The organism is Bacillus sp. 22-7 (assembly GCF_010628845.1).
Lineage (GTDB): Bacteria > Bacillota > Bacilli > Bacillales > Cytobacillaceae > Cytobacillus > Cytobacillus firmus_B.
The window spans coordinates 1-99,115 of record NZ_NJQY01000011.1 but is presented as its reverse complement, the minus strand read 5'-3'; the positions used below and the strand labels follow the sequence as shown (position 1 = coordinate 99,115).

The 99,115-nt window shown below is 42.0% G+C and carries 85 protein-coding genes and 1 other annotated feature; of the genes, 67 read left to right on the top strand and 18 right to left on the bottom strand.

Features of this window, described 5'->3' with window-relative positions:
- The first annotated feature begins 168 nt into the window (after positions 1-168).
- Entirely contained in the window at positions 169-1,464 is a 1,296-nt protein-coding gene (gene murC, locus CE058_RS09920) for a UDP-N-acetylmuramate--L-alanine ligase (RefSeq protein WP_048010834.1), read from the top strand.
- Positions 1,465-1,520: 56 nt separating this feature from the next.
- On the opposite strand, the gene CE058_RS09915 is transcribed toward murC, so the two are convergent.
- Positions 1,521-2,636, bottom strand: a complete 1,116-nt coding sequence (locus CE058_RS09915) for an aminopeptidase (protein WP_048010835.1) — start codon at positions 2,634-2,636, stop codon at positions 1,521-1,523.
- 228 nt (positions 2,637-2,864) lie between these two features.
- Between CE058_RS09915 and CE058_RS09910 the strand changes: the two genes are divergently transcribed.
- The 3 genes from CE058_RS09910 to ytxJ all read left to right on the top strand — a co-directional run bounded on the left by CE058_RS09910 (position 2,865) and on the right by ytxJ (position 4,276).
- Complete coding sequence (locus CE058_RS09910; protein WP_035330351.1) at positions 2,865-3,350, top strand: DUF948 domain-containing protein; 486 nt, start codon at positions 2,865-2,867, stop codon at positions 3,348-3,350.
- 22 nt (positions 3,351-3,372) lie between these two features.
- Positions 3,373-3,876 carry a YtxH domain-containing protein gene (locus CE058_RS09905; protein WP_048010836.1) on the top strand — a complete coding sequence of 168 codons (504 nt, stop codon included), beginning with the start codon at positions 3,373-3,375 and terminating at the stop codon, positions 3,874-3,876.
- A gap of 70 nt (positions 3,877-3,946) precedes the next feature.
- Positions 3,947-4,276 (top strand): bacillithiol system redox-active protein YtxJ, encoded by a 330-nt coding sequence (ytxJ, locus tag CE058_RS09900; RefSeq protein ID WP_048010837.1) that lies wholly within the window; start codon positions 3,947-3,949, stop codon positions 4,274-4,276.
- A gap of 30 nt (positions 4,277-4,306) precedes the next feature.
- Here ytxJ and pilM read toward each other — a convergent pair whose 3' ends face one another.
- Positions 4,307-6,487: a pilus assembly protein PilM gene (pilM, locus tag CE058_RS09895; protein WP_163142280.1), complete on the bottom strand. Its 2,181-nt coding sequence runs from the start codon at positions 6,485-6,487 to the stop codon at positions 4,307-4,309.
- A 277-nt stretch (positions 6,488-6,764) separates the two neighbouring features.
- Between pilM and CE058_RS09890 the strand changes: the two genes are divergently transcribed.
- From CE058_RS09890 to motS, 4 genes are all read left to right on the top strand, one after another.
- On the top strand, positions 6,765-7,841 hold the full coding sequence (locus CE058_RS09890) for a bifunctional 3-deoxy-7-phosphoheptulonate synthase/chorismate mutase (protein WP_048010839.1): 1,077 nt from the start codon (positions 6,765-6,767) through the stop codon (positions 7,839-7,841).
- Positions 7,842-8,141: 300 nt separating this feature from the next.
- Complete coding sequence (gene ccpA, locus CE058_RS09885) at positions 8,142-9,140, top strand: catabolite control protein A (protein WP_048010840.1); 999 nt, start codon at positions 8,142-8,144, stop codon at positions 9,138-9,140.
- A gap of 533 nt (positions 9,141-9,673) precedes the next feature.
- Complete coding sequence (motP, locus tag CE058_RS09880) at positions 9,674-10,492, top strand: flagellar motor protein MotP (protein ID WP_048010841.1); 819 nt, start codon at positions 9,674-9,676, stop codon at positions 10,490-10,492.
- Positions 10,482-11,213: a flagellar motor protein MotS gene (gene motS, locus CE058_RS09875; RefSeq protein WP_048010842.1), complete on the top strand. Its 732-nt coding sequence runs from the start codon at positions 10,482-10,484 to the stop codon at positions 11,211-11,213. The genes motP and motS overlap by 11 nt, the downstream gene beginning before the upstream one ends.
- A 77-nt stretch (positions 11,214-11,290) precedes the next feature.
- On the opposite strand, the gene CE058_RS09870 is transcribed toward motS, so the two are convergent.
- From CE058_RS09870 to CE058_RS09860, 3 genes are all read right to left on the bottom strand, one after another.
- Positions 11,291-12,463: an acetoin utilization protein AcuC gene (locus CE058_RS09870; RefSeq protein WP_048010843.1), complete on the bottom strand. Its 1,173-nt coding sequence runs from the start codon at positions 12,461-12,463 to the stop codon at positions 11,291-11,293.
- Positions 12,460-13,107, bottom strand: a complete 648-nt coding sequence (locus CE058_RS09865) for an acetoin utilization AcuB family protein (RefSeq protein ID WP_163142277.1) — start codon at positions 13,105-13,107, stop codon at positions 12,460-12,462. The genes CE058_RS09870 and CE058_RS09865 overlap by 4 nt, the downstream gene beginning before the upstream one ends.
- 81 nt (positions 13,108-13,188) lie before the next feature.
- A complete protein-coding gene (locus CE058_RS09860; RefSeq protein ID WP_048010845.1) occupies positions 13,189-13,821 on the bottom strand; it encodes a GNAT family N-acetyltransferase in 633 nt (210 codons plus the stop codon).
- Positions 13,822-14,043: 222 nt separating this feature from the next.
- Here CE058_RS09860 and acsA point away from each other — a divergent pair, with 222 nt between their 5' ends.
- Positions 14,044-15,762, top strand: coding sequence for an acetate--CoA ligase (gene acsA, locus CE058_RS09855; protein ID WP_048010846.1), 1,719 nt, complete (start codon positions 14,044-14,046; stop codon positions 15,760-15,762).
- A gap of 102 nt (positions 15,763-15,864) precedes the next feature.
- On the opposite strand, the gene CE058_RS09850 is transcribed toward acsA, so the two are convergent.
- On the bottom strand, positions 15,865-18,756 hold the full coding sequence (locus CE058_RS09850) for a transglycosylase domain-containing protein (RefSeq protein ID WP_163142274.1): 2,892 nt from the start codon (positions 18,754-18,756) through the stop codon (positions 15,865-15,867).
- 156 nt (positions 18,757-18,912) lie between these two features.
- Positions 18,913-19,137: a binding site (T-box leader), on the top strand.
- Between the two features lie 75 nt (positions 19,138-19,212).
- Here CE058_RS09850 and tyrS point away from each other — a divergent pair.
- Positions 19,213-20,472: a tyrosine--tRNA ligase gene (gene tyrS, locus CE058_RS09845; protein ID WP_163142271.1), complete on the top strand. Its 1,260-nt coding sequence runs from the start codon at positions 19,213-19,215 to the stop codon at positions 20,470-20,472.
- Positions 20,473-20,652: 180 nt separating this feature from the next.
- Here the strand turns inward: tyrS and rpsD are convergent, their stop codons facing one another.
- On the bottom strand, positions 20,653-21,255 hold the full coding sequence (gene rpsD, locus CE058_RS09840; protein WP_048010849.1) for a 30S ribosomal protein S4: 603 nt from the start codon (positions 21,253-21,255) through the stop codon (positions 20,653-20,655).
- A 539-nt stretch (positions 21,256-21,794) separates the two neighbouring features.
- Between rpsD and CE058_RS09835 the strand changes: the two genes are divergently transcribed.
- Together CE058_RS09835 and megL are read left to right on the top strand one after the other, a co-directional pair.
- Positions 21,795-23,663, top strand: a complete 1,869-nt coding sequence (locus tag CE058_RS09835) for a sensor domain-containing diguanylate cyclase (RefSeq protein WP_163142268.1) — start codon at positions 21,795-21,797, stop codon at positions 23,661-23,663.
- A 142-nt stretch (positions 23,664-23,805) separates the two neighbouring features.
- On the top strand, positions 23,806-24,993 hold the full coding sequence (gene megL / locus CE058_RS09830; RefSeq protein ID WP_163142265.1) for a methionine gamma-lyase: 1,188 nt from the start codon (positions 23,806-23,808) through the stop codon (positions 24,991-24,993).
- 49 nt (positions 24,994-25,042) lie between these two features.
- On the opposite strand, the gene CE058_RS09825 is transcribed toward megL, so the two are convergent.
- Complete coding sequence (locus tag CE058_RS09825) at positions 25,043-25,522, bottom strand: GAF domain-containing protein (RefSeq protein WP_048010852.1); 480 nt, start codon at positions 25,520-25,522, stop codon at positions 25,043-25,045.
- Between the two features lie 212 nt (positions 25,523-25,734).
- Here CE058_RS09825 and refZ point away from each other — a divergent pair, with 212 nt between their 5' ends.
- Positions 25,735-26,364, top strand: a complete 630-nt coding sequence (refZ, locus tag CE058_RS09820) for a forespore capture DNA-binding protein RefZ (RefSeq protein ID WP_053071378.1) — start codon at positions 25,735-25,737, stop codon at positions 26,362-26,364.
- On the opposite strand, the gene hisJ is transcribed toward refZ, so the two are convergent.
- The gene (hisJ, locus tag CE058_RS09815; RefSeq protein ID WP_048010854.1) at positions 26,361-27,155 is read right to left on the bottom strand and encodes a histidinol-phosphatase HisJ; all 795 of its coding nucleotides are present in this window, start codon (positions 27,153-27,155) and stop codon (positions 26,361-26,363) included. The genes refZ and hisJ overlap by 4 nt on opposite strands.
- Before the next feature lie 637 nt (positions 27,156-27,792).
- On the opposite strand from hisJ, the gene ezrA reads away from it, so the two are divergent.
- Positions 27,793-29,481: a septation ring formation regulator EzrA gene (ezrA, locus tag CE058_RS09810; RefSeq protein ID WP_163142262.1), complete on the top strand. Its 1,689-nt coding sequence runs from the start codon at positions 27,793-27,795 to the stop codon at positions 29,479-29,481.
- Between the two features lie 305 nt (positions 29,482-29,786).
- On the opposite strand, the gene brnQ is transcribed toward ezrA, so the two are convergent.
- Positions 29,787-31,130, bottom strand: coding sequence for a branched-chain amino acid transport system II carrier protein (gene brnQ / locus CE058_RS09805; RefSeq protein ID WP_163142259.1), 1,344 nt, complete (start codon positions 31,128-31,130; stop codon positions 29,787-29,789).
- 329 nt (positions 31,131-31,459) lie between these two features.
- On the opposite strand from brnQ, the gene CE058_RS09800 reads away from it, so the two are divergent.
- From CE058_RS09800 to rarD, 6 genes are all read left to right on the top strand, one after another.
- On the top strand, positions 31,460-32,605 hold the full coding sequence (locus CE058_RS09800; RefSeq protein ID WP_048009307.1) for a cysteine desulfurase family protein: 1,146 nt from the start codon (positions 31,460-31,462) through the stop codon (positions 32,603-32,605).
- Positions 32,602-33,810, top strand: coding sequence for a tRNA uracil 4-sulfurtransferase ThiI (gene thiI, locus CE058_RS09795; protein WP_163142257.1), 1,209 nt, complete (start codon positions 32,602-32,604; stop codon positions 33,808-33,810). Before CE058_RS09800 ends, thiI begins: the two co-directional genes overlap by 4 nt.
- 332 nt (positions 33,811-34,142) lie before the next feature.
- Positions 34,143-34,346 carry an alpha/beta-type small acid-soluble spore protein gene (locus tag CE058_RS09790; protein ID WP_035330326.1) on the top strand — a complete coding sequence of 68 codons (204 nt, stop codon included), beginning with the start codon at positions 34,143-34,145 and terminating at the stop codon, positions 34,344-34,346.
- A 173-nt stretch (positions 34,347-34,519) separates the two neighbouring features.
- Entirely contained in the window at positions 34,520-36,109 is a 1,590-nt protein-coding gene (gene mbcS / locus CE058_RS09785; RefSeq protein WP_048009305.1) for an acyl-CoA synthetase MbcS, read from the top strand.
- 91 nt (positions 36,110-36,200) lie between these two features.
- Positions 36,201-37,796, top strand: coding sequence for an amidohydrolase (locus CE058_RS09780; protein WP_048009304.1), 1,596 nt, complete (start codon positions 36,201-36,203; stop codon positions 37,794-37,796).
- 129 nt (positions 37,797-37,925) lie between these two features.
- Positions 37,926-38,858, top strand: a complete 933-nt coding sequence (rarD, locus tag CE058_RS09775; RefSeq protein WP_048009303.1) for an EamA family transporter RarD — start codon at positions 37,926-37,928, stop codon at positions 38,856-38,858.
- A gap of 324 nt (positions 38,859-39,182) precedes the next feature.
- Here rarD and CE058_RS09770 read toward each other — a convergent pair whose 3' ends face one another.
- A complete protein-coding gene (locus CE058_RS09770) occupies positions 39,183-39,983 on the bottom strand; it encodes an NAD kinase (protein WP_048009302.1) in 801 nt (266 codons plus the stop codon).
- A gap of 214 nt (positions 39,984-40,197) precedes the next feature.
- Between CE058_RS09770 and sppA the strand changes: the two genes are divergently transcribed.
- The 9 genes from sppA (at position 40,198) to CE058_RS09725 (ending at position 48,071) form a co-directional block, all read left to right on the top strand.
- Positions 40,198-41,208 (top strand): signal peptide peptidase SppA, encoded by a 1,011-nt coding sequence (gene sppA / locus CE058_RS09765; RefSeq protein ID WP_048009301.1) that lies wholly within the window; start codon positions 40,198-40,200, stop codon positions 41,206-41,208.
- A 15-nt stretch (positions 41,209-41,223) separates the two neighbouring features.
- Positions 41,224-41,808 (top strand): RDD family protein, encoded by a 585-nt coding sequence (locus CE058_RS09760; RefSeq protein WP_048009300.1) that lies wholly within the window; start codon positions 41,224-41,226, stop codon positions 41,806-41,808.
- An 88-nt stretch (positions 41,809-41,896) separates the two neighbouring features.
- Positions 41,897-42,592, top strand: a complete 696-nt coding sequence (locus CE058_RS09755) for a DUF2953 domain-containing protein (protein WP_163142254.1) — start codon at positions 41,897-41,899, stop codon at positions 42,590-42,592.
- Between the two features lie 18 nt (positions 42,593-42,610).
- A complete protein-coding gene (gene ytfJ, locus CE058_RS09750; RefSeq protein WP_048009298.1) occupies positions 42,611-43,075 on the top strand; it encodes a GerW family sporulation protein in 465 nt (154 codons plus the stop codon).
- A gap of 130 nt (positions 43,076-43,205) precedes the next feature.
- A complete protein-coding gene (tpx, locus tag CE058_RS09745) occupies positions 43,206-43,706 on the top strand; it encodes a thiol peroxidase (RefSeq protein ID WP_048009297.1) in 501 nt (166 codons plus the stop codon).
- A gap of 128 nt (positions 43,707-43,834) precedes the next feature.
- Entirely contained in the window at positions 43,835-44,818 is a 984-nt protein-coding gene (locus CE058_RS09740) for a class I SAM-dependent methyltransferase (RefSeq protein ID WP_048009296.1), read from the top strand.
- Between the two features lie 287 nt (positions 44,819-45,105).
- Positions 45,106-46,293, top strand: a complete 1,188-nt coding sequence (locus CE058_RS09735) for an acetate kinase (RefSeq protein WP_048009295.1) — start codon at positions 45,106-45,108, stop codon at positions 46,291-46,293.
- Between the two features lie 384 nt (positions 46,294-46,677).
- Positions 46,678-47,517, top strand: coding sequence for an EcsC family protein (locus CE058_RS09730; RefSeq protein WP_048008345.1), 840 nt, complete (start codon positions 46,678-46,680; stop codon positions 47,515-47,517).
- A 41-nt stretch (positions 47,518-47,558) separates the two neighbouring features.
- Positions 47,559-48,071 (top strand): MogA/MoaB family molybdenum cofactor biosynthesis protein, encoded by a 513-nt coding sequence (locus CE058_RS09725; RefSeq protein WP_048008346.1) that lies wholly within the window; start codon positions 47,559-47,561, stop codon positions 48,069-48,071.
- Positions 48,072-48,106: 35 nt separating this feature from the next.
- Here the strand turns inward: CE058_RS09725 and CE058_RS09720 are convergent, their stop codons facing one another.
- On the bottom strand, positions 48,107-48,421 hold the full coding sequence (locus CE058_RS09720; RefSeq protein ID WP_048008347.1) for a hypothetical protein: 315 nt from the start codon (positions 48,419-48,421) through the stop codon (positions 48,107-48,109).
- A gap of 240 nt (positions 48,422-48,661) precedes the next feature.
- Between CE058_RS09720 and pbp4b the strand changes: the two genes are divergently transcribed.
- From pbp4b to argH, 3 genes are all read left to right on the top strand, one after another.
- Positions 48,662-50,050: a penicillin binding protein PBP4B gene (gene pbp4b / locus CE058_RS09715; protein ID WP_048008348.1), complete on the top strand. Its 1,389-nt coding sequence runs from the start codon at positions 48,662-48,664 to the stop codon at positions 50,048-50,050.
- 192 nt (positions 50,051-50,242) lie between these two features.
- A complete protein-coding gene (locus CE058_RS09710) occupies positions 50,243-51,451 on the top strand; it encodes an argininosuccinate synthase (protein ID WP_048008349.1) in 1,209 nt (402 codons plus the stop codon).
- On the top strand, positions 51,448-52,845 hold the full coding sequence (gene argH / locus CE058_RS09705) for an argininosuccinate lyase (protein ID WP_048008350.1): 1,398 nt from the start codon (positions 51,448-51,450) through the stop codon (positions 52,843-52,845). Before CE058_RS09710 ends, argH begins: the two co-directional genes overlap by 4 nt.
- Before the next feature lie 37 nt (positions 52,846-52,882).
- Here the strand turns inward: argH and CE058_RS09700 are convergent, their stop codons facing one another.
- Complete coding sequence (locus CE058_RS09700; protein ID WP_048008351.1) at positions 52,883-53,335, bottom strand: universal stress protein; 453 nt, start codon at positions 53,333-53,335, stop codon at positions 52,883-52,885.
- Positions 53,336-53,446: 111 nt separating this feature from the next.
- Between CE058_RS09700 and CE058_RS24750 the strand changes: the two genes are divergently transcribed.
- Complete coding sequence (locus CE058_RS24750) at positions 53,447-53,614, top strand: hypothetical protein (RefSeq protein WP_197087582.1); 168 nt, start codon at positions 53,447-53,449, stop codon at positions 53,612-53,614.
- A gap of 142 nt (positions 53,615-53,756) precedes the next feature.
- Positions 53,757-54,878 carry an alanine dehydrogenase gene (gene ald, locus CE058_RS09695; RefSeq protein ID WP_048008352.1) on the top strand — a complete coding sequence of 374 codons (1,122 nt, stop codon included), beginning with the start codon at positions 53,757-53,759 and terminating at the stop codon, positions 54,876-54,878.
- A gap of 102 nt (positions 54,879-54,980) precedes the next feature.
- Here ald and CE058_RS09690 read toward each other — a convergent pair whose 3' ends face one another.
- Complete coding sequence (locus CE058_RS09690; protein WP_048008353.1) at positions 54,981-56,078, bottom strand: M24 family metallopeptidase; 1,098 nt, start codon at positions 56,076-56,078, stop codon at positions 54,981-54,983.
- 516 nt (positions 56,079-56,594) lie between these two features.
- On the opposite strand from CE058_RS09690, the gene CE058_RS09685 reads away from it, so the two are divergent.
- The 3 genes from CE058_RS09685 to CE058_RS09675 all read left to right on the top strand — a co-directional run bounded on the left by CE058_RS09685 (position 56,595) and on the right by CE058_RS09675 (position 59,031).
- The gene (locus CE058_RS09685) at positions 56,595-57,275 is read left to right on the top strand and encodes a metal-dependent hydrolase (RefSeq protein ID WP_048008354.1); all 681 of its coding nucleotides are present in this window, start codon (positions 56,595-56,597) and stop codon (positions 57,273-57,275) included.
- A 105-nt stretch (positions 57,276-57,380) separates the two neighbouring features.
- Positions 57,381-57,629 (top strand): hypothetical protein, encoded by a 249-nt coding sequence (locus tag CE058_RS09680; RefSeq protein WP_048008355.1) that lies wholly within the window; start codon positions 57,381-57,383, stop codon positions 57,627-57,629.
- Between the two features lie 82 nt (positions 57,630-57,711).
- Entirely contained in the window at positions 57,712-59,031 is a 1,320-nt protein-coding gene (locus tag CE058_RS09675) for a CBS domain-containing protein (protein ID WP_048008356.1), read from the top strand.
- 435 nt (positions 59,032-59,466) lie between these two features.
- Here CE058_RS09675 and CE058_RS09670 read toward each other — a convergent pair whose 3' ends face one another.
- Positions 59,467-59,772: a YtpI family protein gene (locus tag CE058_RS09670; RefSeq protein ID WP_048008358.1), complete on the bottom strand. Its 306-nt coding sequence runs from the start codon at positions 59,770-59,772 to the stop codon at positions 59,467-59,469.
- A gap of 138 nt (positions 59,773-59,910) precedes the next feature.
- Here CE058_RS09670 and CE058_RS09665 point away from each other — a divergent pair, with 138 nt between their 5' ends.
- Positions 59,911-60,849 (top strand): DHH family phosphoesterase, encoded by a 939-nt coding sequence (locus CE058_RS09665; protein ID WP_048008359.1) that lies wholly within the window; start codon positions 59,911-59,913, stop codon positions 60,847-60,849.
- A gap of 30 nt (positions 60,850-60,879) precedes the next feature.
- On the opposite strand, the gene ytrI is transcribed toward CE058_RS09665, so the two are convergent.
- Both ytrI and ytrH read right to left on the bottom strand, forming a co-directional pair.
- Positions 60,880-61,380 carry a sporulation membrane protein YtrI gene (gene ytrI, locus CE058_RS09660; RefSeq protein WP_163142251.1) on the bottom strand — a complete coding sequence of 167 codons (501 nt, stop codon included), beginning with the start codon at positions 61,378-61,380 and terminating at the stop codon, positions 60,880-60,882.
- Positions 61,377-61,772: a sporulation membrane protein YtrH gene (gene ytrH, locus CE058_RS09655; protein WP_309229251.1), complete on the bottom strand. Its 396-nt coding sequence runs from the start codon at positions 61,770-61,772 to the stop codon at positions 61,377-61,379. Before ytrH ends, ytrI begins: the two co-directional genes overlap by 4 nt.
- 115 nt (positions 61,773-61,887) lie before the next feature.
- On the opposite strand from ytrH, the gene dnaE reads away from it, so the two are divergent.
- The 8 genes from dnaE (at position 61,888) to CE058_RS09615 (ending at position 73,023) form a co-directional block, all read left to right on the top strand.
- Positions 61,888-65,247 (top strand): DNA polymerase III subunit alpha, encoded by a 3,360-nt coding sequence (dnaE, locus tag CE058_RS09650; RefSeq protein WP_048008361.1) that lies wholly within the window; start codon positions 61,888-61,890, stop codon positions 65,245-65,247.
- 189 nt (positions 65,248-65,436) lie between these two features.
- Positions 65,437-66,675 (top strand): NADP-dependent malic enzyme, encoded by a 1,239-nt coding sequence (ystJ, locus tag CE058_RS09645; RefSeq protein ID WP_048008362.1) that lies wholly within the window; start codon positions 65,437-65,439, stop codon positions 66,673-66,675.
- 8 nt (positions 66,676-66,683) lie between these two features.
- Positions 66,684-67,307 (top strand): FadR/GntR family transcriptional regulator, encoded by a 624-nt coding sequence (locus tag CE058_RS09640; protein ID WP_082138924.1) that lies wholly within the window; start codon positions 66,684-66,686, stop codon positions 67,305-67,307.
- 162 nt (positions 67,308-67,469) lie between these two features.
- Positions 67,470-68,348 (top strand): acetyl-CoA carboxylase, carboxyltransferase subunit beta, encoded by an 879-nt coding sequence (gene accD, locus CE058_RS09635; protein WP_048008363.1) that lies wholly within the window; start codon positions 67,470-67,472, stop codon positions 68,346-68,348.
- Positions 68,333-69,310: an acetyl-CoA carboxylase carboxyl transferase subunit alpha gene (accA, locus tag CE058_RS09630; RefSeq protein WP_048008364.1), complete on the top strand. Its 978-nt coding sequence runs from the start codon at positions 68,333-68,335 to the stop codon at positions 69,308-69,310. The genes accD and accA overlap by 16 nt, the downstream gene beginning before the upstream one ends.
- Before the next feature lie 397 nt (positions 69,311-69,707).
- Complete coding sequence (pfkA, locus tag CE058_RS09625) at positions 69,708-70,667, top strand: 6-phosphofructokinase (protein ID WP_048008365.1); 960 nt, start codon at positions 69,708-69,710, stop codon at positions 70,665-70,667.
- A gap of 86 nt (positions 70,668-70,753) precedes the next feature.
- Positions 70,754-72,514, top strand: a complete 1,761-nt coding sequence (pyk, locus tag CE058_RS09620) for a pyruvate kinase (RefSeq protein WP_048008366.1) — start codon at positions 70,754-70,756, stop codon at positions 72,512-72,514.
- Between the two features lie 122 nt (positions 72,515-72,636).
- A complete protein-coding gene (locus CE058_RS09615; RefSeq protein WP_163142248.1) occupies positions 72,637-73,023 on the top strand; it encodes an FxsA family protein in 387 nt (128 codons plus the stop codon).
- Between the two features lie 199 nt (positions 73,024-73,222).
- On the opposite strand, the gene ytvI is transcribed toward CE058_RS09615, so the two are convergent.
- Entirely contained in the window at positions 73,223-74,344 is a 1,122-nt protein-coding gene (gene ytvI, locus CE058_RS09610; protein WP_048008368.1) for a sporulation integral membrane protein YtvI, read from the bottom strand.
- A 223-nt stretch (positions 74,345-74,567) separates the two neighbouring features.
- On the opposite strand from ytvI, the gene CE058_RS09605 reads away from it, so the two are divergent.
- From CE058_RS09605 to thrS, 21 genes are all read left to right on the top strand, one after another.
- Positions 74,568-75,029, top strand: a complete 462-nt coding sequence (locus tag CE058_RS09605; protein ID WP_048008369.1) for a DUF441 domain-containing protein — start codon at positions 74,568-74,570, stop codon at positions 75,027-75,029.
- 544 nt (positions 75,030-75,573) lie between these two features.
- The gene (gene citZ / locus CE058_RS09600) at positions 75,574-76,695 is read left to right on the top strand and encodes a citrate synthase (protein ID WP_048008370.1); all 1,122 of its coding nucleotides are present in this window, start codon (positions 75,574-75,576) and stop codon (positions 76,693-76,695) included.
- Positions 76,696-76,907: 212 nt separating this feature from the next.
- Positions 76,908-78,176, top strand: coding sequence for an NADP-dependent isocitrate dehydrogenase (gene icd / locus CE058_RS09595; RefSeq protein ID WP_048008371.1), 1,269 nt, complete (start codon positions 76,908-76,910; stop codon positions 78,174-78,176).
- Positions 78,177-78,385: 209 nt separating this feature from the next.
- Complete coding sequence (gene mdh / locus CE058_RS09590; RefSeq protein ID WP_048008372.1) at positions 78,386-79,327, top strand: malate dehydrogenase; 942 nt, start codon at positions 78,386-78,388, stop codon at positions 79,325-79,327.
- Between the two features lie 184 nt (positions 79,328-79,511).
- Entirely contained in the window at positions 79,512-79,988 is a 477-nt protein-coding gene (locus CE058_RS09585; protein WP_048008373.1) for a MaoC/PaaZ C-terminal domain-containing protein, read from the top strand.
- Between the two features lie 213 nt (positions 79,989-80,201).
- Positions 80,202-80,918 carry a response regulator transcription factor gene (locus CE058_RS09580; protein WP_048008374.1) on the top strand — a complete coding sequence of 239 codons (717 nt, stop codon included), beginning with the start codon at positions 80,202-80,204 and terminating at the stop codon, positions 80,916-80,918.
- Positions 80,915-82,675, top strand: a complete 1,761-nt coding sequence (gene pnpS, locus CE058_RS09575) for a two-component system histidine kinase PnpS (protein ID WP_048008375.1) — start codon at positions 80,915-80,917, stop codon at positions 82,673-82,675. The genes CE058_RS09580 and pnpS overlap by 4 nt, the downstream gene beginning before the upstream one ends.
- A 263-nt stretch (positions 82,676-82,938) precedes the next feature.
- The gene (hflK, locus tag CE058_RS09570) at positions 82,939-83,904 is read left to right on the top strand and encodes an FtsH protease activity modulator HflK (protein ID WP_048008376.1); all 966 of its coding nucleotides are present in this window, start codon (positions 82,939-82,941) and stop codon (positions 83,902-83,904) included.
- Positions 83,897-84,829 carry a protease modulator HflC gene (hflC, locus tag CE058_RS09565; protein ID WP_163142245.1) on the top strand — a complete coding sequence of 311 codons (933 nt, stop codon included), beginning with the start codon at positions 83,897-83,899 and terminating at the stop codon, positions 84,827-84,829. The genes hflK and hflC overlap by 8 nt, the downstream gene beginning before the upstream one ends.
- Positions 84,830-85,029: 200 nt before the next feature.
- Positions 85,030-87,663, top strand: coding sequence for a DNA polymerase I (gene polA, locus CE058_RS09560; RefSeq protein WP_163142242.1), 2,634 nt, complete (start codon positions 85,030-85,032; stop codon positions 87,661-87,663).
- Positions 87,664-87,714: 51 nt separating this feature from the next.
- Positions 87,715-88,542: a DNA-formamidopyrimidine glycosylase gene (gene mutM, locus CE058_RS09555; RefSeq protein ID WP_048008379.1), complete on the top strand. Its 828-nt coding sequence runs from the start codon at positions 87,715-87,717 to the stop codon at positions 88,540-88,542.
- Positions 88,543-88,636: 94 nt separating this feature from the next.
- Positions 88,637-89,272: a sporulation membrane protein YtaF gene (gene ytaF, locus CE058_RS09550; RefSeq protein ID WP_048008380.1), complete on the top strand. Its 636-nt coding sequence runs from the start codon at positions 88,637-88,639 to the stop codon at positions 89,270-89,272.
- A gap of 24 nt (positions 89,273-89,296) precedes the next feature.
- A complete protein-coding gene (gene coaE / locus CE058_RS09545; protein ID WP_048008381.1) occupies positions 89,297-89,896 on the top strand; it encodes a dephospho-CoA kinase in 600 nt (199 codons plus the stop codon).
- A gap of 246 nt (positions 89,897-90,142) precedes the next feature.
- A complete protein-coding gene (locus tag CE058_RS09540) occupies positions 90,143-91,174 on the top strand; it encodes a glyceraldehyde-3-phosphate dehydrogenase (RefSeq protein WP_048008382.1) in 1,032 nt (343 codons plus the stop codon).
- Between the two features lie 323 nt (positions 91,175-91,497).
- Positions 91,498-91,872, top strand: a complete 375-nt coding sequence (gene speD / locus CE058_RS09535) for an adenosylmethionine decarboxylase (RefSeq protein WP_048008383.1) — start codon at positions 91,498-91,500, stop codon at positions 91,870-91,872.
- 133 nt (positions 91,873-92,005) lie between these two features.
- Positions 92,006-92,410: a hypothetical protein gene (locus CE058_RS09530; protein WP_163142239.1), complete on the top strand. Its 405-nt coding sequence runs from the start codon at positions 92,006-92,008 to the stop codon at positions 92,408-92,410.
- 102 nt (positions 92,411-92,512) lie between these two features.
- Positions 92,513-92,974: a transcriptional regulator NrdR gene (gene nrdR, locus CE058_RS09525; protein WP_048008385.1), complete on the top strand. Its 462-nt coding sequence runs from the start codon at positions 92,513-92,515 to the stop codon at positions 92,972-92,974.
- Positions 92,975-93,114: 140 nt separating this feature from the next.
- A complete protein-coding gene (locus CE058_RS09520; RefSeq protein ID WP_048008386.1) occupies positions 93,115-94,545 on the top strand; it encodes a replication initiation and membrane attachment family protein in 1,431 nt (476 codons plus the stop codon).
- Positions 94,545-95,474 (top strand): primosomal protein DnaI, encoded by a 930-nt coding sequence (dnaI, locus tag CE058_RS09515; protein WP_048008387.1) that lies wholly within the window; start codon positions 94,545-94,547, stop codon positions 95,472-95,474. The genes CE058_RS09520 and dnaI overlap by 1 nt, the downstream gene beginning before the upstream one ends.
- 202 nt (positions 95,475-95,676) lie before the next feature.
- Entirely contained in the window at positions 95,677-96,561 is an 885-nt protein-coding gene (gene ytxC, locus CE058_RS09510; RefSeq protein ID WP_048008388.1) for a putative sporulation protein YtxC, read from the top strand.
- A gap of 469 nt (positions 96,562-97,030) precedes the next feature.
- On the top strand, positions 97,031-98,962 hold the full coding sequence (gene thrS, locus CE058_RS09505; RefSeq protein WP_163142236.1) for a threonine--tRNA ligase: 1,932 nt from the start codon (positions 97,031-97,033) through the stop codon (positions 98,960-98,962).
- The last annotated feature ends 153 nt before the right edge of the window (positions 98,963-99,115 follow it).

Here is a 99,115-nt window from a genome sequence, read left to right as displayed (position 1 = left end):
GTGGGGGATAAGGAAAACCCCCACTGATTGAAGTTTCACTTTATATAAATAACATCGAAACAGCATAGCAGCACAGTCACGGAAGCATGTCTTCTCAAGGGATATGCGCAAAACTAGATATATGTCATATACTGTTTTACAGATATACGATGGTTGGAGGTTCTTTATATGACTATTTACCATTTCGTAGGTATTAAGGGGTCCGGAATGAGTGCATTGGCACAAGTTCTGCATGATATGAACTATCAGGTTCAAGGCTCCGATTTTGAGAAACACTTTTTTACACAGGTGGCACTTGAAAAATCTGGAATAAAGATCCTTCCCTTTCAAAAGGAAAATATACAGCCGGGCATGACGGTAATCGCCGGGAATGCATATCCGGACACGCATGAAGAGATTGAGGAAGCAATGAAGCTTGGCTTGCCTGTTGTGCGATATCACCGCTTCTTAGGTGATTTTATGAAGAATTTCACAAGCATTGCTGTTACAGGAGCACATGGAAAAACATCCACTACAGGCTTGCTTGCACATGTTATGAGAGGTGCAAAACCAACTTCATTCCTTATTGGAGACGGTACGGGAAAAGGGGACGAAGAAGCTGAGTATTTTGTTTTTGAAGCTTGTGAATACAGAAGACACTTCCTTTCTTACTACCCGGATTATGCGATAATGACGAACATCGATTTCGACCACCCTGACTACTTTGCCAATGTTGAAGATGTTTTCTCTGCTTTTCAGGAGATGTCTTGGCAAGTCAATAAGGGCATTTTTGCATGTGGTGATGACGAACAGCTGCAAAAAATACAGGCTAAGGTGCCTGTCGTATTTTACGGTTTCGGAGAAGAAAATGATTTCCAGGCACGCAATGTTGTTAAGACGACTGAAGGAACAACATTTGACGTTTTTGTCCGCAATACCTTCTATGAGACGTTTTCAATTGCCGCCTATGGAGATCATAACGTCCTGAACTCTTTAGCTGTCATCGCTTTATGTCATTATGAAGAGATTGATGCGAAGATTGTTCAGGAACAGCTTCTTTCCTTTGAAGGGGTGAAAAGAAGATTTTCCGAGAAGAAAGTGGGCTCTCAAGTAATTATTGATGATTATGCCCATCATCCGACAGAAATTAAGGCAACTGTAGAAGCTGCCAGACAAAAGTATCCTGAAAAGGAAGTTGTCGCCGTTTTCCAGCCTCATACTTTTACTAGGACTCAGGCATTTCTTGAGGATTTCGCATCAAGCCTCAATTTGGCTGACAAGGTTTATCTATGTGAAATCTTTGGCTCTGCCCGGGAAAACCATGGAAAGCTCACGATCAATGATCTAAAGGATAAAATTCCTAATGCACAAATTTTAAATGAGGAAGAAACAGCTATCCTAAGAAATCATGAGGAAAGTGTAATTATGTTTATGGGTGCCGGAGATATCCAAAAATTCCAGCAGGCATACGAAAACCAAATATAATTTATAAAAAGGATGCTCCTCTCAGGAAGCATCCTTTTTTACATAGACTCGTGACCCTACTTTAAGTTCTCTGGATTTAACGCTTCCAGTTCAGCAATGACGAATCGCCCGTCTTTACGGATTAATACATCATCAAAGTAGATCTCACCGCCGCCATAGTCAGGGCGCTGGATGTTGACCATATCCCAGTGGATATTTGATTTATTGCCATTATACGCTTCGTCATAGCACTGTCCGGGTGTAAAGTGGAAGCTTCCGTCGATTTTTTCATCGAACAGAATATCCTGCATCGGATGAAGAATGTATGGATTAACTCCGATGGCGAATTCACCAATATAGCGTGCACCTTCATCCGTATCAAAGATTTTATTGATGCGTTCACTGTCATTGGCTTCCGCTTCAACAATTTTACCGTCTTTAAATGTCAGTTTGACATTTTCGAATGTAAAACCATGGTATGGAGATGGTGTGTTGTAAGTGATAACGCCGTTCACAGACTCACGTACAGGGGCAGTATAAACCTCTCCATCAGGAATATTCATCTGACCGGAACATTTGATTGCAGGAATATCCTTAATCGAGAAGGACAGATCTGTACCAGGGCCGGTGATCCGGACTTTATCGGTCTTATTCATTAATTCTACAAGGCTGTCCATCGCTTTATCCATCTTGCCGTAATCCAAATTGCAGACATCAAAGTAGAAATCTTCAAATGCCTCTGTGCTCATTTTAGCAAGCTGAGCCATGGAAGCATTTGGATAGCGCAGGACTACCCACTTCGTTTTTGGCACGCGAATTTCTCTATGTACTTTTTGTCCAATTGTTGAACCATGGATTTTCATTTTATCATCCGGCACATCAGCCTGCTCGTTGATGTTATCTCCGGAGCGAAGTCCTATGTATGCATCCATTTTGCTCATAACATTTGCTTCAAATTCAGCCATCATATTGAATTGCTCTTCTTGTGCTCCTAAAAGCAGGGAACGATCCACCTGATGATCTTTTAAGGAAACAAATGGGTATCCTCCAGCATCGTATGTTTCCTTAACCAGAGCCGTCACCAATTCCTTCTGCAGTCCAAAATTTTCAATAAGGATTTTCTCGCCTTTCTGGAGACGGACTGAATAGTTAATCAAATTTTTGGCGAGCTTTTCAATACGGGGATCTTTCATGCATATATACCTCCATCAAAATTTATTTCTCCGACAACTCTTATTGTAACCGAAATGAATGGTTTTGTTTAACGTTTTCCAATTATGCTAATATTTACTTTAACTGATGAAAATACCCGAATGAGAAGGAATTTGGACTTTATAAGTTGAATCTATTAATGTACTCCTGGTTTAGAGGCAGTGCATCTGGGTAAAAAGTTAGTATACAGACAACCGGAGGTGTAGGAATTGGAAATAATTTTATACTTAAGTGTAGCAGTCATTGCTATTGCATTCCTTGTTTTGGTCATTTATTTGGCAAAAACATTAAAATCCTTGCAAGGTACATTAGATAACGTTTCACACACATTAGCAGGCCTTGAAAGGCAATTAGACGGTGTTACGAAGGAAACTACAGTCCTTCTGCACAAAACAAATTCACTGGCAACAGATATTCAGCAGAAGTCTGAGAATCTGAACAGTGTCGTAACTGCGGTAAAAGAAGTTGGTGACTCTGTCCGCAAATTTAATGGATCCATTCAGAAAATCACATCTTCTGTTAACACACAGCTTGAACAGAATAAAGATAAAATCTCACAGGTGGTTCAGTGGAGCAATGTTCTCCTTGAAATCAAGGATAAGTGGAAAATGAGAAAAGAAGACCCTTATCAGTACAATGTCGGCGAGAAACAAATGCTTCCGCCCGAACGCCAGAGAGAAAGAGCACGATACTAGAATAAGAGGAGGAAAAAGGAGAATGAATAGCCAAGACCGTACTCAATTTGATTCAAACCAGGTAAAAACTGAGGAAAATATCAATACGAAGGATTTTATGATTGGTGCTCTTATAGGAGGAATGGTTGGCGCAGCTACAGCTTTGTTCCTGGCTCCAAAATCAGGAAAAGAGCTTCAAAGTGATTTAAGCGAAAAAGCGGCCATCTTAAAAGAAAAATCAGGACAGTACCGCGAAACAGCTATGACAAAAGGAACTGAACTGGCTAATGCTGCTAAAGAGAAAACAAATGTGTTAACTCAAACAGTGACCAAGCAATCCAATGAGCTTGTAAATAAAGTGAAAAACTTAAAAGACTATCAAAATGGACAAGCTCCTTCAAACGGAACAGCTGAAGAAGAGGGAGCAGCTATCATTGACGAAACATTCCAGGCTGAAGGAAACGCGCCAGTCAATGATGCGGAAATCCAAATGAAGCTGGAAGAAACGAAAAAAGCTTTTGACGAAACCGAGCAAAAGTATAACTAAACTATTTGTTTAAACAACGGTGAAGTGGTACGATAACTTCACCGTTGTTTAATTTTAGGAGGAGAGAAAAATGAAAAAATTTGATAGTCATGAAGCATTCGATCAAGCGGTAGAGTCAGGAGAGCAGCTGCTGGTTTTAAAACATAGTTCCACATGCCCTGTGAGCGGTGCAGCTTATGAAGAATATGAAAGCTTTGTAAAAGAGCATAAAGATGTAAATGCTTATTACCTGGTTGTTCAGGATGATCGCCCTTTGTCCAATCACATTGCAGAAGCTTTTCATATTAAACATGAGTCGCCACAGGCAATTCTGTTTAATAATGGAGATGTTGTATGGCATGCATCACATTGGAAGATTACATATGACTCCCTTTTGAATGCTGTAAAGGAAAACAGATAAAACCCATCCAATCGGATGGGTTTTTAATTTCTAGCTATATTTAATAGTTGAATGCTGTTTATTATTTATGGAAGGCCACACAATTTTAAGGTGATCACCAGGCTCTACAGATTCATGAAAGGATGTTTTTTTCCCATTTTTCAAAAGGATGAAGCCTCCGGAAGAGGAAGCAGGCATATCGACATTAACATGGCTGAATATATCCTGAAAAATAAAGGGGGATCTTGGTTTTTTCATAATTGTTATGGCATCTCCAGCAGAAATTATGTCATCTTCGGTGAGTACAGCTCCTTCTCTCTGAAATTCGAGTATTCCCCTGGACAGCTCTATTTTCTTGCTGTTAAAAATGACAGGGATACTCTCCTGAAGTGCCAGCTGCTTAATATCTGCTAATTCCTTTACGGTCAGAGTGTTTCCTTTTTCAATGCGAAGATTGTCACCATCCTCTACTATGCTGTGACAATTAACCTCCAGGCCGTTTTTATAAAGCTTTCCGGAATGGCGCGGCAGAAAAGTCTCTTTTTCGTTAATGCTGATTCGAAAAGGCTTAAGCTCGTTTAATAAATTATTTAGACTTAAAATGGTTAAGATTTCTTCAGCTGTTTCCGATACCCTGCACTCCACTTTATCCCGATCAGCAAGAGTCTGCTCTAGCGGGACAACTTTTTCATTACAGGTAATGGCAGGGTGAATTGTATACTGTTTTCCGTTAATAGTGATAGACTTTTCCGGGACTTCATCTATTAAATCCTTTATGCAGACTTCAGCAGGCAATCCGTCACGCCCTTTAGAAACGGTTATGATATCCCCTGATTTGATTTCTTCATCTAAAGCACTTGGAAGGCTGTTGCGTGTAATGACAGGAGCTTCTCCATGGCTTCCCGGGATCGTAATGTTTTGCCCATTTAAATTGATAATCATAGCAAGTCCGGGCTTCCCGTAAAGCTTATTCATTTTAATGCCTGCTGCCAGCAGACAATCCCCGACTGTCAGGTTTTTAACCTCAAATAGCCGGACAGGCTGATCGTTGACGTAAACAGTACAATATTGGACCGGGGCTTTTTTAGCGGCAATTGCGATTCCTATTGGGGTGACTAACTCGGGGCCTCGGTCTGTGTTATCCGGTAAATTCAGGTCGCCGATAGCATCAATCCCCCTAATGGCAACTCTGTTTGCCGGAAGGCCTAATCTGTTCGCTATCCTTTTAGGAAGTCCGGGTGTTAAGCTCCCGCCGCCTGCCAGCATGACGGCTTTTGGCGGCCTGTTGTTCAGCCGCAATATTTCCTCGCAGATGGAATTTGTCAAACGTTCAAGTGCTGGAGAGATTTTTTCAATTGTCTCCTCCCTGCTGATTTCTGATTGGAAGCCGAGAATATCCGTGACAGTAATCGTATCGGATACGTGCAAGTCTCTTTTTGCCTTTTCGGCTAGAGGGAAGTCCAGCAGAAGCTGGTCACTGATGGCTTCGGTGATCTCGTCGCCTGCTACAGGCACCATTCCAAAAGCAGTAACTGTGCCCAGATCTGTTATGGCAATATCGGATGTTCCGGCACCAATATCAACAAGTGCCACATTCAGCCTTCTCATTGAAGGCGGGATAAGGACATTAATAGCTGCGATTGGCTCCAGTGTTAAAGCTTCCATTTCCAGGCCAGCTCTTTGAAGAGCTGAGATAAGTGACTCTACTACAACTTTGGGCAGGAAGGTAGCAATGATTTCGACAGATGCCTCATCCCCCTGCTGATCAATCAGGCTTCCGATTTCTTCACCATCAAGACGGTAGCATAAAACCGAATATCCAACACAATAGTAATAATAGCTTTTTTCAGCTGCCTGCTTTTCTGCAGCGATTGCCTGCGCCTGCTGAACCGCACTTAATTCAAGGTGAAGTATATCCTGCTTTTTCATCATGGGTTTTCCTTTAATGGTGATGGAGGTTTTAGATCTTTCCGTTTTTAAAGCCCTGCCTGCCGCTGCTACACAAACTTTATTTAATGGGCCGTGTTTCACTTCAAGATCATCCCTGATTTCTGCTATAATTTTTGAAACAGCCGGAACATCATGGATCTGGCCGTCGAGCATGGCCCTCTCTGCATGCTCCCTAATCATGATGTCTTTCACATGGTATTGGCCGCCTTCTTCTTCCAGAATAATTCCGACAACCGTGCGAGTGCCGATATCCAGTGCAAAAAGCTTTTTTTGTTCGTCCAAAGCAATACACCTTCTTTTTAATTGTCTTAGAATGCTTATTTATGCCTTTAGATCGCTTTACTACTTAAAAGCGTTTAATTAATAAAGAAATTTTTCGTGACATGTCTGAATAATTCATATATAATAACCCTAATTATAAAAAATGTATCACATATCCATGGGCCGTAAAAGAAAAAGATGGAAATGCTTAACTCGTTGCGCATTTAGTTGCGGGCTATGTACATGCATCCTGAAACCAGCACGGCTTAAATTGAGATTCGAAAGGAAGGGACAGGAAATGAGCAATAATGAACTAGATAAACTTCGTAATCGAGTGGATGAGCTGAATCTTCAGCTTTTATCTTTGATCAATGAAAGAGCTGAACTTGTTCAAGAAATCGGAAGAGTAAAGGAAACACAAGGGGTTTATCGTTATGATCCTGTCCGGGAACGCAAAATGCTGGATTTGATAAAAGAGCATAATGACGGTCCTTTTGAAAATTCAACAATTGAGCATATGTTCAAGGAAATATTTAAAGCAGGTCTTGAACTTCAAAAAGATGATCATAGAAAAGCGCTTCTTGTTTCACGCAAAAAGAAGCCTGAAAACACTATTGTGGACTTGAAAGGTGAAAAAGTAGGAGATGGCAATCCTCATCTTGTTTTTGGCCCATGTGCAGTTGAATCATATGAGCAGGTAGCAACTGTTGCTGAAGCTGTAAAAGCGAAAGGGCTTAAACTTCTTCGCGGAGGAGCATATAAACCAAGAACTTCGCCATATGATTTTCAGGGTCTTGGCCTTGAAGGCCTGAAAATTTTAAAAAGAGTGGCAGATGAATACGATCTGGCAGTTATTTCTGAAATTGTAAGCCCTAATGATATTGAAACAGCTGTAAATTATATTGATGTCATTCAAATCGGTGCAAGAAACATGCAAAACTTCGAGCTATTAAAAGCAGCGGGTGCTGTAAATAAGCCAGTTCTTTTAAAGCGCGGAATTGCAGCTACAATTGAAGAATTCATTAATGCTGCGGAATACATCATGTCCCAGGGAAATGGACAGATCATCCTGTGTGAGCGGGGAATCCGCACCTACGAACGGGCAACACGCAATACACTGGATATTTCAGCAGTGCCAATCCTTAAGCAGGAAACACATTTGCCTGTACTAGTTGACGTTACACATTCAACAGGCCGCAGAGATTTGCTTCTTCCGGCAGCAAAAGCAGCGCTGGCAATCGGCGCAGATGGCGTAATGGCAGAAGTTCATCCTGACCCGGCTGTTGCCCTTTCAGATTCAGCACAGCAAATGGACTTAAATCAATTTGACCATTTTATGTCTGAACTGCAATCTTCAGCATTGCTGAAAGTGTGATCATCGAATAAGAGCCGTTCGCGCATTCTGATTCGGCATCAACGGAACTATTCAATATACGGAGAGCCTTCTGCTCATTGCAGAGGGCTCTTTTTTTCGCTTGTAAAGTGAAGTTTTAAGTTTTTTTCAGAAATATAAGCCTTGACATTGCGGCAATTCCTGGACTGTCGTATGATTAAATACATAATTGTTCATGTGTAACTGCTCACAAATTAGGATAAAAAATGAGTAGGTTATGTCGTGTTGCTGTAAAATATAAAGTAATAGAAGTGACCGCTATTCAAAAAAGGAGTGTCAGTAATGAATGTAACAATATATGATGTGGCGAGAGAAGCGAATGTGTCAATGGCAACGGTTTCTCGTGTTGTAAATGGCAACCCGAACGTTAAACCCGCAACAAGAAAAAAAGTAATGGAAGTAATTGACCGGCTTGGATACCGTCCGAACGCGGTTGCAAGAGGATTGGCAAGCAAAAAAACCACTACAGTCGGTGTGATCATTCCCGATATTTCCAGCACCTTTTTTGCAGAACTGGCAAGGGGCATAGAAGATATTGCGACAATGTATAAATACAACATCATTCTCAGCAACTCCGACCAGAATATCGAAAAAGAGCTGCATTTGCTTAATACTATGCTCGGGAAACAAGTGGATGGAATAGTCTTCATGGGCGGCAACATTACGTCCGAGCTTGTTGAAGAGTTTGAGAAGTCACCGGTTCCGATCGTGCTGGCCGGCTCTATTGAAGAAACGGGCAAAATTCCATCTGTGAATATTAACTATGAACAGGCAGCATTTGATGTCACAAAGTCATTTATTGAAAAAGGACATAAAGATGTTGCTCTTGTGGTAGGACCCCTCCGCGAGCCGATTAATCAGGAAAAGAAGCTTGCAGGCTATAAGCGTGCACTGGAAGAATCTGAAGTTTCCTTCCGCGAGGAATTGGTGGTTGAAGGAGATTACACGTATGATTCAGGTATAGAAGCCTTTGAGAGACTGCTTGATGCCGACCCTCGCCCAACTGCTATTTTTGCGGGATCTGATGAGATGGCTTTGGGTATCGTCCATGGGGCCGAGGATAAAGGCTATGATGTCCCGAAAGACTTTGAGGTCATCAGCTCAGACAATACCAGATTGACCTTAATGGTTCGTCCCCAGCTGACGTCAGTTGTACAGCCATTGTATGATATCGGTGCAGTTGCCATGAGATTGCTTACGAAACTTATGAATAAAGAATCTGTCGATGAGCAAATTGTTGTACTCCCACATCGAATTGAAGAACGAAGCTCAACAAAATAAGAAACATGCCGATATAAAAGAAAAGCGGAAGCGCCTCGACCAGCCCCGACAAGCGCTGGAGGGCCAGAAGTTGAAGTCGTTCTTTGCCTTCAGCAGCTGGACAAGGGAAGAGAGAGAAACGCCTTAATATGAAAGGCGTTTCTTTCTGTCAAAATTTATCGCAGTCTAACGGGCAGTAAGATCCCCCTTTCAAGACTCAGTGGATTTAAAGGAGATAAGTGGCGATCAAACTGCCCAATCTAGCTGCGGCTCCTAGGGGCTCGCTTGTCACCCCTGGGCAAGTCGCCTCGCTTTATAATGTAAAGGCCCGAAAAAAGGACAAAGACTAAGAACGCCACATCCTCCCAAAAGCTGCCGCTTTCGGTCGTGCGATGTATCGCTGCCGTTGCTTTCCTTGTCCTGTGGCAACGTCTTTGTGACCCGCTTCCTGTGGGCCTCAACTAACAACCAGCGGGGAGAAAAGCACCCCGACTGATTGAGTTTCACTTTATACTAAAACTTTTAGATAATGCAGTGGATCAGGGAGAGAGAGTATGAGAAAGTTCGATATGTTAACACCTGCTGGGTTACTGGCGGGCCTGGCTATGCTCATTTTTGGGATTATGTGGAATGGTGGAGCAGATGGGTTTTTATCATTTATTGATCCTTCATCAATTCTTATTGTTTTAGGCGGATTAATAGCCGGGCTGCTTGTTAGTTTTCCATTAAAAGATATCAGGCATATGCCCACAGTTTTTAAGCAGGTTTTTTCCAGTGAAGAACAAAGCGTTGGCGACCTGATTGGGATTTTTGTCAAACTCTCTGAGCGTGCCCGGCGTGAAGGGCTATTGTCGCTTGAGGCTGAAGTCGGGGAAGTTGAAGATTCTTTTATTAGGAAAGGCATTTATCTGGCTGTGGATGGCATAGAGCCGGATGTCATTACTGACATTATGAATGCCGAAATAATGGCGATGGAAGAGAGGCACAGAAAAGGCAGAAGTATTCTTGAAAGAGCGGGTGAGTACGCTCCGGCTTGGGGGATGATAGGAACTCTGATCGGCCTGGTTCTGATGCTGAAAAATTTAAATGATCCCTCCACTCTTGGGCCAAATATGGCCATTGCCTTATTGACTACATTATATGGCTCACTTCTGGCCAATCTTATTTTTCTGCCGATGGCAGCAAAGCTGGCTTTGAAGACAGAGAAGGAAGTATTTTTAAAGGAGATCATTATTGAAGGGGTCATCGGTGTTCAATCCGGTCAAAACCCAAAAATTCTGGAGGAGAAGCTGAGCGCCTTTTTATCCTCTGAGGAACGGAGAGAGCTTGAGAGGGCAGTAAACGCGGGGGAGGCTTTGAATCATGAGGCGTAGGCGAAGATCTCCTGAGCCTCCTAAAGGTGCCCCAATCTGGATGGTAACTTTCTCAGATCTCGTTACATTAATATTGGTTTTCTTTATCCTGCTATTTTCAATGTCACAGATTGATTTAATGAAATTTCAGGCGATTTCTGACTCTTTCCGGGACAAACAGGTGCTTGATTTCCAGCCGTCCATCATTCCAGCGGAGAATCAGGGAGAAATGGAAGAAAATACGGAAAAAGAAGGCAGCGGTCAATTTGATTCGCTTGATGAGCTCCAGATGGAAATACAGTCCTTTCTGGATGTGAATGGTTTAGAAGAGGTTATAGTGGCAAACAGAACGGAGCGTGGTGTCGTTCTCGTCCTGCAGGAACAGGTTTTATTCGAATCCGGGGATGCCAGTCTTATAGAGAGCTCCTACCCTTTCCTGGATAAAGTAGGAACCCTGTTAGCAAACATGCCCAACCTGGTGAAGGTGGAAGGACATACTGATGACCGGCCCATAACTACATATAGATATCCGTCCAATTGGGAGTTATCTGCTGCCAGGGCCAGTACAGTAATCAGATATTTAACAGAAGGGCATAACCTTGACAGCCACAGATTTATGGCTATCGGCTACGGGGAAACCCGTCCCATCGTTCCCAATTCCGGACCGGAAAATTGGGAGAAAAACAGGCGTGTTGAAATCATTATTTCTGATCCGAAATTTAATGAAGAAAACAATCAATAAACAGGTCTGGCTAAAGCCAGGCCTGTTTATTTGACTGTGAAGAAATGGCAGCCGGATGTTTCCGGCCAGTCACTTTCTTATTTAGACTCTGTCATTGATTTGTTCCGGATGGGATATAGAACCTTGTCCAATGTCCGGGCATTTTTTTCAGTTATTTCACTTTTACGGGGGATAGGGTTATATAAATCAGCCGGATCTTCCCATTCAGAGGGAAGAGGCACAGGTGCGTGTTCTTTCCACTTATTTATCCATTCCTCCGGGATATTGCCGTAACAATTAGAGTTTTCAGTCATTTCGAGCCAAATCATGGCCCATGCCCGGGGAACAACTCTCCAAATATCATAGCCGCCGCCGCCGACTGCAATCCATTTCCCTCCGCAATATTCATGGGCAATTTCATGAGCCAGTTTCGGAATTTCCCTATAGATTTTTATAGTAGATGATAAATGGGTAAGAGGGTCAAGGTAATGTGCATCAGCCCCATTTTGCGTCAAAATTACATCAGGCTTGAAAAATTCCGCAACCTCCCGAAAAGCTGTACGGTATGCATGCAGCCAGGAGTCGTCTTCAGTAAAAGCGTCCACGGGAATATTAAAACAGAAACCATATCCTTTCCCTTGTCCCCGTTCATTGATATTTCCGGTACCGGGAAAAAGGTATCGGCCTGTTTCATGAATTGATAGGGTGCATACATCCGGGTCATCATAAAATGACCATTGGACACCGTCACCATGATGAGCATCAGTATCTACATACAAAACACGGGCTTTATACTTTTCCTGCATGTACTTTATGGCTACTGAGCTATCGTTGTAAATGCAAAATCCGGAGGCTTTTCCCCTAAAACCGTGGTGAAGGCCTCCGCCAAGGTGCAGTGCATGCTTAGCACGTCCGCTCATAACGGCATCAACGGCTGCCAGGGTGCCTCCTACTAAAAGAGAGCTCGCTTCGTGCATATTGGAAAATATAGGTGTGTCCTCTGTTCCAAGACCATAGTTTTCACATGATTCCTCAGGAAGCTGTCCACGGCCGGCAAGCTTGACAGCATTCACATAATTTGGATCATGAATCAGGTGAAGCTCTTCATCCGAAGCCTGGCGCGGCGGGATAATATGAAAGTCATCGATGGCATTTATATTTTTGAGCAAATCGAGTGTCAGCTTCAGCCTTATCTGATTAAAAGGATGATTTTTGCCGAATTTGTAATTCAGCAGGTCTTCCGAATAAACAAATACTGAATCATGTGTCATAGTGAAATCCCCGGCATATTTGGCCATAAAACGTGATGGCCTGCTTTTTTCAAATCTTCTACTACAAGTATAGGATTCATTGTTTGTACCCTTATCACCAATATTTTAAATTTATCATCTGTTTTGTCAGGGTATACAAGGACACTCTGGATATTTGCCTTCCTTCTGCAAATGACTTCAGCGATTTCAAACAGCATGCCCGCCTTGTTCGGCACCTTCACTTCAATCTGCGAGCCTGGCTGATGAGCTCCCGTCAATTGAACTAATGTATGAAGCAAATCGGTTTCTGTGACAATCCCAACCAGCTTATTATCGTTTAATATGGGAAGGCAGCCAATCCGCTGCTCATAAAAAACCGCAGCAATTTCTTCAGCAAAATCAAGCGGATGACCAGTGATGATATCTGTCTTCATAATCATTTTTAACGGTCTCTGCAGATCTTCCTTAAACAGTTCTGTATGAAAAATAGAAGGTGTGGCGTCCCGAATATCCCTATCTGTTACAAGTCCCTGGAGTCTGCCATCTTCATCTGTTATTGGCAAATGCCGGATTCTTTTTTCACTCATAATTCTTATGGCATCGGCAATAGTGTCTTCTTTTGACAAAGCCGTGACATCCGTTTTCATAATTTCTTCTACAATCACTTTAAATGCCTCCTTATAAAATATATGGAGATACACTCATGCAGGAAAAGTCATAGCATGAACTATGTATTTACACTTCTATTAATACATAAAGCGATTCATAAAGCGCAAGCGGTCAAATTGCTGGACAGAATCCTGGTCTACTCTTTTTCCGATTCGGGCCATCAGGCAGTTTGCAGGGTGAGAACTGATTTCCGGGTCATCTGTGGCGTACCATTCAAGACCGCCTGCATTCATCATCTTTTCCATGATTTTTCGATATTCCCATACATTCAGGCCAGTTCCTTTTAAATCCCAATGCCAATAATACTCTGTCGTTATAACAATATAATCCTCCATAGCATCATCCATCATAGATACTTTCAGCAGGTTCTTGCCTGTTCCTGAACCCCGGAAAGCAGGAATCACTTCTATGGCACCCAATTCAATTAAATTATCCATCTTACCTTCAGACCAGCGTTCAAGGGGATCCGGATACAAGTAAGTAACATAGCCGACAATGGTATGTCTGTCACGGGCTACTATAATTCGGCCCTCAGGCAATCCCGCAATCTCAACCAGGGCTTTATGCTGCTGAGCCGGCGGCCTGAAAGCGACAAGATCTTTATGAAACTCATAATCTGCCAATTTTTCGGGTGTAATTGGCCCCTCAATGATTAATTTTCCATTGGCTGTTTTTAATTCCTTTGCATTATACGTTTTGTTATGTTCCATGTATTCACCACCCAGGTAGCATGATCAATGTATCTTCTATTATACATAAAAACGCGGATGATAAAGCGCTTTCACATAATTTTCTGTGTAATTTAAAAAAGTTTGTGACAATTTACGAGTCTGGTCATAACTACTTTTTTCTCCTTTAAAATTTTAAAAATTGAGAAAATATAATGTTTATACTATAATAATATCAAATCTAAATAAGGGGGAGAACGATTTATGAAAGTGGAAGCGCTGCCAGTAACACAAGGGGACTTCAATTTAAAAAATTATAATGAACTTTATGCAAATTTCAACTGGGCTGATGCGGAAAAAGAATTTTCCTGGAAAGAAACCGGCCGCATGAATATGGCCTATGAGGCTATTGACCGTCATGCGGAATCTTTCAGAAAAAATAAGGTTGCCCTTTATTATCGCGATGGGGAGAGAAATGAGAAGTATACTTTTAAAGAAATGAAGGAACTATCAAATAAAGCGGGAAATGCATTAAAAGCATATGGCGATGTTGAAAAAGGCGACCGGGTGTTCATCTTTATGCCGCGTTCTCCTGAGCTCTATTTTGCCGTATTGGGGGCTGTTAAACTGGGGGCTATAGTGGGTCCTCTATTTGAAGCTTTCATGGAAGGTGCGGTCCGTGACAGACTTGCTGACAGTGAAGCAAAAGTCCTGATTACAACACCTGAGCTTTTGGAACGGGTGCCTGTTGACCAGCTGCCTGCTTTAAAGCATGTATTCCTTGTTGGGGAAAATATAGAGGAAACCGGGCCATATGTTAATTTTAATAAAAGAGTGGCTGAATCCAGCAGGAAGCTCCCAATTGAATGGGTTGACGGAAACGATGGGCTTATTTTGCATTATACATCCGGTTCAACAGGAAAGCCAAAAGGGGTTCTGCATGTACATAATGCAATGATTCAGCATTACCAGACAGCTAAATGGGTGCTGGACTTAAAAGAAGAAGATGTATATTGGTGCACTGCTGATCCTGGATGGGTAACCGGTACTTCATATGGTATTTTCGGCCCGTGGCTGACAGGGACTTCAAACCTTGTGGTCGGGGGCAGGTTCAATCCGGAGACTTGGTATAAAATGATTGAGGAGTATGCCGTTACAGTTTGGTATAGTGCTCCGACGGCATTCCGCATGCTGATGGGAGCGGGCGATGAAGTGGTGAAAAAATTTGATTTAAGCTCCCTTCGCCATGTCCTCAGTGTGGGTGAACCGCTAAATCCTGAAGTTGTCAGATGGGGTACAAAAGTCTTTAACATGCGCATCCATGATACATGGTGGATGACTGAAACAGGTGCACAGCTTATCTGCAATTATCCTTGCATGGAAATAAAGCCGGGATCCATGGGTAAGCCGATTCCGGGTGTAAAAGCAGCCATTGTCGATGATCAGGGAAATGAACTGCCGCCTAACCGTATGGGCAACCTTGCGATTAAAAAGGGCTGGCCTTCCATGATGCATGCCATCTGGAATAACGAGCAAAAATATGAATCTTATTTTATGCCTGGTGATTGGTATGTTTCCGGAGATTCCGCTTATATGGATGAAGATGGATACTTCTGGTTCCAGGGCCGTGTAGATGATGTTATCATGACATCTGGCGAACGTGTAGGACCGTTTGAAGTAGAGAGTAAACTGATCGAACATCCTGCGGTTGCAGAAGCTGGGGTTATCGGCAAGCCAGATCCTGTCCGCGGAGAAATTATTAAAGCGTTTGTTGCTTTACGGGATGGGCATGAACCAACTGAGGAATTAGTGGAAGAAATTCGCCAATTCGTTAAGAAGGGCCTTGCTGCCCACGCTGCTCCGCGTGAAATCGAATTCCGCGACAAGCTTCCAAAAACCCGCAGCGGCAAAATCATGCGCCGTGTGCTTAAGGCATGGGAACTGGATCTCCCAACCGGTGATCTGTCTACAATGGAAGATTAAGAAAGTTCAAGGCCGCTGTTCAAAAACAGCGGCCTTCACGTGCTTTTGAAAGTATAAAACGAGAAAAGCAGAAATCCAATCAATGGATTTCTGCTTTTCATTTTAACCATTTTCAGCTGATGTCTCTCCATCTTCACCGGATTCTGATGGTTTTTCTTCCTTGGGCTTTTCTTCGGCTGGCGGATCTTTCGGTTTTTCTTTCTTAGGCTTTTCTTCCTTAGGCTTTTCTTCTTTTGGTTTATCTTCCTTAGGTTTCTCTTCTTCCGGCTTTTTGCCGATTTCCACTGCATTGGATGGAGCAGACTCTCTGCCGGCAATGTCAACGGCTGTTACATGGATTGAGCCGCTTCCAGCTTTAAAGCTAAGGGAGGAGCCGGCTTTTATGGTACCGACTTTTTTGCCTCCGTTATAGACACGGTAACCTATCACATCTTTTTCAGGGTGTGCGCCCCATGTAATGCTTTCACCCGAAGCTTTTATGCCTGGAGCTGCCGGGGATTTACCGTTGTCTTTAAGCTGGTCAGCGCTAGTCAGGATGCTCTTCCAGCGTTCTTTATTCGGAATAAGAGTACTTAAATTTGCTTTAATGCCGAATAGCTTTTGAATATATTCCGGATTCACTACCATTCCAGGTTCAGTAAACTCTTCTGGTGTTGAATCAAGTGCCATATATTTTTTATCGCCAATTCGTACAAGTTTTCCATTGCCGAGGCTGTCATCCACTTTTGTAGGAACAAATTTGGCATTGAATAAATCAGTCTCGACCAGGCCAGCCTTTGAACATGCCTCTGAAGGGAGCAGGCCGGAAATAGCACAGAATGAACGTCTTACGATTCCGCCCGGCATTTTAAAGCTTTCGCTCGGGTCCACAAGGTCAGGGGCAACATCATATGCTGCATTCATCAGGTCAGCCCACAGATAATTATTTCGCAGGCTATAGCTTAATGGGCCAGGAGCCTTCAATGATTTAGGCGTATCATAACCAGACCAGATGCCGAAGGTGACATTCGGGTTGGTTGCCACAAACCAGGCATCTATGAATTCAGTACCAGTACCTGTTTTCCCCGCCCAATCAGAACCGAACTTCAATCTGCTCTTAATCGATGTGGCAGTTCCGCTGTTAATAACGTCTCTCATCATATCGATTGTAAGGTACGCTGTCTGCGGGCTAAATACATCAACAGGCTCGGACTTATGCTGGAATATGACGTTCCCGTCTTTATCTGTAATTTTTTCAATCATATAGGCGTCAATAAATTTCCCGCCATTAGCAAATGTAGTAAATGCGTTTGTATTTTCTTCTACAGTTACACCGTATTCCAGTGATCCGATGGATGTAGACAAGTTTGTATAGTCAGGGCCGATAAGAGAAGTAAAGCCCATTTTTTCCAGGTAAGAAGCAGGCCGCTGTCCGACTATATCCTTATAGAGCTTTACAGCAGGGACATTGTATGAATGCTTAAGTGCATGTCTGGCCGAAACGAGCCCGCTATAGGTATTTGTATAGTTCTTTGGCCAAGGTCTGTTTAGTCCCGGAGCAAGGTGCAGCGGCACATCAGGAAGGATAGTGCCCGGCGCTGCCTTTCCCAGTTCTATTGCCGGAGCATAGACTAAAAGCGGCTTCATGGTTGAACCATTTTGCCTTAGAGCGCTTGTAGCATGGTTCAGCTGCTCGCGTTTGTGATCGCGTCCGCCGACAAAGCTGATAATTTTCCCTGTTTTATTTTCAATTAAGATCGCACCAACTTCTACGGGCTCCATGATTTGCTTGTTTTCTCCAGTTTCCGGATCCTTCACTGTCTCAGGTTTATCAGGGCCGTAATAAGGGTAGTTATCTTTGACCTGCTGCATCTTATCATAAATATCCTTGTTAATGGTCGTATGAATTTGGAAGCCATTCTGACGGATTGTCCGGTCTGCAAGGGTTCTGTATTCCTCGCGGAGCTCGTCATCTTCTTTTAAGTCCTGTTCTTCATATCCGTCATTTTTTGCGAGAATTTTAGTCATGATTTTTACTGCACGTTCTTCTATTTCATACGTTAGATATGGATACTTTTCCAAAGGGCTCTCAGAAGCTGTAGTGAAATCCTTTGTCAAGTCATATGCCAAAGCTTCCTCGTATTGCTTCTGGTCAATCTTTCCGTCATCATACATTCTTTTCAGAACGGTTTTCATCCTTGAGAAACCCGGTTCCAGATTCTCTTTGACCGTTCCCTCCCTTGTAAAGGGAGTGTAGCCGAATGGACTCTGAGGAAGCCCTGCTATGAAAGCGGCCTGAGGCAATGTTAATTCTTTTGCACTCACCCCAAATATACCTTTGGCAGCTGCTTCAACTCCGGCAATATTACGTCCGGTTGCATTTCTTCCAAAAGTGGAAACATTGAGGTAGGCTTCCAATATTTCTTTTTTATCAAAGAATTTTTCCAGCCGCAAAGCAAGCAGAATTTCTTTCGCTTTCCGCTCGAAAGAAACTTCATTCGTTAAGATTTGGTTCTTTATCAGCTGCTGTGTCAGTGTACTTCCGCCGGATTGAACAGATGAATTTGTTACTTCCTGGAACAGTGCGCGCATTATCGCTTTTGGCACCACACCGTCATGTTCGTAGAAATACTCATCTTCAGTAGCTACTACTGCGTTAATTAAGTGTTCCGAAACATCATCAAGCTTAACTTCCTCACGTTCAAGGTCTGTTCTGAGCTTTCCGAGATATACATTATTTGCAAAGTATAGTTCTGATGTTTCTTCATAGTCATAAATTTCCTTTTTCATGCTGGCATAGGATCTGATGGGCTCATCCTTTACAAGCGAAGCGAAATAACCAGCTCCGAGTCCCCCAGCGAATGCACCGCCAATCACAGCCAGGATGATAAAAAGCAAAGTAAGATTCCAGATGACCTGGTATGTTATACTTGCGCCTTTAGCGGCTTTCTTATTACCAAAAAGGCCCGGAGTCTGCCTCAATTTATCCATTAACATTTGAAACTTTTCTTTCATCGTATCAATCCCCCTAAAATCACATATATTATAGCACAATGTGACAGCCCAATATGACATGGTTCGCCATTTATCTGAAATTTCCTTTTTTGCACAGGAATTTGACATTTGGTTCAATTTTATGATAAAAATATTCTATCTTAGACTTTTAATATTTTACAGGCATTGATGGGAATCCAGTAATGCTTCTATCCCTGTTTCAGAAAGCCGGCGTTTGCTGCGAGCCGGTACAAATAGAAGGATGAATTACCTCCCTGAGCTTTCACTGTCAACCTGCACAGCAGTTATAGCAGTGGACGGATTATCCGTTATTCTGAAAGAGTGGAGGACATTTGTCCTCAATCTGGGTGGTACCGCGCAAAATGATCATGCGTCCCTGCATAATTGCAGGGGCGCTTTTTGTATGGTTAAAACCGTAAATGCCTTGAAAATAACCGTTGATAAGGAGGATATAAGATGAGCTTAATTGAAGATCTGCAATGGAGAGGAATTGTTTATCAGCAGACAGATGAAGAGGGTATTCAAAATACTCTCGGGAAAGAGAAAATTTCTTTGTACTGCGGTGTTGACCCTACTGCTGACAGCATGCATATCGGACACCTGCTTCCATTTTTAACGTTAAGACGTTTTCAAAAAGAAGGCCACCGTCCAATTGTTCTTGTTGGCGGAGCTACTGGACTTATTGGTGATCCAAGCGGCAAAAGCGAGGAAAGGAAGCTGCAGACTCTTGAAACAGTACAGCATAATGTGGACTGCATAAAGGGCCAGCTGAAAAGAATTTTTGATTTTGAAAGTGAAAACGGTGCAATTATGGTTAACAATTACGATTGGGCAGGCTCCATGGATATCGTTACGTTCCTGCGTGATTTTGGAAAACATGTCGGAGTCAATTACATGCTCGCTAAAGACACCATTTCTTCCAGGCTGGAAACAGGGATATCCTTTACGGAATTCACTTATACCATCCTGCAGGCAATGGATTTCCTTCATTTATTTGAAAACCATAATTGTAAGATGCAAATTGGCGGAAGCGATCAGTGGGGAAATATTACAACCGGGCTTGAGCTTATCCGCAAAATGGCGCCTGAAGGTTCCAAGGCTTACGGCCTGACAATTCCTCTTGTAACGAAAGCGGATGGAACAAAGTTCGGCAAAACGGAAAGTGGCGCAATCTGGCTTGATCCTGAGAAAACATCTCCTTATGAGTTTTACCAATTCTGGATTAACACAGCAGATGCGGATGTAATCAAATACCTTAAATTCTTTACCTTCTTATCCCGTGAAGAAATTGAAAATCTTGAAAAAGCTGTTCAGGAAGAACCGCATCTCCGCAAAGCCCAAAAAGCACTTGCTGAAGAAATGACGCGTCTGATTCATGGAAATGAAGCATTAGAACAGGCTATCAAAATTACAGCTGCTCTATTTAGCGGAGATATAAAAAATCTTTCGGCTTCAGAGATTAAACAAGGCTTTAAAGATGTTCCATCTTATGAGCATTCTGAAGGAGAGGAATTGGGCATAGTTGACTTGCTTGTGGCTGCCAAAATCTCTCCATCCAAACGCCAGGCGCGTGAAGATGTGACGAATGGCGCTGTTTCTGTAAATGGAGAACGCGTAACAGTGCTTGATTACACTCTAACTGATAAAGACAAGATCGAAGGTCAATTTACTGTCATTCGCCGCGGAAAGAAGAAATATTTCCTGATTAAATACTAATAAGCGAAAGCCCTCCTGTGACGGAGGGCTTTATTTATATATAATTGAATCAAAAATGGGTGGACAGATAGCTGATCCTGTTGATTAACGACGAAAGTAGGAGTCGAGGTTGTAAAGTGGGAGTTAATCCAGTAGATATAACAAAAAAACTGCCGAAATGCTTCGGCAGTTCTAATATTATTAACGAGAGTAGAATTCAACGATTAGAGATTCGTTGATTTCAGCTGGAAGTTCAGAACGCTCAGGCATACGAGTGAAAGTTCCTTCTAGCTTGTCTGCATCGAAAGATACGAAGTCAGGTACGAAGTTGTTAACTTCGATTGCTTCTTTAACGATGTCAAGGTTGCGAGATTTTTCGCGAAGTGTAATTGTTTGACCAGGTGCTACGCGGTATGATGGGATATCAACACGAGATCCATCAACCATGATGTGACCGTGGTTAACAAGCTGGCGAGCTTGACGGCGAGTGCGTGCAAGACCTAAACGGTAAACAACGTTGTCAAGGCGTGATTCAAGAAGAATCATGAAGTTTTCACCGTGCTTACCAGGCATTTTGCCGGCTTTATCGAATAAATTGCGGAATTGACGCTCATTTACTCCGTACATGTGACGAAGCTTTTGCTTCTCCTGCAATTGTAATCCGTATTCAGAGATTTTCTTGCGCTGGTTTGGACCATGTTGTCCAGGAGCGTAAGGACGCTTTTCTAATTCTTTTCCAGTACCGCTTAGAGAGATTCCAAGACGACGGGATAATTTCCAGCTTGGACCAGTATAACGAGCCATTTAAGACTCCTCCTTTTGTGTTTTTATTTGGGTAAAATAAAAACAGAAACAGATGCGCACAACAATCATGTTCATTTTGTTTTCATGTACCTTCGCCCTAGCAGCAGAGGGTTACACAGTACCCCATCCCCAGAAACATATAAGTCGCCAAAGGCGGCTGAAGCTGGTTGAGGAACAAAATGAGTACATCAAGGTGCTCACATAGGCTGCAATATTTTACACAAGGAATATTATATAATTTTCAGAGGGCAAAAGTCAAGGTGATCTTTATTTTTTACTTCTTTTGATTTAAAGCATGTATTCATTATAAGGCAAAGTTTTTTTCTAAACCATATTTCACAGTAAATTAGAAAACTAGCAGGAGTCTCTTTGAAACTGTGATATAATAAAGAAAAATTTGGCAGAGGACTATCCTGCTGAAAACCGGAATTGAAACGAAATAGCCACATCTTTACCGGGATTATTAATTTTGGTCCGTTATAATATACCTTATTGGTTAAAAGATTCATGATCTGAGACATTTGATGGGTGATAAGAAGATGGATACACTTGAACGCCAAATCATACTTAATTTAAAAAGCCGATTTTTTGATATTATCGATACGGAGAACGGTTTCTTTCATTATGAAAAATTACTGAATGAAATGCTTTCTGCCATTCAAGCCCTTACCGAAGCGGATGAAATAATTCTCTGCGTTTTTAATGAATGGAAGCAGGAGTTTTTTGCAGAAGCTTCCACAAATCCGGAGGCTTTAGATTCACGTGTTTTTTCAGGTGACTTAAATAGATGGGCTAAAACAAACAGAGAGTTCCAGAGGCTAGGCACGGAGATTACGGAAAAACAAATCATGATTCCTCTTGTAAAAGGAAACAAGCTGCTGGGCTGCATGATTCTAACAGGGGCATCAGGCTGTTTTCACACTTATCCAGAAAAAGTTTTTCAGGAACTTAGCGAAGAATGCGGGCAATTTCTTGATAAAGCTCAGGGTATGGCCAAAATTGCTTCTGAAGAGAAACGCTACAAACAGCTGTACCGCGTTACTGAGAAATTCCATTCTTCAATGGATATGGACATGGTACTGGGGGAAATTATCTTTACTCTCCAGGAAATGTACCCCACTTTTACCTATTATCTTCTGCTGTCGCAGGATAATAATAATCATGGTGATCTGCCTATTAGAGATCTTGAATATGACAGCGAAAACATCGCGGCCATGCAGGCTTATGTCACGGGGGCTGTTCAATTTGAAGATTCCCTGCAGGAAGTTCGCTCTATTCTGTATGCTCCCTTAAAAGGGAAACAGGGGGTTTATGGTGTGCTTCAGGTTATTGCACCTAATACCATCATATTCCCTAAAAATGAAATTGAATTTATAACGCTTCTGGCCAATACTGCAGGCAGTGCCCTGGAGAATGCACAGCTTTACCAGCAATCCAAGCGGCTTATAGCGGATCTTCAATTAATTAATGAAACATCCCATCGCCTGAACTCGAATTTGCGCCTTACAGAAACGATGAACTTTATGTCAGATCAGATTCTGCAGTCCTTTGATGCTGAAGAAGCCGGTTTCATCCTGATATCTGCTGATGCTTCTGATGTGAATATAATTCAGGGCAGTACTGAATTTTTTCATACCAAAGAGGCAGAAAGCTATATCCAGTATATGAAGGAAAAGATCATCAGGGAGAAAGAGTCTCTTTTTATTGGGGATTTTTCTTTACAGTCCGAGGGAGCGGCGGGCTGCTATAAATCCATTATGGCGGTTCCGATGACCCAGTCTGGAGTATTAAAGGGATTTGCGCTTGTCTTGCACAGTTCTCCTTATCATTTTTCATTTGAAACATTCAAGCTGCTGCAATCATTGATTCATCATTCCACCCTTGCCTTTACCAATTCAATGCTGAGAGAAGAGCTCGAAAAGATGGTTGTAACGGATCACTTAACAAAGCTTTATTCACGAAGCTATCTGGATGATCGCATACATCAGTCCATGAATGAAGATCATGAAGGAACCTTTATGCTGGTTGATATAGATGATTTTAAATTGATCAATGATACATACGGACATCAGGTAGGCGATGAAATCATTATTCAAGTCGCCAATTTAATTAACAGCAATATTCGCGGCACTGATATAGGAGCAAGATGGGGCGGTGAGGAGCTGGCTCTTTACCTGCCCGGTGTATCATTGTCAGTGGGTGCTCTTATTGCTGAGCGGCTTGTCAGAAAGGTATGCCAGATTACAGATCCCAAAGTAACCATTTCTTGCGGAGTTTCGCATTGGAGCAGGGGAAATATAGATTCATATGCTGCGCTTTTTAAGCGGGCTGACAGGGCTTTATATACTGCCAAGAATACAGGTAAAAATAAAGTGGTACTTGAGTCGGCAGCAGATACATTTATATAGGGGACTGCCTTATAAAGAGGCAGTCTTTATTAATATTTTTCCAAAACAAATTACTTTCAAAAAATATGCTATTATCATATGCTGAAAGAGGAGCTTATTATAGTAAATAATGTAAGCGTTTTCAACGAAGGGGAGAGTTATAATGGATAGAAATCATCGGTTTAACTTCGAGACGCAGGTCATCCATGAAGGATACGATGCAGAAAGCTTCACGGGAAGCCTGGCGCCGCCTATTTTTCAGACGTCAACTTTTACTTTTGAGACTGCACAGCAGGGGGAAAAGCGTTTTGCCGGTGAAGAAGAAGGCTATATTTATTCCCGTCTGGGCAATCCAACAGTAAAGATGCTGGAAGAAAGAATGGCCGCCCTTGAAAAGGGAGAAGCTGCCCTTGCTTTTGGTTCGGGCATGGCCGCGGTTTCAGCTGTTCTGTTTGCTTTAACCAAAACAGGTGATCATATCTTATGTTCACAGGGAGTGTATGGTTGTACATTTGGACTCCTGGAGATGATGGAGGAAAAATATAAAATTAGCCATGATTATTCAGATATGGAATCAAAGCAGCAGCTGCTTGATCAAATAAAGCCTGAGACTGTCTGTATATATGTTGAAACTCCAATAAATCCAACAATGAAATTGGTGGATTTGAAGATGGTTGCAGAAGTAGGGAGGGAGAAAGGAATTCCAGTTGTGGTTGATAATACTTTCTGTTCTCCATATTTACAGAACCCGATTGAGCTGGGATGCGATATTGTCATTCATAGTGCGACAAAATACATCGGGGGTCATGGTGACGTAATTGCCGGCCTTGTTGTAGGCAGCAAAGAATTTTTGGATGAAGTAAGGATGACTACTCAAAAAGACATTGGGGGCATTATTTCACCTTTTGATGCCTGGCTGCTGCTGCGCGGCTTGAAAACACTTGCAGTCAGACTTGACAGGCACTGTGATAATGCTGAACAGCTTGCATCATACTTATTGGCGCATCCAAAAGTGGAAAAAGTTTATTTTCCCGGAGACAGCAGTAATACAGATTTTGATATTGCGCAAAAACAAATGAGAAAGCCGGGCGGGATGATTTCCTTTACTCTAAAAGGAGATAAAGAGACTGCTCAGGAATTTATGAACAGGCTGAATCTAATAAAAATTGCCGTGAGTCTTGGAGATGCGGAGACATTAATTCAGCACCCTGCAACTATGACTCATGCAGTGGTTCCAAAGGAATACCGTGAAAAAATGGGCATTGAAGATACATTGCTGAGGCTTTCAGTCGGCCTTGAATCATGGGAAGATATCAGGGAGGATCTTTCCCGGGCTCTTGAAGAAGTCTGATAAAAAAGAGATGGCCGTTTTTAAATGGCCATCTCTTTTTTGAAATCATTTACAGGAAGGATACAAGCACCTCTGAGAAGTCTTCCAGGTATTTCTGGTCAAGTGCATCAAACCGGTTTTTTTCTGGAGAATCAATATCCAGCACACCAAGAAGCTTGCCCTCTTTGACAAGCGGAATGACGATTTCGGACTGTGAAGCAGCGTCACAGGCGATATGTCCTGGGAATTGATGGACATCCTCAACACGGACAGTTTCCATTTGCTCTGCAGCTGTTCCGCACACGCCCTTGCCAAGGGGAATTCTTACACATGCAGGCAGGCCCTGAAATGGCCCGAGAACAAGCTCGCCTTCTTCCATCAGGTAAAACCCTACCCAGTTGGTACGTTCCAGGAATTGATTAAGAAGTGCCGATGCATTGCTTAAATTGGCAATGCTGTTCGTTTCTCCTTCAAGAAGAGCAGAGAGCTGTTTAATCAATAATTGATAATTTTCTTCACGGGTTCCCTTGTATGATTCGACACTAAACATCACAAATCACCTTGCTTTCTCAAAGATATATGAATTTCCTGGCAGATGAACAGGAAATTAGAAGGACATTGTCGAGAACTTTAAAAAGGATAAGACGATTTTAGCAAGAATGTTTAATTATCACAACAAATCCGTTTTTAACATGCCATGAATTTAATCCACTCATTATGTGTTTGGACCGAGATTTTACAAAAGAAAGCGAGGCGGGAACTTTGAAAAAAAATTCAAAAGAGGCAATTGTGTCTGCCGCTATCTCCTTATTTAATACGAAGGGTTTCTCTGGGACCTCCATCCGGGATATTGCAGGCAAAGCTCAGACGAATCCAGCGAATATCGCATACTATTTCGATAACAAACACGGGCTGCTTGAATTTTGCTTTACTGCGTTTTTTGAAGGATATATTCAGGAGATAGAGAAGGGGTTTTCATTTCTTGAACAGGGTGCGGCTCTGAGCCTGAAAAAAATGGCGCAAAATATCATGATTTATCAGTTTGAACATACACATTTAACAAGATTGATACTCCGGGAAATTTCAATAGATTCACAGGTAGTAAGGGAAATCATGTCCACTTATTTAGCAAAAGAAAAGTTTTATTTTGGCAAGGTGCTCGAAAGGGGCATGAAAACAAAAGAGTTTCGTATCCATTCAGCTAATTATATGATTATCCAGCTGAAAGGACTCCTGTCCATGCCATTTTTGAACACACATTATATGGCTGAAGTCTTGCATGTATTTCCTCATGAAAAATATTTCGCGGATAAATACACGAAAGAGATCTTCAATTGGGTTGATGGAGTCCTGTGCAATCATGCCGGAAAACCTTATGCTGCTGTACTCTAAAGGTATTTCATTCTATCAAGGCCCTGACCCATTTCCTTTGCCTGATGAGAATCGGATCCATAAACAAGTGTAATTCCTTTTTGGGCCGCTGCTTCTGCAGCCCAATCCGGTGGATAGGACTCTTTGCATAACGGCTTGGCGAAACCGGCTCCATTATAGTCGAGTTCATAGCCTTGATTATGGACCTCATCAAGTATTTGGATTATTTCCTCACTATATTCCCGATCAGCGGGATATTTTTTTTGGAATTTTTTTACCAGGGTGATATGCCCAATCCTTTTTGGTTTAAACGGTCCTAAATCTGCTTTTATAGATAAAAGCAGGGTGCGGAAATAATTCATATAAACTGCTTCAATAGAACCGTAGTCTTCGATCATCTTTGCAAAAACATCCGGGCTGTAATCCAGGCATTCGTAGCGGCTGCCATGCATTAGAAAATGTACAGATAAAATAGAATCATCCATGTATTTTCCATTTTTATCGAGGAATTCTGTAATCTCCCGTTCAAAGCCTTCAATGTAATCCACTTCAAGCCCCGCATTAATCCTGATTTTTCCGTGATAATCTGCTTTTATTCTTGAAATATCAGTAAAATAATTTTCAAGTTTCTCCTTGCGCATCGCACTGTCCCGGGCAGGTGCCGGGTCCTCAAAGCCATCAGGGAGCGGAGCATGTTCGGTAAAAGAAATCTCCTTAAAACCCAGACTTATTGCTTTCTCAACATAATCTTCCAATGAATCTTTTGTCCCGTGCGGGCAATAGGGTGTGTGGATATGGCCGTCTTTTAACATATAAAGACCTTCCTTTCTGCAATGGTTTAATTGATGCAGTACTCAAGTCTCTTTTTTATATATCTCCTAAATAAAGAAGGAAATCTTTTATAAAAAGCGAATTGTTTGTATTTGAACAGTTCATATAGTTCAATTAAAAAGGCGGTTTTCTGTTGCATATTATATATTAATTACTGAGTTGATTGCAGCGGAAGGTGCGAGATCCTCGAAAATGCATTCGCATTTTCTTCGTCGGTGTTTACTCAAGGAAGCTTATTCAATGTCCTGCGGGACAGGTGAGACCCCGCAGACGCGGAGCGTTGAGGAGGCTCACCGCCCGCCCCGCTGTTCGCTGAGCAGCCTGGAGCGGAAATCAACGGATAACATTGAAAGGCAAAAATAACAATTTATACGAAAAGAGCCTTGAAAGAAACATTAAAAAATTATAGATGCTATAGTTATTTTTCGAAAATAACATTTTAGACGAGATATAAAAGAAGAAATTCATAAAAAAATGAAATAAATAGTCAAAAAATGTCGTTTACATGGTATCATAAAAGCATTGAAAATAACATGTGAAATAAAGAAACGCCTCACACTATTAAATAAAAACTTTATATATACATGCTGGCTCGGGAACAGAACAGGGGGCTTTAAAATGGAATACATAATTGGAGCTATAGCCATTCTTTTATGCCTATATCTCACCGGATATTTTTTTAAGAAAAAACATTACAAAGAAATTGACAGGCTGGAAACATGGAAGATGGACATAACGGACCGCCCAGTTCTAGATGAAATGTCTAGAGTGAAAAAGCTGAATATGACGGGGCAAACAGAGGAATTATTCGAACGCTGGAGAAATGAATGGGATGAAATAGTTACATCTCAGCTTCCAGATGTGGAAGAATTGTTATTTGATGCTGAAGAGAGCATAGATAAATACCGTTTTAAAAATTCCAAGGAAATTCAGCAGAGAATAGAAAAAAGGTTAACTGAGATAGAAGAAAACATCAAAAACCTGCTTGCTGAATTGAATGAACTGGTAGGCAGTGAAGAGAAAAATAGAGCGGAAATTGAAGAATTGAAAGAAATGTACCGCCAATGCAAAAAGTCTCTCCTTGCACACCGCCATACATTCGGCAAATCTGAAAAAATTCTTGAAGAACAGCTGGATGAAGCATTGGCCAAATTTGAAGAATTCGATGACAAAACCGAAAAGGGCAATTACCTTGAAGCACGTGAAATACTTCTTATAATCAAAGCGCTGATTGAGGATTCTCAAGCCAAAATGGAAGCTATACCAAGTTTGATGGTTGACTGTCAATCCAAGATCCCTTCCGAGCTGGAAGAGCTGAGAGACGGATACAAGGAAATGCTGGAGCAGGGATATCTGCTTGATCACCTGCAAATAGATAAAGAAATTGAAAGGCTTGAAGAACAAGTAAATGTATATGCAGGCTCCATTGATCAGGCACAAATTGAAGAAGTTCAAACAGGAGTCGAAGAGATTAAAGATAATATTGAACATCTGTACGATCTGCTCGAAAAGGAAGTACATGCCAGACATTACTTAAGCCAGCAGGATGAGGCAACAAGAACCATGCTTTATAATAACCGTGATATGAACAATAAGCTAAAGACAGAGATAGCGGCTGTCCGGAATAGCTATCATGTTCCAGAAAAGGATCTTGAAATTCAAATCCACCTGGAGAAAAAAATAAGCCAGCTGTTCAAAAAATTCGAAGTGCTGGAGCATAAGATTAACAGCCAAAATACTCCCCATACACTTCTGAGAGAAGAGCTGGCGGAAGTCAAGGAACACATTGAGGAGATTTCAGATGAGCAGACAGCCTTTGCCGAAAAGCTTCAGGCCTTACGAAAAGACGAAATGTCTGCAAGGGAAAAAGTAAAAGAATTAAGCAAGAAAGTGGCAGAAACAATAAGGCTTATCTCTAAAAACAACGTGCCTGGAGTTTCACAGGAATATAAATATTTGATCCAGGATGCGAAAGAAAGCATAGATAATGTGCTGGCTAAGCTCGATGAAAAACCATTGAATATTCCTTCGGTCCAGCAATATCTTGAAGTTGCGGTGCTGACTGTTGATAAGGCTGCTGATTCTGTGGGTGATATGATTGAGACGATTCTTCTAGCTGAGAAAGTCATCCAATATGGCAACCGATACAGAAGCAGATATCCATCTATTGATAATGGATTAAGGGAAGCAGAGGCTTCATTCAGAAGTTATGAATATAAAAAAGCATTGGAGCAGGCTGCCTCTTCAATTGAAGAAGTCGAGCCGGGTGCGATCAAGAGAATTGAAGAATTAATAACTGAACAATAAAAAAACAGATCCGATTATCGGATCTGTTTTTTTAAAAAGGAATCTATCCGGCTCCATGCGCCGATAAGCGTGCGCATGGAGCTTCTTGATCGCAGTCTAACGGGCAGTAAGGCCCCCACTTCAAGAGTCAGCGGAATCAATCGAGAATAAGTGGGGATCAAACTGCCCGTAAAGGCCCGAAATAAGGTCAAAGACTAAGAACGCCACGTCCTGTGGCAACGTCTTTGTGACCCACCTCCTGTGTGTGCCTCAACTAACAATCAGCAGGGAGAATAGTGCTCCCTGCTGATTGAAGTTTCACTTTATTATTCGTTGCCAGCAATTGTTTTTTTCGACTCCCCAACAGCAATTGCCAGGAAGTAGCCTATAACAGCTCCAGCAATGGCAGGCACAATCCAGCCGATACCCTCAGCGAAGAATGGGAGGAATTGAAGTGAGTCTGTGATAAAGGATACGTCCATTCCAGCTGTTTTCAAGCCATCCACAAAACTGATTAATCCTGTTGGAATTAATGCCCCGATATATACCACTGAGTAGCCATTAAAGGCATTGTGCATAAACGATAGAAGTATCAGCACGATGGCCAGAGGATAAATGATGATCAAAATTGGCAATGAAAGCTGAATCAACTGAGTTAAACCAATATTTGCAACCACCATACTGAACAGTGAAAGGATGATTACAATGGTTTTATATGATATTTTGGGGAGCAGTTTATGAAAGTATTGCGCACAAGCGGAAACTAGTCCGATTGAGGTTGTCAGGCATGCTACCGTTATGGCGAGCCCAAGGATCACTGCTCCCGCTGATCCAAATAGAAAATGAGAAGCGGCAGATAGGATAGCGCCGCCATTATCGAATTCACCTATAGCTTCCGCACTTGTTGCCCCGATATATGCAAGAGATAAATATACTGCCGCAAGACCGGCAGCCGCTATCAGTCCGGCAGTAATGCAAATTTTCATAAGTGAATGTTTATTTGTCACACCCATACCCTGTATTGAACTGATAACGATAATACCGAATACCAGAGCTGCAATTGTATCCATCGTCAAGTAGCCTTCAATGAAGCCTTTAAAGAACGGCCCCTCTGCATATGCTCCCACTGGAGCCTGCAATTCGCCCATAGGAGTAATGATGCTTTTTATAACCAGAACAGCAAGGATAATGAGCAAGGCAGGTGTGAAAATATTGCCAATTCTATCCACTAATTTCGATGGATTGAGAGAAAGCCATGCTGTGATGCCAAAAAAGGCTATGGTATAAACCAATAACGGGAAAGTACTATTGGAAGCGGTTTCAGACAAGAACGGAGTAACACCAATTTCATAAGCAACTGTCCCTGTACGCGGGATTCCGAAAAATGGTCCAATGGCTAAGTACATAATAATAGTAAAAATCATTCCGTATAAAGGGTGTACACGGCTTGCAATTGTCTGTAAATCACCATTTTTGGCAATGGCGATAATACCTAGCAACGGCAATCCAACCCCTGTGATTAGAAATCCAATAATAGCAGTCCATACACTTGTGCCGGCAGCTTGTCCCAGGAAGGGAGGAAAAATCATATTTCCTGCCCCAAAGAATAGGGCAAATAACATGAGTCCGACGGCGAGAATTTGTTTTGGTGCTAATGTTTTATTCTCCATATATATCCTCCTGAAATAGTTCCATATCATAATGTTTAGAACATTTTCATATTAGCACAGGAACTAAAAAAAATGTCGAAAAAATACGAAGTCTTAATATTTAGTATTTTATAATAATGAAGTTGAAATGTACGGTGCTCAAATTACAATAATATCAGCTTTCCACGTGAAAATTAATCCATTCATTTGGTTAAACTGTTCAAACTTGCTTAATTTAAATAGTAAAGAATTTATTTGGTTCAAAGGCTTCAATTACATTTCCAATCTTCACTAGTTATGATATGATTTAAAGTTGGCTAAAGGGTTATCGGAACGGAAAGGAGAAGACCGTGATTTATTTAGATAACAGTGCAACAACTAAACCATATAAAGAAGTGCTTGATTCTTTTATAAAGGTTTCTTCAGAATATTTTGGGAATCCTTCTTCCCTTCACGAATTTGGAGGTAAGGCAGAGAGGCTGCTGATGCAAGCGCGTGAGCAAATTGCCCAATTGCTGAATGTTAAGAACAACGAAGTGTATTTTACATCCGGAGGAACAGAAAGCAATAACCTTGCTATAAAAGGAACTGCATTAATGCATAGAAAAAGAGGCAGCCATATTATCACCACCGGACTGGAACATGCTTCTGTAAGGGAGACTGCAGATCAGCTGAAGGAATTGGGCTATCGAATTAGCGTAATTGAACCGGACAGTAAAGGTATTGTCCATGCTGAAGACATTGAAAACGAAATTACACAGGAAACTGTCTTAGTCTCTGTTATGCACGTAAATAATGAAATTGGTTCCATTCAGCCTATAAATGAAATAGGTGAGATGCTGAAGAAACATGCGAGGGTCATATTCCATGTAGACCATGTCCAGGGAATCGGCAAGGTGCCCCTTGACCTTTATCAGGCCCACGTAGATCTGTGTACGATTTCGGCTCATAAATTCCACGGTTTGAAGGGGAATGGGGTTTTGTACATTCGTGATGGACTTCGTCTTTCGCCGCTGCTCTCCGGGGGCAATCAGGAATGGAAAATGAGAAGCGGCACAGAAAATGTAGCTGGCATTGTAGCAATGGCAAAGGCCCTAAGGCTTACGATGAATAATATGGAAAGTCACTTAAGCCGGCTTACATCCATTAAAACCTATATTATGGAGGAGGTGGGAAGTATTGAGGGTATTACTGTTCATACCCCTGAAAATAATTCTGCTCCCCACATCGTCAATTTCTCCATAAAAGGATTCAAAGCGGAGGTATTTGTCCACGCTTTAGAAGAGCGAGGAATTTTTATTTCAACTACAAGTGCCTGCTCTTCGAAGAAATCTGCTGCCAGCAGTACCCTGATGGCTATGGGAATTCCTGAAAAGGATGCGAAAAGTGCAGTCAGGGTCAGTTTGTCTTATGATAATACGAAGGAAGAGGCAGAGACTTTTATACAGGCGGTAAAAGAGACCGTTATTAGGCTAAGAGAGGTTATGAAATCATGATAAATTATGACCGTATACTTATACGATATGGAGAAATCTCCACAAAAGGCAGAAACCGCAATAAATTTGTCGATAAACTAAGAAAAAGTATATACGATGTGCTGAATGAATTTCCCGGCATCAAGATAGAATCTACAAGAGACCGAATGTACGTTGTGTTGAATGGTGCTGATGGCAGGGAGGTTGCTGATCGCCTTAAAGGCATCTTTGGCATTCAGTCATTTAGTCCTGCTGTGAAAGTCAATAAAGATATCGAAGAAATGAAAGCAGCAGCATTGGCATTGTTTTTAAAACACTTTGATGAAGGAAAGACCTTCAAGATTACAGCTAAAAGAGCCGATAAAAGCTTCCCTTTAAATACTGACGAACTTAATCATGAATTTGGCGGACACCTCCTGAAGAATGTGCCGGGTCTAAAAGTGAACGTAAAAAAACCGGATATTAATCTGCAGATTGAAGTTCGCGAAGAAGCGGCTTACTTATCATGCGAAACCATTGAGGGGGCTGGCGGACTTCCTGCAGGTTCGAGCGGTAAAGCCATGCTTATGCTCTCGGGAGGAATTGACAGCCCGGTAGCAGGTTACTTATCCATGAAGAGAGGATTGGAAATTGAAGCTGTCCATTTTCACAGCCCGCCTTTCACCAGTGAGCGTGCAAAGCAAAAAGTAATTGATTTGACAGAAAAACTTGCGAATATTGCTGGAACCGTTGTTCTCCATATTGTCCCATTTACAGAAATCCAGCAGCTGATCCATCAGCAGGTTCCGGCGAATTATACTATGACAGCAACAAGACGATTAATGCTCCGGATCACTGATGAAATCCGCGATAAAAACGATGGCCTGGCCATTATAACCGGGGAAAGCCTTGGACAGGTAGCAAGCCAAACACTAGAGAGCATGTTTGCCATTAACGATGTTACGACAACACCTATCCTGCGGCCGCTGATCACAACGGATAAATCAGAAATCATCGACATTGCCCAAACCATCGATACACACGATATATCGATCAGGCCTTTTGAAGATTGCTGTACCGTTTTTGTTCCTTCATCACCCAAAACAAAACCAAAACGCGACAAAGTCCGCCGCTTTGAAAGCTTTGTTGATTTTGAACCTCTAATCGTAAAAGCAGTCGAAGGGACCGAAAAGCTGGTTATTAAACCTCAATCGCGCAATGAAGAATCTTTTGGGGAATTATTTTAATTTACATTCGGGATAATGTTTAAAGTGCTATATGGAACAGGTTTTATTTTGATGAGTTGATTGTAGCGGAGAGCGCTTGATCCTCGAAAATGCTGAAGCATTTTCTTCGTGCGGTGTTCATTCGGGGAAGCATATTCAATGTCCTGCGGGAGGCTCCCGTTCCTCCCCGCGAAAAGCAAGTGACCCATGCTGAAATCAACGGGCCTTATCTAAATGCTAAAACAGCAATTGTTAATTTAACTTCAAAAAAATAATACAACAATTACCAATTAATTAGTGTATATGGCCATGTGATTCTACACATTCTATACTCACAAGGAGGTGAAAATCACATGGCAAACAACAACAGCTCAAACCAACTTCTAGTTCCTGGAGTACAACAAGCTCTTGACCAAATGAAGTACGAAATTGCTACTGAATTCGGTGTAAACCTTGGTGCTGAAACTACTTCTCGCGCTAACGGTTCTGTAGGTGGAGAAATCACTAAGCGTTTAGTTCAAATGGCTGAACAGCAATTAGGCGGTTTCCAAAGATAATTAAATAATATGGCTACAAGGAGCAGGAATCATTCCTGCTCCTTATTTTTGTGCAAAAATTATTTTTCAAAAAATAAATAATTTTAAATTTTATAATAATTTAGTATAATAATTTCTATAGATTACGCATCAGGATCAGACACCAGCAAATGAAATTGTCAGGGGGAGATTTGATGAAACGGGAAGACTTAATTGCACCGGAGAAATACAATCTCGTATCAGAAATGGAGCGGTTTGCCGGAAATAAGGACAAACTTGCAATAAAGTGGGAAAATGAGCAGGGAGAAAAGAAAGAGATTACATACAGTGAACTGATCCTTAATGCAAATAAAATTGGAAACGTTTTCTTGGAAAATGGTCTTAATAAAGGAGATGTTATTCTGATCATTGTTCCAAGACTGATTGAAGCATATCAGGTTTACATTGCATCATTGAAAGCAGGAATTGTCGTCATACCAAGTTCAGAAATGCTTCGATCGAAAGATCTGCAATACCGCATTAATCATGGCGATGTTAAAGCGATCGTAAGTTATTATCCATATGTTGACCAATTTAAAGATATTAAGGAAGCAGAAGTCCTGCCGAAATTTGTGATAGGCGGAAATTCAGATGGCTGGATCAGTCTGGACGAGGAAATGAAACAGTCTTCACCGGAACTTTCATTGGCTGACACATCCCGGGATGACATGGCATTTCTTTCATATACATCTGGAACAACCGGAAACCCTAAAGGTGTCGTACATACACATGGCTGGGCATTTGCACACCTAAAAACAGCAGCACCGAACTGGTTATGTATTAATGAAGGTGATACAGTATGGGCAACTGCTGGCCCTGGCTGGCAAAAGTGGATCTGGAGCCCGTTCCTTTCCGTTCTTGGTTCTGGTGCCACCGGAGTTGTCTACAATGGAAAGTTTGAGCCGAAAAAATACTTGCAGCTATTAGAAGATTATCAGGTAAATGTCCTTTGCTGCACACCGACTGAATACAGGCTGATGGCAAAGGCTGACAATATACATGAATACAAGCTGCCAACCCTTCATAGTGCTGTTTCGGCGGGTGAACCGCTCAACAGGGAAGTGATTGATACATTTAAGAAGCATTTTAACGTGAATGTCCGTGATGGGTATGGACAGACTGAAAATACCCTGCTTGTCGGCATTACAAAGGATATGGAGCTAAAAGCTGGATCAATGGGCAAACCGACTCCTGGCAACAGAGTCGACATTATAAATGAAGACGGTGAAATATGTGCTGTGGGTGAGACAGGAGATATCGCTGTCCATATAGAAACTCCTGCACTCTTTAAAAATTATTATAAAGACCCGGAAAGAACTGCTATGCAATTCCGCGGTGATTACTATATTACCGGAGATAAAGCTAAGAAAGATGAAGATGGCTATTTCTGGTTTGAAGGACGCGGTGATGATATTATTATCAGCTCAGGCTATACGATCGGACCATTCGAGGTGGAAGACGCACTTGTAAAGCATCCGTATGTAGCAGAATGTGCAGTTGTAGGAAGTCCTGATGAAGTGCGCGGATCGATCGTTAAAGCATTTGTTGTATTAAGGGAGGGTGTCGACCAAAAAGATCCTAACCTTGTTTCCCAGCTCCAGGAGCATGTAAAAGAGCTGACAGCTCCTTATAAATATCCTCGGAAAATTGAGTTTTTATCTGAGCTGCCAAAAACGACTTCTGGAAAAATCATGCGTGTGGAATTGCGTAAAAAAGAAGCGGAAACTGCTTCAGCGCAAAACTGAATGCTTTGAAAAATACAGGCGGAATTCCGCCTGTATTTTTGTTATACTATGGTAAATGTGAACTTTTACTTATTAAAGGAGAAAAGATTATATGGGAACGCTATGGCACGGGGGGCCGATATATACCCTTCAGCAGGAAGGCCATCAAATAGAGGCCGTTTTTACAGAAGGCAGCCAAATTATTGAAGTTGGCGCTTTAGGAGATTTAAGGGGTAAGTATAAAGAAGAAATTCAAAAGGAGATCGATCTGCAGGGAAGCACCATGCTGCCGGGATTTGTGGATAGCCATATGCATCTCATCGGGCATGGCGAAAGGCTGATAAGGCTCGACTTATCTGAGCACACATCAAAGCAGGAAGTCCTTCAGGCTGTTAAGCAATTTTCTGAGACAATAGAAGAAGGAGAGTGGGTCATTGGGGAAGGCTGGAATGAAAATTTATGGGATCAGCCGGAGCCTATATATGCTTCAGAGCTGGACCAATATGTTCCCAATCACCCTGTTATGCTGAAACGTGTGTGCAGACATGCTCTTGCAGTCAATTCTCTTGGATTATCCAAAGCAAATATTACTGAAAATACTGAATGTCCTCCAGGAGGAGTAATTGAAAAAGATGAACTTGGAAAACTCAATGGACTTTTGAAGGATCAGGCCCAAGATCTTTTATACAATGTGATGCCTTCTGTCTCAGAAGGCTATTTAAGGAAGGCGCTTCACGCTGCCATTCATGATGCCTATAAGCTTGGATTGACAGGAGGACATACTGAGGATCTCAATTATTACGGAGGGTTCTCCCAGACCTATCAGGCCTTCAGGCAGGTAATTGAGGAGGAAGGTCTTTCTTTCCGGGCACATCTGCTGGTTCATCATGAAGTTGCTGATGAAATGAAGGAATCAGGCGGAGGATTTTTAGCGGGAAGTAAACATATAGAGTTTGGTGCTATGAAGATATTTGCCGATGGGGCTTTAGGGGGAAGGACGGCTTTACTAAGTCATCCCTATGCAGATGATCCATCCACTTCGGGAGTTGCTATTTTTTCACAGGAGCAGCTTGATGCCTTAGTGGAGAAAGCCCGCAACCATGAAATGCCGGTTGCCATCCATACGATTGGAGATTTGGCATTTGAAATGGCATTAAATGCAATAGAAAAGCATCCATTGGAAGGTCTGGGGCGAGACAGACTGATTCATGCACAAATATTGCGCAAGGAGCTTATTGAAAGGGCTAAAAAACTGCCTTTAATCCTTGATATCCAGCCGAGATTTACAGCCTCCGACTTTCCTTGGGTGATCGACCGAATTGGTGAAGAAAATATGGAGTATTGCTACGCATGGAAGACACTGCTGAAAGAAGGAGTACATTGTGCAGGAGGCTCTGACGCACCAATTGAGCCAGCCAATCCATTTCTTGGTATTCATGCAGCTGTAACGAGAACAAACATAGATGATCCGCATAACACAGTCTATTATCCAAGTGAGGCATTATCTGTGTATGAAGCAGTATGCTTATTCACAAAAGGCAGTGCATATGCAGCCTCCCATGAAAATGATAGAGGCGTCATACAAGAAGGGTATCTGGCAGATTTCACTATTTTAAATGAAGATATTTTTAAAATGCCAATAGGGCAAATTGCAGCCGTTACCGTTAACAAAACCGTTATTGATGGAAAAATAGTATACGAAAGATAAATGAAAATGTCAGGTGCCTATCCAATAGGTGCCTGACATTCTTTTTGGCAGGAAAAAATGATTGCAAACATTTTCAAGGCGGGCTTATAATATAAATATTTCGATACTAGAAAGAATTGAGGAAATGCAATGAAAAATAATGAAGTGCAAATGGGAGCTCTATACGCAGGGTTTGCGTACTTTTTATGGGGCATTTTACCTATTTATTGGAAGTTAGTGGACCACGTGCAGGCAGATGAAATTTTGGCTAACCGGATTTTTTGGTCATTCTTCTTTATGCTGATTATTCTGCTGGCCTCAAAAAAGTGGAATGCTTTTGCTGCAACACTTAAAGGATTTAAAACAAACAAAAAGCAGCTTTTCGCCCTTGTGATTGCCTCCATTCTAATCAGCACTAACTGGTTTTTATATATTTGGGCGGTCAATACCGATCAGATGATTGAGGCCAGTCTCGGCTATTATATTAATCCTCTCGTAAGTGTGATTCTGGGCATGCTGGTTTTTAAAGAGAAACTATCACCTGCGCAATATGTATCTTTTGGGTTTGCGTTTGCCGGAGTTATGATTTTGACTGTCAGCTATGGGCGGTTCCCCTGGATAGCCATTGTTCTCGCATTATCCTTTGGCCTTTACGGGCTGGCCAAAAAGCTTATAAAAGTGGATTCGGCTATTGGCTTAACGCTGGAAACGTTAGTAGTGACTCCGCTCGCATTTATTTATATGGTGATGCTTTTTATGAATGATAAGCAGGCTTTTCTGCATGTTTCGATAAGCACAGACTTGCTTCTTATTGGGGCAGGCGCAGCCACAGCAGTGCCGCTCTTGTACTTTGCCAAAGGTGCTCAAAAGATACCGATGTCCATGCTTGGCTTTCTGCAGTATATTGCGCCGACAATTACGCTGATTCTGGGAATTTTCGTTTATCATGAGCACTTTACAAAACTTCACATGCTTTCCTTTATGTTTATCTGGCTGGCTTTAACGATTTACTCTGTTTCGAGGACAAAGCTTTTTGCCCATCGGGAAACAAAACTAAAGCGCGGAAAAGGTATTGGCATATAGAAAAAAGAGTTTCGCACGGACATGCGAAACTCTTTTTTTATAAGGCTCTTTTTGTATAAATTGTTGTTTTTCACCTATTAATGTTGCCCGTTGATTTCCGCTACAGGATGCTCGCTTTCCGCGGGGCAGGCGGTGAGCCTCCTCGACGCTGCGCGTCTGCGGGGTCTCACCTGTCCCGCTACTCCCGCAGGACGTTGAATAAGCTTCCTTGAGTAAACACCGCACGAAGAAAATGCATAGCATTTTCGAGGATCTCGCACCTTCCGCTCCAATCAACTCAGTAAATAATATACAAATAGCAACAAACCTTGCTAAAGCAGCCTTTTATAAAAATGTCCTCTTCACTTTTTGCCAGAAGGAGTTGTCCTTCAGTTTAACAGTCTTAATGATATTGCTGCTTAGTTTTATATCAATCTTTTCAACATGCTGAATGCTTAGGGCTTCATTGTCCATTCCCATTGTCGGATGGTCATTGCCATCTTGAACCACTTTGAGGGTCAGCTGCCGGTCTCCGCTCAGAATAAAGGACGATCCAAGTGTACGATAGCGGTTGTTATTCAGTGAAGCTAGTTCGCTCACCTGCATGCATGGCAGCAGCGGGTCAACAACTGCTCCATTTACTGATTTATTATAAGCTGTGCTTCCGGTTGGAGTGGCAACAATCATTCCGTCCCCGCGGAAAGTTTCAAAATGAAAGTCATCGATAAAGACATCGATTACAAATGTTTTAATTATGGCAGAACGGATGCTGAATTCATTCAAGCACTGAAAGGATGTCTGGTCATCAACTGTAACATCGATAGTGGGATAGCGCCTTACCTCTACTTGTTCATTTGTCATTGCCTCCACCATCTTGTCTGTATCATCAAGATGGAAATCACAATACAGGCTAAGGCTTCCGGTCGTCGAAATTCCGGCATACAAACAGTCATCTCTATAGCCGGTTTTCCGGACAGCCTGCAAAAACGTACCGTCTCCCCCTATGCTTACAATGATATTGGCTTTTCTGAAGTCATTGACGATCGTAAAGGCATGCTCCTCAGCCAGGCTGTAAAGAGGAGCTACTTTTTCCATCGTTGCTTCATCTTTTTTGTGATAGAAGTATATATTGCGTCTTTCAGGCATATTCATTCCTCCAAGCAGTAAGAAAGTCTTTCCCAAATAATTCAAATTTTGCTATGATTATGGTTGTTGAATTCAGTTTACCTTTTTTTGAAACATTTTTAAAGTTTTATACGTATGAAGAATATGTGGCGAATAGGTTTTCTGGGAATCATAATCTGTCTAACAAGGCGGCTGATTTTGTTAGGAGAGGGCATTTTAAAAGGAGGATTTCTTAATGAATGGAAAACGTTGGGCTGCACTGGGAATAGCAGCAGGTTTGTTTGTATTTTCCGTTGTGCTGAATTTCGTGACTGCATTTGCATTTACAGATTTTGAAAGCTCGGTAAATGAACTCTTTGCAGGAGGCAATGAAGCATTTTTGGAAGAAGTCATTGAAGAGGGAAATGCACAGAAAAAGATTGCTGTGCTGGACGTGAATGGAGTGATCCAGGATACGGGTGATGCAGCTTCTTTATTTGCAAGTCCGGGATATAATCACAAAGGGTTTATGGATAATCTTGACTATGTAAAAGAAGACAGTGCAGTAAAGGCGATAGTCATTAAGGTTAATTCCCCAGGCGGAGGGGTAGTGGAAAGCGCCGAAATACATGATAAGATTATTGAAATCCAAAAAGAAACAAAGAAGCCGGTATACATATCGATGGGATCAATGGCTGCATCAGGAGGCTATTATATTTCTGCTCCAGCTGACAAGATTTTTGCCAGCCCCGAGACATTGACCGGTTCTCTTGGTGTTATCATGCAGGGCTATAATTATGCGGGGCTTGCTGAAAAATATGGTGTCGAGTTCGTTACGATTAAGAGCGGTCCATATAAAGATATTATGAGCCCTACCAGGGAGATGACGGATGAGGAAAGAAAAATTCTTCAATCCATGATTAATAATTCCTATGAGGGATTTGTTAAAGTTATTTCGGAAGGCCGCGGATTAACTGAGGCACAGGTGAAGGAAGTTGCGGACGGCCGAATTTATGACGGGCGGCAGGCGAAAGAACTGAATCTGATTGATGGTTTTGGCTATGACGATGATGTTATTGAACAATTAAAGAAAGATCATAAATTAAATGGTGCGCAGGTAGTAAAGTATTCTGAGAATTTCGGGTTCGGCTCCATGTTCAGCATGGGTGCGCGAAAAATTATGGGTGATGACCTGGAAATGGCAGGAGTGATGAAGTTATTATCACAGCCAAACTCACCGCGTTTAATGTATCTTTATGCTGAATAGGAAGGGGGAGAAAAGATGACTTCAAATGATCCGAATGAAAGAGAGCTTGCCCATCCTGAGTTAAACCAGGATGAAGGCGGGATCGAGTCAGCCTTTGATGAAGCAGATCCGGCTCGTAAGGAAACGGCCATACAGGCAGAAACCCTCCCCATTCAAAAAGCTTCGGCACCCATCAGGTTTGCTGGTTTCTGGATGAGATTTTGGGCTTATCTTCTAGATTTGGCTGTGGTTGGCAGTGTGGACCGGATATTGATCAATCCAATTTTTAGAGCATTGGATATTCCTTTGCATGAAAGCAATTTGTTTGCACCGATTTCCATAGCAACTGCCATTACGTTCTACGCTTATTTTGTGCTGATGACAAAGTTTTTTGGCCAGACGCTCGGGAAAATGGTATTTGGTTTAAAAGTAGTAGATCTTAAAGGGGAAAAGCTGACATGGGGCACAATTTTGTTCCGTGAATGGATCGGCCGTTTTATATCAGTGAGCATTTTTATCGGCTATGTCATTGTAGCCTTCCTGCCTAAGAAACAGGGACTGCATGATCTTTTTGCAGATACCTCTGTTGTTCATGAAAGGCAAAATGAACAAGTTATTTAAATGAGAAATGGAAGCCTGTCACCGCCTGGTGGCAGGTTTATTTTTGTTCAGTTGGGCATAATACAAAGCTGAAAGGGTGTGAAAAAAAGTGAAGTGGCTCCTGATTGCCGTAATTGCCCTCATACTTCTTTTAATTCTAGTTATGATAACAAAACTAAAAATATATTTTCATTTTTACCATGGAAACGATAATGATCATTTGAAAATCCAAATGAAAGCCTGGTTCGGGCTGATCAGGTACAAAATTGAAGTCCCGCTGATAAAGGTTGATGATAACTCGCCAACGATTGTCGTAAAGGAACAGACGGCTGCAGGGCCACAGGAAAATACTTCTGATAAAGATACTAAGCAATTCTCCGCGACGGATCTTATTAATAGTTTGCATGACACGAAAGCAATGCTTAATCATATCGTGTCTCTCCACAAAATTATACGGAAATTTCTAAAGCATGTAACCATCCGGAATCTTGAATGGCATACTTTTGCAGGCCTTGGGGATGCAGCCCATACGGGGATGATCACCGGGGCTCTCTGGGCAATAAAAGGGAGCATTTTAGGAATAATAAGTCATTATATGAAACTGAAAACGCCTCCCAGAATCACAGTTACTCCCCATTTTCAATTTTCCGTTTCACAAACTGCCATTTCATGTATGATTCATTTTCGGGTCGGGCATGCTATGTTTGCAGGAATTAAACTGATCAAATATTGGAAAGGCGGCCGGGCGGACTTCAGGACAAAGCCGCTTTCTGCCTTATCTGATGATGGGACTAAAACTGTCTAGAAAGAGGAGGAGCAATGAATGTCTGACCATCCTATTCAAGGGCTTATGACAACTGCCATGGAAAATCTGAAAGAGATGATTGATGTTAACACGATAATTGGGGATCCAGTGGAAACCCCCGATGGCAGTGTAATTTTAACCGTTTCAAAAGTTGGCTTTGGGTTTGCAGCAGGAGGAAGCGAATTTATGCTTGATGGACAATCAGGCGAGGAAAAGGGCCACCCGTTTGGCGGGGGGAGCGGAGGCGGTGTCTCCATCACACCAATCGCCTTTTTGATTGTAAATTCTCACGGGGTAAAAATGGTTCATCTTGATGAAAGCACTCATTTGTATGAGAAAATTCTTGACCTTGCCCCGCAGGCAGTCGATAAAATTCAGCAGATGTTTAATAAGAAAGAAACCGGCTCCGGCAGCCAGCAAGGCCAGAACCAGCAGGAAAACAGTGATGAGTACAACGGACCTAAACAGGATCTTGATATCTAAGAGGCGAAGGAAGTTAACTTTCCTATGGAGAGTTAACTTTTTTCTTGGAATTTATCCTTAATAATTGCAAAAAAGATTCTGAAAAGATATGATTTACACTGTACATAAGTGATTAAGGAGGACGATTTAAATGGCATCTATTACGTTCAAAGGAAATCCTGTAACATTGCTGGGCAATGAAGTAAAAGTAGGAGATAAAGCTCCTGAATTCAAGGTTCTGGCAAATGACCTTTCTGAAGTTACACTTGCTGATTCAAAAGGACAGGTACGTCTTATCAGTGTAGTTCCTTCTATTGACACGGGCGTTTGTGATGCACAGACACGCCGTTTTAACGAAGAAGCTTCCAAGCTTGATAATGTTAAAATTCTTACTGTAAGCGTAGATCTTCCGTTTGCTCAAAAGCGCTGGTGTGCAGCAGCAGGAATTGAAAATGTTCAAACTGTTTCCGATCACCGCGACCTGTCTTTCGGAGAAGCTTTTGGGGTAGCCATCCAGGAACTTCGTCTATTGGCCCGTGCGGTTTTTGTTGTTGATTCGAACGACACTGTGACATATGCGGAATATGTCAGTGAGGCAACAGATCATCCAAACTATGAAGCAGCAGTGGAAGCAGCTAAACAAGCGAAATAATATAGATAATTGGAAGCTCCGGATTCGTTCCGGGGCTTTAATTTTTTTTTGTTCCTCAGCACGAAACTTGTGAATGAACCAAAAGCCCGTTAAAATAGGAAAAAGAATAAGGACGGGAGGAATATGCTGTGAAAATAACTCCGGTTGAGGATTTATTTACGATTTTAAACGAAACGGCTGTAATTATGCAGGAAGAACTGCATTGTACATACTTAGAAGCTCTTGCTGAAACAGGAGAGAATTTATTTCATGAAAGTATTCTTCAGGATGAGCTCAGTGAATTAACAGTTAAAAGGCTCAGGAAGAGTTATGAAGCCATTGACTTAAGCAGCTGCACAAAAGAAGAAATCAGAAAGTCCTTTCAGCTTGCTATATTAAAAGGCATGAAAGAAAATGTGCAGCCCAATCATCAAATGACTCCTGATGCAGTGGGAATGCTGATGGGGTATCTTGTGGAAAAGTTCATTCAGGATAAAAGCTTCCGCCTGCTTGATCCTGCGGTAGGAACAGGAAATTTATTGACCACTGTTATGAATCACCAAAGCGGTAAAGTAATTGAGGCAAACGGGATTGAAATTGATGACTTATTGATTAAGCTTGCTTATATCAATGCCAATTTACAGGAGCACCCCATTCAATTCTTCAATCAGGATAGTCTTGAACCGCTGTTTATCGAATCTGCTGATGCCGTAGTAAGTGATCTGCCTGTCGGGTATTATCCGAATGATGTCCGTTCGGCCGAGTATAAGCTAAAAGCGGATGAGGGGCATTCCTATTCTCATCACTTATTTATTGAGCAGAGTATGAATCATGTTAGATCTGGCGGCTATTTATTTTTTATCATTCCTAATGGGATGTTCGAAAGTGATCAGGCTCCCAAGCTTCATGAATTCATCAAGGAAAATGCCTACATTCAAGGATTGATACAGCTGCCGCTCACTATGTTCAAAAATGAAAAAGCGGCCAAAAGCATATTCATCCTTCAGAAGAAAGGGGAAGGAGTCACTCCCCCAAAGCAGGCGCTCCTAGTCAACTTGCCAAGCTTATCTAAAACAGCAGAAGCAGAAAAAATTCTCAAGAAAATTGATGTCTGGTTTAAAGAAAGTAAATAAAGTAAACGAAAAGAAGCTGTGCATTTGCCGGCTTCTTTTTAAATGAAAAAATATAAGGAAGTATCAGAAAATATTTAATTTAACATGAAAACGATATCATTGCAAGGTGATTCTTGAAATGTTTTGCATACAGTGTTTAAATGGAAAATTGAGAGATATTAATTGTGGCCGATGCACAAAATAAAGTTGTATTACTTTATATCGCCGTATCACACATTGTTATATAAAAGTATGGGTTTAAAGTGACAGATCAGTCTCTTTGAACATTCTAAAGGAGCGGTAGCTTTATGGCAAAAATCATTGCAATTAACGCCGGCAGTTCTTCATTAAAATTTCAATTATTTGACATGCCGAGTGAAGATGTTATTACGAAAGGCTTAATCGAGCGTATTGGGCTGGATAACGCAGTCTTCAATATTTCTGTAAATGGCGAAAAAATCAAGGAAGTAACAGATATTCCAGATCATGCAGTAGCAGTTAAAATCCTTCTGGACAAATTAACTAATCTGGGGATCATTAAATCGCTTGATGAAATCGAAGGCATTGGCCATCGTGTTGTTCACGGCGGTGAAGCTTTCAATGATTCTGTAGTTATTACGGATGATGTGCTTGCAAAAATAGATGAACTATCTGAGCTTGCACCTCTTCACAACCCGGCTAATATTACAGGAATCAAGGCGTTCCAGCAGGTACTTCCAAATGTCCCTGCAGTGGCAGTATTCGATACTGCGTTCCATCAGACGATGCCTGAAAGCTCTTTCCTATATAGCTTGCCATATGAGTATTATGAGAAATATGGCATTCGCAAGTATGGCTTCCATGGAACCTCACATAAATATGTTTCAGAGCGTGCAGCAGAAATGCTGGGCCGTCCGCTTGACCAGCTTCGCCTCATCTCCTGTCACTTAGGAAATGGAGCAAGCATTACAGCTATTGAAGGCGGAAAGTCAATCGATACATCAATGGGATTCACTCCATTAGCGGGTGTTACAATGGGTACGCGATCAGGCAACCTTGATCCTGCTCTTATTCCATTCATTATGGAAAAGACAGGCTTGAACGCTGATGAAGTACTTGATGTTCTTAATAAAAAGAGCGGTATGCTTGGTGTTTCCGGCTTCTCCAGTGATCTTCGCGACATTGAAATTCAAGCTGTTGAAGGAAATGAAAGAGCAGAATTGGCTCTTGAAGTATTCGCAAACAGAATCCATAAATACATCGGATCCTATGCTTCCCGCATGTATGGCGTAGATGCTATCATTTTCACAGCCGGAATCGGTGAAAACAGTGATGTCATTCGTGAACGCGTTCTTCAGGGACTGGAATTCATGGGCGTTTACTGGGATCCTGCATTAAACAAAGTGCGCGGTGAAGAAGCATTTATCAACTACCCTCATTCACCAGTTAAAGTCATGATTATCCCGACAAATGAGGAAGTTATGATAGCGCGTGATGTTGTGAGATTGGCAAAATAGAATTCATAACAAGGCAAGGGCTTAACGCTCTTGTCTTTTTTTATCGCAGTCTAACGGGCAGTAAGACCCCACTTCTAGACTCAGAGGAATCAAAGGAGGCTAAGCGGGGGTCTAACTGCCCGTAAAGGCCCGATNNGTGAAACTTGCCGACGCGCACGCAGAGGCTTAGTTGAACCAATCGGGTTCGTAGTGTCGATTGATCGAAGCGCTCGCGGAGATCTTAGCGACACTAGAACGCGACTAACAATCAGTAGGGGATAAGGAAAATCCCCACTGATTGAAGTTTCACTTTATCGGATTTATTGCCCATCAGCCGGGAGGAGAATTCCCCATCTTACTTATGCTATACTGAGTCCAAGAAAAAATGTTTTGGGAGGAATTGCGATGCCATTGAACGAACGGGAAGAAAGCGTTTTGGCAGGTATTCAGGAGTGGGAAAACAAGCTGTTGAGTTATGAGCCCAATGATTTGGAAATGGTTTATGATAAATCATTGGAGGGGTCTTTTTCACTGTTGCCAGAAGAAGTTCAGCAGCAATTTTTTTCGGCAATGGATAGCTGGCTGTTTCATCTTCATGCGCTTATTCAGGGTTCACAGCTTCAAATGGATGCGAAAGAGCGAATTTTGACGGCAGGACGTGTATTTCATTCTGATATCGAGACGATCGAAGATCTAAAGCAATTAAATATCGACCAGCTTCAATACATAGCTCAGCAGCAAATTGCCCGGCATCGTCTTTATTCTTTTGCACAGGGCGGCATTGCGGGGTCAGGCAGCTCTCTCATGCTGGGGGCAGATATTCCCGCAATGGCGGTTATTAATCTTCGTGCCGTACAGCTGATTGCCATGACCTATGGTTTTGAGGTTAATACTCCATTCGAAATGATGAGCTCTCTTAAGGTTTTTCACGCAGCCACACTGCCGCCGCGCATGCAGGGCAGTGCTTGGGAAGAATTAATGAATGAGCTGAAGAATCAGGAAGAATTCTATTTTTATGAAGGAAAAGAAGAGTTGACTGATATCACCTGGATTGAGCAGCCAATGAAGCAGCTTTTTAAAGGAATGGCTATTTTCTTTTTCCGCAGAAAATCGATTCAGGGTATTCCTTTTATCAGCATGGCTATTGGAGCAGGGACCAATTACCAGCTGACAAGAAAAGTAACAGAATTTGCCCATAAATATTACCAGATGAGATATCTGCATAGAAAGAATGATCAGCAGTGAACTCAAGGATAAATAGGATCTTTAAGTAAAGGTGGTGCCAAGTGAGTACAGTAGAGCATAAAAAAGAAGCGCCAATAGAAGTTAGATGCAAAGTGATCACCGTGAGTGATACGAGAGATGAAGAAACGGATAAAAGCGGAAAGCTGATGATTCAGCTGCTTGAAGAGGCAGGGCATATCATAGCTGACTATGAAATCGTCAAGGATGAAAAAACTCTCATTCGACAGGCCGTATTAAAAGGCTGTGAAAACCCCGGGGTTGACGCTGTGCTAACGAATGGAGGCACAGGTATAGCCCTCAGGGACGTAACGATCGAGACGGTTAGAGAATTATTTGATAAAGAAATTGACGGATTCGGCGAATTGTTCAGGATGCTGAGCTACACTGAAGATATCGGGTCTGCGGCCATTCTTTCACGGGCTGCTGCAGGCACAATGCAAAATAAAGCAGTTTTCTCAACACCAGGATCATCAGGGGCAGTCCGCCTTGCGATGAATAAGCTGATTCTGCCTGAACTCGGGCATATCGTCAGGGAACTAAGAAAAGATTTATAAGAGGCCAAAAACCTTTCCGCTGCGGAAAGGTTTTTTTATGAATGCATCTTCCCTGAAATATCCTGATTCGTTCGATACCATAGCCACAAATCATTTATAACGGATGCCAGTTCTGAAATTTCACTGTTTAGTCTGCATGATCTTTCAAAATTGCCCTCATCTGACAGCTCAGCCTGTTTCCTGTTAATATCCGCTTCAAGCTCGGCAATGCGGTCAGGAATCCTGCCTCTTATTTTTTCCCATTGAAACAAAATCATCTGCTGTGTTTTTGGTGAATATTCATCCCATTCCCGGTCAAAAGCGGGTATAGGAATGCCAAGACGGCCATTATGTGAAAAATGCTCCTCCATTATGAATCCCCCAAACAATAATCTTGTTTTTATTTTACTATAAAGATGTTTTCGGTGCATGGTTGTTTTAGTATTCAATCGTCTTCTGCAGATACTACTATGGAACTAATGTGAAGATAGATGAACTTGGTTCACAAGTACTGATTTAATAGAAAGGCTATGGTATTGGTTTACAGCTTTAAAAGATATCGATAGTATATTGACTATTAAGAATATTAAAACAAATAATTGGGGGAGAATATGAAAAGATTTATAGCGCACTTAACAGTATTAGGCCTGGTGGTGGGTTTGCTTTTGCCTTACCCCGCTGCAGCCCTGGGAGAAGAATTGGGCAGAACAGGAAACAGCCCAATAGAGCAAGTATTTAAGCATAAAAAAGCTTTAGAATATCCAACTTTATCAAAATCAAAGAGCCCGGAGGATGCAGGCTTTTCTTCCAAAAAGCTTAAAGAGGTTGATAAGCTGATCGAGGAGGAAATCGAAAATGGTTTTCCAGGAGCGGCTTTAGTCGTTATTAAAGATGGCAAGATTGTTAAAAATTCTGCATATGGTTCAGCCAAAGTCTTTGATGAATCTGATCCTTTAAATCACCCGCAGAAAATGAAAACAAAAACTATGTTTGATTTAGCATCAAATACGAAAATGTATGCCGTTAATTTTTCACTGCAGCATCTTCTCAGTGAAGGAAAGATCAATCTTGAAGAAAAAATTCAGCATTATTTTCCTGAATTTAAAGATTCAGCTGACGAAGAGATAAAAGGGAAAGGTGAACTCCGGATCATCGATTTGCTTCATCATACAGCCGGATTTCCTTCGAGCGTCCATTATCATAATCCTGAAAGAGCGGGAGAATTGTATTCCCAGGAACGCAGTAAAACGCTTTCCATGATTCTAAAAACTCCCCTTCAGTATGAACCAGGCACCAAACAGGTTTACAGTGATATTGACTATATGCTGCTGGGATTTATTATTGAAAAAATAACTGGAGAGCAGCTTGACCGTTATACTGAGAATCATATTTATAAGCCTTTAGGGTTAAAGCATACTTTATTTAATCCTCTCCGCAAGGGATTCAAAGAAAAGGATTTCGCTGCAACTGAACTTCACGGCAACACAAGGGATGGCGTCATTTCCTTTCCTAATATCCGGACCTATACCCTCCAGGGAGAGGTTCATGATGAAAAGTCCTTTTATTCAATGGATGGAATATCCGGGCATGCAGGTCTCTTTTCCACGACTTCAGATCTTGCTGTTCTGATGCAGGTGATGCTTAATGATGGGGGCTATGGAAATATAAAATTATTTGATAAACAAACAATTGATAAATTTGTAGAACCTTATGATATGAATCCTACATATGGGTTAGGATGGCGTTTGAACGGAGATTCAAGTATGGAGTGGATGTTCAGCGAGTATGCCGGGAAAGAAGTATTCGGTCATACCGGCTGGACAGGAACAGTAACGGTGATAGACCGAGAAAATAATTTAGCAATCGCTCTCCTGACAAATAAAAAACATTCTCCTGTCATCGATCCATTAAAAGATCCGCATAAGTTTCAAGGTGACACATACAGTATCAGTCAATATGGAAGTGTAATTTCAGCGGTTTATGAAGCATTAAAACATTAACCTATACTGCAGGCAAAAGCTAAATACAGGGCTTTTGCCTTTTTTTATTGGAAAAATTGCATTTATTTTTATACATTTTTAAGAATAAGTATTGATTTTTAAATAAAAGGTTGTTAAAGTAAGAGAATAATAAATGAATAAAAACATAATTCGATTGTATATTTATACGTATATTCTAAGGAGGAAATATAAATGTCACAAAATAAAGTTGTTCTTGCATACTCAGGCGGTCTGGATACATCAGTTGCGGTTAAATGGCTGCAGGATCAAGGTTATGCTGTTGTTGCCTGCTGCCTTGACGTTGGGGAAGGAAAAGATCTGAACTTTATCCAGAAAAAAGCTTTAACTGTTGGAGCAGTACAATCTTATGTGATTGATGCAAAAGAGGAATTTGCTAATGAATATGCATTAATTGCACTTCAGGCACATGCTTTATATGAAAACAAGTATCCATTGATTTCTGCACTTTCACGCCCGCTGATCGCCAAAAAGCTTGTTGAAGTAGCAGAAAAAGAAGGTGCAGTAGCAGTCGCGCATGGATGTACCGGCAAAGGAAATGACCAGGTTCGTTTTGAAGTGGCAATTCAGGCTCTTAACCCTGATCTTCAGGTCTTAGCTCCGGTTCGTGAATGGAGCTGGTCACGTGAGGAAGAAATTGAATATGCAAAACAAAACAATATACCTATCCCAATTAACCTGGATTCTCCATACAGCATTGATCAAAACTTATGGGGCAGAAGCAATGAGTGCGGAGTTCTGGAAGATCCATGGGCTGCTCCTCCGGAAGATGCATACGATCTTACCGTTTCTCTTGAAAAAGCTCCTGATACACCTGATACGGTTGAAATCGGTTTTGAAAAGGGTGTGCCAGTCAGCTTGAATGGCAATAGCATGAAGCTTTCCGAACTTATTGCCGAACTGAATGAGCTCGCAGGCAAGCATGGGGTTGGGCGTATCGACCATGTGGAAAATCGCCTTGTCGGCATCAAATCCCGTGAAGTATACGAGTGCCCGGGTGCGATGACACTTCTGAAAGCCCATAAAGAGCTTGAGGACTTAACAATGGTTAAAGAAATGGCCCACTTTAAACCGGTTATTGAGAAAAAAGTGGCTGAACTTATATATGAAGGATTGTGGTTCTCTCAGCTTAACAATGCGTTAACGGCTTTCCTGAAAGAAACACAAACATTTGTAACAGGAACAGTCAGAGTAAAGCTCTTTAAAGGCCATGCAATTGTTGAAGGAAGAAAATCTCCGTATTCCCTATACGACGAAAATTTAGCAACATATACTTCAGATGATGAATTTGATCATAATGCGGCAGTTGGCTTTATTAAACTATGGGGGCTGCCGACAAAAGTGCAGAGCATTGTTCAAAACAGCAAGAAGGTGACAGTGTGAAAAAGCTATGGGGAGGCAGATTCACAAAATCTGCTGAAGAATGGGTAGATGAATTCGGAGCATCAATTTCTTTTGACCAGGAATTGGTTATGGAAGATATCGAAGGAAGCATGGCCCATGTTTCCATGCTTTCTAAAACAGGAATTATTACTGAGAAAGAAGCAGAAAAAATCAAAACAGGCCTTCAGCAGCTAAAAGAGAAGGCTGCCAAGGATGAACTGGATTACTCAGTAAAGCTTGAAGATATTCATTTAAATCTCGAGAGCCATTTGACTGAACTGACGGGACCTGTCGGCGGCAAACTTCATACAGCAAGAAGCCGAAATGACCAGGTGGCAACAGACATGCATTTATATCTCCGCAAGCAGGTGGAGCAAATTGTTGAATTGATTCAGGAAATGCAGGAGGAGTTAATCATCCAGGCTGAAAAGAATGTGGAAACCATCATGCCGGGCTATACTCATTTGCAGCGGGCGCAGCCGATCTCTTTCGGCCACCATCTGATGGCTTATTTCTGGATGCTTGAGAGGGACAAAAAGCGCTTTACTGAAAGTCTAAAGAGAATTAACGTATCACCTCTTGGCGCTGGGGCGCTGGCTGGCACAACTTTCCCGATTGACCGTGAGTATACGGCTGAGCTTCTCGGTTTTGAAGGCATTTATGAGAACAGCCTGGATGCTGTCAGCGACAGAGACTTTATTTTGGAGTTCTTATCTTCAAGCTCCATCCTGATGATGCATCTGTCACGTTTAAGTGAAGAATTCATCCTCTGGTCAAGCCAGGAATTTCAATTCATTGAACTCGATGACAGCTTTGCAACAGGCTCAAGCATCATGCCGCAGAAGAAAAACCCCGACATGGCGGAGCTCATCCGCGGTAAAACAGGACGTGTCTACGGAAACCTCATGGGTCTCTTGACAGTATTGAAAGGTCTGCCCCTTGCCTATAACAAAGATATGCAGGAAGATAAGGAAGGGATGTTTGATACTGTAAAGACAGTCACAGGATCACTTAAAATCTTTGCCGGGATGATCCGCACCATGAAGGTTAAAACCGGGCAGATGGAAAAAGCGACTAAAAATGATTTTTCCAATGCTACTGAACTGGCGGATTATCTGTCTGATAAAGGCATTCCATTCAGAGAAGCACATGAGATTGTCGGGAAACTGGTCCTTGTCTGTGTACAAAAGGGATGCTTCCTTGGAGATTTGCCGCTTGATGATTTCAAGAGTGCCCATCCATTGTTCGAAGAAGATATTTATGAAGTGCTGGATCCATATACAGCTGTCAAAAGAAGAAATAGTGCAGGCGGAACAGGATTCAAACAAGTAAGCATAGCGATTGAAAAAGCGAAGGAATACGTCGTCGGCACTAAAGAGGTTGCCAATAAGTAATGTAAAAATGGCGCTGCAGCAGGCAGCGCCATTTTTTCTATTCTTCTTCTTTATCCGTTCTGACTACGAGGACATCACAGCGGGCATAGCGGGTGATATGTTCAGATACACTGCCGATGATGAAACGTTCAACCGCGTTCATGCCTGTTGCCCCGCAAATGATCAGGTCAACATTGTGCTTTCTGGCAATATCCTTTGGAACCTTCACTTTAGGAGAACCATAGTCAACTTCATATGTTACATTCTCGATGCCTGCATCCATAGCCGTTCTTTTGTATTTTTCCATTAATTCTGTTGCGAAACGGTCAGCCCTTTCAGCTATGGTACGGTCATAGGCTTCAACAGTGGCAAACGTGCGGGTATCAATGATATGTGCCAATACCAGAGAAGCGTTATTGCGCTTGGCAATTTCGATTGCCTTTTTAAAAGCCCATTCTGCTTCAGTTGAACCATCTACAGCGACTAATATGTTTTTATACTTCATGCCCATTTGAATCTCCTCCTTTACCTATATTATACATCTATAAAAATTGAATATCTGTAACAGAAAATCGAACAATAATAAGGCTGATAAAAATTTTATGAAAAGGAGCAGATGAAGATGGAAAAGAGGGAACCACAAGCAGGATCCGCATATTTCTTTGATGAGCAGGGTACTAATGAAGTTAGCGCACAAATCATGAATGCTTATAACAGCGGGGTTATTGATCAGCCAAATGCCGAGTTTGACATGGAAGCTCACGAACGGAATGAAGGCGATCTGCAATAAGAAAAGCAAGCTCTCATAAATAAATGAGGGCTTTTTATATGCGGGTTGGGAGGGAAAAATAGGCGAAGGAAATGTTTACTTTTCCCTAAAATAGCCATATAAAGTTAATAGCGGTATCACTAAAAATACGGAGGTATGCAGAATGCGTATCGGAGTTCCAAAGGAAATAAAAAACAATGAAAACAGGGTTGCCATGACTCCTGCCGGTATTATGAATCTTATCCAATTTGGCCATGAAGTCTATATAGAAACGGGTGCAGGGATCGGATCGGGCTTTTCAGACAGCGACTATATGAGTGCAGGCGCACGTATTGTTCAGACTGCGGAAGAGGCATGGGCCATGGAAATGGTCATGAAGGTGAAGGAGCCGATACAGAGCGAATATGTGTATTTTCGGGAAGGGTTAATTCTCTTTACATATTTGCATTTGGCTGCTGAACCCGAATTGACTAATGCTTTAATAAATAAAAAGGTTGCAGGCATTGCCTATGAAACTGTCCAGCTTTCCAACCGGACTTTGCCTCTATTAACTCCAATGAGTGAAGTAGCGGGAAGAATGGCAGCTCAGGTAGGCGCACAGTTCCTTGAAAAAATACATGGCGGGAAAGGAATTCTCCTATCGGGGGTCCCCGGTGTACAGCGTGGGAAAGTTACTATAATCGGCGGCGGTGTAGCTGGAACCAATGCGGCAAAGATGGCGATTGGTCTTGGTGCCAAGGTGACTATGATCGATTTGAATCCAGATCGCCTTCGGCAGCTTGATGATATCTTTGGAAGAGAAGTAACTACTTTAATCTCAAATCCTTATAATATCGCTGAAGCTGTTAAGGATTCAGACCTCGTCATTGGAGCTGTACTGATTCCGGGTGCTAAAGCTCCTAAGCTTGTGACGGAGGAAATGATCAAAACGATGAGCCCGGGTTCTGTTATCGTGGATATCGCCATTGATCAGGGAGGGATTTTTGAAACAACTGATCGAATTACTACCCATGACCATCCCACATATGAAAAACATGGCGTCGTTCATTATGCGGTAGCTAATATGCCTGGGGCAGTTCCGAGAACATCAACTATTGCACTGACAAACGTGACGGTTCCTTATGCAGTTCAAATAGCAAATAAAGGCTACAAACAGGCTTGTCTGGATAATGAGGCTTTATTAAAGGGAGTCAATACATTAAATGGCTACGTGACATACAAGGCGGTAGCTGAGGCCCATAGCCTTGACTATTCAGATGCGAGAACACAATTGGAGCAGCAATAAGCTGAAGGCGCACGCATATCTGCGATACTGTTCTAATTCAGAATTTATGTAAAAATCCGGGGCTGATTAGCCCCGGATATTCTGTGAAATTTGTTCTGCTCTCTATTTAATAATTTGAAGTTCTTTCGGGAATTTGGTCAAAATTTCTACTCCGTCTGCTGTTACAGCAAGGTCATCTTCAATCCTCACTCCGGCAACACCTGGGACATAGATACCCGGTTCGATGGTGAAGACCATACCTTCTTCAAGCATAAGCGGGTTTGTTTCTGTTAATGAAGGGTACTCATGAACGCTCACACCCAGCCCATGACCTAATCGATGAGGGAAATAGTCACCGTATCCGGCTTCTGCTATCAGGTTTCTTGCTGTCAGGTCAATATCTGCGCAAGTGACTCCCGGCTTGCTCGCTTCCACCGCTGCAAGCTGAGCTTTTAAGACAGTATCATAAATTTCTTTCTGTTTATCATTGATATCACCGTAGGCTACAGTTCTCGTAATATCTGAACAGTAGCCATTCCAGACAACTCCGAGGTCAAACAGGACTAAGTCCCCTTTTTGAATCTTCGTCATTCCTGGTGTGCCATGAGGGGAAGCTCCGTTAGCCCCCGTCAGGACCATGGTAGAAAAAGACATTTCATTAACGCCTTTTTTCTTTAATGCGTACTCTACGGCAGCCAGAACATCCAGTTCCGTTTTTCCTTCCTGGATCTCGGCACAGCCTGTTTCAATCGCAAAATCAGCCAGTGCACATGCTTCGCGGATGATTTCCAATTCTTTTTCATCCTTAACCATACGAAGCTGGCGCAGCTTTGCTTCTGCCGAAACGAATGAAGCATCGCTGAACAGGCCGGAGATGGCTTCATAACGCTCCACATTCATATGCTCTTTTTCAATTGCTGTTTTATTTACTTTTCCGATTTTTTTATGTATGGATGTATGGATAAATTCCCAAGGGTTTTGAATATCGCTGTAGCCAATAATTTCATGGCTCCAGCCGGCATTCTTGGCATCTTCTTTTTCCATAGCCGGACATACGAGAAATGGCTCTTCCTCCTGGAAAACAGCCAGTCCAAGCAAGCGTTCATGAGGGTCGCTTAAAAAGCCGCTTAAATAAAATACATTATCCGGTGATGTGACAAAAGTGACTTGTATATCATTTTCCTTCATCCACTGTGACAGTTTCTGCAATCTGTTATTCATAGTGAACCTCCTTATATATTCATACTTTGAGAGTAGCAACTAAAAACGAAAAGCGCAAGCGCCTTGGTCACGATAGAACGCAGACTAAAAGCGCCGTCTTGTGGCGACGTCTGCATGACCCTGAGTCCCTAGGAGCCGCAACTAGACAAACCGAAATGTGGAGGAGACTGCTTAGGGACGACAAGCATAAGACGAGCCCTGCAAGAAGGTGTTCTTTCCTTCTGGAAGGGATTGGCTAGTCTTTCGTCCCTAGGAGCCGAAACAAGCCAAGCTTGTGACCTCGAGGGGGCAGGCGCTCCTCCTAAAAGCTAACGCTTTTAGCCGTGCGATGATGATGCTGTCTAAGCGTTCCTTGTGGAGCTAGACAGTTATCTAACTTCAGAAATATATCTTTAACCATAGATATTGTAAACTTTTTAAAGATTGCCAATTCGGGTATATATAAAAAGGAAGCAGGAATAACTTGTTTTTCGTTGAAGTAACTTACATAACTTAAAATAGGAGAGGAGCATCAAATTGAAAGTATCATTTCATGGTCATTCAGTAGTAAAAATTGAATCACAGGGAAAAACCATTTTAATAGACCCCTTTATTACCGGAAATGGTTTGACAGACTTAAAAGCTGAGGATCAGAAGCCGGACGTCATCATTGTCACCCATGGACATGGTGACCATCTCGGGGACACGATTGAACTGGCAAAACGCAATGATTCTCTTGTCATTGCCAACTTTGAGCTTGCCACCTATCTTGAGTGGCAGGGAGTAAAAGCGCATGGAATGTCGATCGGCGGCGGATATAATTTTGACTTTGGAAGAGTCAAGCTAACACCGGCATTTCATGGAACAGGTCTCGAGACGGAAAACCAGGAAATCATCTACCTGGGGATGCCTGCCGGTGTGCTCGTCACATTAGAAGGAAAAACCATTTATCATGCAGGGGATACTGGACTTTTCTCTGATATGAAGCTAATTGGCGACCGCCATCCGATCGATTTGGCATTTCTGCCGATTGGAGACAACTTTACAATGGGGCCGGATGATGCAGCATACGCAGCAGAACTCCTGGGTGCCAAAAAGGTTGTTCCCATTCACTTCAACACATTTCCGCCAATCAGGCAGGATCCTCATAAATTCATCAGCATGCTCGAAGGTGGAAACGGGCAGGTTCTCGAAGCAGGGGAATCAATCGAATTGTAATATGAAAACGCAGCTTCTAATGGAGGCTGCGTTTGTTTTTTTATAACTAAATCCCTGCCTGTCCGCATACATTTTAAGGAGGACAGGATAAAGGAGGAAGCGAAATTGAACAAAAACCGATATTTGCTATGCTTGCTGCTTTGCGGCTTGATGCTTTATTATGCAGCTCCAAGAATGGGCGTATTTAATGGAGGGACGGAAGGGATCTTTGCCATCAGCTGGCTGGCCCTTGCCCTTTTTGTCATTGCCGGAAACCTGACTGCATTGCTGTATGCGCCGAAAAAAGCTGCTGTTTCGGGGAAGCAGGTGCGCAAATTGGCAGACAGGAAGCGGGCGCACTCCTTAGGCAGGTAATGAAGATGGCCGGACTCAATTGTATCAAGGCCTCTTTACCCTTATAATGAAAATAAGGAATAATTTGTAGAGGGTGAAAGTCTTGGCTACTAAGCATGAGCAAATATTACAATATATTGATGAACTGCCAATTGGAGAAAAGATTTCGGTCAGACAGATCGCCAAGGCGCTCGCTGTGAGTGAAGGGACGGCATACAGAGCGATTAAGGATGCTGAAAATAAGGGATATGTCAGTACAATAGAACGTGTTGGGACAATAAGAATCGAGCGGAAAAAGAAAGAGAATATTGAGAAGCTTACTTTTGCAGAAGTTGTTAATATCGTTGACGGCCAGGTGCTCGGTGGAAGAGCAGGGCTTCATAAAACATTGAACAAATTTGTTATTGGGGCGATGAAACTTGAAGCGATGATGAGATACACGGATGCCGGAAACCTGCTGATCGTCGGAAACCGGACACAGGCACACGAATTAGCTTTGAAGGCTGGCGCTGCTGTATTAATTACGGGGGGATTTGATACCGAAGACCATGTCAAAAAGCTGGCCGACGATTTGCAGATGCCTGTGATCTCAAGCAGTTATGATACCTTCACAGTGGCGACTATGATCAATCGGGCTATTTATGACCAGCTGATTAAAAAAGAGATTGTACTTGTTGAGGATATCCTGACTCCTCTGCAGGAGGCGATTTTTCTGAAAACAACCGATACAATTGCAGATTGGATGACATATAACCGCGAAACCGGCCACAGCCGATTCCCGGTTGTCGATAATAATCTCAAGGTGCAGGGAGTAGTTACTTCCAAGGATATCATGGGACATGACAAGGAAACGCTTATCGAAAAAATCATGACTAAAAACCCAATGACAGTTGGCGGAAAAACGAGCGTTGCTTCTTCCTCGCATATGATGGTGTGGGAAGGAATTGAATTGCTTCCAGTGGTGGATGAAGCGAATAAACTCGAAGGCATTGTAAGCCGCCAGGATGTGCTGAAGGCACTGCAGATGATACAAAGGCAGCCGCAGGTGGGTGAAACAATTGACGATATTGTCACCAGCCAGCTGGTTATGACACGGGGGAAAACAAAAGGGGATGACGTCTATCGCTGCGAGGTTACTCCGCAGATGACCAACCACCTTGGAACAATTTCCTATGGAGTCTTTACAACCATTGTATCGGAAGCAGCAAACAGAGTGTTAAGAAGCTATAAAAAGGGAGATCTCGTAGTTGAAAATATGACAGTCTATTTTATAAAACCTGTTCAGATTGACAGTATGCTTGAAATCTACCCCAAAGTCCTGGAAGTAGGGCGGAAGTTCGGTAAAGTGGATGTTGAAGTTTTTAACGAAGGTGTCCTTGTGGGTAAGGCGATGATGATGTGCCAGCTGATTGACAGACATTAAAAGAAATGCGTAAGCGCTTTGCCCACGAAGGAACGCAGACTAAGATCGCCACGTCCTCCCAAAAGCTGCTGCTTTCGGTCGTGATGTTTATGCTGACGAAGCCTTCCTTGTCCGCGGGCCCTCCAGCACAAGACGAGCCTTTCGGAAAGGCGTCCTTTGCCTTTTTGGGAGGATTGCCCGAAATGTGGAGGCGACTGCTCAGGGACGACAAGCATAAGACGAGCCCTGCAAGAAGGTGTTCTTTCGTTCTGGAAGGGATTGGCTAGTCTTTCGTCCCTAGGAGCCGAAACAAGCCAAGCTTGTGACCTCGAGGGGGTAGGCGCTGGAGCTAGACAGTAATCCACGTTCAAAGTTAAACTTTCATACTAATAAACAAAAAGCCGCTCAAAATTGAACGGCTTTTTTGCATGGCTTCTTCCAGATGTCCGGGTATCTTTAATCCTTCCTTGCTGCTTCAGCTTCTTTCACAGCATGAGGCGTGTAAAATTTGTATGCTTTTATGCCGCCCCATATGCTTAGACCGCCAATAAGAATAAACACAATCGCCACAATGAGAGCAGTTGTTGTATCGTATAAAAACAGCTGATTAAGGCCAAAAATGGCAACAAATGAACCCAGGGCAATTCTGGACTTGGCTGATATCCATTGTCTTTCAGCCGGCTGTCTGCTTCTGAAGAACTTTACTTTGTAGAAAATATAGAAAGAAAAAGAGAGTATAATCAGGATAACAAATATAGGCATTCCATAACCTCCAAGTTTCGACAATCTCTTATTATTCTACCTTCATTTTTAAAAAAATGCCATAAGCGTGCAGTGTTTTCTTTTTCTTTTCATGGTGGTATGGTAAAAATATAGTATTCAGAATAAAAGGAGCGCGCCATGAAACAGAAGATATTAGATGAAATAATAAAATATGAAACAATCATTATTCATAGGCATGTCCGTCCGGACCCGGATGCGTATGGTTCACAGGGGGGCCTTGCTGAAATCCTTAAGGCTTCATTTCCGGAGAAAGCGATCTTTACTGTCGGGCAGGAAGAAGAAACACTTCATTTTATGAGAAGGCTTGATGAAATATCTGATGATACATATAAAGGTGCGCTGGTCATTGTCTGTGATACAGCAAATGCAGAGCGGATATGTGATGGCAGATATGGAACGGGCAGCAAGCTGATTAAAATTGATCATCACCCTAATATGGATCCGTATGGGGATTTAATGTGGGTGGATACAGATGCAAGCTCTACAAGTGAAATGATTTATGAGTTTTATCTTTTCGGCAAAGAACAGGGACTAAAAATGTCTGATGAGGCGGCTAGGCTTTTATTTGCTGGAATAGTTGGCGACACCGGCCGTTTTCTTTATCCCAGCACAACAGAAAAGACGTTTGCCTTTGCGGGTGAACTGATACATTATAATTTTTCACGTCCGGAACTGTTTGATAAGATGTACGAGCTGGACGCAAATATTGTTAAACTGAAGGGATATGTGCTGCAGAATTTTGAGATGAGACCCAGCGGGGCTGCTGTAATGGTCCTGAAAAAGGAATTGCTCGAAGAATTTAAGGCGGTACCTTCCAAAGCATCCCTGCTCGTAAGCACTCTTGGCGATGTGAAGGGAATAAAAGCATGGGTTTTCTTTATCGAGGAAAGCGATCAAATCCGTGTACGGTTCCGTTCTAAGGGTCCAATAATTAATGAAATTGCAAGGAAGTATAAAGGCGGAGGTCATCCTCTTGCTGCCGGAGCTTCCATTTATTCATGGGATGAGATGGAATCCGTTGTAAGAGACCTTGAGGCTGTCTGCAGAGACAACTGACATAAGATGCCCGGCAAAAAAAGCCGGGCATTAATCCAGCATTATATTCAATTCAATTGAGACAGTGGAATAGATGACCAATTCTTTAACTTCCACCCGGTACCTTTTTTCGTTTACGCGATGTGTCTTATTCTCTATGATTTTTTTGATCAGTTCACTGCTTTTATATACAGTATCCATGTCTTTGGCAATCATCATGCTGATATCCTCTTTTATTTTATCTTCCAGCTGGAAAACACTGAAGGAATCCAGTTTATATTTTTCGCCGTTGACAATTTTAATGGAAATATCCTGGACAGTCAGTTTTTTCTGGTTTTCTTTATTTAATTTTTTGAATTCCTCCTGCCAGATTTCTTTTTCTTTTTCCAATTCATAAATAGCATCCTGCTGAAGCTTGATTTCTTTGCTGTATCTCTCCTGCCATTGCCCAAAGATAAATAAAAAAATAAACCAGCTGATAATGCCTCCCAGCGCCATTCCTGCAAAAAAACGCTGCCAGGATGGCAATCGGTAGTAAGGCGGTATCCTCATGCTGAAATGTTCTCCTGAGTCAGCCAGTTAATGAGCATGGCGCCGGTCTGTGCCCCTCCGAGAGCAGAAAGAATCAGCATAAATTGCTTGAAGATGTCCTTAGTCTGTCCGTCCATAACGCCTCTTTCAAAGCTGTAAACTGTATCAAAGGTCCCTCCTATCGCTGCAATGATGGCCCAAATGCGAATCATATTGGAAATCTGGAAGATTTGATTTAAAGGAGGCTTTCCTGTCAGAAAAGCAGCCATGCCGCCAATGATTGAACCTCCAATCAAAACACCGAACGCAATGAAATAGCTCTCAATTAAAGTGGAGAAAAAGGGCTGGGTATTCATATCATCCATCCTCGCTGCAGGAATGGTCCTGCCAGAATTATCTTGATACTTCATCATATGGACAAACTTATTAAAATATGTTTTTTTAGGTGCTGTTAAAAAGAGAACATATTTTCTTTTTGGAAACGGGCGTTCTATAATGAAAATAGCAGAAATTAAGGGTGTGAGAAACATGTCATTTATTCACCTTCATGTATATAGCGCATATAGCCTGCTGTCGAGCACGGCAAGAATAGAGCAGCTTGTGACGAGCGCAAGGGAAAATAGGTTTCCTGCCCTGGCTCTGACGGACCGAAATGTCATGTACGGGGCAGTCGCCTTTTATAAAGAATGTCTTAAGCAGTCCATAAAGCCGATCCTGGGACTCTCTGTGGATGTACTAAGCGAGATATCTGAAGGCGAAGCTTATCCATTGGTCCTCCTGGCTAAAAACCGGCAGGGGTTTCAGAACTTATTAAAAATCACGAGCACGGTCCAGACAAAAACTCCTGAAGGCATTCCTGTTAAATGGCTTAAACACTATGCCGGAGGATTGTTTGCTTTAACTCCAGGCATAAATGGGGAGATCGAACAATCTCTTATGGCAGGTGAATACGGCCAGGCAAAAAGAACAGCTGACCTTTTCAGCAGCATTTTCGAGCCAAATTCTTTCTTCTTCGCTTTACAGGATCATGGGCTGCATGAAGAAAAAAAAATCCACGTCCCCCTGGTTAACCTTTCAGAAGAAACCGGAATTGGCATGGCGGCTTCAAATGGTGTCTGTTACATAAAAAAAGAGGAAGCTTTTGCCCATGAGTGCCTGCTGGCCATTAAAAATGGTGAAAAGCTTCAGGATGAAGATAGAGAACGGCTGAAGAGCAATGAGTATTACTTAAAGTCATCCGGGGAAATGGCGGAACTGCTATCAGAGTATCCGGATGCTTTAGAGAATACGATTATGATTGCTGAGCAATGCAATGTAATGCTTGAGCTGGATAAACAGAATCTTCCTAAATACCCTGCTGCAGGAGGCATAAGTGCCGATGAGCTATTGGAAGAAGTGTGCTGGCAGGGCTTTGCTGACAGATATCCGGATGGAGATGATGAGCATAAGAATCGGCTGCGGTATGAGCTGAACATTATCAGAAACATGAAATTCAGTGATTATTTTCTAATCGTTTGGGATTTTATGAAGTTCTCGAGGGAAAATGGCATTTTAACCGGTCCGGGACGGGGATCTGCTGCCGGTTCGATGGTTGCTTATGTCCTCTACATAACAGATGTGGATCCCATTGAGCATCAGCTCCTATTTGAGCGGTTCCTTAACCCGGAAAGAATCTCCATGCCTGATATTGATATTGATTTCCCGGATCACAGAAGGGATGAGGTAATTCGGTATGTATCCCAAAAATATGGAGAATTGCATGTGGCTCAAATTCTTACATTTGGGACCCTTGCTGCCAAAGCGGCACTCCGGGATGTCGGCAGGGCATTTGGGCTTAATCCTAAAGAGCTGGACATGCTTTCAAAAAGAATACCTTCCAAATTGGGCATCACTCTCAAGGAGGCCTACAAAGAATCTGAGCCTTTAAGAAGATTTACCCAGGAATCCGATTTAAATCGGAGACTATTTGACACAGCTGTCAAACTGGAAGGACTCCCAAGGCATACATCGACCCATGCAGCCGGAGTTGTCATCAGCGAGCATCCGCTTGTTGAGGCCATTCCAATTCAAAAAGGGCATGAAAATGTTTATTTGACCCAATATTCAATGGAGCATCTCGAGGATGTCGGCCTTTTAAAAATGGATTTTCTCGGTCTTAGAAACCTGACATTAATTGAGAATATCCTAAGCTCTATACAGAGAAAGACAGGCATACAGATTGATATAAAACAAATTCCCCTGGATGATGAGGATGTATACAGTCTTTTGGGAAGAGGAGATACAACAGGTATTTTCCAGCTTGAATCTGATGGGATGCGCAGTGTCCTGACAAGGCTTCAGCCAACGCGGTTTGAGGATATTGTGGCTGTCAATGCTCTTTATCGCCCTGGCCCAATGGAAAATATCCCTCTTTTTATTGACAGGAAGCACGGAAGGAAGCCAATCATATATCCTCATCCTGACTTGAAGCCTATTCTAGAAAATACGTATGGAGTCATTGTGTATCAAGAACAAATTATGCAAATCGCTGCAAGACTGGCCGGATTTTCATTGGGTGAAGCAGATTTGCTTCGGAGAGCAGTCAGCAAGAAGCAAAAAGAAGTGCTTGACCGTGAACGTGTCCATTTTGTTGGGGGAGCAGTCAATAAAGGCTATCATGAGCAAACCGCTCATGATATATATGACCTAATCGTCCGGTTCGCAAATTATGGATTCAACCGGAGCCATGCTGTTGCATATAGCTTCATAGCCTATCAGCTGGCTTATTTAAAAACTCATTATCCGCTTCACTTTATGGCTTCCCTGCTGACTTCAGCTATCGGAAATGAAGGCAGGATTGCCCAATATATCGGAGAACTGAGGCAGATGGGCTTAACGCTCAGCCCGCCTTCCATTAATAAAAGCGGCTACTCCTTTCTGGCAGAGAAAAATTCTATCAGATATAGCCTGGCTGCTATAAAAGGAATCGGTGCTGCAGCTTTAAGAGATATTTTTCAGGCGAGAAAAAACAAGCGCTTTGAAGATCTGTTTGATTTTTGCATAAGAGTTTCAACAAAAGCAGTAAATCGCAAAATCCTTGAATCGCTGGTTCATTCAGGCAGCTTTGATGAATTTGGAGAAGATAGAGCTGTTCTTCTGGCCAGCCTGGATGTAGCTGCGGAGCATGCCCAGCTGGTTTTGCCTGAAGATGATCAAGCTGATTTCTTTGAGGATGATGAATTTTTTCCTAAGCCTAAATATACAGAAGTAGATCCGATCGGTTCCGAGGACAAGCTGAAATTTGAAAAAGATGTGCTCGGTCTGTATTTATCAGATCATCCTGTTTCAATTTACGAATCCTATTTTTCCCTGCTGGAAGCCTGTCCGCTGACTGAACTCGAAAAAACGGTTAAGAAGGCAAAAACTGTTGCTTATTTATCCGAAGTAAAAAAAATCCGTACGAAAAAAGGCGAGCCAATGGCGTTTCTTTCCTTGAGCGATCAGACGGGAGATATGGAGGCAGTTGTGTTTCCAAAGGTGTTTAACCGGTTTTCAATGCTCTGCTCTCAGGGAAACATCGTCTTAGCGGAGGGAAAGCTGGAGGAACGGGACGGAAAAAAGCAGATGATTGTACAGCAACTCGATGATGTGAAGGAAGCCATTGAAAAAATGCAAAATAAAGATCCCGTATTGTATTTAAGGATTACTGAGGATCGGGAGACAACGGAAAATCTTCGTTTGCTCAAAGAATTATTTAAGAAAAATGAAGGCAGTGTTCAAGTGGTTTTGTATTATGAAACCTCCCGAAAAACCATTCGCCTGGGTGAAGAGGATCTGGTCTCTCCGACAGAGGATTTCCTTAATTTACTTATGCAGCTGCTTGGCCCGAATAACGTGGTTTTAAAGTAATTACCCTTTACAACAATAACAATTATGGTATATTTGTAAGAAGAAAAATAAACTGGTCTGACCACTGTGAGCGAAAGAAAAGCCCTGCTCATTCTGATTCTGAAACAGAACTGCAGCAGAGTTTAAAGCATGTATTCGTCAAGTCTATGTTTATATATAATCCTATCCGGAATATGAGGAGTGAAAATTTTGACCTTACGTGAAGAAGCTTTGCATATGCATAGAGCTAATAAAGGGAAATTGGAATCTAAATCTAAAGTACAGGTGCGAAATGCCAAAGACTTAAGTCTTGCTTACTCACCGGGGGTTGCTGAGCCCTGCAAGGAGATTTATGATAAGCCCGAAACTGTCTATGAATATACGATGAAAGGCAACATGGTCGCGGTTGTTTCCGATGGAACAGCAGTGCTGGGACTAGGAAATATCGGGCCGGAAGCTGCCCTGCCTGTAATGGAAGGTAAAGCTGTACTTTTCAAAAGTTTTGCAGGAGTGGATGCATTTCCAATTTGCCTTAATACGACAGACGTAGATAAAATTGTTGAGACTGTAAAACTTCTCGAGCCTACATTTGGAGGCGTAAACCTTGAAGACATTGCTGCTCCCAATTGCTTTTATGTAGAGGAGCGATTAAAGAAGGAAACAAACATTCCCGTTTTTCATGATGATCAGCATGGGACTGCTATTGTAACTGTTGCAGGCCTTGTAAATGCCCTGAAGCTTTCCGGGAAGAAAATGAATGAAATTAAGGTTGTCGCAAATGGTGCCGGTGCTGCCGGGATTGCCATTATTAAACTTTTATACAGCTACGGTGTTCGCGATATCATTATGTGTGACACTAAAGGTGCTATTTATGAAGGCCGCCCGCAGGGTATGAATGAAATTAAAAATGAAGTTGCAAAGTACACGAATCGCGAGAATGCGAATGGAAGCCTTGCAGATGTTATTAAAGGGGCTGACGTATTCATCGGGGTTTCTGCTGCCGGAGCCCTGACGGCTGAGATGATTGGCACTATGAATCAGGATCCGATTATATTCGCCATGGCTAATCCAACTCCTGAAATTATGCCTGAAGAAGCAAAAGCGGCTGGGGCAATGGTGGTTGGAACTGGAAGATCCGACTTTCCAAACCAGGTAAACAATGTGCTGGCTTTCCCCGGAATCTTCCGCGGAGCATTGGATGTACGAGCAACTCATATCAATGAGAAAATGAAAGTGGCTGCTGTAGAAGCCATTGCTAATTTGGTTCATCAGGATGAATTGAATGCAGATTATGTCATCCCGGGGCCATTCGATCCCCGTGTCGCACCGGAAGTTGCAGCTGCTGTAGCAAAGGCAGCTATGGAAACGGGCGTTGCCCGCATTAAAGTTGATCCTGAAGAAGTGAAGGAAAAAACGAAGCAACTTGCAGTCATTGGAAAAGGTGAGTGATTCCATAAGTGAATCCACCTCAAAATAACACGAAGGTTTATATCGGCATTGTCAAACAGCTTAGGACCATGATTGAACATGATGGTCTTAAGCCTGGAGATCGATTGCCTTCCGAAAGAGAGCTGTCAGAGCGCCTGGGTGTCGGGCGCTCTTCCGTTCGGGAAGCATTAAGAGCTCTTGAACTTCTTGGCTTAATTGAGACAAGGAGAGGCGAGGGAACTTTTATGAGGGATTTTAGGGGGCATCAGCTCGTACAGCTGCTCAGCACGTTTATTCTTCAGGATAAGAAATCTATAAGAGATGTTAAAGAAACCAAGTTTCTTATTGAACTTGATTGTTTATGGCTAATTATTCAAAAGGCTGATGAAGATCGGCTACTGAGGTTCAAAAAATGGACCCTGGAATCAGACTGCACAGATGATGACTTTTTTCTTGAAATCGTCACACTTGCAGATAATCATCTTTTCCTCCGTATTTGGATCATTCTCAAAGATTATTACAATTCTTTGGATTTAGAGAAAATGATGATCACCAAGGAGCAATATGCAGAGCTGGTTGATACCTTGATTTCCAGAAAAGATTCCGAAGTTATTCGTGTATATAGAAATTTAAGAAATTTGTCGAAGGATTAACGACAATTTTTTGCAGAATTAATTTTGGATATCATCTATATTTAAATAATCAGACAAGCATAAATGAAGCCTAGAAAAGTTAGGCATTCATTTTTACATCAGTGGTCTGACCACTGATGAAATTAATGGAAATGATTTAGCTATTATCAGGGAGGTTTCATCTTGCTTAAAGATATTTTTACTAAGACGAAGAAGAAGAAATATGCTACCATTCCATCGGAAACGGCAAAGCAGGATGTGCCGGAAGGAATCATGACAAAGTGTCCTAACTGCAAGAAAATCATGTATACCAAAGAATTGGTTAAGAACCTTAAAGTGTGTTTCCATTGTCATTACCACCATACTATGAATTCAAAAGAGCGTTTAGCAAGCTTTTTGGATGCTAATAGTTTTGAAGAAATTAACGCGAACATGATATCTGAAAATCCTCTGAATTTCCCGGATTATATTGAAAAGCTGGAGAAGGATCGGGAAAAGACAAAGATAAATGAAGCGGTAGTGACTGGGACAGGCACTGTAAACGGCCAAAAAATTGCAGTAGCTGTTATGGATTCCACATTCAGAATGGGAAGCATGGGTTCAGTAGTCGGAGAGAAAATTACCCGTGCCATTGAAAAAGCTGATGAATTGCAGGTTCCTTTTATTATATTTACCGCTTCAGGCGGTGCACGAATGCAGGAAGGAGTCTTGAGCCTGATGCAAATGGCCAAGACAAGTGTCGCACTAAAAAGATTCAGTGATAATGGAGGACTCATTATTTCAATCATGACTCACCCGACAACAGGCGGTGTATCTGCAAGTTTTGCTTCACTGGGCGACTATAATCTGGCAGAACCTGGTGCGTTGATTGGATTTGCGGGACGCAGGATCATAGAACAAACGATCCGTGAAGAATTGCCGGAGGACTTCCAGACAGCAGAATTCTTACTAAAATGCGGTCAATTGGATGCAGTAATACCTAGAACAGAGTTAAAAGAAAAAATATCAGCTATTTTATCCATACATCAACCAGGAGGTGACTTCCAATGGCAGGAGAATTAGAATTTGAGCGTCCGGTTATGGAACTGAAAAAAAAGATTGCTGAATTAAAAGAGTTTACCAAAACAGCCGATGTAGACCTATCTTCTGAGATAGAGAAGCTGGAAGCCAGGTTGGAAAAATTAGAAGCCGATATATATGAAAATATGAAACCGTGGGATCGTGTGCAGATTGCAAGGCATCCCGCAAGGCCGACTACACTGGATTATATCTCTCACCTTTTTGAGGATTTTTTCGAGTGTCATGGGGATCGTGCTTTTGGTGATGATGAGGCGATTGTTGGCGGTATCGCAAAGTTTAGGGGAGTTCCGGTTACTGTCATCGGCCACCAGCGGGGAAAAGACACAAAAGAGAATATCCGCAGAAATTTTGGCATGCCGCATCCCGAAGGATACCGCAAAGCATTAAGGCTTATGAAGCAGGCCGATAAATTCAGGAGGCCTATTATCTGTTTCATTGATACAAAGGGTGCCTACCCAGGGAAAGCTGCAGAGGAACGAGGACAGAGTGAGGCAATTGCCAAGAACCTGTTTGAAATGGCAAGCCTCAGAGTCCCGGTTATTTGTATCGTCATTGGGGAAGGCGGAAGCGGCGGGGCTCTTGCTCTTGGCGTAGGAAACCATATCCATATGCTCGAAAACTCCACTTATTCGGTTATTTCTCCAGAAGGAGCGGCTGCTATTCTTTGGAAAGATGCAACCCAGGCAAAAAAAGCTGCAGAATCCATGAGAATCACCGCACCGGATTTAAAGGAACTGGGTGTGGTGGATGAGATTATTGAAGAAGTAAAGGGCGGAGCCCACAAAGATGTCAAGGTTCAGGCTGCGGAAATTGGTGAAGTCCTTACTCACTCATTGAAGGATCTGATGGATCTTACTGAAGACCAGCTGATCAATCACCGGTACAACAAGTTCAAATCTATTGGCGAATATTCGTTTTTAAAGGAATTTATTGGGGTAAAATAAAAGCGTGCTTTCGAGCACGCTTTTATTTTTTTCATAGCTGGCTGTGCAGAAAGCGAGGGCCGGCTCAGGCGTTGGAGAGTCGCAATAATACTGTCTTTATAGTAGAAAAAAGCAGTTTTTTCTATATAAAACGCTTTCAGTATCCCGACAATTCTGTATTTCTTTGAAATTGTCTGATTAAGTTGAGATGCTCCCTTCTTCATGGTATTTTAGAAATATTCAATAGCGTTTTGTTCAATAATAAGATAAGCATAGAATGCTCTGCTTTACATATAGAGAGCCTATATTACATACAGAATTTTCGGGCAGGCATGTACATTCTTTATAGGCTGTTAAAATACAGCACAGCAAGAAAACACGCTTTCTTATGGTGATATAAAAATTTGAGGTGATTATTGTGAAGAAAATAGGAGTCTTAACAAGCGGCGGCGATTCTCCTGGCATGAATGCGGCTGTACGTGCAGTTGTCCGTAAAGCGATCTATCATAATATTGAAGTGTATGGTGTTTATGGCGGATATTCCGGCTTGATGTCAGGAAATATTAAGAAGCTTGACCTCGGTTCGGTTGGAGATATCATCCATCGCGGTGGTACTGTTTTGCATTCAGCAAGAAGCGAAGAGTTCAAAACAAAAGAAGGCCAGCAAAAGGGCATTGATCAAATGAACAAGCATGGTATTGAGGGTCTTGTCGTAATTGGCGGGGACGGTTCATACCGTGGAGCCAAAGCTTTGACAGAGCATGGATTTCCCTGTGTAGGCGTACCTGGCACCATCGATAACGATATTCCGGGAACGCAATATACTATTGGCTTTGACACAGCATTAAATACGGTTATTGATGCAATTGATAAAATCCGTGATACAGCTACTTCTCATGAACGAACATTTATCATTGAAGTAATGGGAAGAGATGCAGGAGACATCGCTTTATGTGCAGGATTAGCAGGCGGTGCGGAAACAATCCTTATTCCTGAAGCCGGCTATAGTATGGATGAAATTGCAGAGAGATTGAAAAAGGGACATGAACGCGGCAAAAAACACAGTATCATTGTAGTTGCAGAAGGAGTCTGCAGCGGCGTGGAATTTGCCAAGCAAATCAAAGAAACAACAAATTTTGATACACGTGTTTCCGTGCTTGGTCATATGCAGCGGGGCGGTTCCCCAACTGCATTCGACCGGGTGCTGGCTAGCCGCCTGGGAGCTTATGCAGTTGAGCTTATTCTTGAAGGAAAAGGCGGACGTGCAGTAGGAATTCAAAATAATAAACTGGTTGACCATGATATAATTGAAATATTGGATAGAGAGCATACACTTGACCTGGATCTTTACAAACTCTCGAAAGAGCTGTCTATTTAATTTTGCCACATAATAAACCAGCACGCGGCTCCCAAAAGCCGCCTGTGCCGGTAATCTAGCTGTATTAATTCAGGAGGTAAATTATAATGCGTAAAACGAAGATCGTTTGTACTATTGGACCTGCCAGTGAAAGTGTTGCAAAGTTAACACAGCTTATTGAAGCAGGCATGAATGTTGCCCGGTTGAATTTTTCCCATGGTGATTTCGAGGAACATGGCCAGCGAATTCAAAATATCCGTGAAGCTTCAGCAAAGACCGGCAAAACTGTAGCCATCCTTTTGGACACTAAAGGGCCGGAAATCCGCACAAATAATATGGCGGGTGGCGCGATTGAACTGAGCGCTGGGGAAAACATTATTATTTCCATGAACGAGGTTGAAGGAACAGCAGATAAGTTTTCTGTTACATACGCAGGCCTTATTGAAGATGTGGGCACAGGAAGCAAAATTTTGCTTGATGACGGTTTAATTGGTCTGGAAGTGACAAAAATTGATAAGGCCAACAGTGAAATCCACACAAAAATTTTAAATAGCGGAACACTTAAAAATAAAAAAGGAGTCAATGTTCCAGGTGTTTCTGTCAATCTTCCCGGCATAACAGAGAAAGATGCGCAGGACATCATTTTCGGAATTGAACAGGGCGTCGATTTCATTGCCGCTTCTTTTGTCCGCAGAGCATCTGATGTTTTGGAAATCAGACAGCTGCTTGAAGAGCACAATGCATCATATATCAACATCATTCCTAAGATTGAAAATCAGGAAGGTGTAGATAATATTGAAGAAATCCTTGAAATTTCTGACGGACTTATGGTAGCACGCGGAGACCTCGGAGTTGAAATTCCAGCAGAAGAGGTGCCGCTCGTACAAAAGAAATTAATTAAAAAATGCAATGCACAGGGGAAACCAGTCATTACTGCAACACAAATGCTCGATTCGATGCAGCGCAACCCGCGACCTACACGCGCAGAAGCGAGTGATGTAGCAAATGCCATTTTTGATGGTACTGATGCAATCATGTTATCCGGTGAGACGGCTGCGGGCTCTTATCCTGTCGAGGCTGTGCAGACAATGCACAACATTGCATCAAGAGCGGAATCTGCATTAGATCATAAAGAAATTCTGTCAAATCGCAGCAAAGATAATGAGCATAACATTACTGATGCAATTGGAGAATCAGTGGCACATACAGCTCTAAACCTGGATGTCAACGCAATTATCACTCCGACTGAAAGCGGCCATACAGCTAGGATGATTTCCAAGTATCGTCCTAAAGCACCAATCGTTGCCGTTACTTCTAATGACCATGTGTCACGGCGTTTATCTTTAACATGGGGTGTATACCCTCAAATTGGCCAGAAAGCATCTACAACAGACGATATGCTTGATATCGCCGTTGAAGAAAGCTTGAACAGCGGAATTGTTGCTTCAGGAGATCTAGTTGTAATTACAGCAGGAGTTCCTGTGGGTGAAGCAGGTACCACCAACTTAATGAAAATTCATGTAGTGGGGGACATTCTTGCTAAGGCACAAGGAATCGGGCGTAAATCAGCCTTTGGAAAAGTCGTTGTGGCAAGAAATTCAGAGGAAGCATTAGCGAAGGTAACAGAAGGCTCTATTCTGGTTACAATTGGCTCAGACCGTGAAATGGTGCCTGCGATTGAGAAATGCAGTGCGCTTATTACAGAAGAAGGCGGGCTTACAAGCCATGCCGCTGTTGTCGGTCTTAATATTGGTATACCTGTCATTGTAGGGGTTGAAAATGCAACAAGCCTTCTAAAAGATGGACAGGAAATCACAGTTGACTCTCAGCGCGGTGTAATTTATAACGGCCATGCAAGCGTATTATAATTTGAATTTGTAGAAGGAAGGGGGCTCCCTTCCTTTTTTTAGTTTGCCGGACAAATAGTTATATTCTCAGTGCCTTGTCTGATATAATAATGGTAAGTCTTAAACAAAATAGAGGTGGCTTAATGCGCTACATTCTTTTGCTGATGATAATCGTTCCAGCTGCTGAAATTGGAGTTTTACTTCTTTCTGGCAACACCATTGGGCTATGGCCTACACTTGCGATTATCCTGCTTACAGGTGTTTTCGGTGCTTATCTCGCTAAAAAGCAGGGTCTTGAAACAATCAGAAAAATCCAGGATCAGCTGCGATACGGGCAAATGCCTGGTGACGCTATTCTTGAAGGGGCCTGCATCCTTATTGGCGGGACGCTGCTTCTGGCACCCGGTTTCATTACAGATGCATTAGGTTTTACTTTGCTTCTTCCTTCAACAAGAAAAGTCCTTAAAAATATGCTTTATATAGGGCTGAAAAAATGGATGAACAAGGGAACGATCACGATAATCAGATAAAAATAGCTATATATAAAGCCGCTCCGATTCATTGGAGCGGCTGGTTTAATTTACTGGAAGATGACAATCCCATGGTTATTATCCCGCTCAGTGGAACTATTGCCATTGAGCGGGGACATTTTACTCTTTTGGTTAGGCAAGTGCCCTATATCCAAACCGCAGCATAGCATGACTTAAGGGGATGCCAAAATTTATGACCCTAATCGGCTTTTTCATTGCCTTTTATAAATAACCAGATATCTCTGAATACCCCAGCTTTATGAAGAGTAGTGAGGAGGACAAGAGTAACCGGACCTGCAATCAGGCCCAGAAAGCCAATCAGCTTAAAACCGGCAAATAAAGCAATCAGGGTTGCTAAAGGATCAAGTCCGATGCTTGATGAAAGAATCTTTGGCTCCATTATCTGGCGCTGGACCAAAACGATGATATAAAGAATGCCCAGCCCGAGTGCCCTGCTCATTTCTCCGCCGATTGCCTCATATATAATCCACGGCACAAAAATCAGCCCTGTTCCGAGATAGGGAATAATATCGACAAGGCCAGTCACAAGCGCAATTGTGATGGCATAATCGACACGCAGAATCAGAAGTCCGGCAAGTATGATAACCGTAGTAATAGATACTAAAGTAGCCTGTGCCTTGACGAAACCAAATAAAGCCTTCTGCAGATCGGCAAATACGGTTCTGCCGCTTTTTTTTGCGCGGCTTGGCAGCATGCGGCTGAATATACCTGAAAGCCTGTGCCAATCCTTGCTGATAAAAAAAGTGGCCAGCAGCGAGAAGATCAGGACAGTTGCAGCATTGGGAAACCATGAAAGAATGTTTGGGATTTTCTCGAAAAATGCCTGGATAAAATCTCCCAGTGTAGACCCAAATTGCTTCCCGACATTTTCTATATTCGTCATAATGGTATCCTGCTGTCCTGTTCCCAAGTTATTAAATAAACTTGCCAGCTGGTTATAAAGAGGAATGATTTGCCCTGCAAAGAATTGCTCAACAAAACCTATTAAGGTATCAAGGTGCTGAGGTACTACTTTTGCTAAATAATCGGCACCTGATACGATCTCAGCCACCAGCAATGTGATTAATCCGGCAAAAATGGCAAAGATAATAATCAGTGCAATGAGCACTGCAAGAGCCCTTGGTAATTTCCATTTAACCTCCATTATATTGACCAAAGGGTTAATTAGAAAGGCAATGGCCAGTCCAATAATGAAAGGATAAGTCACTTTGGATAAATATAGGAAAGCATAGAGACTTAAGATCACCACTCCAATGACAAAGAAAAATCTTACGGTCCGATAGATATATGCCGGGTTCAAGTAATAGCCTCCTTATTAAATTTGAACAGACTAAGTCATTGCAGCTTTACTTTATGTAATGTTATTAGTCATATCATACATCATTTTTCAAGAGCTTAAAATAATTAGATATATTCTATTAGTACTTATTCTATTTTTAAATATCAGGCAAAGAACCCGGAAATTATTAAATTGATTTAAATTATGTTACGATAATATAGAAAGCTGGCAGGTGAATTAGCAGATGTTTTCCCAATCACTCATTTTTTTGTTTCTATTGCTGGGGATAGGTGTAATAGCAAAAAATCAATCACTGATCATTGCTGTCTTTGTTTTGATTGTCCTTAAAGCAGCCGGCCTGGATTCAAAAACTTTTTCATTTCTGCAGTCCAAGGGAATTAACTGGGGTGTAACCATTATTACCATTGCTGTCCTTGCACCTATAGCCAGTGGTGAAATCGGCTTCCGGGATTTAGGCGGGGCATTTAAATCTCCTTATGCGTGGGTTGCTCTAGTCTCGGGGATTGCAGTTGCGCTTCTGGCAAAAGGCGGCATCGTATTGCTGGCTGAAGATCCCCATATTACAACAGCTCTTGTTCTGGGGACCATTCTTGCTGTCTCCCTTTTTAAAGGCATTGCCGTCGGTCCTCTCATAGGAGCAGGGATTGCGTATATGGCAATGAAAGTCTTTGAGCTTTTTAAATGAAATGTTCTTAGATCCTTCATTGCCTTTGGGCAATAATGCAAATAAACTTTTCTTGAAAAATAATATTTTTTAACAAATTAAGTGCTTTTCATTCACAAAAGTCAGATAATTGTTTATAATAGGACTTGTAAGCGTAACCTATTTCACGGTACCTATTAAATTCAGTTAAGCTCTATTAAAATGTTATTAATATATTTATTTTTTCATTTTTGGAAAATGTAAGCATTTTCTTTTTTTTAAGTAAGTACCGAGCAACCGCTCGATTAATGCATGCCAATTGAAAGTTTATTTCTTCCATATATCGGGAGTTCACCAAATGAAGGTTTCACCTTTCATAAATTTGGTCTGTAGATCGGCTGATAAAGCCGGCTTTTCATTGGCTGTCCTGCAGCCCTATAAAAGTGTCCCAAAAAGGTAAAGCAGAATGTGGACATGACGAGGAAGCTTTTCTGAAAGATGAAAAATCAGGTTCGGCTTACTTATGTTTAATGTACAGACAAAAATGGGTATGGGGAAATTTTATTATGTAAAGGAGAGATTCGGTATGACAGTAACACGCGGTCTTGAAGGGGTAGTAGCTACTACTTCGTCTATCAGCTCCATCATAGACGATACATTAACCTATGCTGGCTACAATATTGATGATTTGGCTGAAAATGCAAGCTTTGAAGAGGTTATTTATCTTTTATGGCACAGAAAGCTTCCTGCTAAAACCCAACTGGATGAGTTAAAGAGTCAGCTTGCAGCAAACTACTCTCTTCCAGAGGAAGTTCTGAACCATTTTAAAACATATCCAATTGACAAAGTGCATCCAATGGCTGCCCTTCGTTCTGCAGTGTCTCTATTAGGACTTTATGATGAAGAAGCAGACCAGATGGATGAAGAAGCAAACTATAAAAAAGCAGTTCGCCTTCAAGCTAAAATGCCTGCTATCGTAACGGCATTTGCAAGAGTAAGAAAAGGCCTTGAACCAATTGCTCCTAGAACAGATCTTGGATTTGCAGCCAACTTCCTATACATGCTTACAGGCGAAGAGCCTGAACCAATCGCAATTGAAGCATTTAATAAAGCGCTGGTTCTTCATGCGGACCATGAACTGAATGCCTCCACGTTCACTGCACGGGTATGTGTAGCTACTTTGTCAGATATTTATTCAGGAGTTACAGCTGCTATTGGCGCATTGAAAGGACCATTGCATGGCGGTGCCAATGAGGCGGTAATGAAGATGCTTACTGATATCGGCACTCTTGAAAATGTAGAGCCGTATATCCGTGAAAAGCTTGAAAAGAAAGAGAAAATCATGGGCTTTGGCCATCGTGTTTACCGTCAGGGCGATCCTCGTGCCAAGCACTTAAGGGAAATGTCTAAAAAGCTTACAGAACTTACTGGAGAACCACACTGGTACGAAATGTCCACGCAAATTGAAGCGATTGTTACCGGGGAGAAAAAACTTCCGCCAAATGTCGACTTCTATTCTGCTTCTGTTTACCATAGCCTGGGAATCGACCATGACCTGTTCACGCCGATTTTTGCTGTAAGCCGTGTATCTGGCTGGCTGGCTCATATTCTCGAACAATATGAAAATAACCGTTTGATCCGCCCGCGTGCAGACTATACAGGTCCGGGAATGCAAAAATACGTTCCAGTAGAGCAAAGAGGTCTATAATAGGCTGAAAAAACAGATTAAAATGACTAAAATTACTACTCAGCATTTTACTTTTTATCAAAAAATTGCTGTAATAGAGAGAGCAGGGATAAGGTTAGGGGCATATGCCTTCTAACCTTTGAATCTGATATACTGATGCAGCATTGCGCCGACCGAAGACTATATAAATAAAAAGGCTGATGCTTGCACTTTTCAAAATGGAGGGTATAACAATGCAAGGTGAAAAAATCACAGTTACTAATGGTGTACTAAACGTACCAAACAATCCAATCGTTCCTTTTATCGAAGGAGACGGAACAGGACCTGATATTTGGGCGGCAGCTTCCCGTGTATTGGATGCATCTGTAGAAAAAGCATATAATAGTGAGCGCAAGCTTGTCTGGAAAGAAGTGTTAGCAGGAGAAAAAGCCTTCAACCAGACTGGAGAGTGGCTTCCTTCTGAAACACTTGACGTGATCAATGAATATCTTATTGCCATTAAAGGTCCATTAACAACGCCAATCGGCGGCGGAATCCGTTCTCTAAACGTTGCGCTTCGCCAGGAGCTTGACCTGTTTGTGTGCCTGCGTCCGGTTCGCTGGTTTGAAGGTGTTCCTTCTCCAGTCAAACGCCCTCAGGATACTGATATGGTTATTTTCCGTGAAAATACTGAAGATATTTATGCCGGCATTGAGTATGCTAAAGGCTCTGATGAGGTTAAAAAGCTAATTTCTTTCCTTCAGGATGAGATGGGTGTTAATAAGATCCGCTTCCCGGAAACTTCAGGCATCGGCATTAAGCCTGTTTCAGAAGAGGGAACGAGCCGCCTTGTACGTGCTGCTATTGAGTATGCCATTAAAGAAGGCCGTAAATCTCTAACACTTGTACATAAAGGCAATATCATGAAATTTACTGAAGGTGCCTTTAAGAACTGGGGTTATGAGCTTGCTGAAAGAGAGTACGGAGAAAAAGTATTCACTTGGGCTCAATATGACCGCATTAAGGATGAGCAGGGTGTTGAGGCTGCAAACAAAGCTCAGGCAGATGCAGAAGCAGCCGGCAAAATTATTGTTAAAGATGCGATTGCTGATATTTTCCTTCAGCAGATCCTTACCCGTCCAAAAGAGTTTGATGTTGTTGCAACAATGAACTTGAACGGTGATTATATTTCTGATGCTCTTGCTGCACAGGTAGGCGGAATTGGTATTGCTCCTGGAGCAAACATTAACTATGAAACTGGACATGCGATCTTTGAAGCAACACATGGTACAGCTCCGAAGTATGCTGGCCTTGATAAGGTTAATCCTTCATCTGTTATTCTTTCAGGTGTATTAATGCTTGAGCACCTTGGATGGAACGAAGCTGCAAACATGATCGTTAAATCTATGGAGAAATCTATTGCTTCTAAAGTCGTAACATATGACTTTGCGCGTCTAATGGATGGAGCAACTGAAGTGAAATGCTCTGAATTTGCCGACGAACTAATTAAAAACATGGAATAAAAAAGTAAAAGCGCCTTTAATAAAAGGCGCTTTTGACTAATATACTATTCATGCAGTGCTATTTTGTGTGCTTCCCTGAGGAAACTTCTTTTGCCGGTCAGCTGGCGATTCTCTGAAATTGTGTATATAGGAAGGCTGTTACTTGTAACAGCCTCTTACATAAAGGATGCAAATCCTGAAACTTTCATTTCCAAAAGGAGGAACTGCTCATGTCATTGAAACGCAAAAAGATTTCTGTAATCGGTGGAGGATTTACTGGAGCAACAACTGCATTCTTACTGGCTCAGAAGGAACTTGGTGATGTCGTGCTGGTCGATATTCCGCAAATGGAAAACCCTACAAAGGGAAAAGCTCTTGATATGCTTGAAGCAAGTCCTGTTCAGGGATTCGATTCGAATATCACAGGTACTTCAAACTATGAAGATACACAAGACTCTGACATTGTAGTTATTACAGCAGGTATTGCACGGAAGCCGGGCATGAGCCGTGATGACCTTGTACAAACGAACCAGAAGATTATGAAAAGTGTAGCGCAGGAGATTGCAAAACATTCTCCAAATAGCTATATTGTTGTGCTGACTAATCCAGTGGATGCGATGACTTATACAGTTTTCAAGGAATCAGGCTTCCCTAAAAACCGTGTAATTGGGCAGTCAGGTGTTCTTGACACAGCTCGCTTCCGGACATTTGTCGCGCAGGAACTGAATTTGTCTGTTAAAGACATTACAGGATTTGTACTTGGCGGACATGGTGATGACATGGTTCCGCTAGTCCGCTATTCATATGCTGGCGGCATTCCTTTAGAATCATTAATTTCAAAAGATCGTCTAGATGCCATTGTCGAGCGTACACGCAAAGGCGGAGGAGAGATCGTCAACTTATTAGGGAACGGAAGTGCCTACTATGCTCCAGCTGCTTCCCTAGTGGAAATGTGTGAAGCTATCCTTAAAGATCAGCGCCGCGTACTGCCTTCCATTGCTTACCTTGAAGGAGAATATGGCTACGAAGGAATCTATCTGGGTGTGCCTGCAATCCTTGGAGCAAACGGAATCGAAAAAGTAATAGAGCTTGAACTGACAAGTGAAGAAAAAGCTGCCCTTGATAAGTCGGCAGATTCAGTTCGCAAGGTAATGGAAGTATTAGCTTACTAGGATGTTCTAATCTATGTGAAGAAAATCCGGGGAAATTTACCCGGATTTTTTTACTGGAAGCCCTTTTGGGAAATAGTATAAAATGATATCATATAGAAAATAGACTGAATAATTTAAAATATTGAGCAGTCTATTTTTTTACAGTGATTATGTAAACGGTTACAACACTCGGAGGTGCTTAGCTATGCTGCTTGGAAAGAAAAGAAAATTGGGAAGAACCATTGAAGAAATATCTGTAGGCGAAAAATTGACGCTGACAGAAAAAATAGAAGACAAGGACCTATTGCTGTATCTGGGCCTGACAAACGATGCAAACCCTTTATATATTCAGCATGATTATGCTTCACAAACACCTTATAAAAAACCAATTGTACCAAGTGTTATGCTGAATGGCATCATAAATTCTGCCATATCAAAATATTTGCCGGGCCCTGGAAGCCATGTTTTAAAACAGGACATCGAGTACTCAAAGCCTGTCTATCATTATGGTACGGTTCAATTTTTATTTGAAGTAATAGAAGTGAACACCTCAAATCATACCGTGCAAATTAAAGTACAGGGAACAAATGAAGAGGACCAGACAGTTATTAATGGACAGCTCCTTGTATGCCCGCCATACAAGCCTCAGCCAATGGATGGAAATGCTTTGGACAATTTCTGATAGTCAAAAGATGTGCAGCATATGCACATCTTTTTTTTATGAAATCCATCCTTTCCAGCAATTGACCCGAAAAACATCATGAAATATATTATAATAAAGATATGTGGCAAATAGGGGTTGATAGGCAGGAGGGATACCTGCTTTTTTTTAAAATCGCTGACAATCAATCAGCTGAAGTTCAAACAGGGGTAATTCATTCACTCGGAGGATCGTATGGATAAGAAAATTCTAGTTGTAGATGACGAACAATCTATCGTAACTTTACTTCAATACAACCTGCAGCAGGCAGGCTATGAAGTAATTACAGCCATGGATGGCCAGGAGGGCAAAGATTTGGCCATTTCTGAAAAGCCGGATCTTATTGTACTTGATCTTATGCTGCCAAAGCTTGATGGCATAGAAGTATGCAAACAGCTTAGACAGCAGAAAATAGCGACGCCTATTTTAATGCTGACGGCCAAGGATGATGAATTTGATAAGGTTCTTGGTCTTGAACTGGGTGCAGATGATTACATGACAAAACCTTTCAGCCCACGGGAAGTGGTTGCCAGAGTTAAAGCTATCTTACGGAGAACACAATTTGTGCCTGAGGCTGCCGAGGAGAAAGCAGAAGATGGAGATTCTTTTAAAATTGGCGGCCTTAAGATCTTTCCACAGCATTATGAAGCCTATTTTGAAGAAGAACTTCTTGAATTAACTCCGAAGGAATTTGAATTGTTATTATATCTTGCCAAGAATAAGAGCCGTGTCCTTACAAGGGATCAGCTGCTTAGTGCAGTCTGGAATTATGATTTTGCAGGAGACACGAGAATCGTTGATGTACATATTAGCCATTTAAGAGAGAAAATTGAAGCAAACACCAAAAAACCTGTATATATTAAGACCATTCGCGGACTGGGCTACAAATTGGAGGAGCCTAAAGGAGAATGACAACCTTTCGCACCCGCCTGCTTTTCGCATTGCTTTCTTTAATTCTGGTTGTTTTAGTTGCATTAGGCCTACTTTTAGGCCAGCTTTTTAAAAGCTATTATTTAAATACATTTGATGCACGTCTGCAAAAAGAGACTGAAATGGCGGCGAGCTATATTGAGGGCAATGGAGGCATTGGATCCATTACTATTGAGAGTATCAATGAGCTGGGTGACATACTTGATGTGCGTGTAACTGCTACTGATAGCAAGGGCAGAATATTAATGGATAGCAGCGTGAAAAGTGAGACATCACAAAGCAGGCACCAGGAAATCATAGTAGAAGTATTAAAAAAGAAATCTGTATATGAATCAGGATGGGAAGTGGCCGGAGGGTTTAATCTGCACTATTATTGGCAGCCTGTCATGATAAATGGCGAGAAGGAAGGCTATATTTTCTTGAGCACGAAGCTTGCTGAATTCCAAAAGGCCTATCAGCAGATTTGGTGGATATTAGCTGTCAGTCTTGGTCTGTCTTTATTTTTGATTATTCTGCTCGGGTCAAGAATTACGGCCCGGTATACAAAGCCTATTGAGTCAGCAACACAGGTTGCGATTGAACTTACTAAGGGAAACTATCGGGCAAGAACATATGAAGATCAGGAAGATGAAACTGGTATGCTGAGTAAGTCTATCAATGTACTGGCGAGGAATCTTCAGGAAATGGTGAAATCCCAGGAAATGCAGCAGGACAGACTGGGTGCTCTTATTGAAAACATGGGAAGCGGTTTGATTCTTATTGACAGCAGAGGCTATATTAATTTAGTGAACCGGCCATATAAAGAGGTTTTCAATGTAAATCCTTCCGAATACCTTTACAAGCTCTATTATGAAGTGATAGAACACAAAGGTATTACCGAAGTGGTTGAAGAAATTTTTATGACCGAGCAGAAAGTAAAAAAGCAGCTCATTATTCCCGTCAATATCGAAAGACGTTATTTTGAAGTATATGGAGTTCCGATTATCGGCACGAATGATGAATGGAAAGGGATACTGCTTGTTTTTCATGATATTACAGAACTGAAGAAGCTTGAGCAGATGAGGAAGGATTTTGTAGCGAATGTTTCTCATGAATTGAAAACACCTATTACCTCTATAAAGGGCTTCTCTGAAACTCTCTTGGATGGTGCAATGGAAAACAAACAGACTCTTAATGATTTTCTCAATATCATTTTGAAGGAAAGTGATCGTCTGCAATCTCTTATTCAGGAATTACTGGATCTGTCGAAAATCGAAAAGCAAGGCTTTAGCTTGTCCATTCAGCAGCTGGATCTGGCTGATGTGCTCGAAGATGTGGTAGCCATCATGAAAGGGAAAGCAGCGGAAAAGGAAATCGTTTTGGAATATAAGAGAGAGGAGAAACCTGTATATATTGAAGGTGATGTTCACCGGCTTAAGCAAGTGTTTATAAATATCATATCAAATGCAATTTCTTATACGCCAAATCAGGGGGTCGTCTATATTTCGTCTGCAGATTCAGACAGAACAGTTCTAACCGAAATAAGGGATACAGGGATTGGAATTGAAGCCGGAGAAATTCCGCGTATCTTTGAACGTTTTTATCGGGTTGATAAAGCCAGAAGCAGGAACTCCGGCGGAACAGGGCTGGGGCTTGCAATTGTAAAGCATCTCGTTGAAGCACATAAAGGAACCATCTCGGTAAAAAGCGAGGTCGGCAAAGGCACCGCCTTTATTATTGAACTTCCGAAAAAAATATAGAAAAAGATGGATGAAGCGGCAGAATTAACTTTACATTATTTTTACAGGAGATTTATGCTCCCTTTACATTCCGCTGATAAAATCATAATTGTTAAACCCCTTCATCCAAGGAGCCATAGAAAAAGGTGAAAGCTGACCCCGCTTTCGCCTTTTTCACTTTCATCGACTTTCCTTCTTTCCTTAACTTTTGTCATATTTATGAAACCTTTACGTAAATAAATCGTATGAAAAGATATAGAAAGTGCAAGGAAGGGGAGAGAGAAATGATCAGCTTAAAGCGGATTTATACAATCGCAGGCCTAATTATCGCAATTGTTATTTTAAGTATAGTTGCCTTTACAACATGGTATACCGTGGATGAATCGGATCAGGCAGTCATTTTAACATTTGGAAAGGTTGAGGAAGGCATTACGGAGCCGGGACTTCACTTTAAATTGCCGTGGCCTGTCCAAAGCGTTGAGAAGCTTTCGAAGGAAACCTTTTCGCTGCAGTTTGGATATGAAGAAAAAGGTGGGGAAATAAAGGATTTTCCCGATGAGACAAAGATGATAACCGGGGATGAAAATATCGTTCTTGCAGATCTGGTTGTACAGTGGAAAATTACTGATCCGGAAAAATACCTTTATAATGCTGAAGAGCCGGAAGAAATTCTATATGATGCTACTTCCTCATCCTTAAGAAGTATTATCGGAGGATCGAAGATAGATGACGCGCTGACTTCAGGTAAAGCAGATATCGAAGCGGATGTCAGAGAGCTCCTAACCTCTTTAATTGGCAAATATGATATTGGCATATCAATTCTTGCAGTAAAACTCCAGGATGTCGAGCTGCCGAATGATGATGTAAGAAAAGCTTTTACGGATGTAACCGATGCGAGGGAAACTGCAAATACTAAAAAAAATGAAGCAGATAAATATAAGAATCAGAGAATGAATGAAGCAGAAGGTGAGAAGAAAGCCCTTATCTCTAAAGCGAATGGGGAAAAGGCAGCCCGTCTCGAAAGAGCACGTGGAGATGTAGCAGTCTTTAATAAATTGTATGGGGAATATAAAAATAATCCTGATATAACAAGAGAGCGTCTTGTCATTGAAACGCTTGAGCAAGTTCTTCCAGGTGCAGAGATTTACATTATGAATGACGATGGAAACACTATGAAGTATTTCCCGATCAGGCCTCTGGAGAAAGAACAGGCCAAACCGAAAGAGGAGGGAGGCACGGATAATGAGTGATCAAAATATTGTGAATATCAATGAACGGGGCGGAAATTTCAAGTGGAGAAGCTATACCAAACTAGGAATCATCCTGGTGCTCATCATTGCAGGACTAGGGATATTGTTCAGCAACCTGTTTATTGTAAAGGAAGGGGAATACAAGGTTATCCGTCAATTTGGAGAGGTGGTCAGGATTGAGAGTGAACCTGGATTAGCGTATAAAATACCATTCATCCAAAGTGTCTCTACGCTTCCAAGATATCAAATGACTTATGACGTGTCTGAAGCTGAAATCAATACAAAGGACAAAAAAGTCATGATTATCGATAACTATGCAGTCTGGAAGATTGATGATCCCAAGAAAATGATCTCAAACGCCAGAACATTGGAGGGAGCGGAGGCCAGAATGGAAGAGTTCATCTACTCCGTGACCCGCTCCGAACTGGGTCGGCTGAATTATGAAGAAATCATCAATGATGAAAAATCTTCACGAGGATCATTGAATGATCAAATCACCACAAAAGTGAATGAGCTGCTTGCAAATGATAATTATGGAATCGCAGTAACAGATGTTCGCATTAAACGGACTGATCTACCGGCTGAAAATGAACAGTCTGTGTATACAAGGATGATTTCCGAGCGCCAGTCGACAGCCCAGGAATATCTGTCCAGGGGTGATGCCCAGAAGAATGTTATTATTGCTGAAACAGACAGGACCGTCAGGGAAATGCTTGCGAAGGCCCAGGCAGATGCTGAAGTCATTCGGGCAGAAGGGGAAGCGGGAGCCGCGAAGGTCTACAATGAAGCCTTCTCAAAAGATCCTGAATTCTATTCCTTATTCCGCACACTTGAATCCTATAAAAAGACTATCAATGGCGAGACTGTAATTGTTCTGCCTTCTGATTCACCGTATGCCCGTCTGCTGATGGGGAATACTAATTAGATAGCATTTAAATGGAAAGCCGTTATTTTTCTTTCTCTATCTGCTCATGATAGAATAAAGGAAAATAACGGCTTATTTATTGTGGCAAGGGCACTTGTGCTTTTCAAGTTAGACAACTGTCTAGCTGCAGTGCCTGCCCCCTCGAGGTGTCGGGGGTGGACAAGGCGCTTCCGCTTTTCTTAATAAGGAGGAGATATTAGTTGGATAAAAAAAAGCTTGTTCTGATAGACGGCAACAGCATTGCTTATCGGGCATTTTTTGCTTTGCCGCTCTTAAACAATGATAAAGGAATACATACCAATGCTGTCTACGGATTCACCATGATGCTGCAGAGGATTCTGGAGGATGAAAAACCGACTCATCTCCTTGTGGCGTTCGATGCCGGAAAAACAACATTCCGCCATGAAACCTTTAGCGAGTATAAAGGCGGCCGGCAGAAAACTCCACCTGAGCTATCAGAGCAGTTTCCTTATATAAGAGAGCTTCTTGATGCTTATGGAATCTCCAGATATGAACTGGAAAATTATGAAGCGGATGATATCATTGGAACACTATCCCTCCATGCCGAAAAAGATGGCTATGAAGTTAAAGTTATATCAGGGGATAAGGATTTAACACAGTTAAGTTCCGATTCTGTCACAGTCAGTATCACCCGCAAAGGAATTACAGATATTGAAGAATACACGCCAGCTCATATAGAAGAGAAATACGGAATCACACCTGACAGGATTATTGATATGAAAGGCCTGATGGGGGATAGTTCAGATAATATTCCGGGTGTGCCGGGAGTGGGCGAAAAAACAGCCCTTAAATTGCTGAAAGAGTTTGGAACCCTTGAAGAGCTCTTGGAGTCTGTTGATGAGGTGAGCGGAAAAAAACTGAAAGAAAAGCTGGAAGAATTCAGGGATCAAGCTTTAATGAGCAAAGAACTTGCTACTATCACGAGGGAAGCTCCCGTTGAAATCAAAATTGAAGACATTGAATATGAAGGTTTTGAAAAAGAAAAAGTTATAAGCATCTTTAAAGAACTTGGCTTTAATTCGCTGCTGGAAAAAATCAGCGGGGACACTGAAGCAATCGAAGAGAAACTGGATGAAATTGAATTTATCATAGCAGACGAAATTAAAGAAGATATGTTTTCTGATGAAAATGCATTTTATGTTGAGCTTCTAGAGGATAATTACCATTATGCAGACATCATTGGTTTTTCCGTTGCAAATGATAAAGGGAATTTCTACTTCTCCAAAGATAAGGCTTTAGTATCAGATGTTTTTAAAAGATGGGCTGAAGATGAAACGAAAAAGAAGACAGTGTATGATGCCAAAAGATCTGAAGTGTCACTCCGGCATCATGGGATTCATCTAAAGGGAGCAGACTTTGATCTCTATATTGCTTCATATATTATTAACCCATCTCAGAGTATTGAGGATATAGCATCTATAGCAAAAAATCATGGCTATCATGCGATTCAATCTGATGAAGCTTTCTACGGCAAAGGAGCAAAAAGGCGGATTCCGGAAGAAAAAGAACTTGGCGGACATTTGGCAAGAAAAGCAGCAGCTTTGATGACATTGAGGGAAAAGCTTGATAGTGATTTAAAGGAAAACCAGCAATCTGAGCTGTTTTATGACCTGGAAATGCCACTTTCTTTAATATTAGCAGATATGGAGTCAACTGGAGTTAAAGTGGATTTAGGACGCTTGAGGACAATGGGACAAGACCTGCTCTCCAAATTGGATGAAATTGAAAAGCGGATACATGAGCTTGCCGGGGAAGCTTTTAATATCAATTCTCCTAAACAGCTCGGTGTAATTCTTTTTGAAAAATTAGGGCTGCCAGTCATTAAAAAAACGAAGACAGGCTATTCCACTTCGGCGGATGTACTTGAAAAACTTGAGAACGACCATGAAATAATCCGGGACATCCTGCACTACCGCCAGCTTGGCAAGCTTCAGTCCACTTATATTGAAGGCCTGCTGAAGGTAGTTAACAATGAAACAGGTAAAGTCCACACCAGGTTTAATCAGGCACTTACCCAGACAGGAAGATTAAGCTCAACTGATCCAAATCTGCAAAATATTCCAATCCGGCTGGAAGAAGGGCGAAAAATCAGGCAGGCATTTGTTCCTTCAGAACCGGGATGGGCTATCTTTGCTGCAGACTATTCGCAGATTGAACTGAGAGTACTGGCTCATATTGCAGATGATGAAAAGCTGATTGAAGCCTTTAATGAAGATATGGATATCCATACCAAAACGGCAATGGAAGTATTCCATGTAAAAGCCGATGAAGTTACGTCCAATATGCGGCGCCATGCAAAGGCCGTTAACTTCGGAATAGTCTACGGAATCAGTGATTATGGCCTTTCCCAGAGCCTCGGAATCACACGGAAAGAAGCCGGAAAATTTATTGACCGGTATCTTGAGAGCTATCCTGGTGTTAAGCAGTACATGGATGATATTATCCATGAAGCAAAACAGAAAGGTTTTGTCTCGACGCTTCTTCACAGAAGAAGATATCTGCCAGAAATCACTAGCCGAAACTTCAACCTGCGAAGTTTTGCAGAGCGGACAGCTATGAACACTCCAATTCAGGGAAGTGCAGCAGATATTATTAAAAAAGCCATGATTGACATGGCTGACCGCTTAAGAAAAGAAGAACTCAAAGCACGGCTTCTGCTGTCAGTTCACGATGAACTAATCTTTGAAGCACCTGAGGATGAAATAGAGAAACTCAAAAAAATCGTGCCGGACGTAATGGAAAATACAGTAGAATTGAAAGTTCCGCTCAAAGTGGATTATTCCTATGGCCCAACATGGTTTGATGCGAAATAATAGTACATTGTTTTTTGAATGCAGAAAATTCATGACAAAGGAGGAATAACCATGCCGGAACTTCCTGAAGTTGAAACGGTCAGAAGAACATTGCAGCAATTGGTGATCGGCAAAACCATTTCACATGTTTCGGTTTTCTGGCCTAAGATGGTTAAGCATCCCGAAGAGCTTGCTCAATTCGAGGATGCTTTAGCAGGCCAAACCTTTCAGGACATTGGCAGGAGAGGGAAATTCCTAATCCTCTACACCTTTGACTATGCACTTGTGTCCCACCTGAGAATGGAGGGCAGATACGGCCTTTACTCCAAAGAAGAACCTGCTGAAAAACACACTCATGTCATTTTTCATTTTACAGATGGCACTGAACTCAGATACAAAGATGTTCGTAAATTTGGAACGATGCACCTATATGCAAAGGGTGAAGAACTTAAGGCACTTCCTCTGGCACATTTGGGACCGGAACCATTTGCAGAAGAATTTACGGTGGACGACCTTGCTGCCCGGCTTGCCCGGACCTCCCGCCATGTCAAAACTGCGCTTCTAGATCAGAAAACGATCGTAGGGCTTGGCAATATATATGTGGATGAAGCTTTATTCCGTTCTCGAATTCATCCTGAAAGAGCGGCAAATAGCTTAACAAGAAGCGAATTGGAGACACTTCACAAAGAAATTGGAGATACCCTGAGAGAAGCGGTAGATAAAGGAGGAAGCACCATTCGCTCCTATGTTAATTCCCAGGGACAAATTGGCATGTTCCAGCTTGAGCTTTTTGTTTATGGGAGAAAAGGGGAAGGTTGCAAAGTGTGCGGAAGCACACTTGAGCGGATCGTAACCGGGGGCAGGGGTACAGTATTCTGTCCGGCTTGCCAGAGAAAATAATAATCCGGAATAGAGCTAAATTGCGTTTCGAATAACATTGGATGGGCTTCTTCCATATACTATCGTAGCGATTGACAGGGAGGAGCTCTATTCTATGGCGCATATATTCTCACTTTTGATACTTGCTTTTGCTGTCAGTCTTGACAGTTTCAGTGTCGGTTTAACCTATGGTTTAAGGAAAATGAGCATACCATTTAAATCGATCAGTATAATCGCTTGCTGTTCAGCTCTCACATTAATGGCCGCCATGACAATCGGCCATTTAATAGAAGCCTTTTTGTCCCCGGCTTTAGCTGAAAGTTTAGGAGGAGTCATTCTGATTTTTCTCGGTGCCTGGGTTCTATATCAATTTTTCAGGCCGGAAAAGGTGAAGGATGTCCTCCCGCATGAAAAGACAATTGTAAATCTGGAAATCAAATCTCTTGGGCTTGTCATTAATATTCTGAAAAAGCCCATGTCCGCCGATTTTGACAAATCCGGTGCCATCACAGGAATTGAAGCACTATTGCTTGGGCTCGCCCTATCACTTGATGCTTTCGGAGCGGGGATCGGTGCAGCTATGCTGGGGTACTCACCTTACTACCTGGCAATGACGGTCGCCGTTATGAGCTCTCTGTTTGTGTTTATGGGAATGCAGGTGGGGGCTGTTTTCTCAAAAAGCGGATGGGTCCATAAGTTCTCATTCATTCCAGGCATTATTTTGATCGTAATTGGGATTCTGAAAATCTAGCATTTTATTAGAAAGGAACTCACTATGTCACTGACTGTAGGTTTGACAGGCGGGATTGCAAGCGGGAAAAGCACCGTTTCATCTCTCCTAATTAAAAAAGGGTACACTGTAATAGACGCGGATATAGAAGCGAGGTTAGCTGTTGAAAAAGGTGAGGAAGCTTATCAGGAAATTCTCCGTCATTTTGGGGAAAGAGTTCTTCTCAAGGACGGTTCAATTGATCGTGCAGAACTGGGCTCCATTATATTTCATAATGAAACAGAGCGGAAAGCCTTAAATAGCATTGTACATCCTGCCGTCCGCAAAAGAATGACAGCCAAGAAGGAACAAGCTATCAGCCGTAAGGAACAGCTGATTATTCTTGATATCCCGCTTTTATTTGAAAGTAAATTACAATACATGTGCGACAAAACCTTATTAGTATATGCAGATGAAGATATACAGCTGCAAAGGCTGATGCAAAGAAATCAGCTATCCGAAAAAGAAGCGATGGCAAGAATTCAATCCCAGATGCCTTTAAAAGATAAGAAGGCATTGGCCGATGCTGTAATTGATAATAATGGCACAATTGAAGAAACAGAAAAACAATTGTGGGGTATTTTTAAAAAATGGAATGCTGTCTGAGGAGCCTTTGATAGGCTCTTTTTTGATGTGCTTAAAGCCTAATTAGTATGACAAAAATAATCAGCCATGCGACTGTAAGATAGACCATTACCATATAAAAAGCAGAAAGTGCATGGGCTGATATTTCTGAATTGTTGAACATTAAAAAATCCGCATTTTATTCATCACAAATGATCTTCAATATGTTATACTAATTACATCTTAGGGTAATAAAAAGTATAACACTAATGCGGAAGGGGCCGTAACATGAAGGCGAAAATAGCGATTAATGGTTTTGGAAGAATTGGACGTATGGTTTTTAGAAAAGCCATCCTTGATGAAAATCTTGAAGTGGCTGCCATAAATGCAAGCTATCCGGCTGAAACTTTGGCACACTTAATTAAATATGATACCAACCATGGACCATTCGAGGGAAGCGTTGTTCCGGAAGACAATGCTATTGTTGTGAACGGTAAAAGGGTTCAGCTTGTCAGCAGCCGGAATCCTGAAGAACTTCCCTGGAAAGAAATGAATATCGATATCGTTATTGAAGCTACAGGAAAGTTTAATTCCCGTGATAAAGCGGCTCTTCATCTTGATGCCGGAGCTAAAAAGGTCATACTTACTGCTCCTGGAAAAAATGAAGATGTGACTATTGTTATGGGCGTAAATGAAAGCGCATTAAAAATCGAAGAACATGATATTATTTCAAATGCATCCTGTACAACAAACTGCCTTGCACCTGTTGCAAAAGTCCTTGATGAACAATTTGGCATTGAAAACGGACTTATGACAACAGTTCATGCATATACAAACGATCAAAAGAATATTGATAACCCGCATAAGGATTTACGCCGTGCACGTGCCTGCGGACAGTCGATCATCCCGACTTCCACTGGTGCTGCCAAAGCTTTGTCACTGGTATTGCCTCATTTAAAGGGCAAATTGCATGGTATGGCACTGCGTGTGCCGACTCCTAACGTTTCCTTAGTGGATCTCGTGGTAGACTTAAAGCGGGACGTTACAATTGAAGAAGTGAATGCGGCATTTGCTACAGCTTCACAAGGATCGCTGCATGGTATCCTGGATATTACTGACGAACCGTTAGTGTCAATCGATTTCAACACAAATGAACACTCTGCCATCATTGATGGATTATCTACAATGGTAATCGGCACCAGCAAAGTGAAAGTGCTTGCCTGGTACGATAATGAGTGGGGCTATTCTTGCCGTGTCGTAGACTTGACAAAATATGTTGCACAGGAACTTTTTCAGGCATCTGCCGTAAAAGTTGGATAATTGCCAATCTCTTTTAATATAAAACTACCCATACCCTTAAAGCCTGCCATTCCCCGGCAGGCTCCTTTTATTGGACAAAACTAAATCCTGAGAAGGAAAATTCTTCAGAAATTTTGCCAAAAAAAATGTAAAACAATGTGTTGCAAAAAGAAATTAAACAAAGTATACTAATCCTCGTGAACTTCTTCGAGGTTTTGGTATGGTAGCTACTTAAAGGGTTAGGACCTCTCTGGACTAACTTTCCCCCGTGGTAGTTATAGACCAGTATAAATCTGGAATTTCATTAATTAATAGCTTAAAAGTTTAAAGGGGGAAATTTGAATATGGAAACTATGGGTCGTCACGTAATCTCAGAACTTTGGGGATGCGATTTTGAAAAGTTAAATGATATGGATTTTATTGAGCAGACATTCGTAAATGCTGCATTAAAATCTGGTGCTGAAATTCGCGAGGTTGCATTTCATAAATTTGCGCCACAGGGTGTAAGCGGAGTGGTGATCATCTCTGAATCTCATTTAACTATTCACAGCTTCCCGGAGCATGGCTATGCCAGCATTGATGTGTATACGTGTGGAGATCTTGACCCTAACATTGCTGCAGACTTTATTGCAGAAGCGTTAGGAGCTCAAACGCGTGAGAATATCGAAATTCCTCGCGGTATGGGTCCAGTTCAAGTTAAACAAGCTCAAGTACTTTAATACAGAATGACTCTTAGGCAATCCAGAGGTGTATCTAATACACCTCTTTTTATTTTGCCTAAAATCCATTGCCTTTAGTATCTCTATAAAAAATAGTACAATAAGGATACAAAAAATATATGGAGGAAAGAGAATGTCAATTTTTAGGCAGCTTGCCAGCCGCTATAAAAAGCAGTGTGAAACAAACGAAAATCACTCTGACCCTGAGCTCACTACAAGATACTATAGAACCAATACAGCACAAATGCTGCAGACGATTGAAGAGTTATTCAGAGCAGATCATAATGTAAACATTCTCAGCATTTCCAAAGAACACGGCGAGATTGCAGCAGAACTTAAAAAAGACAAATCCTGTTTTGCCATTGTGACAGTCGTGACTGTCAAGCCTTTTGAAACAGCTGTAGATATCAATATTTCAACTGAGCAGTCCTCACCGGCAGGTGTGCATCCATTTCTTAAAAGAGAAGTACTTTCGATATATGAAAAGTTAAATAAACGGCATGATTTTCTCGGTTCTGCAAGAAACGCAGATAAATAGTTGTACTTGTACTGTCAACTCCTTTTTTATAAGATAAGAGTATCAAATAATATTCGGTAATTAGTCTAAAGCCAACTTATAAAAAAATTCGGAGCTGATTGTATGAGATGCCCTTCATGCCAAAACAATAATACCCGTGTGCTCGATTCCCGTCCTGTGGATGACAGCCGATCCATCCGCCGCAGAAGGGAATGCGAGAAATGCGGATACCGGTTTACGACTTTTGAGAAAGTGGAAGAAATTCCGTTAATCGTTGTGAAAAAAGAAGGTACGAGAGAGGAATTCAGCCGGGAAAAAATTCTGAGAGGCCTTATTAAAGCATGTGAAAAGAGGCCGGTAGCCCTTAAAGATCTGGAGGACATTACTTTTGAAGTGGAGAAAGAACTCCGCAGCAATGGTGTCTCTGAAATAAAAAGCGATGAAATTGGCGAAATGGTCATGGACAGGCTCGCAAATGTGGACGAGGTCGCATATGTCCGTTTCGCATCAGTATACAGGCAATTTAAAGATATCAATGTGTTTATTGATGAACTCAAGGAACTAATTAAAAAAGAACAATCATAATCAGGTCAGTTTTGCCGCTGACGCTGATTTTTGATGAATTAGGCTGATGGGCTGAAGGTTTTTCTTTGGCTCTTTTTTTTGCTGGATATGCTTTTGATGAACAGCCTAATAAAAAATTTAAATAGAAAAAGGTGAACACCATGGCCCAGCATTGGCAGGAGATGCTCCCCATTGATCGATATACAGTAGCAGCCAGCGGGCTTTTGCATGATTATGACCGGAAAGTGCTGACACTGTTATACCAGCCGCTCATTGGCTCTGTGTGCTTCAGTTTGTATATGACTTTATGGGCAGAGCTTGAAGAAAACCGGCTATGGTCATCTTCAAATTCACACCATAGTTTAATGAATTTCATGGGGATGGGGCTTAAGGATATTTATGAAGCCCGTCTCAAGCTTGAAGGAATAGGACTTTTAAAGGTATATGTTAACAAGGATGAAGAGACAAGGTCATTCATTTACGAACTTCTTCCACCGCTGACACCTGAACAATTCTTCCTTGACGGTATGCTCAATATCTATCTTTATAAGAAGTTGGGCAAAAATCAATTTATGAGACTGAAGCGCTTCTTCTCGGATCAGAAGGTGCAGCCGGCAAGAGGGTATAAGGAAGTAACGAAGGCTTTCCAGGATGTATTTCAATCCGGGCACCCTGGTTCGTTTGACGATGAAGTGATACAGCTGATGAATGAAACAGATGAGGCAGGGTATATTGGAAGGCGGGAGCAGGAAGGCATTCAAATCGGCAGTGAAGATTTTAATTTTGAATTGCTTCAGGCAGGGCTGAATGAATCGCTTGTACCAAAAAAAGCCCTTACAGTTAAAGTAAAAGAATCAATCAGCAATCTTGCTTTTTTATATGGAATCGACCCTATCCAGATGAAAAATATTGTCATTAGCGCCGTGAATGAAGATAATGAGATAAACATTGATGAATTAAGAAAATCGGCACGTGATTGGTATCAATTCCAAAACCAGGATATGCTGCCATCCCTGATTGACAGGGTTCAGCCTGCCAGCCATCAATCTCAAAAAAAACAGCCTGAAACACAGGAAGAAGAATTGATCCGTTATTTGGAAATTACCTCACCAAGGCAGCTTTTAAAAGATATATCCGGAGGAGCGGAACCTTCGAAAGGCGATCTGCAGATTATAGAAGATGTCATGTTCCAGCAAAAGCTTTTACCCGGGGTAATTAATGTGCTGATTCAATATGTTATGCTCAAAACAGATATGAAGCTGACCAAAGGCTACGTAGAAAAAATAGCAGGCCACTGGGCAAGAAAGAAGATTAAAACACCCCAGGAAGCTATTGAATTAGCTAAAAAAGAACATCGCCAATACCTTGATTGGGCAGAAGGAAAGAAAACAGCAGGCCCAGCGGGGAACAAAAGGAAGCCGATCAGGACAGAGATGCTTCCGGACTGGTTTGATGAAAATAGCAGCGAAGCCGCCAAGAAGGAACAAGCCCAGCAGCAAAACAGCGAAAAGGAACAGTATGAGCGGGAATTGAAAAAAAGGGAACTTAAAGAAAAATTAAAAAAACTGCGATCTCAGGAGGTGACTGATTAATGAAAAAAATTAACGAAACATTAAGGCGCCTTTCAGGCAATGAAGGTTTTCAAAAAAGATATGAAATGATGAGAAACCAAACGCTTAATCACCCTGAAGTGAAGACTTTTATCCAAACTCATCGGGATGAATTGACATCTGAAATGGTTGAAAAGAGTCTTAGCAAGCTCTTTGAATATACACAGCAGAGCAAGGAGTGCAATAAATGTCCAAGCTTGGAGGGCTGTGTGAATTTTATGCAGGGTTATCATCCGGAACTGGTGATTCAAAGAGGATCAATCGATCTGAAGTATGATAAGTGCCCGCGCAAGATCATGCACGATGAAAAGCGGAGAAATGAAAAATTAATTCAGAGTTTATATGTGCCATCTGATATCCTTCATGCCACTTTTGATTCGATATATGATGATGACGACCGCATTGAGGCTGTGGATAAAGCAGCATCTTTTGTAATGGACTACCAGCCGGGGTCCAAGCAAAAAGGGATCTATTTTTATGGGAAATTCGGTGTAGGCAAATCTTATTTGCTTGGTGCTATTGCCAATAAGCTTGCAAGCCGGAAAGTATCCTCCATGATTGTCTATGTTCCAGAATTATTCAGGGAATTGAAAAATTCAATTGGTGATCAGACTTTGAACAGCAAGATGGAAACCATTAAAAAAGCACCTGTTTTAATGTTTGATGACATTGGTGCAGAAACCATGTCCAGCTGGACAAGGGATGAGATTTTAGGGCCGATTCTGCAGTTTCGCATGCAGGAAAGCCTTCCAACCTTCTTCACTTCCAATTTCGACCTCCAGGGCCTTGAACATCATCTATCCTACAGCCAGCGCGGCGAGGAAGAGAAAATGAAGGCAAGAAGAATCATGGAACGCATTAAATATCTTGCTGAACCGGTGCTTGTAGAAGGACCGAACAGGAGAGTATAATCTGAAAGCTGCCGATAAAAACATCGGCAGCTTTTTTCACAAGCATCAACGGACAAAATTAATAGGCGAAAAACAACAATTTGTTCTAAATGAACATACCGTGAATACCATCGTTTAATACATTAAAGACCAAACCCCACTTCTAAATTGGCCAAGTCCGCCATATACATAGAACAGAGATTTGTATAAAGGGGGGATTTGGTTGATCGAAATCATTTTCCAGAGCAGCACAGATGCGAGGAATTTCTATGAGCATCTTTTTGAACAGCTGCAGTCTTTTTGTCAATGTGATAATAATATTCTTCATTTTGAAGATCAACATATAGTCAGAGTTTCTGCTGGAAATAGCGGCAATGTCCTGAATACTGTTAAAACAGCATTCTTTCAATTTATCGTGAACCAGAAGCAGGATGATTGGTTTAAACGGATATTGATGGAGCATTATTATTATGATGATGAAGGCGAGCAGCAGCAGATCCTTGAAATTATTCACTCTATCCTGGAAGGAAGCCGTGAGGATCTTGCTGCGTTTGTCAGTGGACTGGATGTAAAAGAAAGCTTAAAAAGCGCAATTGATCAGTTGTTTCAAAATAACATTTCCTTTTCTTTTGATTCATTCGTAAAATTCCGGATGCGCCCGCTTATGAATGAAATGACCAAGTATGTGGAAGTCTCCATCGATGAGTACAAAATGGAACAGGAATATCAGATGTTTATTCATACATTGAGAGATTTCCTGTCAGGCAAGCAGCCAAAAATGAATACGATCCATGTCCTTATGGATGAAGGTGTTTATTTTTATGATGATCAATTGTGTGAAATTAAACGCGGAGAGCTCATAAGGATGATTGACCGCAAGCTATTATCCAATCATCCTGTATATGTGGATTCTGTTACAATTGCGCCGCTGCTCTCTATAGCGCCTTCAGCTATTTATCTCTATTCAGATGATTTTGACCAGCCGCTGGTCAGAACAATCCGCAATATTTTTGAAGAAAGGCTTCAATTAAGCCCTCTTGCAGCTTTTTATCATTATCAAAACGTCCATTCTTATGCCGATGATGAAAAATGTAAAAGATACCCTTGATTTTCCTGAAATAACAAACTATAATAACGTACATATTACAATAATCAAGCAAAAGTTGCGATGAGGATACGGGTATTCTAATACGGTTTAAAGAGAGGGAAGGCAAGGCTGAAACCTTCCTAACACGATCTGAATGCTTACCGCCTCTGAACTCCAGCCAGGAAATGGGCTGGCGGGAAAAGACCGTTATCTTACTACAGAGTCGTTTGTCTTCTATGAAAGCGAGAAGTAGGGTGGAACCGCGTGTTAATATTAACTCGTCCCTTTTTTAGGGACGGGTTTTTTTATTTTTATTTTTAGTGTAAAACGCGTTTTAGGAGCAAAATCTGAATCCAGCTCCAGCGCCTAGCCCCTCGAGGTCACAAGTCAATCCTCCAAAAAAGGAAAGAACGCCTTTTTAGGAGGCTCGCCTTGTGCTTGTCGGGGCTGATCGAGGCGCTTGCGCTTTATAAAAAAGGGAGGAAATATCATGTCAGAAGTTGTTAAAGTTTCGTTTCCAGATGGAGCTGTAAAGGAGTTTCCAAAGGGAACGACAACAGAAGATATTGCAGCTTCGATCAGCCCAGGCCTTAAGAAAAAGGCAATTGCCGGCAAGCTGGATGGAGAAATGTATGATTTTCGCCGTCCAATCGAAAAGGATGGAGCTATTGAAATTGTAACACCGGACTCAAGCGATGCGCTGGAGGTTCTTCGCCACAGCACTGCCCATTTGATGGCTCAGGCGATCAAGCGTTTATATAAAAATGTAAAGCTTGGAGTAGGACCAGTCATTGAAGGCGGATTTTATTATGACATCGACCTGGAAGAATCACTTTCACCAGAAGATCTTCCAGTGATTGAAAAAGAAATGAAAAAGATTATTAATGAAAACCTTGATATTGTCCGCAAAGAGGTCAGCCGCAATGAAGCGGTTGAGATATTCAAGGAAATAGATGACGAATATAAGCTTGAACTGATCGAGGCTATTCCAGAAGATGAAACTGTGACAATCTATGAGCAGGGCGAATTTTTTGACCTTTGCCGCGGTGTTCATGTTCCTTCTACAGGCAAATTGAAAGAGTTCAAACTATTAAGCATTGCCGGAGCGTATTGGAGAGGCGACAGTGACAATAAGATGCTTCAGCGGATCTATGGAACAGCTTTCTTCAAGAAAGAAGACCTGGCAGAGCATTTGCGTCTCCTTGAGGAAGCAAAAGAGCGTGACCACCGTAAAATCGGCAAAGAGCTTAACCTGTTCATGAATTCGCAAAAAGTAGGCCAGGGCCTGCCAATGTGGCTTCCAAAAGGGGCGGCAATCCGCCGCAATATCGAGCGCTATATCGTGGATAAGGAAGAAAGACTGGGCTATGACCATGTCTATACTCCAATCATGGGAAGCGTGGATCTTTATAAAACATCCGGCCACTGGGATCATTACCAGGAAGACATGTTCCCTGTAATGGAGATGGATAACGAACAGCTTGTTCTGCGTCCAATGAACTGCCCGCATCATATGATGATCTATAAGAATGGCATCCACAGCTACCGCGAACTGCCAATCCGTATTGCAGAGCTTGGAACAATGCACCGCTATGAAATGTCAGGAGCCCTATCCGGCCTTCAGCGTGTACGAGGCATGACTTTGAATGATGCACATATCTTTGTAAGACCTGACCAGATCAAGGAAGAGTTTAAGCGCGTAGTACATTTGATCCTCGAAGTATATAAAGACTTCGATATCAGTGACTACTCATTCCGTCTTTCCTACAGAGATCCGCAGGATACTGAGAAGTACTTTGATGACGATGAAATGTGGGAAAAAGCACAAGCAATGCTTAAAGAAGCGATGGATGAAATCGGCCTCGATTATTTTGAGGCAGAAGGCGAAGCTGCTTTCTACGGTCCTAAATTGGATGTACAAGTTAAAACTGCGCTTGGCAAGGATGAGACACTATCCACTGTCCAGCTGGACTTCCTGCTTCCAGAACGATTTGACCTGACATATGTAGGGGAAGATGGAAAGCCTCATCGTCCGGTCGTTATCCACCGCGGAGTAGTTTCCACTATGGAGCGTTTTGTGGCATTCCTGATTGAGGAGTACAAGGGTGCGTTCCCAACTTGGCTCGCCCCAGTTCAAGTCCAGGTCATTCCGGTATCTCCTGATATTCACTTTGATTATGCGAAAAACGTCCAGGAGCAGCTTCAGGCTGAGGGTTTCCGCGTTGGGCTGGATGACCGCAATGAAAAAATCGGATATAAGATCCGTGAAGCGCAAATGCAAAAAACTCCATACATGCTTGTTGTTGGAGACAATGAAGCAGCTGAAAAAGCTGTCAATGTCCGCAAATATGGAGAGCAAAATTCAGAAACTGTTTCATTTGAGGACTTCATTTCAGCACTAAAAGCTGAAGTTAAACGATAATAATATAGTGAAACTTCAATCAGTGGGGGGGGTCCTTATCCCCACTGATTGTTAGTCGCGTTCTAGTGTCGCTAAGATCTCCGCTAGCGCTTCGATCAATCGACACTACGAACCCGATTGGTTCAACTAAGCCTCTGCATGCGCGACGGCAAG

Coding starts and splice junctions, on each gene's coding strand:
- CE058_RS09825 (WP_048010852.1), bottom strand. CDS start 25,522: ATGTTTAGTGTCGAATCATACAAGGGAACCCGTGAAGAAAATTATCAA.
- motS (WP_048010842.1), top strand. CDS start 10,482: ATGAGGCGTAGGCGAAGATCTCCTGAGCCTCCTAAAGGTGCCCCAATC.
- motP (WP_048010841.1), top strand. CDS start 9,674: ATGAGAAAGTTCGATATGTTAACACCTGCTGGGTTACTGGCGGGCCTG.
- CE058_RS09890 (WP_048010839.1), top strand. CDS start 6,765: ATGAGCAATAATGAACTAGATAAACTTCGTAATCGAGTGGATGAGCTG.
- hflK (WP_048008376.1), top strand. CDS start 82,939: ATGATCAGCTTAAAGCGGATTTATACAATCGCAGGCCTAATTATCGCA.
- CE058_RS09905 (WP_048010836.1), top strand. CDS start 3,373: ATGAATAGCCAAGACCGTACTCAATTTGATTCAAACCAGGTAAAAACT.
- CE058_RS09605 (WP_048008369.1), top strand. CDS start 74,568: ATGTTTTCCCAATCACTCATTTTTTTGTTTCTATTGCTGGGGATAGGT.
- CE058_RS09530 (WP_163142239.1), top strand. CDS start 92,006: ATGTCAATTTTTAGGCAGCTTGCCAGCCGCTATAAAAAGCAGTGTGAA.
- CE058_RS09665 (WP_048008359.1), top strand. CDS start 59,911: ATGAAACAGAAGATATTAGATGAAATAATAAAATATGAAACAATCATT.
- CE058_RS09730 (WP_048008345.1), top strand. CDS start 46,678: ATGCCATTGAACGAACGGGAAGAAAGCGTTTTGGCAGGTATTCAGGAG.
- CE058_RS09770 (WP_048009302.1), bottom strand. CDS start 39,983: ATGCCTGAAAGACGCAATATATACTTCTATCACAAAAAAGATGAAGCA.
- pbp4b (WP_048008348.1), top strand. CDS start 48,662: ATGAAAAGATTTATAGCGCACTTAACAGTATTAGGCCTGGTGGTGGGT.
- CE058_RS09585 (WP_048008373.1), top strand. CDS start 79,512: ATGCTGCTTGGAAAGAAAAGAAAATTGGGAAGAACCATTGAAGAAATA.
- nrdR (WP_048008385.1), top strand. CDS start 92,513: ATGAGATGCCCTTCATGCCAAAACAATAATACCCGTGTGCTCGATTCC.
- CE058_RS09760 (WP_048009300.1), top strand. CDS start 41,224: ATGACTTCAAATGATCCGAATGAAAGAGAGCTTGCCCATCCTGAGTTA.
- hisJ (WP_048010854.1), bottom strand. CDS start 27,155: ATGTTAAAAGACGGCCATATCCACACACCCTATTGCCCGCACGGGACA.
- CE058_RS09850 (WP_163142274.1), bottom strand. CDS start 18,756: ATGAAAGAAAAGTTTCAAATGTTAATGGATAAATTGAGGCAGACTCCG.
- ytrH (WP_309229251.1), bottom strand. CDS start 61,772: ATGATGAAGTATCAAGATAATTCTGGCAGGACCATTCCTGCAGCGAGG.
- ytaF (WP_048008380.1), top strand. CDS start 88,637: ATGGCGCATATATTCTCACTTTTGATACTTGCTTTTGCTGTCAGTCTT.
- CE058_RS09720 (WP_048008347.1), bottom strand. CDS start 48,421: ATGGAGGAGCATTTTTCACATAATGGCCGTCTTGGCATTCCTATACCC.
- ezrA (WP_163142262.1), top strand. CDS start 27,793: ATGGAATACATAATTGGAGCTATAGCCATTCTTTTATGCCTATATCTC.
- icd (WP_048008371.1), top strand. CDS start 76,908: ATGCAAGGTGAAAAAATCACAGTTACTAATGGTGTACTAAACGTACCA.
- mdh (WP_048008372.1), top strand. CDS start 78,386: ATGTCATTGAAACGCAAAAAGATTTCTGTAATCGGTGGAGGATTTACT.
- CE058_RS09735 (WP_048009295.1), top strand. CDS start 45,106: ATGGCAAAAATCATTGCAATTAACGCCGGCAGTTCTTCATTAAAATTT.
- CE058_RS09690 (WP_048008353.1), bottom strand. CDS start 56,078: ATGAATAACAGATTGCAGAAACTGTCACAGTGGATGAAGGAAAATGAT.
- dnaI (WP_048008387.1), top strand. CDS start 94,545: ATGAAAAAAATTAACGAAACATTAAGGCGCCTTTCAGGCAATGAAGGT.
- CE058_RS09710 (WP_048008349.1), top strand. CDS start 50,243: ATGTCACAAAATAAAGTTGTTCTTGCATACTCAGGCGGTCTGGATACA.
- thrS (WP_163142236.1), top strand. CDS start 97,031: ATGTCAGAAGTTGTTAAAGTTTCGTTTCCAGATGGAGCTGTAAAGGAG.
- CE058_RS09790 (WP_035330326.1), top strand. CDS start 34,143: ATGGCAAACAACAACAGCTCAAACCAACTTCTAGTTCCTGGAGTACAA.
- murC (WP_048010834.1), top strand. CDS start 169: ATGACTATTTACCATTTCGTAGGTATTAAGGGGTCCGGAATGAGTGCA.
- brnQ (WP_163142259.1), bottom strand. CDS start 31,130: ATGGAGAATAAAACATTAGCACCAAAACAAATTCTCGCCGTCGGACTC.
- CE058_RS09870 (WP_048010843.1), bottom strand. CDS start 12,463: ATGACACATGATTCAGTATTTGTTTATTCGGAAGACCTGCTGAATTAC.
- ccpA (WP_048010840.1), top strand. CDS start 8,142: ATGAATGTAACAATATATGATGTGGCGAGAGAAGCGAATGTGTCAATG.
- sppA (WP_048009301.1), top strand. CDS start 40,198: ATGAATGGAAAACGTTGGGCTGCACTGGGAATAGCAGCAGGTTTGTTT.
- ytrI (WP_163142251.1), bottom strand. CDS start 61,380: ATGAGGATACCGCCTTACTACCGATTGCCATCCTGGCAGCGTTTTTTT.
- tyrS (WP_163142271.1), top strand. CDS start 19,213: ATGAGCTTAATTGAAGATCTGCAATGGAGAGGAATTGTTTATCAGCAG.
- CE058_RS09915 (WP_048010835.1), bottom strand. CDS start 2,636: ATGAAAGATCCCCGTATTGAAAAGCTCGCCAAAAATTTGATTAACTAT.
- CE058_RS09835 (WP_163142268.1), top strand. CDS start 21,795: ATGGATACACTTGAACGCCAAATCATACTTAATTTAAAAAGCCGATTT.
- CE058_RS09670 (WP_048008358.1), bottom strand. CDS start 59,772: ATGCCTATATTTGTTATCCTGATTATACTCTCTTTTTCTTTCTATATT.
- tpx (WP_048009297.1), top strand. CDS start 43,206: ATGGCATCTATTACGTTCAAAGGAAATCCTGTAACATTGCTGGGCAAT.
- ytxJ (WP_048010837.1), top strand. CDS start 3,947: ATGAAAAAATTTGATAGTCATGAAGCATTCGATCAAGCGGTAGAGTCA.
- CE058_RS09540 (WP_048008382.1), top strand. CDS start 90,143: ATGAAGGCGAAAATAGCGATTAATGGTTTTGGAAGAATTGGACGTATG.
- CE058_RS09700 (WP_048008351.1), bottom strand. CDS start 53,335: ATGGGCATGAAGTATAAAAACATATTAGTCGCTGTAGATGGTTCAACT.
- CE058_RS24750 (WP_197087582.1), top strand. CDS start 53,447: ATGGAAAAGAGGGAACCACAAGCAGGATCCGCATATTTCTTTGATGAG.
- coaE (WP_048008381.1), top strand. CDS start 89,297: ATGTCACTGACTGTAGGTTTGACAGGCGGGATTGCAAGCGGGAAAAGC.
- megL (WP_163142265.1), top strand. CDS start 23,806: ATGGATAGAAATCATCGGTTTAACTTCGAGACGCAGGTCATCCATGAA.
- pnpS (WP_048008375.1), top strand. CDS start 80,915: ATGACAACCTTTCGCACCCGCCTGCTTTTCGCATTGCTTTCTTTAATT.
- pyk (WP_048008366.1), top strand. CDS start 70,754: ATGCGTAAAACGAAGATCGTTTGTACTATTGGACCTGCCAGTGAAAGT.
- ytfJ (WP_048009298.1), top strand. CDS start 42,611: ATGTCTGACCATCCTATTCAAGGGCTTATGACAACTGCCATGGAAAAT.
- thiI (WP_163142257.1), top strand. CDS start 32,602: ATGATAAATTATGACCGTATACTTATACGATATGGAGAAATCTCCACA.
- citZ (WP_048008370.1), top strand. CDS start 75,574: ATGACAGTAACACGCGGTCTTGAAGGGGTAGTAGCTACTACTTCGTCT.
- rpsD (WP_048010849.1), bottom strand. CDS start 21,255: ATGGCTCGTTATACTGGTCCAAGCTGGAAATTATCCCGTCGTCTTGGA.
- mutM (WP_048008379.1), top strand. CDS start 87,715: ATGCCGGAACTTCCTGAAGTTGAAACGGTCAGAAGAACATTGCAGCAA.
- speD (WP_048008383.1), top strand. CDS start 91,498: ATGGAAACTATGGGTCGTCACGTAATCTCAGAACTTTGGGGATGCGAT.
- accA (WP_048008364.1), top strand. CDS start 68,333: ATGGCAGGAGAATTAGAATTTGAGCGTCCGGTTATGGAACTGAAAAAA.
- mbcS (WP_048009305.1), top strand. CDS start 34,520: ATGAAACGGGAAGACTTAATTGCACCGGAGAAATACAATCTCGTATCA.
- acsA (WP_048010846.1), top strand. CDS start 14,044: ATGAAAGTGGAAGCGCTGCCAGTAACACAAGGGGACTTCAATTTAAAA.
- CE058_RS09615 (WP_163142248.1), top strand. CDS start 72,637: ATGCGCTACATTCTTTTGCTGATGATAATCGTTCCAGCTGCTGAAATT.
- dnaE (WP_048008361.1), top strand. CDS start 61,888: ATGTCATTTATTCACCTTCATGTATATAGCGCATATAGCCTGCTGTCG.
- ald (WP_048008352.1), top strand. CDS start 53,757: ATGCGTATCGGAGTTCCAAAGGAAATAAAAAACAATGAAAACAGGGTT.
- CE058_RS09780 (WP_048009304.1), top strand. CDS start 36,201: ATGGGAACGCTATGGCACGGGGGGCCGATATATACCCTTCAGCAGGAA.
- hflC (WP_163142245.1), top strand. CDS start 83,897: ATGAGTGATCAAAATATTGTGAATATCAATGAACGGGGCGGAAATTTC.
- CE058_RS09580 (WP_048008374.1), top strand. CDS start 80,202: ATGGATAAGAAAATTCTAGTTGTAGATGACGAACAATCTATCGTAACT.
- CE058_RS09520 (WP_048008386.1), top strand. CDS start 93,115: ATGGCCCAGCATTGGCAGGAGATGCTCCCCATTGATCGATATACAGTA.
- rarD (WP_048009303.1), top strand. CDS start 37,926: ATGAAAAATAATGAAGTGCAAATGGGAGCTCTATACGCAGGGTTTGCG.
- CE058_RS09860 (WP_048010845.1), bottom strand. CDS start 13,821: ATGGAACATAACAAAACGTATAATGCAAAGGAATTAAAAACAGCCAAT.